This is a genomic window from Streptomyces sp. NPDC088766, assembly GCF_044750845.1.
GTDB lineage: Bacteria > Actinomycetota > Actinomycetes > Streptomycetales > Streptomycetaceae > Streptomyces.
Window position 1 is genome coordinate 1 of sequence record NZ_JBIVKQ010000008.1, and the last position, 111383, is coordinate 111383.

Genomic DNA, 111383 nt, shown 5'->3' on the forward strand with positions numbered 1-111383 from the left:
TAACTTCACCCGAGCACGGTTTACTTCATGTGCATCCACACCTTCAGCGTTCCCCCAGACAGGACCGACAGGCAGACGTAACGGAGTCCTACTAGCGCATACCGTCGCCCACCCTTCCCCGGCCGGCCCTCCCACGGGCCGACAGCCCGCCCAGGAAGCCGGTGACCAGCCCCCACAGCGCGGCGAGACCCAGTGCCGGCCACACCTGCGGGCGCAGGAACAGGTCACCGGTGAGGCCCGTGCCGCCCAGGTCGCTGATGCCGAACAGCGTCAGGCCGTAGTGCGCGGAGATCCGGCCGACGAGGCAGATCATCAGCACCGTCGGCACCAGGGCCACCGCCATGTGCACCGCGTGCCGCCAGGCCGGTGTCCGGGCCGGGGAGCGGGCCGCCGTCACGAACGCCGCCGCCACCAGCAGCACCGCGTCCACGGCGACCAGCCACCACACCCGGCCGTCCTGCTCACCGAGCGTCCGCAGGTTCAGGGTGGCGGTGTCCGAGCCGCGCAGCACCTCGTCCAGCACGTGCGGCATCGGCAGCCCGAACGGCCCCTGCACCCGGCCCTCCCAGGTGGCGCCCAGCCCGATGGTGAACGCGAGCCACACCAGGTTGGGCAGTCCGAGCAGCACCACGGCGAGGGTCTCCGCGGCACGGCCGCGCGTCGCCGCGGTCACGAGCGCGACGACCACCCCCAGTGCGACGCACGCGAGCAGCAGCACGACCATCGCGTACGCGGCCGGCCGCACCGGCTCCTGGAACCGCAGCAGCCGCGGCGGCAACGGAGCCCCACGGGAGACCAGCAGCGCCAGCACCAGCACGCCGGCCAGCCACAGCAGTCCGGACAGCAGGGTGAGCGGCACATCGGTGGTGAAACCGGCCTTCGGGGTCACACCGAACACCTCGCCGAGGTCGTTCAGCGTGTCGTCGCCCAGCGACACCGCGAACGTCCGGCGGGCGGCGAGGGCGAGGGCGGACAGACCGAGGAGCCACACCACGGCGATCCGGGCCGCCCAGCCGGCGAGTTCGGCCGCCGAGGCGACCGCCCGGTGCCGCAGCGGCCGGAGGAACCCGGCGGCGGCCACCAGGGCGCCGGCGAGCGTCACGGACAGCGGGATCACCGTGAGGTCCGCCCGCGTGCCGGCGATCCCCCCGGCATCGCCGGAGAGTTCGACCGAGCCCCCGACCGCGGTGACGACGGTCGCCGCGACCACCCTCGGGTAGGCCCCGCCGGGCAGATCGGTGGCGCCCGCCGCCCACAGCCCCAGCGCGGCCGTGACCCCCATGGCGATCAGCGCGGCCAGTGCCACGGCGACCGCCTGCACCCAGCCGTGACGGGACGGCGCCTGGCCGAAGGGGAGGTTCGGGTTCACCCTCGCCACGCTAAGCAGGGCCCGGCCCGCACGCCTGCCGGGAGGGCCGTCCGCGTCCACTTGCGGATGAAGTGCGACAAGAGCACACAATGAAGACGTTGCGGACCAAGCGGCGTGCAGCGTTACGTGAGTGGCGTCGCGGGAAATCCCGTCGGGAGTGCTCGTGAGTGTCGAACCGCCCTCCTCCGGCCGCCCCTCCGGCCCGCCCTCCGGGCCGCTGTCCGGCCCCCCGCAGCCGCCCTCGGGACCGCCCGCCCCGCCGCCCGGCGGAACCTCGGGCGGCTCGACCTCGCCCGGCGGTGGCCCTGGACCGGACCGGCCGTGGTGGAGGTCCGCGTCCCGCATCGCGCTGCTGACCACCGCCCTCGTCGTCGCGGCGGCCGTCGCGATCGTCCTGACGACCCGCTCCGGCGGTGGCGGCTCCGGCGGCGAAAGCGAGGTCTTCCTCCAGGCCGCGGGCAGGACGGGCCCGGACCCCTTCACCGAGTCCACCGCCACCGGCGGCTCACCCCCGCCCACCACCACGGCCCCGGCGACCACCTCCGCGCCGGCCAACGCCGTACGGGGCGTCGACGGCGGCGCCCCCGGCCTGTACGGCGGCACCCGGGACGTGGCCGCCTGCGACGTGGAGAGGCAGGTCACGGCACTGCGGGCGGACCCCGACAAGAACCGGGCGTTCGCGTCCGTGCCCGGCATCGACCCGGCCGGGGTCCCCGCCTACCTGCGTGCCCTCACCCCCGTGCAACTGCGCATGGACACCCGCGTCACCAACCACGGCTACCGCGACGGCGCCGCCACCTCCTACCAGGCCGTCCTGCAGTCGGGCACCGCCGTCCTCGTCGACGGCCACGGCGTGCCCCGCGTGCGCTGCGCCTGCGGCAACCCGCTGACCCCGCCCGTCGCGCAGCGGACCACCCCGAAGCGCACCGGCGACTCCTGGCCGTCGTACCAGCCCGCGAACGTCGTCGTGGTCACCCCGTCCACGACCGTGATCGATGTCTTCGTCCTGTACGAGCCCGGCGCCGACCGCTGGTTCGCCCGGCAGCGGGGCGACACCGGCGGCAAGGACCGGCCCGCCGAGCCCCCGGTGACCCTGCCCGAACCGTCCGCGAGCGTCACCACGCCCACGTCGCCGCCCGCCTCGCCGTCGACCTCCCGCAGTCCCGGAGCGCCGGACTCGACCAGTCCCTCACCGCCCCCCGGTTCCGAGGAGCCGCCCTCGTCGCCGGGACCCTCGGGATCCTCGGGATCCTCGGGGCCGTCGGGATCCTCGGGGCCGTCGGGGCCGTCGGGTGAACCGCGGACCGGCGACTCCACGTCCTCCGGGACGGCCGGCACCACGTCCCGCTCCGAGCCCCCTTCGGCCGACCGGTCCCCGAGTCGTTCACCCGTACTGTGAGGCAGCCCATGGCAGCCGGGCCGAGACCGGGGGACTGCACGGCCCGCTTCGGGGTAAGAGGGCTGGTGCAGCAGCGTCCGGCCAGGCCGGCCTCCGAGAGAGAACAGCATGATCAAGCACCTGGACGGGGCAGTGATACCGACCGGTTTCGACGTACCTGTGGAGCCGCTCCGCCGCGCGGCGCACTACACCGGTGAACCCGGCTCCATCGCCGAGGCCCGCGACTTCGCCGCCGACTTCGTCGATCAGCTCAGGACGGAGTGGTGCGCGGTCATGGACGACCGCTTCGGCCACGACGTCATGCTGGTCGTCAGCGAACTGGTCACCAACGCCGACCGGCACAGCAACGGCCCCTACATCCTGGAGCTGGAGGGCACCGACACCTCGGTGACGGTCGCCGTGTACGACAGCAGCGACCGGCTGCCCCTGCGGTTCCCCAGGGACCCCCGCCGCGTCGGCCGCCATGGTCTGGAGATCGTGCACGCCATCGCCACAGAGGTCACCGCCGACCGCATCCCGGTCGGCAAGCGGGTCCGCGCCGTCCTCGGGGTCGCCGCCGACTGAGCCGTGGGGCCGGCGGTCCCACGGCCCCACGGCAGCGGGCACTCAGGCGCAGCCGAGCTCGCCCAGCATCCCTTCGCGCAGCCGCACGATGATCCGCTTGATCAGGCGGGAGACGTGCATCTGGGAGCAGCCGAGCCGCTCCCCGATCTCCGCCTGGGTGGCCTCCTCCACGAACCGCAGGTGGATGATCTGCCGGTCGCGCTCGCTCAGCTCCGCCATCAGCGGAGCCAGGGAGTGGAAGTCCTCGACGAGCCGCAGGCCGTCCTCCTCCACACCGATGAAGTCGGCCAGCACCGCTTCACCGCCCTCGGGCCCGTCGCCGGTGAGGGCGGCGTCCAGGGAGGAGGAGTTGTAGCCGTTGGACGCGATCTGCGCCTCGATCACCTCGGGTTCGGTGAGGTTCATCAGCGTGGCCAGCTCGGCGACGGTCGGCTCCCGGTCGAGTCGGCTGGACAGCTCCTCACGCGCCTTGGCCAGCTCCACCCGCAGCTCCTGGAGCCGCCGGGGCACGTGCACGGCCCAGGTCGTGTCCCGGAAGAAGCGCTTGATCTCGCCCACGATGTAGGGCAGCGCGAAGGAGGTGAACTCGACCTCGCGCGAGATCTCGAACCGGTCGATCGCCTTGATCAGGCCGATCATCCCGGTCTGGACCACGTCCTCCATGTCGTCGCCGCGGCCCCGGAAACGGCCGGCCGCGAACCGCACCAGCGACATGTTCATCTCGATGAGGGTGTTGCGCGCGTACTGGTACTCGTGCGTCCCCTCCTCCAGCTCCGTCAGCCGCTGGAAGAACTGCCGCGACAGCTGACGCGCGTCGCGGGGGGCCACGCGCCTGGGGTCCTCGACTCCCGGCAGCGGTGTGCCGCCCGTGCCGGTCCCGGCCCTGTCCTCGACGACCTGTGCCTGCGACCCGATCACGGCGGTGTGCATTACCTCTCCCACGAAAATCACGGTTCGACATCTGTTGTACCCGCTCCGTGAGCGGACCGACTGCGGCAAGGCCGCTCACGGGGCGAATACCCCGAGTCGGCGAACACATGCCCACCAAAACGCGCCGGTTCCGTTTCCCGCCGCCCGCCGCCCGCCGCCTGCCGCCCGCCGGTGAACCGGCCGCGATTTCCCTGAGGGCGGAACGCCGGGGTCCTGCCCGCGGCGGCCGGTCCTCCTAGGCTGGGACGGTGAGCAACCAAGCGCCGAACCACGCCCGCGTGATCCCGCCGCGCCCCTCGGCAAAGCGCCCCGCAACCGCCCGCCCCGCCGACCGGCCGCCCGCCCCCGGAGAACCTCTCTGGCGCGACCTCGTCGGTGACGTCCTGCGCCGTGAACGCCAGGCCCAGGAGCGCACGCTGCAGGACGTCGCCGACGCCGCCCGCATCTCCATGCCGTATCTGTCGGAGGTGGAGCGCGGCCGCAAGGAAGCCTCCTCGGAGGTCCTGGCGGCCGCCGCCCGTGCCCTCGGCCTGAGCCTCGGTGACCTGCTGGCGCGCGCTCAGGGCGAGTTGATCCGGCTCACCAGCCGGATCTCGGACCCGCGCCGTACGACGACCGCGTCCTCGCGCGGCGGACTCTGCCTGGCCGCCTGACGGCACGCTCGGGCCGGTGCCTCACCCCCGCACGGGGCGCCGGCTCAGTACCTCGTCCGCGAGGCCGTACGCCACGGCCTCGTGCGCGGTGAACACCTTGTCGCGGTCCATGTCCGCGCGCAGGGTCGCGACGTCGTGGTGCGTGTGCCGGGCCAGCACCTCCTCGACCTGGGAGCGGATGCGCACCATCTCCTTGGCCTGGAGCGCCAGGTCCGACACCGTGCCCTGCCGCCCGCCACTGGCAGGCTGCCCGAGCAGCACCCGCGCGTGCTCCAGCACGAACCGCCGCCCGGGGTCCCCGCCCGCCAGCAGTACGGCCGCGGTGGAGGCCGCCTGGCCGACGCAGAACGTCGCGAGGGGTGCCTGGACGAACGTCATCGTGTCGTAGACGGCCATCAGCGAAGTGAACGAGCCGCCGGGGGAGTTGATGTAGATCGCGATCTCGTTCTCCGGCGCCGACGACTCCAGATGGAGCAGTTGCGCGATGACGACGTTCGCGACGCCGTCGTCGATCTCGGTGCCGAGGAAGATGATCCGCTCGGCCAGCAGCCGGCTGTAGACGTCGTAGGACCGCTCGCCCTGCGGGGTGCGCTCCACCACGTTCGGAATCGTGTACGTCCCCATGTCAGAGCCCCATCCGTCGCTTCGAGGCGGCCGGGCGGACGTCGGCCAGCGACTCCACCACCCGGTCGACGATGCCGTACTCCCTGGCCTCCTCGGCCGTGAACCAGCGGTCGCGGTCGCCGTCCCGGGAGATGGTCTCCGGGCTCTGACCGGTGTGCTCGGCGGTGATCCGCTCGATGGTCCGCTTGGTGAACTCCAGGTTCTCGGCCTGGATCTCGATGTCCGCGGTGGTGCCGCCGATGCCGGCCGACGGCTGGTGCATCATGACGCGTGCGTTCGGCAGCGCGTACCGCTTGCCGGCCGTACCGACGCTCAGCAGGAACTGGCCCATGCTGGCCGCGAATCCCATCGCCAGCGTCGAGACGTCGTTCGGGACGAGCCGCATCGTGTCGTAGATGGCCAGGCCCGCGTGGACCGAGCCGCCGGGGCTGTTGATGTACAGGCTGATGTCGGTGCGCGGGTCCTCGGCCGACAGGATCAGCAACTGCGCGCAGACCCGGTTCGCGGACACCTCGTCGACCTGGGTGCCGAGCAGCACGATGCGCTGGTCGAGCAGTTGGGCCGCGAGCTGGTCGTCGAAGCGGCTGGGAGGGGTGTCACCCTCCTCGGCCCGTGGCAGCAGGGCCGGTGCGGGACCGGCGAGGTGTCGGGACATGGGCGCTCCTTGTCGAGGGGGAGTGCGGCAGCGTCCGCCGCCGCGCCACCCACTCTCGGTGCGTGACCGCACCCGTGGCGGATTTCCCTGCCCTGGGCAGATTCGCCGACAGCAGAGGACCTCCTGCCACGGCCCGCGCGGGCGGTTCCCCGGACGAGCCCGCACCGGACGAGCCGAAACCGGACGGGCCGAAACCGGGGCGCCGCCGGGCGATGAGTTCCGGGCGCCGCACCGGTCGACACTGATGACCGCGTTCCCCGCACTCTCGCGCTCCTGGAGGAACCCATGACCACCGACGGATTCACCACGTGCCTCTGGTTCGACGGCCAGGCGGAGGAGGCCGCCCACCACTACGCGTCGATCTTCAAGAACTCGAGCGTCGGCACGGTCGCCCGCTACACCGAGGCCGGCCCGGGCCCCGCCGGCTCCGTGGTCACCGTGGAGTTCACGGCCAACGGCCAGAAGTTCGTCGGCTTGAACGGCGGCCCGCAGTTCACGTTCAACGAGGCCATCTCGTTCCAGATCGACTGCGCCGACCAGGAAGAGGTCGACCACTACTGGGACAAGCTCATCGAGGGCGGTGGCGAGCCCGGTCCCTGCGGCTGGCTCAAGGACAAGTACGGCGTGTCCTGGCAGGTCGTGCCCACCGAGATGATCCGGATGCTCACCTCCCCGGACCAGGAGAAGGCCGGCCGCGCCACCAGGGCCATGCTCGCCATGGGCAAGCTCGACATCGCCGCCCTGCGGAAGGCCTACGAGGGGGAGAGGGAGGAGTAGGCGAGCAAGGGGCCGTCGGGAGGGGGCGGGCCTCGGGCGGCCGGTCCGGAAGGCCTTCCACCGTCGGCCCGTACCCTCCCGGGGCGGGCGGCCGGGGCCCGCCCGCCCGCGGCCCGTCACCCTCCGGTCCCGGGCCCCTCATCCTCCGGCCCCTCACCCTCCGGCCTCCGGCCCCCGCCAGGATCTCCTTGATCACGTGCCGGGAGTTCTCCGCCGGCGGCGGATCGGTCTCCCAGTGGAACGGCAGCTGGATCAGCGAGATCGACAGCGCCCAGCCCCGGCCGCGCGCCCACTCGGCGTCGTCCGCGCCCACCGCCGCCCGGAAGGTGGCGCGGGCCGGCGCCGGCAGCAGGTTCCGGGCCACGATCAGGTCCACGGCCGGGTCCCCGGCACCCACACTGCCGAAGTCGATCACGGCCGCCAACCGGCCGTCCGCCACCAGCACGTTGCCCGGTGGCAGATCGCCGTGGGCCCACGCGGGCGGTGCCGTGCGGCCCGGCGCCCGCAGCGCCTCCTCCCACAGGGCGGTGACCGCGGCCGTGTCGATCCTGCCCGCCGACCGGGCGATGGCCGAACGGGTGGGCGCGTCCCGTTCCGCCAGCGGCACACCCCGGTGCCGGGGCGGCCCGTCCCGCGCGTCCACCCGGCGCAGCCCGGCGACGAACGCCCCCAGGGCCGCTGCCAGTGCCTCGGGCCGCTCCAGGGCTCCGGCTACGGCATTGCGGCCGTCCAGCCACCGGTGGACGGACCACGGCCAGGTGAACCCCTCACCGGGAGCGCCCTGTTCCAGCGGCACCGGCGCCGCGACGGACAGCCGCGGCCCCAGCCGCTCCAGCCAGAGCCGCTCGTGGGCCACACTCTGCACCGCCCCCCGGATACCGGGGCAGCCGCACCACCTTGTCGGTGCCCAGCCGGAACATCACGTTCTCCGTCCCCGAGGACTCCAGCCGCTCCACGTCGAGACGACGGGGCGGCCGACGGCCTGCGCCCGATGACTTGACGTGTACTTGTCGCAGTGGCTTTATGGGAGCGCTCCCACTCCCGTTCCCCCGATGCCTGAGTTTCTGGCGCTCACTCCTGGAGTCGCAGTGAGAAGAGCACGCAGCACGACCCGAAAGAGGGTCCTGCCCGATCCCGCCCCCGCCCCCGCCGGTCCGACGGCGTCAGCGAGTCGCTCCGCCCCGGCCGGTCCGCGTCGCCCCGCCCCCTTCCTGGCCGGTCTGCTCGCACTCGCCGCCGTCCTGGGCTTCTTCGTCCCGGCCGGCGCGCAGGCCGCCGAGGCCCCGCGCGCCCTCGCCACCGGCCTGCACATCAGCGACGGCCGTCTGCTGGAGGGCAACGGCAACGACTTCGTCATGCGCGGCGTGAACCACGCCCACACCTGGTACCCCGGTGAGACGCAGTCCCTCGCCGACGTCAAGGCGCTGGGCGCCAACACCGTCCGCGTCGTCCTCTCCGACGGCCACCGCTGGGCCAGGAACACCCCCGAGGACGTGGCCGCCGTCATCGCCCGGTGCAAGGCCAACCGCCTCATCTGCGTCCTGGAGGTGCACGACACCACGGGCTACGGCGAGGACACCGCCGCCGGCACCCTCGACCACGCCGCCGACTACTGGATCGGCCTGAAGGACGTCCTGGCCGGCCAGGAGGACTACGTCATCGTCAACATCGGCAACGAGCCCTGGGGCAACACCGCCCCGGAGGGCTGGACCGCCCCGACGATCGCCGCCGTGAAGAAACTGCGCGCCGCCGGCTTCCAGCACACGATCATGGTCGACGCCCCCAACTGGGGACAGGACTGGCAGGGCGTGATGCGCGCCAACGCCCGGACCGTCTACGACGCCGATCCCACCGGCAACCTGATCTTCTCCATCCACATGTACAGCGTCTTCGACACCGCGGCGGAGATCACCGACTACCTCAACGCCTTCGTCAACGCGAAACTCCCCCTGCTCATAGGCGAGTTCGGCGGCCCCGCCGACCAGTGGGGCGACCCCGACGAGGACACCATGATGGCCGCCGCCGAACAGCTCGACCTCGGCTATCTGGCCTGGTCCTGGAGCGGCAACACCGACCCGGTCCTCGACCTCGCCACCGACTTCGACCCGACCCGCCTCAGCTCCTGGGGGCAGCGGATCTTCAACGGCGCCGACGGCATCGCCCAGACCGCGAAGGAGGCCACCGTCTTCGGCGGCGGCACCCCGGGCGACACCCGGGCGCCGACCGCCCCCGGCACCCCGGTGGCCTCCGCCGTCTCGGCCACCTCCGCGACGCTCACCTGGGGCGCCGCCATGGACGACGTCGGCGTCACCGGTTACGACGTCGTGCGGATCAGCGGCGGTACCGAGAGCAAGGTCGCCGCGTCCACGGCGAACACCGCCACGCTGACGGGCCTCACCCCGGACACGGCGTACACGTTCGCCGTCTACGCCCGTGACGCGGCCGGCAACCGCTCGGCGCGCTCGGCCACGGTGAACGTCACCACCGACGAGGGCGGAGGCACCCCGGGTGCGGCGTGCTCGGTCGGCTACCGCGTGGTGGGGCAGTGGCCCGGCGGTTTCCAGGCCGAGATCGCCCTGCGCAACACCGGCACGGCGGCGGTCGACGGCTGGACCCTCGCCTTCGTCTTCCCGGACGGCCAGACGGTGGCGAACATGTGGGGCGGCACCCCCGCCCAGAGCGGGAGCGCGGTGAGCGTGGCCGCGGCGTCGTACACCTCGACGATCCCCGTCGGCGGCTCGGTGACCGTGGGCTTCATCGGCACCAAGGGCGCCACCAACACGGCGCCGACCGCGTTCACCCTCAACGGCACCGCCTGCACGACCGGTTGAGCGACCCCGTTCCCGTCGGCCGGCGAGGGCACCGGGCCCTCGCCGGCCGACGCGCGCCGTGGGGCCGGCGTCGGCGTCGCACGGGCGCCCGGCCTTGTCCCGACCAGGCCCCTGACCTAGGCTCGCAGTCGAGCAAGCGCTTTCTCCGTGAAGGGTGCCTCGTGGTGAGTGAGTCCGGTTCCGCGCCGCCGCACCCGCTGCCCGGTGCCGTCGGCCTGTCCCATCTGACCCCGTACGACTGGGAGGCCGCCGACGGTGTGTGCGGCGGCAGCCCGCATCTGCACCTGGTGTGCACGGAGGCGTACGTCGTCACCGGCGGCCGGGGAGCGGTGCAGACCCTGAGCCCCGACGGCTACCGGGACATCCCCCTGGAGCCCGGATCGGTGGCCTGGTTCACGCCGGGCACCGTGCACCGGATGGTGCAGGGCGGCGGCCTGCGCGTCACGGTGCTGATGCAGAACAGCGGCCTGCCCGAGGCAGGTGACGCCGTCTTCACGTTCCCGCCCGAGGTGCTCGCCGATCCCCGGCGGTACGCGGCCGCCGCGGCACTCCCGCCCGGAACCGGCCCGGAGACGGCCGCGGCCGCGCGCCGGCGCCGGGACCTCGCGGTCGAGGGGTACGTCGGCCTGCGCGAGGCCCTCGTCGCCGGCGACCCGGAGCCGCTCCTGGCCTTCCAGCGGGCCGCCGCCGGGCTGGTGCGCGAGAGGGTGCCGGTGTGGCGCGGGCTGTGGCGGGCCGGTGCGCTCGCCGCCGCCGAACGCACCGGCGCCCAGCTCGACGCGCTGGCGGCCGACGAGCCGTCGTATCTCGCGGGCGCGACCGCGTACGAGACCGCGCCGACCCGGCGTGAAGGCTTCGGGATGTGCGGCCGCAGGGACGAGTACACGCTGCCGGGCACCACGGCCGTGTGAACCGCACACGACGCCGTGAGCGGGCCGGCGTGCGTGCTGCCCGCCCCCGGAGGCGCCTACCCCTGCTGTCCCCGCTCCCGGTCGCCGACGCACCGGCCGCGTCCGCCGCCGAAGGCAGCAGCCGCGGCGGTGGACGCGGCCGGCCTCAGCGGGTGGCCGTCCAGCTGTGGGCGACGTCGACGACGAGGCGGCCGTCGAGCTGCTGCACCCGGAAGGGCAGCCGCGCCCGCACCCCGAGCCCGATCCGCGTCTCGCCCTCGAAGCTGCCGGCGTACCGCGTGTCGCGGAAGGTCCGGTAGCCGGTGATGTTCACGCCGGGCAGCGGCTGGGCGATCCGCGCGGGGTACGTCTGGGCGCCGGTGTCGGGGGCGTAGGCGGGCGCGTTCACCCGCACCTCCAGGATCGCTCCGCCGCCCACCGGGATGTAACGGCCGGAACCGTCCTGGTAGAGGCCGTCCACGTAACGGACCGAGTACCCGAGTTCGCCGGCGGCCGCGCCCGGAACGTCGATGACGAGCCGGTCGTGGCAGTCGTGCTGCCCGGTCCGCGCGTTGCGCACCGGCGCCGTCGCGCCGGCGGTGTCCGCCTTGTCGAGACTGCCCCAGCCTGCGGGGCAGGCGACGGCCGCGCGCGAGGCGGCGACCGGGGCGGCCTCAGCCGGCACCGCGGCCGCACCGAGCGTGGCCGTCATGACGGCGGCGGTGACCCAAATGGTTCTGGTTCGCACCATGATGTCCCCCTGGGGGTGCGTGTGACTGTTATCAGGTGAGACAGCCGGCTTGGCCGAATGGTTGCACCGTTCGGCGGACCCGTCACCCGAGCCGCCGGACCGCGTACGGGTCGGGCGCCGGGACGGGACCGTGATCAGATCCGGGACCGCCCGCCCGAGCCGTGACCCCGCAGGTCTGTCTCCCCCTGAGCGCCGTACGAGGTGACCGCGCCGCGCAGTGGCACGAGCGGGCGGCTGTGCCCGAGCACTTGCGCCGGCCGACCGCCGCCGGCCGCGGCGACCCGGAGGAGAACTTCCACGTCCGTTCCCTGACCGTCGGGCGCAACGCCACCGTCCGCGTGCCCGAACCGCTGCCGGCGGACCACCCCGCGACCAGGCGGGCCGCGGCCCGTGACGCGTCCGTGCTCCGCGCGACGGGGCTGCCGGCGGAGTACTGACGAGGGGCGCAACTCCCTTGCGGGGGTTCCGGGTTCCGGCTCGGCCTACAGGCTGAGCGCGTCCTCCACGTTGTTCATCCACGGGTCACGGAGTTGGTGTCGGGGGAGACGTACAGGCCCGGCGTCGAGGCGCTGAGGGGGGTCTGTTCGAGATCGGACTCGGTGTTCATGGTCATCGCGATCGAAGCGACCGTCCTGCCCTTGCCGTCGTCGGCGCCCCCCATGAGGCCGGCGTAGGCCGACTCGCCCGGTTCGAGCCTGAGCGCGTCCTCGATGCCGGGGGCCGCGCCCCGCTCCGTGGCCTGGCCGTCCAGTTCACCGAAGGTCACGACCGGGTGGCCCAGCGCCCGGCAGGCCTTCTTGCCCTTGTTGGTGATCTTCAACAGGTAGCTGCTGGTGGTCGGTTCGGCGAGGCTCGCGGTGAACTTCACGTCGTACGTGCTGCACGGGAAGACGTCGTAGTCGGCCGAGGAGCCGCCTCCGCCGCCGGACGAGCCGCTGCCGCCGCCGGACGAGCCGGTGCCGGACGAGCTTCCGGCGGGGGATGCCGACCCCGCCGGCGCTTCTGACGCTCCCTTCGACGGCGCCTTCGACGGCGTCTTCGACGGGGCCGCCGACGGACTCGTGATCGGTGTCGTGCCGGTGCCGCCCGCCGCGTCGTCCTCGGCGGGACCGCATGCGGTCAGTGCCAGTGCGGAGAGGGCGGCGAGGACGACGGCGGCTCTGCGTACGGTGCTCATGGCGTGGTTCCCCCGGTGAGAAGCGTGGCGTTCCGGACTGCTGCTCCAGCGTCCCGCGGGTTCTTCACAGCTTGGTGACAGGATCTCGCCGGATCCACCACCGTTCACGGCGCCGGGGAGGGCTGCCTCGTCCACGGGCGGGGCTCAGCGGGCGTATTCGACGATCTGCATCATGCCCTGGTCCTCGTGCTGGAGCTGGTGGCAGTGCAGCATCGAGCGGCCCTCGAAGTCCTCGGCGCGCAGCCGGAAGGTGATCGTGCCGCGGGGCGGGACGCCGACGGTGTCGTGCCAGACGGGGGTGGTCAGCGGGCGGCCGTTGACCGCCGTGAGCAGGAAGTGGTTGGTGTGCAGGTGGAAGGAGTGGTGGGAATGGCTGGGCGAGTTGTTGGCGACGGTCCATTCCTCCACTTCGCCCAGCCGGACGCGGTGGTTGACGTGATCGGGGGAGAAGCGGCCCCAGGACAGGTCCCGTGGGCCCGCCGCGGCATCGGCGTGCGGCGTCTCCCCGTCGCCCAGGATGCGGTAGGCGTTGGGGAAGGCGCCGGAGAACACGTTGCTGTGGCTGCGGAAGGCCATGTGCCGGGTGCGGGTGGGGGCGGGCAGCCTGGTGGGCCGTCCGGGCAGGCCGGCCGGCAGTGACATGTCGCGGGGCGGGCCGGTGACGACCATCGTCATCAGAGGACGGCCGACGCCGTCCGTGATCAGCTCGTACGTGCCGGGCTCACCACCGCGGACCAGCACGTCGGCCCGACCGCCCACGGGCAGAGCCACCGTGGAGGAGGCGACGGGGGCCATGAAGGTGATGCCGTCCTGTGCGATCTGGTGCATCGTGTGCCTCTCCAGCCGCAGGGAGAGCGTGGCGAGCGCTCCGGCATGCACGATCCGCCACCGCTGTACCTCGCCGGGCGCGATGGTGAGGACGGGATTCTTCGCCCCGTTGACGAGGAAGGTCGGGGCGAGGCCCTCGAAGGCGCCCTCCGACGTCAGATCCGGCACCCGCCCGCCGTTCAGGCGGAGTTCGTTGACGCAGAGGACGACCTCACGTGCGGCGGCGATCTCGGGGACCTCGTCGACGTCCCCCTCCACGACGATGACGCCGGCCATGCCGTTGAGCACCTGGGTGGCCGTGGATCCGTGATGGTGGGGGTGGTACCAGAAGGTGCCGGCGGGATGCCCGGCCGGTACCGTGACGCGGCTGCGGTGGGTCGTGGCGCCGCCCGGCTCCGCGGCGGGCTCGAAGGCCCGGAACGCGTTGTCCGCGTCGCCCGTCGGGTCCACGTGCATGCCGTGGGTGTGCAGGTTGAAGGTGTTGAAACGGTGTGGGACGTTGATGTTCTGGTGGGAGCCCGCGGTGTCCGGCGGCAGCGTGTTGACGTGCGTGATCTCGAGGTCGTCGCCGGGACGCACCCGCAAGGTCGGTCCGGGGACCGCCCCTTCGTAGGTGCGGGTGAGGACGGTGCCGACGCCGGGGAGCACCACTTCGGTGAATCCGACCGTGAGACGTGTGGTCAGGGAGCTCGTCCAGGGCGGGGTGCTGCGCGTCTCCGGTTGGGGGAAGCCGGGGTCCTCCTTGCGCCGCGACAGCGCGTGAGCACTCGTCGGCGGCACCGCGTGAGCACTCGTCGACGACGCCGTCAGGACCGCTCCGGCGGCGAGCGGCAGGCTTTTCAGTACACCGCGTCGGGGCAGAGTGGTCACGGGATGCCTCCTCGGGCAGCAGACGGACGGTGGACGGCTGATATCCACGGTGAAAGTGACAAATGGATATTTTTTGGTACGAGAGTGATCGCAGTGTAGGGGGCGCCCGACCGCGGTGACGGTGCAACACGGCGGGTGCGGGCCAGGCGGCTCCGGCCCGGGAGACCTCCCCGTCACCGGCCGCGGTCACGACGGCGACCGGCGCCGGCGGTGGAGCCGGTGAGGTGGCCGAAACGGCTTGAACGGCTCAAACGGCCGAAGTGGCGCGACGGGACAGGGAAGAAAGCGGTGGCTCCCGCCCCCGCGCCCCCGTAAGGTGCCCAAGTCGTAGCGGGGGAGGGGCGGTTCGGAACGTGGAACTCGGGGCGGCGCGGGAGCGGTTGGCGGACGCGGCGCGGGCCCCGCTGGGCGGCGGGCGGCGACCGGAGGCGGTCACACGCGTCGCGGGCGGCAGCAAGAAGGGGGTGTACCGCCTCGTGATGGACGACGCGACGACGGCGATCGCCCGTCGGAGGCACCGGGCCTGGACGAGACGCGGCTCGCGCTCTGCACACTCGCCCGGCGACTCTCGCTGACGGCGGGTCCGCTGCGTCTGCTCGACGGCGACTTCCCCGACCGTGCGGCCATGGTGTCCATGGCCGAGCACAACCTCAACGAGGCGCTGACCCTGGCCCGCGCCTGAACCCCTGGTACTACGGGTGCGGACGGCGCCCGGTCCGCGACCAGCGCCGACAACCGGGGTGAGCAGGTGGCACGCAGAACGAGCGCGGCCCTGCCCGCCGCCGCGGCGTCCGTGCCGAGCGGTGACGCCTGAACGCGACGACCCTGACGTGGCGTGACAGCGGGCGGCGCATCGGGCACGGCCTCGCCCGTGTCGGCGAGGACCGCAAGCCGACCGGCCTGGACCTCCTGTGCCTCCTGGATCTCCTGGACGACGTCAGGACGACGCCGATCCGGAACTCCCGATGAAGCAGGTGACCGCTGCCGGGAAGAGCCCCGCCTCATGAGCCGCACAGAAGACCTGCGGAAGAACCTCTTCGGAGGCACGACCTCCCGCGCCCGCCGGTTCGGCATGAGTTCCACCCCGGTGGCGGTGGTCGCGCTGTTCCGGATCTGGACGGGAGGCCTCACCCTTACTTCCGGCAGCCTCGTCGAATGACGCCCGTCACCGCGTCGACCGGCCCGGCCGGCCCCGTGCCCCTGCCCGTCCGGAGTGGCGGGGCAGGGGCACGGGGCCGGTCAGCGGACGTGGGCGGCGATGGCGCGCGCGCACGCCAGGGACTCGGTGTGCGTGGTGTCGACCTCCAGGTCGTAGATCACCCCTCGGTGGACCGCGTCCGCCTGCGAGGCGGCCATTCCCCGGACGCGATCCCCCCGCGCGATCTCCCGGCCCGCGGCGACCTCGCTCTCGCACCTGACGCCGACCCACAGCGCCGCCACGTCACCCAGCGCCTTCTGCCACCGCTGCTGGGACCCGGCCCCGCCGAGGAAGACCTCGTCGACCACGATCCGGGCGCCGGCGCGGGCCATCGTCACGATGCCCTCGGTCCAGGCCTCCTCCAGCGCCCGGAAGTCCGCCCCGACGCTCACCCGGCCGTCCTCCGCGATCTCGAGCCCCGCCTCGGACGCCTGCAGCTCCGCGGGCAGTGCGTCGACGAACGAGTCGACCCCGAACGCGAGCCACGGATCAGGCAGTACGGCCTGGAGGCACCGCACGATGCCGGACTTCCCCGAGCTGGAACCACCGTTGAGAAGGATCATCCGAGTCGTCGTCACCGCGCCACATTAAGGGCGCGTTCTCCGGGGGCGAAACGCATTTCGGGCCGGCCTCGGGGAGCGGGACGGACGTCACCGGGACGGCTCGGTCGTCGCTCCCCGAACGGCGGGTCGCGGTTCCCCCTCCCGGCCCGTCAGAGCGGCCAGGGACAGGGCGCCCGGTCCGGAGAAGACCAGCAGCAGGAAGCCCCAGCAGAACAGGGCGGGGGAGAGCCCGCCGTTCTGCAACGGGAACAGGCCGTCCGGCTGGTGCTCGGTGAAGTAGGCGAACGCCATCACGCCCGAGCTGAGGAACGCCGCACTGCGGGTCGCCACCCCCAGGAGGACGAGCACGCCACAGGTCAGTTCGATCACTCCGGCGTACCAGAAGGGCCAGTCGCCCGCCGGACTGGCCTTGCGCCCCAACACCCCGAAGACCGTGGCGGCGCCCTCGCTGGCGAACAACAGGCCGAGGACCGCGCGGAACAGGCCCAGCACGAGGGGCTGGTGAGTGGTCAGCCGGTCGCTGAGGCGCGGAGTGGTCATCGGTGCTCCTTGAGTGGCTGCGGTCCGGGCGGCTGCGGTCCGGGTACGGGACGACGTCTGTCATGACGTGGGGACGAGGCTCCCGGTTCTCCCTACGCGCGTACGGCGGGCCTTGTTCAAGAGGCGCGGGGCCGAATGACGGATTGACGGTCGCGGGACATGGGCAGAGGGCCAGCAGTACGTGACATGAGCACGCCCACCTTCCCCCACAGGAGGTCGATCATGCACTCACGCACCCGCGTCCCGGTACTGGCCGCCGCCCTCACGGCGGCCGCCACCCTCTTCGCAGGCCCGGCCCACGCGCATGCGCAAGCCCCCGCCGGCCAGCCCCTCGCGGCCCGGGTCGTCACCTACGACGCCGGCGCGTCCGCGGAGTTCCGGGCCGCCGTCGACCGTGGCGCGGCGATCTGGAACGAGAGCGTGGACAACGTCGAACTGCGACCCGTCGCCTCCGGGCAACGCGCCAACATCCGGATCCTCGCCGACAACGGCTGGCCCCGCGCCCTGACCACCTCGCTCGGCAACGGCACCGTCTACATCGGACGGCAGGCCGTCAACCAGGGCTACGACACGGTCCGCATATCGGCGCACGAACTCGGCCACATTCTCGGCCTGCCGGACCGCAAACCCGGCCCCTGCACCAGCCTGATGTCGGGTTCCAGCGCCGGCGTCGCGTGCACGAACCCCTATCCGAACGCGGCCGAGAAGGCGGAGGTCGAGGGCAACTTCGGCGCCGCGCTCGCCCGCCCCGCGGGAGCGCCGGGGACGGTGACGACCGTGGACTGAGTCCCCGACGGCCCGGGCGGGCCGCCGAAGCTCTGGAGTTCCTCAAGACGTGCTTGACCCCTCGACGTCGCGGGGCATGGCCCCGGTAGCAGTTCACATCGGACGACCACGGGGGTCGAGCGCAGTGGAATTCATGGTGATCGCAGGGTTCGCGTTCCTCGTGATCCTGATCGCGGGAATACGTCAGGACCGGCGGCGCTCCAGGTCGCGGGGCCGGTCCTGGGGCGGTGACGGCGGCGGTGACGGGGGCGGTGACGGCGGCGGCTGGTCGTGCGGCGGCGGATCGTCCTGCGGCGGTGGGTCGTCCTGCGGAGGAGGCGGCGGCGACTGACCGCCACGGAAGGTGTCGCCGTGATTACGCGGCGTCGCCGTCCGTCCATCGGCTGAGAACAGGTCACGATGGAGAAGTTTTTGAGCGCCAGGTGCGGATTGCGGGGCCCTTCGTGGGGTAGAACGGGTCTGGGACGCGATCCATGATCATGGATGGCGCCCACACCCATTCCAGCCGGCGTCCGCCGGCGAGAACGAAGGACACAGCAGTATGGCCAGCGGCACCGTGAAGTGGTTCAACGCCGAAAAGGGCTTCGGATTCATCGCCCAGGACGGCGGCGGCCCGGATGTCTTCGCGCACTACTCCAACATCTCCGGCAACGGCTACCGTGAGCTGGTGGAGGGAGAGGCGGTCACCTTCGACGTGACCCAGGGACAGAAGGGCCCCCAGGCGGAGAACATCGTCCGCGGCTGACCCCCTGTACCCAGCCCGCCCGGATCGCCGTGTAGAGTGGCGGAACCGACGCGGGGTGGAGCAGCTCGGTAGCTCGCTGGGCTCATAACCCAGAGGTCGCAGGTTCAAATCCTGTCCCCGCTACCAAAGAGAGGGGCCCGGCATCAGCCGGGCCCCTTTTCTCTGCGGTTTTCTCCGCAGTTCTCCGCGGGCGCGCGGAGCCGGGGCGGGGCCGTCACAGGTGGAGTCTGAGTTCGAAGCGGGGGCCCAGGTCCGGGGCGTCCGATCCGGCCAGTTCGGTGGCGAGGCCGTGGACGGTCACCAAGTCGTGCAGCAGCTCGGAGGTCTCCTCCGGCGGCAGGCGCGAGGCGCTCGCCACCTCCTCCAGGTGCACGGCCTCGCCCCGGTGTTCCCGCTGCAGACGGCTCAATGCCTGGAAGACCCGCTCGTGCTCCTCGGAGTACGGCCCACGGCCCTCGAAGGACCGGCTTCCCGAAGCGGCCCCACGCCGCCGCGGCGCGTCGTCGTCCCGTTTCCCGCGCTCCATGACATGGACTCCTTTCCCTCAGCCCCTGCCCGCGCCGGCGCTGTGCCCTTGCAGGGTCCGTGCGACCTCCTCGTCGCCGACCTGGTCGAAGTCGGCGTACCACAGACCGACCGCCCGGAAGTCCGGCGGCTGGTGCAGGCAGACGACGTCGTCCGCCTCCGAGCTCATGGCCACCGCCGACTCGGGTGCGCCGACCGGAACGGCCAGGATCAGCCGGGCGGGCCCTTGCCGGCGCAGGTGGCGCAGGGCGGCACGCGCGGTGACGCCGGTGGCGAGTCCGTCGTCGACGACGATCACGGTCCTGCCCTCGACGTGCGGTGCGGGCCGGTCGCCGCGGTACCGCCGTTCCCGGCGCCGCAGTTCGGTCCGCTCACGGGTCACGTCCGGACCGAGCACGTCCCCGCTCAGGCCGAGCATCTCCACCGAGCGCCGGTCGAACAGGGGAGGATCGTCCCCCACGATCGCGCCGATGCCGGTCTCGGGGTGCCCCGGGACGCCGATCTTCCGCGTCACGAGGACGTCGAGCGGTGCCCCGAGCGCCCGGGCGACCTCGACGGCCACCGGGACGCCACCCCGGGGGAGGGCCAGGACGAGGGGATCGGCGAGAGCACCGTCCGCCGACCACTCCAGCAGCCGGGCGGCGAGTTCCCGGCCTGCGTGGCGACGGTCCTGGAATCGCATGACCTCTCACCTGCCTTCCTCGGACGAGGACGTGCGCACGGTCTCCGGCGCGGGCGGAACCGGCCCGTCGGGGACGGTTCCCGTCCGCCTCCCCGTCCCTCCCACCCCGTCCGTCTCCCGCACGTTCCCGTTCGCGGGAGTGCGTGCGGTGAGCGCGGCCGTCCTCTCCTGTCCGGGGTTTCCTCCCGGACGACGGCCAAACGGGAACCCCGCTCCCGCGAGCGGGTTCCCCCCGGCATCGTGGGTACGCGGTGGGGGACATCCGGGTCGTGGCGATCCGCAGGATCGGCCGATGGGGAAGAGGCTGATACCGATGACCACCTCCGACATGGTTCTGGTGCCCGCCGGTGAGGTCACGCTCTCCGGTGACCTCGTCGTCCCGGCACCGGCGCGGGCCGTGGTGCTCTTCGCACACGGCAGCGGCAGCTCCCGGCACAGTCCGCGCAACCGCATGGTGGCCGCCGAACTGCGCACCGCCGGGCTGGGCACGCTGCTGATGGATCTGCTCGGCGAGCGCGAGGAGCGGCACGACGCGCTGACCGCCGAGCACCGGTTCGACATCGCGCTCCTGGGCCGGCGGGTCGTGGCCGCGATCGACTGGCTGGGGACCCAGCCCGACACCCACAACCTGCCCGTCGTCCTGTTCGGCGCCAGTACCGGCGCCGCGGCGGCGCTGGTGGCGGCCGTCGAACGGCCGGACCGCGTGCTGACCGTGGTGTCGCGCGGCGGGCGTCCGGATCTCGCGGGGGACGCCCTGGAGCAGGTGACGGTCCCGGTACTGCTCCTGGTCGGCGGGCGGGATCAGCACGTGCTGGCCCTCAACCAGGAAGCGGCCCGGCGCATGCGGTGCCCGCACGCCCTGCACGTCGTCCCGGGGGCGACGCACCTGTTCGAGGAACCGGGCGCTCTGGAACACGTCGCCGCGACGGCCAGGCGGTGGTGCGACGACCGGCTGCACTCCGCGCACGAGTCCCGCGCGACCGCGCAGCCGGGACCGGCCCGGACGCCGGCCCGGGGCGAGAAGTGACCGGTCGGACGCGGATCCGCCGCGCGGCGCGGCGCACGGTCCCGGAGACGACGTGAGCGTGCCGACGGGCACGGAGGACGGCCGGCCGTCTGCCCCCTGCGTCGCGGTGCGCCGCGCGCCGGGGGCACGGCGGGAGCCGGACCCATCCGGAGGAGGAACACCATGAGCGCATCGGACCCGGGACGCCGTGAGCAGCGGGCGCGTCGCGCGCGTTCGGGGACGCTCGGCCGGCGCTTCCCGAGGACCGGAACCGAACCGACCACCGCACAGAGCCCGCTCGCACTGCGCCTGCTGCTGTCCGGTGTCTTCGTGCCGGTGTTCGTCGCGGCGGCCGTCGCCCTCGCCGTGTGGGCCGCCCACTCGGGTCCGGGCGACAGCCCGGGACGCGGCCCGCTGATCGCCGTCGCCGTCCTGTGCGGGGCCCTGGCCCTGCTGGCGGCAGCCGACCTCCTGGTCGTCGGGCGTCGGCTGCGGCGTGAGCGCGGCGCACGGTGAGGGCGTGACGCGGGGCGCGGCGAGGACGTCCCTCCTGCCGCGGGCCCCGGTCCCCGTTCAGCGCCGGTAGAGCGCCACGAGGGTGCCGACGGCGAGCCGCCGGTCCTCGACGGCCCGGTGGACCAGGGCGGCGCTCGGCGCCTCGGGGAGGACGCACGGCTCCCCGAGCGCGTACAGGCGGAAGTAGTACCGGTGTGCCTCGTCTCCCGGCGGTGGGTGTGGTCCGCCCCAGCCCCGTTCGTGGAAGCCGTTGACGAGTTCGGTGCCGCCGGGCGGGACCTCGCCCGCTTCCGTACCGCCGCTGCGGGGGTCGATGCCGACCACCACCCAGTGCACGAACGTGCCCGACGGCGCGTCGGGGTCCTCGCACAACAGCACCAGCTCGGTCGCCTCGTCCGGGATGCCGCTCCACGTCAGCGGCGGGGATTCGTTCTCTCCTTCGTACGCGTACCTGCGCGCCAGAACGGCGTGGTCGTCGAACGCGCTGCTGATGAGTTCGATGCCGGCCATGGAACCCGGAGTACCCGCCTGAGTCCGCGCGTACCGGTGGGGCGCCGCGGCGCGAGCCGGGCCGGTACGGCACCGGCGGCGGCCGCACCACCGTCGATTCACTCGCCGGGCGGATCGGGGCGCTGCCACCGGGCGCGCCGGACCGTGCAACGGTGTTGCAACGTACGGCCCGGCAAGGTGGTCGGTGCCCGGGCGGCGGCCTCGCCCGTGCCGGAGCGACCGGCCCCGTACTGACGGCGGTACGGGGCCGGTGGCCGGTTGCCCGCCCCGCCACCTCGTCGGCCTGCCGGACGCCCGCCGGTCCTGCGCCGGGACGGAGGCGGGCCGGGAGCGCGGGCCGTGGCCGCGGTGACGGTGCCGCGGTGGCCCCGCGGCAGCGGGCGGTTCACGGCCGACGGGGGCCGGCCGGGCGCGCCCTCGCCTCACATTTCCGGCAGTCCCGCCACCTTCGCGCTCGCCGACAGCTCGTAGACCAGGGTGATCGTGCGGCGGCCGCCGGGAGGCAGGACGACGTCCCAGCGGGCGATGCCCTCCGCGTCGACCGTGTCGGGCACAGGGGAGCAGGCCTCCTCGCGCAGACGTACCTCCACCGCCGAGACCTCGGAGACGGGGATGCGCTCCCGCACGGCGACGGTCTGTCCGGCCCGTTCGGCGGGGGCGGAGAACCGGGAGAGGTGCAGCCGGACGGTGTGGGTGGCCACGGTCCGCTGGCTCAGGCCGGGGGAGGTGCGGGACTCCTCGGCGTGCCGGACCACGCGGTAGTCGTCGCAGCTCCCGAAGGCCAGCTCGACGGGGGCGCCCGGGGCCGTGAAGTCCAGGGCGCCGCGGCCGGTGAACCCGCTGTCGCGGACCAGGTCCACGGGCCCGGCGAGCAGGGCGTGGCCGGAGCGGTTGTCGAACCGTGCGACGCGGGTGACCAGGGGGGACAGCTCGGGCGCGCAGGCGTACTCGCTTCGTGCCGCCGTGGTGAAGGCGGACAGGGGCACGCGGTGGGCGCGGCCGTCCGCGGGCACCGAGACCGGCGCGGAGGCGTTGAGCACGCGTGTCTCGCCGCCGTCGGCGACTCCCGGCAGGCCGAGCACGGGGGCCGGGCCGAGGTCGCCGATCTCCTGTTCGCGCAGCTCGACGTCGACCGTGCGGCGCTCCGCCGCGGTGCGGTCCGTGAGCGTCAGCCGGTCCTCCCGCAGGCGCGGCGGTTCGGCGGCCGCCGCGGACCGGGCCGTCGACAACGTCAGCCGTACGTCCGACCAGTCCTCGCCGGTGCGCTGCCAGACCATCGCGTCGGTCTCCAGCGTGAGGGAGTCCCCGTCGAGCACGGCCCGGTAGGCGGGCCGCCACAGCGCGCAGGGGGTGAGGTGGGTCAGGCGCAGCCCCGCCGGGCCGGCGGCACCGGCCTCCACGGTCAGCTCCACATATCCGACCAGCTCGGCGGGTTCCGACTCCGCGAGGTCCATGGCCCGCTGTGCCTCGCCGAGTTCGGCGGCCAGCGCGGTCAGCCGGGCTTCCGCGGCGCGCAGTCGCTCACCGCACGCGTCGCGCTCGGCGTCCACCCGGTCCAGTTCGCGGGCCCAGCGCGGCGCCTCGGTCTCCCCGCGACCGGCGCCCTCGCCGATCTCCCGCAGCAGGTCGGCGGCGAGGCGGCCGAGCAGGTCGAGGCGCGACCGCAGCCGGTCGCGGCGCTGCTCGACGGCGAGCCGTTCCTGTTCGAGGGCGTGCACGTGGTGGCGGAGGGCGGAGTCGTCGTCGGCGGACGGCAGCGGCCCGCGCGGCGTCCATGTGCGGACGATCCGCACGTCGAGCACGGTCGCGCCGTGCTCGGCGGTCAGTTCGGCGTGCAGGGTGCGGTCGACGGCCAGCGCGCTGACCGGCCCGAGCCGCAGCCGCTGGACACCGGCCCGCAGGTCGAGCACGGCGGCGCGTTCGACGTGGGCGCGGTCCTCCAGGCAGGTGACGGCGGTGACGGGGAGGGCGATCGGCTTCGGGGCCGTGGACATGGGTGGGTCAGCTCCTGCGGTTGCCGCCGACGAGGGACTTGCCGGCCGGGATGCGGATCTCGTAGCCGCCGTCGAGAGCGGTGGTGCCGCCGGCGGGCAGCGTCACCCGCCAGACGCGGGTGCCCGGTGCGTGCCGGTCGGACCCGGCACCGTCCTCGGGTGCCGTCCAGTCCGCCCGTTCCTCGATCCGGACATCCGGGTCGGAGGTCACCGGCACCGGCTCGCGGACCTCGACGGTCACGGGCCCGGCGAGTTGGCTGGCCAGTTCCACGTGCACGCGGTGGTCGAGCACGGTGATGTTGTTGCGCAGGCCCGCCGTCGACTCGCGCAGGTTCGTGCGGCGGGTGACCCGGATGCCCTCGGCCGGCCCGAGTCCCACCCGGCGCACACCGCCGGGCGCGAGGGTGGGCAGTGCGGTGGTCAGCAGGAAGTCGTCGTCGACGGTGACCTCCACCGGCCCGGCCAGCAGGGCCTGGTCGGTGGCGTTGGAGAGCACGAGGGTGGCGTACACGGTCGGCTCCACCGACGGCACGCACAGGTACTCGGTGCGCAGACCGACCGGGATCTCGCCGACGGTGACGGTGTGCCAGGTGCCGTCCGAGGGGATGTCGGCGCGGGCGGCGGCGTCGAAGCGGTGGTCGAAGGAGCCCGCCGACTCGCGGGGCCGCACGGCGTGCCCGGGCAGCGGCAGCGCGGCCACCGCCTCGGCGCGGCGGCGGTGCTCGGCCGCCACCGGGTCGAAGGGGGAGTCGGGGAACAGCCGGCCCCGGCGATCGCCCTGCTCGTCGGGGCCGCACAACACCAGTGCCGCGTAGTCGAGTTCGGCGCCACTCGGCTGCGGCGGACCGACCGCCGGGGCGGGCGGCGGCGGCGCGGCCCGCCCCGGCGCCGGGGGCGCCTTGGCCGCGGGAGCCGCGAAGGCCCTGCCGGCGGTACGCGGCGCGCCGCCCGGACGCGACCTGGTCGGCTGCGCGAGGTCCGGCACCGGGCCGCCGAAGGGCACCGGGGCGCCGACGGGTGCGCCGCCGGGCGCCGCGGGCAGGGGCGGGGGCCCGCCGTAGGACGGTGGAGGCGGCGGGACCGGGGGAGCGAGGTCGGCCGCGACGGCCATCGGTGCCGCTCCCGGAAACCCGGGCGTGGTGGCCGCGGCGGGACGCGGGCCCGGGGCGTCGTATCCGGTGAACAGGTCGGCGAGCCCGGCCGGGGGCTCGCGCCAGCCGGAGGGGGCGGGGGCGGGCTGACGGCGCCCGATCCGGACCGAGCTGAGCCTGGGCAGACCGGTGCGGCGCCGCAGGTCGGCGGTGGACAGGGCGACCCGTACGCCCGTCCAGTCCTCCCCGGTGCGCTGGGCGACCGAGGCGCGCAGCACCAGACGGCCGCTGTCCTCGCCCCGGCGGTGGCCGAGACGGTAGGCCGGCACCCAGACGGCGCCCGGCACCCCGTACTCCAGCTCCAGTTCCGTTTCCGCGCCACCGCTGCCGCCGGCGAGGGTGAGGACCGCGGAGACCGTGGTCCCGACGTGCGCCGGCGGCACGTCGGTGGAGGCGCGGGCCAGCCGGTCCGTGGCGACGGCGAGGTCGTGCCCGACGAGGCGCAGTGCCTCGTCGAGCTCGGCGAGGCGGGTGTGCAGGTCCGTCAGCCGTCGTTCGACGAAGTCGGCGAGTTCCAGCCACGCGTCGACCGGGGTGCGCCGATGCGGGTCGTCGCGCCTGCGGGCCGGCGGGACCGGGTGCAGGGCCGCGACGTCCCGGATCAGGTCCAGCTGCCGGTCCCGACGCCCCTGTGCCGCCGCGTACGCGTCGCTCAGCCGCTCCACCTCGCGCCGCAACGTATCGGGTGCGTCGGCGTCCCGCGGCTCGGCCCCGACCTCCACCCTGGCCTCGACGACACGCACGCCGGGAGTGCCGAGGACGCGCGCCCGCAGTGAGCCGGGATCCAGCGAGCGGGGCAGCCCCGTCACCCGTACCCGCCCGTCCGGCGGCACGCTGCCGCGGGCCAGGCGGCGGCAGAGCGCGCCCTGCGCGTACACCACGACCGAATCGAGGGCCGACCCCCAACTCCGTGCTTCTTCCACCCGCATGTACGCCCCCACCGTGTCCCTGCCGAGCACAGCCTACGTCCCGTGCGCGTCCCGCCGCGATGCCCGGATGCGGCTCGGTGAGGGGTTCAGCGAGGGGTGATGGGTGAGGGGTGACAGGGGCCGGGTGGTCGACGGGTGGTCAGGGAGAGGGCGTGGGCCTGCTGCCGGAGTCGGCGGACATGGCGAGCCGCAGCCTGTCCTCGTCCGTGCTGCCGGGCGACGCGGTCAGGATCACGATCTTGAGTTCGCAGTCGCCGTCGGTCAGGACGTCGCAGTCCACTTCCACGCGCCCGACCGTGGGGTGCTCGACCGTCTTGCGGTCCTGGCGGTGCGCGGCCACCGTGCCGCTCGCCCACAGCCGGGCGAAGGTGCGATTGCCCGTGGCGAGGACCCGGATCAGCTCGTTCAGGCGTGTGTCGTGGGGGAAGCGGCCGGACGCCCGGCGCAGGTCCGACACGATGGAGAGGTCGCAACGGTCGCGGTTCTCCTCGAGCACCGGCCAGTGTGCGACGCGTCCGCGCCCGGGGCCGACCGGGAACCGTTCCCGGGCGAAGTTGCGCAGTTCCGGCGGCGTCGCCGCAGGGTCGCCGAGCAGTGCCGCCCACGCAGGGTTCCAGTGGATCAACCGCCAGTCCGCTGCGAACACGGCGACCGCGGCGTCCCCGAGCCGGTTCAGCAGCCGGTGGACCCCCGGCGGGACGCGGTCGGGGACCGGCTCGTCGTTCACGGGGACCAGTCCGGCCATGCGGTGGAGGTGGTCTCGTTCGGGGCGGGTCAGTCGCAGGGCGTCCGCGAGGGAGGCGACCACCTGTGCGGAAGGGCGCGTGGCCCGGCCCTGTTCCAGGCGCACCACGTAGTCGACCGAGAGACCGGCGCGCTCGGCGAGTTCCTCGCGGCGCAGTCCGGTCGTGCGGCGCGCCCGGCCCGACGGCAGTCCCACGGACGACGGGGACAGCCGCTCCCGCCAGGCGCGGACCGTCGCGCCCAGACCGACGCCCTGCTGTGGTGCCGTGCCGTGCTGTGGTGCCGTGCCGTACTGCGTTGCCATGCCGTCCATCCTGCCCCGTCCGACGGTGGTACTGCCGTTCCTACGGTCGCGGCGTCCCTGGTGCACCTCCGCCGCGTCGCGAACGATCGACGCATGACCACCGTATTCATCACCGGAGCCAACAAGGGTCTCGGCCACGAGACCGCCCGCCGCCTCACCGCACTCGGCCACACCGTGATCGTGGGAGCCCGCGACCCGGAACGGGGTGCCGCCGCCGCGGCCGCGCTGGGTGCGCGGTTCGTCCGGATCGACGTCACCGACGACGCCTCCGTCGCCGCCGCGGCGGCCGACGTCGCCGCCCACGAGGGCGTGCTGGACGTTCTCGTCAACAACGCAGGCGTGCACGGTCCGTACGGCGATCCGAGCGACCTGACCGGCGCGGACGCCCTCGGCGTCTTCGACGTCAACGTCTTCGGCGTGGTCCGGACGACCACGGCCTTCCTGCCGCTGCTGCGCCGGTCCCCGGACCCCGTCATCGTCAACGTCAGCAGCGGGATGGGATCGCTCGCCTTCACCCACGACCCGTCGCGCGTCGAGTCGGCGATCGTCGTGCCCCTCTACACCGCCTCCAAGGCGGCCCTCACGATGCTGACCACGCAGTACGCCAAGGCGTTCGAGGACATCCGCGTCAATGCCGCCGATCCCGGCTACACGGCGACCGACCTCAACGGCCACAGCGGTCCCCAGACCCTCACCGAGGGCACCGACGCGATCGTCCGGCTGGTGACCGAGGGGCCCGGCGCCGGTTCGGGACGCTTCGTCGACCGTGCCGGTCCGATCGACCTGTTCTGACGAAGGCCGGCTCTCCCGGTCCTCGTGAACGACGCCGGCCGGTGCTGCCTGCGGCGTGGCGGGACCGGGTCCGCCGCGCGCCCCCGCCCGCGTGACGGCCGGACGCCTGGGACGCGGGCGGTCCGGGCCGCCGCGCGACGGCCGCGGCGGCCTCGTGGACCACGCGGTGCGGGAGCCGTCGGTCCCGCCTTACGCGGACTGCCCCTCTCCCGGCGCCTCCTCCGCGCTCGCGGCCGGGGCGGCAGGCGCCTCCGGGGAGGTGTAGAAGACCGACGAGCCCTGCTTGCTGCGCTGGGCCTGGTTCTTGGCGACCAGCCCTTCGAGGGTGCTGCGCACGACGGTGGTCTTGATGCCCCGTTCGGGGTGCTGCTCACCCAACGACTGGGCGACCTCGGCCGCGGAGCGCGGCTCGCTCCGGCCGGCGAGGTGCTCGCGGACGAGAAAGACGAGCGAGGGCTGATCCGCCTTCGGGGCCGCCTTGCCGGCCGCCGCCTTCTTGACGGCCGGCTTCGCAGCCGCCGCCGCGGGCTTGGCGGCCTTCGACCGGCGGGAGGCGCCGGCCGAGGCCTTCTTCCGGGGAGCGGGCACCGCCGCGGCCTTCTCGACCGCGGCCTTCTCGTTGGAGGCCTTCTCGACCGCGGCCTCCTCGTTCGCGGCCTCCTCGACCGCGGGCGCGGCGGGCGCGGACTCCACACCGAGGGCCTGCTGCACGTTCAGCAGCACCGTGCGGTCCTTCTCCAGGGAGGCCAACTGCTCCTGCAGCACGGCGATCTCACCGGCGATGCGGTCCTGCTCCTTGAGGTTGCGCTCCAGGTCACCGGCGACCTGCGCCGCATACTGGCTGGTCACCCCGTTTGTCTGTGTGGTGGTCTCGGACATGACGCTCACGCTCCTTGATAGGACCCGACAGGTCGCGGGCCGCCGACCCACGACCGGTACGGCGTTGTGTCGAAGTGATACTACGGAGCGCAGCCTTCCCGCGGTCGGTCTCAGCCCGCACCGCGTTGCCGCCGTTCGAACAGTGCGACCGGTGCGACCGGTGCGACCGGTGCGACGTAAGGATTTCGTCATCGGCCACGGCGTGCGCGGCGGCCGTCCGCGCCCGTTGAATGGGCGGACGACGAAGTGAACTCCTGGAGATCGGGGCGAAGATGGGGCGCGTGCGCAGGGCACTGACCGGGCCGTCGGCCATTGCGGTGCTGGTGGTGGCGGTGGCGGGCGTCGGATGGGGTCTGTACTGGTTCCAGCCGTGGAAGCTGTGGCAGGACGAGACCGTCCAAGAGGCTCTCCCCGGAGCCGTGAGCGGCTCGGCCCCTTCGGCGTCGGCTCCCGCACCGGCCCCCTCGGACGAGCCCTCCGGGCAGTCCGCCCCGGCCACCGGTCCGCACACATTGGCGAGCGGTGAGCTGATCGGCCACGAGCACGCGACCTCGGGCACGGTGAAGCTCGTACGGCTGGCCGACGGCTCCCACGTCGTCCGGCTGGAGAACCTGGACACCAGCAACGGACCGGACCTGCGCGTCTGGCTGACCGACGCGCCGGTGCAGCGGGGGCGCGCCGGATGGTACGTCTTCGACGAGGCGGAGCACGTCAGCCTCGGCAGGCTCAAGGGCAACAAGGGAAGCCACAACTACGTCCTCCCCGCCGACCTGGACCCGTCGGACTACCGCAGTGTCAGCATCTGGTGCGACCGCTTCGACGTGTCCTTCGGCGCGGCCGAACTCGCCCGCGCCTGAGAGCCGTCCGTCTTCACGGCGGTGTCCCAAGGCCCGCGGTGTCCCGCCCGCCGCGCGGCCGACGGCGTCCGGTCAGCCGCTGCCCGTGAGTTCGCCGCTGAGCGTCCCGTGGATGCGGGCGCTGGCCTCGTTGAGGCCGGTGATCTCGACGGTCTTGCCGCGCTGGGCGTACTTGTGCTCGACGGCGTCCAGCGCGGCGACCGAGGAGGCGTCCCAGATGTGGGCGGCGGACAGGTCGATGACGACGCGGTCGGCTTCGGTGGTGTAGTCGAAGCGGTCGACGAGGTCGTTGGAGGAGGCGAAGAACAGCTCACCGGTGACCCGGTGGACGACGGTCGAGCCGTCGGGGTCGGTGACCGAGCTGACCTCGGCGAAGTGGGCGACACGCCTGGCGAAGACGACCATCGCCGTGACGGAGCCGACGACGACACCGATGGCGAGGTTGTGGGTGGCGACCACACAGACGACGGTGACCGCCATGACGGTGATCTCCCCCGCCGGCATCCGTCCGAGCGTCCTCGGTGCGACGGAGTGCCAGTCGAAGGTGGCCACCGACACCATGACCATCACGGCGACGAGCGCGGCCATGGGGATGTCCGAGACGACCGGGCCGAAGACGATGCACAGCACCATCAGGAAGGCGCCCGCCAGGAACGTCGACAGACGGGTACGGGCGCCGGAAACCCGTACGTTGATCATCGTCTGGCCGATCATGGCGCAGCCGCCCATGCCGCCGAAGAAACCGGTGACGATGTTGGCGACGCCCTGCCCGACCGACTCACGGGTCTTGGACGACCGGGTGTCGGTGATGTCGTCGACCAGCTTGGCGGTCATCAGCGACTCCATCAGCCCGACCAGGGCCATGGCGAGCGCGTAGGGGGCGACGGTGGTCAGGGTGTCCAGCGTGAACGGCACGTCCGGCAGGCCGGGCACCGGCAGCGCGGAGGGAAGGTCCCCCTTGTCGCCGACGGTCGGCACCGCGATCCCCGCCGCGACCGTGACGGCCGTGAGGACGACGATGGACACCAGCGGGGCCGGGACCACCGTGGTGACCTTGGGGAAGAACACCATGAGGGCCAGGCCGGCGGCGATCAGCGGATAGACCGGCCAGGGCACGTCCGTCATCTCCGGAACCTGCGCCATGAAGATCAGGACGGCCAGGGAGTTGACGAAGCCCACCATCACGCTGCGCGGCACGAACCGCATCAGCTTCGCCACCCCGAGCGCGCCCAGGGCGATCTGGATGACGCCGGCCAGGATGACGGCCGCCACCAGGTGGCCGAAGCCGTGCTCACGGTTCAGCGGGGCGATGACCAGGGCCACCGCGCCGGTGGCCGCGGAGATCATCGCCGGCCGGCCGCCGACCACGGCGATGGTGACGGCCATGGTGAAGGAGGCGAACAGACCGATGGCCGGGTCGACCCCGGCGATGATCGAGAACGAGATCGCCTCCGGGATCAGCGCCAGGGCGACCACGAGACCGGCCAGCACCTCGGTGCGCAGCACTTTCGGGTCGGACAGCAGGCCGGGACGCCGGGGGCCACGCAGCCACGCGGCCGGGGACGGTGCGGAGGAGGACAAGAGAAGGCAGACCTGTCGTGTTCGGGCACACCCGGCATCACGGCGGGCGCGCGGAAGGGCGGGGGAGAGACGGGGGAGAGGCAAGGAGAGGGGGAAGGCGCGGATGACCGGGCCGGTCCTCCATGAGGTCCGCGAGGGGCGGAACGGGGCCGGCGGGCGGCTCAGGGGCGAGCCGTGAGGGCGGCGGGCACCGCCCGGCGGTGAAGGCTCACGGCGGGAGGACGGCGACGCCGGTCGTCACGGACATGCGCATGCTCTCTCCTGCGGACAACGGATTTCGCCGGGGGCTTCGTCGGCCCCGGCACGAGGGACGGCGCGGGACGGCGGGCCCGTACCGGGAGAAAGGCACCGCGGAGAGCCGTCCCCGGGCCGGGGCAACTCTACCCTGACGTTAGGGTAGGGATCGGCGCCGGCTTCCGGTGGCCGCCGCCGGAGACGAGAAGGGCGCCCGCGTGAGCAGCGAGCACATGCAGATCGGCGAGGTCGCCGCACGGACCGAGCTGTCGCTGCGCACGATCCGGCACTACGAGGACGCCGGCCTCGTCATCCCCTCCGCCCGCTCCCAGGGCGGTTTCCGCCTCTACACCGAGGCCGACGTCGCGCGCCTGATGGTCATCCGCCGGATGAAACCCCTCGGCTTCACCCTCGACGAGATGCGCGGCCTGCTCGAGGCGACGGACCGTCTGGACTCGGACGACGAACTCACGCCCGCGGAGCGCGAGGAGCTGCGGACGCGCATCCGCGGCTTCGAGCAGGCCGCGCAGCGGCGGGTCGAGGATCTGCGCGTCCAGCTGGCACGCGCCGAGGAGTTCGCGGCCACGCTCGCCGAGCGGCTGACCCGGACCACGGCGCCCTGACCGGAGGGCCGGCCGGGCACGCGCGTCGGGCGAGGCGGTACGGGGATGCCCGGTCGATGTTGTCCTCGGTGGTGAGGGCCGGCGCGATCGTCCCGGCCTCGGCGGGGTCGTCGAGGCGCGTGCCGGGGTCGTCGAGGCGCGCGCCGGGCATCTCACGGACCAGGTTGCCGTCGGCCTCCGGCAAGTGACGGACGGCCTCCATGCCTTCGTCGACGAGGAGCCCGGTGCTCTGAGCGGTGTCCGCGCGGCAAGGACCGTGGTCACCCTGCGCCGCGTCGAGACCCTCACGGTGGCGCCGCCCGGACTCCCGAGCTGATCACGTACATCACTCAGGTTCACGTATGGGAACGTGCGGGGATGTCGGGCGCCGTGCCGCCTGGGAAGCCCGGTTGTGGCGGAAACGGCTCGACGGGCAGGGAAGTCTGTTCGCGGAAGCAATGCCACGACTCGGGTGCGAGCGCTGTATGTCGTGAAGCGGAATGAGGGCGCGGGTGGTCGCCGCCTTCCGTGCCCACCCTTCTCAAACTCTTGCCACCTGGCCACCGGACCCCTATCGTCGCCGCACGGAAAGCGCTTTCTCGGGACCGGGACCGTCCCGAGGGGAGCCGACCGTCGCGGTGGGCGCCGCGACTTGTGCACGAGCCGCCAGTGATCCGGTACGGGGCGTCCCGCGACGCCGACGTGCCGCCGAACGAAGGGTGCGCGTCATGACGAGCCGGCGTGCGACCGTCCCCCATGCTCTTCCCGTCGGCCCGGATTGACGGTCCACGGACAAACCTTCGCCGTGTGCGGCAGCAATGCGAGGCCAGGCAGAACGAAGAATCAGGAGACATCCATGCAAAGAAAAGTCGCCCTGCGGCTCTCCGCCGCATCGGCCGCGATGGCCCTCGCGGCCGCGGCCGGTGTCGTGCTGTCGATGCCGGAGGCCTCCGCGGCGACCGGTGCCGCGACCGGTTACGCGACCCAGAACGGCGGTACCACCGGCGGAGCCGGCGGCCAGACGGTGCGGGCCACCACCGGAACCGCGATCCACGCGGCCCTGTGCGGCAGGGCCAGCAGCAGCACCCCCATCACCATCGAGGTCGAGGGGACCATCAACCACGGCAACACGGCCAAGGTGTCGGGCAGCAGCTGCAACACCGCCGCCGGGGTGATCGAGCTGAAGCAGATCAGCAACGTCACCATCGTCGGCGTCGGCGGCGGAGCCGTCTTCGACCAGCTGGGCATCCACATCCGTGAGGCCAGCAACATCATCATCCAGAACGTGACGATCAAGAACGTCAAGAAGTCGGGCTCGCCCACCTCCAACGGCGGCGACGCCATCGGCATGGAGAGCGGCGTCCGCAACGTCTGGGTCGACCACACGACCCTGGAGGCGTCGGGCGGCGAGTCGGAAGGCTACGACGGCCTCTTCGACATGAAGGACGACACCAAGTACGTGACGCTGTCGTACAGCGTCCTGCGCAACTCCGGGCGCGGCGGTCTGATCGGCTCCAGCGAGAGCGACCAGTCGAACGGGTTCGTCACCTTCCACCACAACCTCTACCAGAACATCGACTCCCGCACGCCCCTGCTGCGCGGCGGAACGGCCCACATCTACAACAACCACTACGTGAGCCTGAACGAGTCCGGCATCAACTCCCGTGCCGGAGCGCGCGCCAAGGTGGACAACAACTACTTCGAGGACTCCAAGGACGTCCTGGGCACCTTCTACACGGACGCGGCCGGCTACTGGCAGGTCAGCGGCAACGTCTTCGACAACGTGACGTGGTCCGCCCCCGGCACCGACAACAACCCCGCCGGGCCGAACCCGCAGTCCAACACCACGGTCAGCATCCCCTACCCCTACACGCTCGACGCCGCCGCGTGCGTGCCGGACGTCGTCAGCCGCACGGCCGGGGCGGGCAAGGGCCTCCAGGTGTCGAACGGCAGCTGCGCCGTGCAGTCGCCCACGCCGACCCCGACCACCCCGCCCACGTCCGCCACGCCGACCCCGACCCCCAGCCCCACCTCGGGGCCGAGCCAGCCCAGCGGTACCAACCTGAGCATCGGGGCCGGGTCGGACGGCTCCAGCAAGGCCACCGGCACGAGTTACGGCAACGTGCGGGACGGCGACATGAGCACGTACTGGTCGCCCGCCGCCTCGACCGGCGCCATCTCGATCAAGTGGGGTTCCGCCACGTCCGTTTCCCGGATCCACATCCGCGAGGCGGCGGGGGCGACGGGTGCCATCGGCGCCTGGAAGGTGGTCAACGGTGACACCGGCGCCGTGCTGACCTCGGGCAGCGGCGCGGGTGCCATCACCTTCCCGCGGACCTCGCTGAGCAAGGTCACCTTCGAGATCACCGGTTCGACGGGCACACCGAAGGTCGCCAAGTTCGAGACCTACGCCCAGTAGACGGGCGGTCCGACCCGTCCCGGTGCCCGACGCGGCACCGGGACGGGCCGGCCTGATCCCCCGCCCCGGCGCCGCCACCGCTCGGCGGGGCAGCACGTCGTCCCGCCCCGCCGTCCCGCTCAGCCGGGCAGCACGTCGTCGGTCTCCGGATCCCGCAGCCGGGGGATGAACAGGGAGAGCGCCAGGGCCAGGAGGGTGACGAGGGCGCCGAGCCAGAAGACCCAGGCGTAACCGGCGTCCTGGTAGAAGGCGGTGCCGTCGACCACGGTGCTGTGCGCGTTGAGGAGGGCGTACGCGCCGGCGGTGACGATCGCGCCGAACAGGCTGATGAGCATGTTGAGCATGCCGCTGCCCAGTCCCTGTTCGTCGCGCGAGACGACGCCGACGACGAGCACCGGCGCGGTCGCCACCACGATGCCGGAACCGATGTTGGCGATGCACGATGTCAGGATCAGTTCCGTCTCGTCGCCGTGGAAGAAGCCGACGAGCGTGTAGCCCAGCGCCATGACCGCCAGGCCGGCGATCCAGACCTTGCGGGGGTCCGGGCGGCGCAGGAAGCGGCTGGCGAAGAGGCCGGTGCCGAACATCACCAGGTTCCAGCTCACGCTGACCACGGCGTTGTGCTGCGCGGTCCAGCCGAGGCCGGCGGAGACACCGGGGATGTGCGGGAAGAGCGCGAGCAGGATGGCCAGGCCCGGCATCGTGAACGCGACGGTCTGGGCGAGACCGCCCGCCGTGAGGGCGAGAGCCACGGGACGGCGCCGGAGGACCCCCAGATCCAGGATCGGGTGGGCGCTGGCCCGCTCGACGAACAGGAAGGCGACCAGCGCGGCGGCCCCGGCGGCGAGGTGACGCCCGACGGGGAGCTGAACGGCATGGGCACCGCCATCGAGCCCGGCTCCCTCGCAGGGGCGGTGCGCTACGCCCACGAGGTGGCCGGCGTCCCGGTGCTCGTCACCGAACACGGCATCCAGACCGCGGACGACACCCAGCGCGCCGCGTTCATCCCGGCCGCGATCGACGCCCTCGCGGCCGAGGCCGGCGCGGGCACCCCCGTCCTCGGCTACTGCCACTGGACGCTCATGGACAACTTCGAGTGGATCTTCGGGTACGGCGCCCAGCTCGGCCTGCACGAAGTCGACCGCGAGACGTTCGAGCGCCGTCCGAAGCCGAGCGCGCAGGCGTACGCCGACGCGGTGCGCAGCCACCGGGGGACACCCGCCGTCCAGGGGGGATGAACCGGGCCGGGGCGGCCGGGCCGGGCCCGGGCCGCCGGCCGTCACCGGCGGGGCGACGACTGCCTGCTCAGCTCGGCCGTGAACTGGGCCCCGGCGAGCAGGGCGAGGTTGGACAGCCACAGCCAGACCAGGAAGACGACGATGCCGGCGAGCGAGCCGTACAGCCTGCTGTAGGTGCTCAGGGCGGAGGCGTAGAGCGCGAAGCCCGCGGAGACGGTGAGCCACAGGCCCGCCGCCAGGGCGCCGCCGGGCAGACTGTGCCTGCGCAGCCGCGCCGGGGCCGGGCCCATGTGGAAGACGACGACGACCAGGAGCGCGACCAGCCCCAGGAGGAGGGGCCAGCGCAGCAGGGCCCACGCCCGGGCGGCCACCTCGTCGAGCCCGAGAAGACCGCCGACGGCCTCGGCGACCGGACCGGTGACCAGCAGGAGCAGCGAACTGACGAGGAGCAGGACCAGCAGGGCGAAGGCGGTGAGCACGATGCGGTGGGCCTTGCGCAGGGGAGAGCGGCAGTCGGCGACGTGATGCATGCGGTGCAGGGCCCGGCGGAACACGGCCAGATAGCTGGAGGCGGACCACAGGGCGCTCACCGTGCAGGCACCCAGCAGCGCCCAGGCCGCGGAACTGCGCCGCGCCATCCGGACCATGACCCCTTCGAGTTCGCTCCCGGACTGCCCCGGTGCGTAGGCCGTCACGTGCGCGATGAAGTCCCCCGCGGTGGCGGGGCTGACCAGGCTGAAGGCGATGACGGTCACCAGGAGGGACGGCAGGACGGCCAGGATGGCGTAGTAGGTGAGTGCGGCCGCGTAGTCGGACACGTCGTCACGCCACATCGACGCGGGTGTGCGGCGGAGGGCGAGGCCCCACGAGGGCGGCAACCGCCGTGCGGAGGGCGCCGGGACGACGACGGGCCGACCGCGTCGCGGTGCGGTCCGCCGCTCGGCCGGCACGGGGGGTGAAAGGGGGTGGGGACGCGGACCGTCGTCCCTCCGCTGCGCGCGTACCCTCACGGTCCGTCCTTCCCGCCGACCGGCGGACCGATTCCACCGGGTGAACCGCCCCGGCCGCGGGACCGGCCGGTCGGCCGTGTCCATGACGCGGAGTTCCGGGTCTGTGGGGCGGATACCCGGGAATCGCCCGCCCACGTCCTCGCCGGACCAGCTCATGGGGACCGCACGGGCGGGGCGGCGTGCCGCGCCGAGGGGGCGGACGGAGGGAGCCGGTGGCCGTTCGGCAGCGCGACTAGCGTGTCAGGTCCAGCGGTTGCAGCGTGCTCCAGTGCCGGCGCAGCAGGTCCTCGGGTGACATCGGGCGGGGATCGCCGAGTGACGGGGGCCGGGCGCCGATCGGGTCCTGGCCGGCGTGCGAGCGGTGTCTGCACCACAGGAGGGCGGTGACGGCCACTCCGCTTCCGGCGAGCGCCGCCGCGGCGACGGTGAGCGCGTTGCTGGCCCTGACCGGCATGGCGTCTCCCTGAGAGCTGTGGGCGGCGGTTCTGCCGCCGGATCATCGGGTAACCCGGCCGGGCGCCTTCATGCCGCGTGGCGCCCGCCCTTCCGCACGCGTCCCGCCGCCGGTCCACGCCCCCGCGGGTCACCGTCCTTCCCCGGGTGGCCGCTGGGGCCCGTGTCGTGGGCGGCCGGGTGAACGACCGGTGCCTCTCGCCCGGCCGGCCGCACGCAACGGGCTTCGTGCGCGGGCTGCTTGCGGAGCGGTCGACGGCCGGTCGCCGAACCCCCCGGCTGCCGCGAGGAGTTCGTCGTCGCCGACGCGGACGGAACGGGACGGGCGGTCCGCGGCCCCAGCTGCGTCATCTCGGCGAACCACCAGGTGCCCGACACGGCGAGGGCCCAGACCAGCGGGTGCAGCAGCGATGCCGGCCACGTGGTCTGCCCCGACCGCTGTTCCACGACCGCGAAGAAGACCCAGCCGACCACCAGGACACAGGTGACGCGCACGCGCCGATGCTTGAACATGCGTGCCCGGTTACCCGAGCCCTCCCCGGTCCACACCCCGCCCACCGGGGACCCCGGTGCCCGGCACCGGCGACACCGCACCCCGAGTCAGTAAGGCAAGGCGAACCTAACTTGAGATAATGTTCAATGTGCAACCGCTCGCCGCACGCACCCCTGGAGCTCGCCTTGCCGCACGCGATCGACGCCACCGTGGATGGGCCGGGCGCAGCCGCCGGGAGCGGCTGGGTCGAGCTGGCCTCGCGGGCCGAGCTGCGCGAGGTGCTGGGCGAGCCCTGGCCCGTGGTGATCGAGAAGGTCCACGACCGGCTCACCGATCAGGACCTGGGCATACTGGCCCGCTCGCCCTTCTGTCTGCTGGCCACCTCCGACGCGGACGGCAACTGCGACGTCTCCCCGCGCGGGGACGGCCCGGGGTTCACGCACGTCGTCGACGCGCGCACGCTCGCCCTGCCCGACCGGCCGGGCAACCGGCGCGGCGACAGCTTCCACAACATCCTCGACAACCCGCACGCAGGCCTGCTGTACCTGGTCCCGGGCGGCAAGGACGTACTGCGGGTCAACGGGCGGGCCCGCGTCCTCACCGACGCCCCGTTCTTCGATGCCATGACGCGGGACGACCGGCGCCCCGCGCTCGCCCTGGTGCTGGAGATCGACGAGGTCTACCTGCACTGCCCGCAGTCCCTGCGGCGTTCGGGCCTGTGGGACCCGGCGTCCTGGCCGGCCGGCCGAGGCGGGCCCGCCCCCGCGTGATCCACGTCAATAAGGTTAGGCTAACCTTATTGACGTGAGATCTGGTGGAGAAACAGCCGGCACCCCACGCCTGCGCGGCCACGAACTGGCGGCCACGGACGTCACGGTGTCGTACGACGGCGTCGACGTCGTCCATGGGGCCGCGGTCGGTCTGCGGCCCGGCGAGGTGACCGCCCTGGTCGGCCCCAACGGCAGCGGGAAGTCCACGCTCCTGCGGGCGATCGCCCGGTTGCAGCGGGCCCGGCACGCCGCGATCCGGATCGACGACGACACCGACGGCCTCGCTCTGACGCCCCGTCAGTTCTCGCGCCACGTCGCCCTGCTGACCCAGAGCCGCCCGACACCCGGCGGACTGACCGTGCGCGACATCGTCGAGTTCGGCCGCTACCCCCACCGCGGCCGCTTCGGCCGGCCCGACCCGGACGCGGCCGCCGCGGTCGACCGGGCGCTCGACCTGACCGGTGTCACCGACCTCGCCGGACGCGGCGCCGACCACCTGTCCGGCGGGCAGTTGCAGCGGGTGTGGCTCGCCGGCTGCCTCGCACAGGAGACCGGCGTACTGCTCCTGGACGAGCCCACCACCTACCTCGACCTGCGCTACCAAGTCGAACTCCTCGACCTGATACGCGACTTGGCGGACGAGCACGGCATCGCCGTCGGCGTCGTCCTCCACGACCTCGACCAGGCGGCGGCCGTCGCCGACCGGATCACGCTGCTCGAGGCGGGCCGCGTCGTCGCCGACGGCCCACCCGGGGACGTCCTGACACCGGAACGCCTCACCGCCGTCTACGGCATCCGCATCGAGGTCGACCACGACCCCCTCACCGGCCGGCTGCGCACCCGTGCCGTCGGCCGCCACCACACCCGCCACACCCCCAGCGAAAGGCTCGGCACCACCTCATGAGACGCCTCCTGCTCACCGCGGCCGCCACCACCGCCGCGGCGCTCACCCTCGCCGCGTGCGGCACCACCGAGCCCGCCGCCGACAGCGCGGAGAAGACCTCCGAGGCCATCACCCTCACCGGCGCCACCGGCACCAAGGTCACGCTCGACGGCCCCGCCACCAAGGTCGTCACCACCGAGTGGAACGTCACCGAGAGCCTCCTCACCCTCGGTGTCGACCCCGTCGGTGTCGCCGACGTCAAGGGCTACAAGACCTGGGACACCGCCGTCCCGCTGACCACCGAGCCGAAGGACATCGGCACCCGCGGCGAGCCGAGCATGGACACCATCGCCTCCCTCGCGCCCGACCTCGTCCTCGCCACCACCGACCTGCCGCCCGCGGCCGTGAAGCAACTGCGCAGGACAGCCCCCGTGCTGGAGGTGAAGTCCGCCGACGCCGCCGACCAGATCGGGTTGATGCTCGACAACATCGACCTCATCGCGCGGGCCACCGGCACCACCGACAAGGCCCAGGCGGTCCGCACCGCCTGGGAGGCCAAGGTCGCCGAGGGCAGGAAGGCCCTCGCCGACGCCGGTCTCGCCGGCACCGGGCTGGCCTTCGCCGACGGGTACGTCACCTCCAACCAGGTCTCCCTGCGCCCGTACACCGGCGGCTCGCTGATCGGCAGCGTCAACGAGGCGATCGGCCTGAAGAACACCTGGACCGTCAAGGGCGACGCGAGCTACGGCCTCGGCACCACCGACGTCGAGGGCCTCACCGCCCTGCCGAAGGACACCCGGTTCGCCTACATCGGCAGCGACGGCGACGAGAACAGCACCCCCTTCACCGGCGCCCTGGCGAAGAACGCCGTGTGGACGTCCCTGCCGTTCGTGAAGGCCGGCGAGGTGCACCGGCTGCCCGACGGCATCTGGATGTTCGGCGGACCCGGGTCGATGCAGGCGTACATCGACGCCCTCGTCGACGCGCTGACGAAGTAACGGAAGCCATGACCGTCACCGCGACCGCCCCCGCCCCCCGTCCGCAGGCGGCCCCGCCCCGCGGGGGTGCCGCCGCGGTGACGGCCGCACTGGTGCTCCTGGTCGCCGCCCTCGCCGTCGTCGACATCACCCAGGGCACGGCCGCCGTCGGACCGGCCGAGGTGTTCAAAGCCCTGACCGGGCAGGCCGATCCGGCGGACGCGTCCGTCGTGATCGCCTCCCGGCTGCCGCGCACGACCGCCGGCCTCCTGGTCGGAGCCGTGCTCGCGGTGGCCGGGGCCGCACTCCAGGCCGTCAGCCGCAACGTGCTCGCCTCGCCCGACACCCTCGCCGTGAACGCCGGTTCCTACCTGGCGCTCGGCGTGGCCGGCGCCACCGGCGTCTCGCTGCCGCTGCTCGCCTCCTCCGGGATCGCCTTCGCCGGCGGGCTCCTCGCCGCGGGCGTCGTCCTCGCCCTGTCCGGCCTCGGCACGGGCACCGTACGGCTGGTCCTCGCCGGCACCGCGCTGGCCCTCGGCCTCAACTCCGTGACCGAGGGCCTGCTCCTGCTGTTCCCCGAGCAGACCGAGGGCCTGTACCGGTGGAACCAGGGCAGCATCGGCCAGAACGGCTTCGACGGCGTCCTGCAGATGCTGCCCGTCGCCGCGGCCGGCCTCGTCGGCCTGCTGCTCACCGCCCGCCGGGTCGACGCGCTCGCCCTCGGCGACGACGCCGCGCGCGGGCTCGGCGTCCCGGTCCGCGCCACCCGCGTCACGGTGGTCGTCCTGGCGGCGCTGCTGTCGGCCGCGGCGGTCACCCTGGCGGGGCCCATCGGCTTCGTCGGCCTGTGCGCCCCGGCCCTGACCCGCCCGCTCGCCCGCCGGTTCCCGGCATTCGTCCGCGCCCGTGCCGGCTGGCCCGCGGCCGGCCTGGCCGGTGCGGGACTGGTCCTCGGGTCGGACGTCCTGCTGCGGGCCCTGGTGCCCGCGGACACGGCGGTGGCCGTCCCCACCGGGATCGTCACCAGCCTCGTCGGCTCCGTGTTCCTGGTGGTGACGGCCCTGCGGCTGCGGGACACCGCCGAGGCCGGCGCTCCGGACCGGCTGCGCACCCCCGGCCGGACGGCGTTCCGGGTCACGGTGGCCGTCCTCGTCGCCGTGCTCGCCGGCGTCACGGTCGCCGGTGTGCTGCTGGGCGACACCGGGCTCCTGCTCGGCGACGTCGTCAACTGGGCGCAGGGGCGGGCCGGGCGGGCGGTCTCCTTCGTCCTCGACACCCGGGTGCCGCGCGTGCTCGCCGCCCTCGGCGCGGGCGCGGCGCTCGCCCTGGCCGGCACGCTGGTCCAGGCCGTCACCCGCAACCCGCTGGCCGAACCCGGCGTCCTGGGCGTCTCCGGCGGAGCCGCGCTGGGCGCCGTGCTCCTCGTCACCACCGTGCCCGTCGCCGGCTCCTGGGCCGTCGCGGGGGCGGCGTTCGCCGGGGCCGCGACGGCCTCCGCCGTCGTCTTCGGACTCGCCGCCCGGGGCGGTTACCGGCAGAACCGGCTGGTCCTCGTCGGCGTCGGCGTGGCCGCCGCCACGACGGCGCTGATCAGCCTGCTCATCGTGCTGACCGACCCCTTCAACGCCACCAAGGCGCTGACCTGGCTGTCCGGTTCGACGTACGGGCGGACCCTGCCGGACGTCCTGCCCGTCGCGCTGGTGCTGGCCCTGGGCGTCGGCGTGGCGGTCGCCCGGCGCACCGAACTGGACCTCGTGTCCCTGGACGGGGACACCCCGCGGCTGCTCGGCCTGCGGCTGTCCCGGGTCCGCCTGGGCTTCCTCGTGCTGAGCGTCCTGCTCAGCGCGACCGCCGTCGCCTCGGCCGGCACCATCGGCTTCGTGGGCCTCGTCGCGCCGCACGCGGCGCGGACCCTCGTGGGCCGGAGGCACGTACGGGTGGTGCCGGTCGCCGTCCTGCTCGGCGCGGCCCTCGTCTGCCTGGCCGACCTGATCGGCCGCACCGTCATCGCGCCCGCCCAGCTGGGCGCGGGCCTCATGACGGCGGTGATCGGAACGCCGTACTTCCTGTACCTGCTCGTGCGCAGCCGCCGCTAGGGCGTGTTTCGAAAGTGGCGTCGTCTGCCCGAAGGGCAGGCCCGGCGGCGTCTGGTGCGTGCGATCGCAAGGCGGAGGGTCGCCCCGATACTGGTTGTATCGGGGTGATCCCGACAACGCGGCGAGCGTGCGTGCCAGACGCCGCCGGGCAGACGGGACTTTCGAAACACGCCCTAGCCCGCTGCCCACCCACGGGCAGCGGGCCGGCGGCGAACCGGTCAGCAGGCGGCCGTGAAGCCGTCGAGGCGCAGGGCGGCGCCGGTGCGGGCCGAGATCTCCTCGACGGTGACGCCCGGCGCGGTCTCCACGAGGGCGAGGCCGCCGCCGGTGACGTCGAGCACGCCCAGATCCGTGACGACGCGGTGGACGCACCGCTCGCCGGTGAGCGGCAGCGTGCACTCCTGAAGGATCTTCGGGCTGCCGTCCTTGGCGGTGTGGTCCATCAGGACGACGACCCGGCGGGCGCCGTGGACGAGGTCCATCGCGCCGCCCATGCCCTTGACCATCTTGCCCGGAATCATCCAGTTGGCGAGGTCGCCGGTCGCGGAGACCTGCATCGCGCCCAGGACCGCGGTGTCGATGTGACCGCCGCGGATCATGCCGAAGGAGAGCGCCGAGTCGAAGAAGGAGGCGCCGGGCAGCACCGTGACGGTCTCCTTGCCGGCGTTGATCAGGTCCGGGTCGACCTGGTCCTCGGTGGGGTAGGGGCCGGTGCCCAGGATGCCGTTCTCCGAGTGCAGGACGACGTGGACGCCCGGCGGGAGGTGACCGGGGATCAGGGTGGGCAGGCCGATGCCGAGGTTGACGTAGGAGCCGTCGGTCAGTTCGGCGGCGGCGCGGGCGGCCATCTGGTCGCGGGTCCAGGCCATCAGCCGTTCACCGTCCCTCGTGTCGAAGACGCGGAGAGCGAAAGGCGTTCGATCTGCTTGTCGGCGGCCTCCTCGGGGGTCAGCGCCACGACCCTCTGCACGTAGACGCCGGGCAGGTGGACCTCGTCGGGGCGCAGCTCGCCCGGCTCCACCAGTTCCTCCACCTCGGCGACGGTGACGCGGCCCGCCATGGCCGCCAGGGGGTTGAAGTTGGCGGCGGCCCGGCGGAAGCACAGGTTGCCGTGCCGGTCGCCGCGCCAGGCGCGGACCAGGGCGAAGTCGGTGGTGATGCCGTGCTCCAGGACGTGCGGACGGCCGTCGAAGTCGCGGGTCTCCTTGGGCGGCGAGGCGACGGCGACGGTGCCGTCTGGTGTGTAGCGCCAGGGCAGGCCGCCCTGGGCGACCTGGGTGCCGACGCCCGCCGGGGTGTAGAAGGCGGGGATGCCCGCGCCGCCGGCGCGCAGCCGTTCGGCGAGGGTGCCCTGCGGAGTCAGTTCCACCTCGAGTTCCCCGCCGAGGTACTGGCGGGCGAACTCCTTGTTCTCGCCGACGTAGGAGCCGGTCACCCGGGCGATGCGGCCGGCGGCCAGCAGGATGCCCAGGCCGCGGCCGTCGACACCGCAGTTGTTCGACACGACCCGCAGTCCCGTGGCGCCCTGCTCGTACAGGGCGCGGACGAGGATCTCCGGCACACCGCTCAGTCCGAAGCCGCCGACGGCGAGCGAGGCCCCGTCGGGGATGTCGGCGACCGCCTCGGCGGCGCCGGCACTCACTTTGTTCACGAACGATCCTTTCCGGGCAGGGCTGCCTGCCGGTCGACGTCGCCGGCGGGACCGGCGCCGGTGGGGTGCGAAGCCTCGTCGCAGGCGGGGAGGACGGCCGTGCCGGCCACCTCGTCGGACACGGCACCGCCCGCCCGCGGACGCAGGGCGTCGGAGACGGACTTGACGCCGCCGTGCGCGGTGAGGCCGCCGTCCACGGGGATCTCGGCGCCGGTGATGAACGACGACTCGTCCGACAGCAGGAAGACGACGAGCGGGGCGACCTCGTCGACGCTCCCGGTGCGGCCGAGCGGCGTCTCGCGGACGTTGGCCTCGCGGAACGCCGGAGCCGCCGAGGCGGTCATCTCGGTCTCGATGTAGCCGGGATGGATCGTGTTGACGCGGATCCCGCGCGGACCGAGTTCGAGTGCGGCGGCCTTCGACAGGCCCCGCAGCGCCCACTTGCTCGTCGTGTAGGCGACCGGATAGTGGCCGGTCAGGGCCGCGGAGGAGCCGACGTTCACGACGGAGGAGCCGGGCGGCATGAGCGGCGCGAGGTGCTGGATGCCGAGCAGCGGGCCGGTGACGTTGACCGCGTGGACCCGGGCCATGTCCTCGGGGCGTACGTCGCCGACGCGGGCCCGCCAGGTGATGCCCGCGTTGTTCACGAGGCCGTGCACCTGGCCGTAGGCCTCGCGCAGGTCCGCGGCCAGGTCCGCCCAGTCCTTCTCGTCGGTCACGTCGAGCCGGCGGCAGCCGGGCGCGTCCCTCACGTCGGTGGCGATGACGCGCGCGCCCTCCCGGACGAGGGTCGCGGCCTCGGCGGCGCCCTGGCCACGGGCCGCGCCCGTGACCACGACGACCTTGCCCAGCAGCCGCTTGGGGTGCGGACCGCTCACGGCCGCTCCCGGCCACGACGCCTGCCGCTCGGCAGGGGCACGGGCTCGACGCCCGGGACGACCGTGTTGGTGAGCGTGCCGATGCCCTCGACGGTGAGACTCACGGTGTCGCCTGCCTTGAGCGGCGGCGGGTTCCGCTCCCCGCTGCGGCCCCACAGCTCGGCGAGGCAGCCGCCGTTGCCGCACGTCCCGGAACCGAGGACGTCACCGGGGACGACACGGGTGCCGCGGGAGGCGTAGGCGGTCATCTCCTCGAAGGTCCAGCTCATGTTGGAGAGCAGGTCCTCGCCGACCGTCTCGCCGTTGATCTCGGCGGTCAGCGCCAGGCGCAGGAACCCGTCGGGGTCCCGGTACGGCTCCAGTTCGTCGGCGGTGACGAGGTAGGGGCCGAGGGTGGTGGCCGTGTCCTTGCCCTTGCAGGGGCCGAGCCCGACCTTCATCTCCGCCGACTGGAGGTCGCGCGCGGACCAGTCGTTGAAGACCGTGTAGCCGACGATGTGCTCGCGGGCCTGTTCGGGGGTGAGGTCGCGGCCCTCGCGGCCGATGACGGCGGCGACCTCCAGCTCGTAGTCCAGCACGGACGACCCCGGCGGCACGGGGACGTCGTCGCCGGGGCCGTGGAGCGCGTGCGGGTTGGTGAAGTAGAAGGTCGGGGCCGCGTACCACTGCTCCGGCACTCCGGCGGCGCCGTCCACGGACCGTCGTACGCCCTCGACGTGTTCCTCGAAGGTGACGAAGTCCCGGATCGACGCGGGCCGCAGGGGAGGCAGCAGCCGCACCTCGCCGACATGCGGGCCGGACGGCACGTCGAGGGCGGCGGCACCGGCGGCGAGCAGGGCGGGCAGGCCGCCGGTCTCGGCGAGCAGGGCGGTGAGCGAGGTGACGCCGGGCAGCGGGAGGAGGGTGCCGTCGTCCTCCACGACGGCCACCCGGTGGCGGTGCTGGTGTTCGTATGCGGCGAAACGCATGGGACGACTCCTGGGGAACGGGGCCGGGTCAGACCGGCGGGGCGACGAACACGCCGCGGTCGGGGTCGTTGAAGGACTCCTTCGCGATCAGCTCGTTCATCGGGTTGGCGGTGCCCCACTGGTCGGTGACCTCGGGCCGGGAGAAGTCGTAGACGTGCGGGTGCCAGGTGTCCTCGTCCAGGCACTCCAGCTCGGTGGTGTACTCGACGGTGTTGCCGTGCGGGTCGAGGAAGTACGTGAAGGTGTTGTCGCCCGCCATGTGCCGGCCCGGCCCCCAGATCTTGCGGAACCCGGCGCGCATCACGCGGCCGGAACCGCGCATGTACTCGTCGAGGCCGCGCATCTCGAAGGAGATGTGGTGCAGGGCGGTGTGCGGGCCCTTGGCGATGGCCATCGAGTGGTGCTGGTTGCTGATCCGCATGAAGTGCATGACCTCGCCCACGCGCGGCGAGCTGAGCGTGTCGGAGAGCGCGAAGCCGAGGTGGCGCTCGTACCACTGGCGGGTGCGGTTCAGGTCGGGGGAGTTGAGGACGACGTGGCTCAGCTTGACCGGGATCGCCTCCTTCTCCTCGATCCTGCGGTGCTGCCGTACCTCGACGTCGGCCAAGACCTCGATGGTGCGGCCGTCGACGTCGAAGAAACGGAAGCCGTAACCGCCGCCGGGCGTTTCCGCCTTGCCCGGCTGGGAGATCAACTGAACGCCCTGAGAGAGGAGTTGCTCGGCGAGGGTGTCGACGTCGGCCGCGCTCGCGGCGCCGTAGGAGACGAGGTCGAGGCGCTTCTCGTCGGCCTTGCGCAGCCGGACCACGTAACTCTCGGGTGAGCCCTCGGCGGCCAGGAAGGAGATGCCGGAGTCCTCGGCGACCTTGGTCAGGCCCCAGACGCCGGCGTAGAAGTCGAGCTGCTTGTCGTAGTCGGGCACGGCGAGGTCGACGTGCCGCAGGTGGGTGAGCAGGCGCATGGTGTCAGTCCTTCCGGAGGAGGGCGGCGGCGTTGCCGCCCCGTACGGCGTGGAAGTCGGCATCGCAAAGACGCGCGGCGCGCAGGGCGCCGACCGGGTCCTCGGTGCCCATGTCGAAGGGGAAGTCGGAGCCGAGCAGCACCCGGTCGGCCCCGGCGACGCGGACCAGCTCCCGCAGCACGTGCGGGTCGTGGACGAGGGAGTCGAAGTACAGCCGCTTCAGATAGCTGCTGGGCGGGTGCGCGCAGCCGCCGCCCGCGTCGGAGCGGGCCGACCAGGCGTGGTCGGAGCGCCCGATGTGGGTGGGCAGGTAGCCGCCGCCGTGCGCGGCGACGAGTTTCAGCGCGGGGTGCCGGTCCAGCACCCCGGAGAAGATCAGGTGGGACAGCGCGACGGCGTTCTCGGTGGGCTGTCCCACGGTGTTGGACAGGTACCAGCGGTCCAGCCGCTCGTCGAGCGTGCAGCCGAAGGGGTGCAGGAAGAGGAGCGCGCCGGTCTCCTCGGCCCGGGACCAGAAGGGTGCGTAGGCCGGGTCGGAGAGTTCCCGTCCGGGGGCGTGGCTGGAGATCTCCACCCCGGCCAGACCCTGCTCCAGAGCGTGGTCCAGGGCGCGGACCAGCCGGTCCGGGTGCTGGAGCGGCGCCAGTCCGAGGCCGCGCAGCCGGTTCGGCGCCGCCGCGCAGTGCGCGGCGGTGGCCTCGTTGGCCAGCCGGTACACCTTCTCGGCCGTCTCCTCGTCCGCCCAGTAGTGGTAGTGCGAGGGGGAGGGGCTGACCAGCTGGACGTCCACGCCCTGGGCGTCCATGGCGGCGAGGCGTACGGCCACGTCGGTCAGCCGGGGGATGCGGTCGCGGACCATGGGGCCGCTCACCGCCAGGGCGGCGGGGCCGTTGCGGCGTGCGTCCAGGGCCCTGGCCCCGGCGTGGCCGGGCAGCCCGGCCACGAGCGCGTCGACCTCGGGCAGCAGGACGTGGGCGTGCACGTCGACGGTCGGGACGGGGGCGGAGGCCGGGCCTCCATGAGGGGTGGGTTCGGTCACGGAAGCTCCCTGAGCATGGTCATGGTCCGGCCCATCAGGCCGGGCACGTCGGCGTCGCGCACCCCGTCGAGCTGCCACTGCCCGATCTGCACGGACGCCTCGACGACCGCACGGACCCGGGTGATCCGCCGCTCGTAGTACGCCTGGAACAGCGCGTCGTCCCAGGTGTCGGACCCGGTCAGCAACTCTGCGAGGACCCAGGCGTCCTCCAGGGACAGCGCCGCGCCCTGGGCGAGCGTGGGCGGGCAGCAGTGCGCGGCGTCGCCGACCAGGACGACCCGGCCGCGGTGCCAGGAGTCCTCGACCAGCAGCCGGTCGAACCAGGTGTAGTTGACCTTCGCCGGGTCGGTGATGTGCCGGGTGATCTCCGGCCAGAAGCCGCCGTACGCCGAGGCCAGGCGCCGCATCTCGTCGGCGTGGGACTGGGCCGGTATCGAGGCGCGGTCGCGGTTGGCCTCGACGACGTAGGCGTACAGGGTGCTCTCGCCGGTGGGGCAGTAGCCGGCGATGTAGGCCGGGCCGCCGTAGGCGAGGTCGGTGCGGGTCACGCCTGCGGGGCGGGGGGCGGCGATGCGCCAGATGGCCATGCCGGTGGGCTCGGGCTTGTCGGTGATGCCGACCGCGGCGCGGGTGGCGGAGCCGAGGCCGTCGGCGGCGATCACCAGGTCGTAGCGGGTCTCGCTGCCGTCGCTGAGGCGGACGGAGACGCCGTCGGCGTCCTGGTCCAGGATCTCGGCGGTGGTGCCCAGCCGGACCGAAGCGCCGCTCGCGCGCACGGCGTCGATGAGGATCTGCTGGAGCCGCGGGCGCTGCATGCCGACGGTGGCGGGCAGGTCGTCGCCGCCGGTGCGGATGTCGCGGGCGACGTGCAGGACGGTGCCGTCGGGGGCGGTGATGCCGACGGAGCCGAAGCCGAAGCCGGACGCCTCGACCTGCTCCCACACGCCGAGTTCACGCAGTACCCGCAGGGCGTTGCCCTGGAGGGTGATGCCGGAGCCGGCGGTGGCGTTCCAGTCGTCCCTGGCCTCGATCAGGTCCACGGCGAGGCCGGCCCGGCGCAGCAGGATCGTCACGGCGTTGCCGGCCGCGCCGCCCCCGACGACGAGGACCGTGCGGGCTTGGTTCATGGGGAACTCCCTTGTTCCTCGGGTTACTTGACGGCGATCGGATTGACGGGGGAGCCGACGGCGCCGGTGATGGGGAGCGGCGCGGCGGTGAGCCAGAACTCGTGGACGCCGTCGTCGGCGCAGTCCGCGGCGAGGTCGTCGAGGTCCCACATCTCGCCGATCAGCAGGCCCACGTTGGGGATGACGACCTGGTGCAGGGGCTGGAAGGCGTGCGCGAACTCGTTCGGGCGGACCTCGAAGCCCCAGGTGTCGGTGGCGATCGCGGCGATCTCGCTGCCGTGCAGCCAGCCGGCCGTGGTGAACGACAGGCCGGGCGCGGGGCCGCCGGCGTAGTCGCCCCAGCCGTCGCGGCGGACCCGGGCCAGCTGCCCGGTGCGGACCAGCACGATGTCACCGCGCCCGACGGTCACCCCGTGGGCCGCGGCGGTCGCCCGCAGATGCTCCTCGGTGATCGCGAAGCCGTCGGGCAGCTCTCCGTCCGCACCGACGACCCGGCCCACGTCGAGCAGCACCCCGCGTCCCGCGACGTACGGCGCCATGTGTTCGATGCCGGTGACGAGGTCGCCGTCGGAGGTGACGACCTTCTCCGCCGCCCGCCCGTTCCACGCTTTGCCGTGGTCGAAGATGTGTCCCAGCCCGTCCCACTGGGTGGAGCACTGGAGCGGCATCGCTATCACGTCGTCGGCGCCGCCGATGCCGTGCGGGAAGCCCTGGTTGCCGAGCGCCGCGTCGGTGCCGGTGTCGAGCATGGTGTGCACCGGGTTGGTGCGCCGCCGCCAGCCCTTCTGCGGGCCGTTCATGTCGAAGCGCTGGGAGAGGGAGAAACTCACGCCCCGCCGCACGAGCGCGGCGCCTTCGCGGCGCTTGGCCTCGTCGAGGAAGTTCAGCGTGCCGAGCACGTCGTCCTCGCCCCAGCGCCCCCAGTTGGAGTACGCCTCGGCGGCCTCGGCGATCGCGCCCTCGGGATCGTCGCGGTTCACGCGGTCCCCTCCGCGACACAGCGGGTGCGCTGGGTGCCGAGCCCGGTGACCGCCCCCTCCATCACGTCGCCGTCGCGCAGCAGCCGGCCCCAGTGCATGCCGTTACCGGCCGGGGATCCGGTCAGCACCAGGTCGCCGGGGAGCAGACGGGCGCTCTGGGAGGCGTACGACACCATCCGGGCCACGTCGAAGATCATGTCCTTGGTGGACTCGTCCTGCATCGTCTCGCCGTTCAGCTTCAGCGTCAGCCGCAGGTCACCGGGGTCCGCGATCGACTCGGCGGGCACGATCCAGGGGCCGAGCGGCGTGAAGCCGGGGGCGTTCTTGCTGCGCAGCCAGTCGGTGCCGATCTGCGGCATGTCGCGGCGGAAGACCGTGGCGCGGTCGGTGAGGTCGTTGGCGATCGTGTACCCGGCGACGTGCTCCAGGGCTTCCGCCACGGACACCCGGTGGGCGGGCCGGCCGATCACGACCGCCAACTCCAGCTCCCAGTCCGGTTGTTCGGCCCAAGCGGGCAGGACGACGTCGTCGTACGGGCCGGTGATCGCGCTCGGCAGGCCGATGAACACGTAGGGCAGGTCCTCGGCCGCCCGCCGGTCCATGATCTCCGCGGCCTCGGCGCGCCGCTCCTCCTCGGGCCGGTCGTCGCCGGGCGCCCGGTGGGCGACGTGCAGATCGATGACGTGCTGCCGGTAGTTCGCTCCCGACTGGAACACCTGCCGCGGCTCGACGGGGGCGTGCACCCGGAAGTCCGCCAGCGGCCCGCGGTCGAGGCCGTCCTCCGCGGCCAGCACCCGCAGCCGCGGCAGGACGGTCTCCCAGTCCTCCAGCAGCCCGCGGACGTCCGCCGGACCGTCACCGAGGGCGGAGCGCAGGTCGATCACCCGGGCGTCCGGGGTGACCAGGGCGGGGAAGGCCGGGCCGTCCGGGGCCGACAGCGTGGCGAGGGCGAACGGTCCGGCGAAGAGCGCGGAGACGGGTTCGGGTTTCACGGACATGTCCTCCTGGTTGCGGTGCGACTAATCTGGACCCGCCACCAACGATCAGGGAAATCGATTCTGTGGATGACCGACATCCATCCGGCGAATTCTTCCTGGTCGGCGCCGTGCAACGTCGTACCACTGGGGGAAGACCCGTGAACCTGGCCCGCCTGGACCTCAACCTCGTCGTCGCCCTGCGCGCGCTGCTGGAGGAACGCAACGTCACCCGGGCCGGACAGCGCATCGGCCTCAGCCAGCCCGCCATGAGCGCCGCCCTGGCCCGGCTGCGCCGCCACTTCGACGACGACCTGCTCGCCCGGGTCGGCGGCCACTACGAGCTCACCGCCCTCGCCCAGGTCCTGCTCGACCGCACCTCCACGGCTTACGACGTGCTGGAACGCCTCTTCGCCAGCCAGGCCGACTTCGACCCGTCCAAGGAGAGCCGCGAGTTCAAGCTGGTCGCCTCCGACTACGCCGTCGCCGTCTTCGGCACCGAACTCGCCCGCGTGGTGCACGAGGAGGCCCCCGGCATCCGCCTGCGCTTCGCGCAGACCCCGCCCACCGTCGTCGACGACACGGCGAACCTGCTGAGCGCCACCGACGGCCTGTTCATGCCGCACGGTGTCATCAGCGACTTCCCCGCCACCGACCTCTACCAGGACCGCTGGGTCTTCCTCGTCGCGGACGACCACCCGAGCGTCGACGACCACCTCACCCGACGGGACCTGGCGAGACTGCCCTGGGTCACCTACCAGCGCACCTACGACGCCCCGGCCGTCCGCCAGCTCGGCATGCTCGGCATCGAGCCACGGGTGGAGGTCTCCGTCGACAGCTTCCAGCTCCTGCCGCTCCTGGTGGCCGGCACCCGGCGCATCGCCCTCGTCCAGGCGCGCCTGGCGAGCCTCCTCGCACCGATCGCCGCCGTCCGCGTGCTGGAACCGCCCTACGAGGCCGTGCCCCTCCAGGAGGCACTGTGGTGGCACCCGGTGCACACCCATGACGCGGCCCACATCTGGCTGCGGGAAACGGCCGCGCGGGTCGGCAGGCGCCTCGCGGATGTTCCGGGGGAGCGAGCCCCGTTCTGACGGCCGGGGCTGGGCGAGGCGGGGCGGGGCTGGGCGGGACGGCGGCGGGCCGGGCGGCGCGGAGCACGATCTCCTGGACGGGGTCCCCGCCCCACCGGATCCGCCGGGTATCCACACGATGGATCGGAGGCATCCGAAACCCGGATCACGCCAGGTCTGGGCAGGCCGCCTCCCGGAACGCATAGTCGTGGCACATCACGCGCCCGTGTGCCGACGTCCTCCGAGCCAGGGACCCGACCGCCACGGGGCATCACCTCTCCCGCCTCGCGCCCTGGAGTGCCGCCATGCCCGCTCCCGCCGTCCCGACCGCCCTCGACCGAGGCGACTCCCCGCAGGCCGGGGGGAAGCTGCCGGCCACGCTGCTGATGGCCGGCAGCTGCCTGCCCGTCCTCGGCGCCGTCCTGATCGCCCCCGTCCTGCCCCGCATGCAGGACCACTTCGAGGGGGTCGCCGGGGCCGCGGCGCTCGTTCCCCTGGTACTGACCGTTCCCGCCCTGTCGCTCGCCCTGCTCGCTCCGTTCGCGGGCATCGTCGTCGACCGGGTCGGTCGCAAGCGCCTGCTGGTCGCCGCGACGCTCCTGTACGCGCTCTTCGGCACGGTCCCGCTGTGGACGGACTCGCTGTACGGCATCCTTGCGAGCCGTGTGCTGGTCGGAGTGGCCGAGGCGGCGATCATGACCGCCTGCACGACGCTGATCGGCGACTACTACACGGGACGGGTCCGCGATCGGTACCTCGCCCTGCAGACCATGTGCGCTTCGGCGTCCGCCACGGTCTTCTTCGTGCTCGGCGGCGCCCTGGGGGCGGCCGGCTGGCGTGCGCCCTTCGGGCTGTACGCGGTCGGACTGCTGCTCGCCCCCGTCATGGCCCGCGCCCTGCCGACCCCGCGGCCCGCGTCGGGGGACGAACAGGACCGCACCGGCACCGACCCGCGGCCCTTCCCGGTGCGCCGCATGATCGGCATCTGCCTGCTGACCGTGTTCGGCGCGGTCGTCTTCTACACGGTGCCCGTGGAGATGTCCTACCTCCTCGACGACCTCGGCACGGACGCCCCCGGCGTGATCGGCGCCGTCACCGCGGTCGCCAGCGCGGCCACCGTCGTCGGCTCCGTCGTCTTCACCCGGCTCGCCGACCGCCCCCGGCACCGCCTTCCCCTCGTCTTCGCGCTGAGCGGCGTGGGCTTCCTGCTCATGGGCCTCGCCGACGGCCTGCCCCTGCTGATCGTGGGAGCCGTGGTCAACTGCGTCGCCACCGGACTCCTGCTGCCGTCCCTGCTGACGCTGGCCATGTCCCGGCTCGACTTCGCCGACCGCGGCCGTGGCACCGGCCTGTGGACATCGGCGTTCTTCCTCGGCGAGTTCGCCTGCCCCCTCGTCCTCCTCGGCGGCAAGGGCGCCCTCGGCGATCTGGCTTCGGCCGTGGGGCTGCTCGGCCTGACCACCCTGCTGCTGGCGGGGGCACTGCTGCCCCTCACCCGCCGCACGGGGGCGGCTCCGCCCCACGGCGCCCCCGAACGGTCCTGACCGTCCGAGCGGTCCTGACCGTCCTGACCGTCCGGGCCGTCCGGGCCGACCATCCGGTGGTGCGGCCGTGGCCGGCCGGCGCACCGCGGGCTCCGGCCGGCGCGCGACGCCGGTGTGTTCGTGAAGCGCGCCGCGGGCTGCACCCCCGGCCGGCAGGCGTCCTGCCCGCAGCAGCCCCCGGTGACGGCCGGCCGCCCGCCGAGCGGTCTCACCCGGTCCGGGCGTGCCGCCGGGCAGCTCCCGGTCGTCCCGGTGGCCGTCGTGCGCCACGACGACCTCGTCCTGGTGCCAGAGGGCCGCCGGCGTCAGGGGCATGGAGCAGCGCGGGCAGTCCCACCCTCCGCACCACGGGCGAAGGAGATCAGCGGGCCGCCCCGGCGGTCGGACGCCCATCCCCCGACCGCAGCCTTCACGCCGCCGTGGTCGGTGCGGTGGCCGTGGCGATGGCGACATCGGCGCGGGCGTGGACGATCAGACGATCAGGCGTGTCCCGCTGTTGTCGGCGCTGGCCTCGTCGAGCGGGCGCCGCTCCGCCGCCCCGTGGTTCACGCGGACCCGCGCCCCGGGTGAGCCGCTGCGGACACCGGCCGTGAACGAGCCTGTCGGCCGCCGGAGTGAAGGGGCGGGGCATCGCGGGGCAGGGGCAGCGCGCGGGGGAGGCATAGGTCCTGGGTGCCGGACGGGCGGGGCGCTCGGGACGCAGTGGCCGTTCCCGCCCTCGCCGAAGGACGACGCCGACGGCGCGGACGCACGCGCCGAGGGCGGCCGACCGGCACCCGGACGCAGCACGACGAGGAGTGGAGAACCCATGGGACACGGCGGAAACGTCATCCAGGAACTGACCGCTGACCATCGCGAGGTGGACGCCCTCTTCGCGCAGATCGAAGCGCTGCCGCCGGCCGACCCGGAGCGACGCGAACTCGCGGACCGGATCACCATGGAGCTGGTCCGCCACTCGGTGGCCGAGGAGCAGTACCTGTACCCGACGGTGCGCCGGTACGTCGACGACGGAGACGACCTCGCCGACGAGGAGATCGCCGAGCACGGCGAGGTCGAGCGCATGCTCAAGGAGCTGGAGGACTGCCGCCCCGGCGACGGACGCTTCGACGCGCTGGTCACGGGACTCAGGACCTCCGTCACGGCGCACGCCGACGACGAGGAGAACCGGCTGTTCCCCCTGCTGGCCGAGGTCTGCTCCGCCGCCGCTCTGGAGGATCTCGGCGAGAAGGTCCGCTCGGCCAAGAAGCACGCTCCCACCCGCCCGCACCCGTCCGCGCCGGACACTCCGCCCGCGAACAAGATCCTCGCGCCCGGCACCGGCATGGTCGACCGCCTGCGCGACATGCTCACCGGGCGCGGAAAGCAGGACTGAACGCAGGGAAGCCGCTGGGCGGCGTCCCCCAGCCCGCTCGACCATCACTCCAGTGGGTCTGTGCACGCGAGCCGGAATGATTCCGGCGGTAGCCTGGTGGGAGAAGCCGGTCGCAGTTTTACTCGTGTGTTTGTGCCAGTCGCATGCTCGCAGAGAACGATGTCGCGGGCGCGAAGCTTGTTCTCCAGGTTGTGCTGGAGCAGCCGCGTCATTAACCGGCCGGGTATTCGCACGGTGCGAATTGCCCAACCCAGCCCCTGTAAGGAGAAGCAATGACTCAGGGAACCGTCAAGTGGTTCAACGCCGAAAAGGGCTTCGGCTTCATCGCCCAGGCCGAAGGCGGCCCGGACGTCTTCGTGCACTACTCGGAGATCGACAGCTCCGGCTTCCGCAGCCTGGAGGAGAACCAGCAGGTGGAATTCGACATCGTGCAGGGTCCCAAGGGTCCGCAGGCATCGCGCGTACGCCCCCTGTGATCACACCGGCCCGCGCCTGCCGCCGCTGACGTGACGGAAAAGGGTCGACGCCTTCCCGGCGCCGGCCCTTTTCGCGCGCCCGCACCGCCGGATTTCACGCGCCCGCACCGCCGGACGGCGCCCGTACGTTCCCGGGAAAACAGTGGGACAGTGGAATGCATGTGTGGTCGCTACGTTTCCACCCGTGGTCCCGAGGACCTCGCCCGGCACTTCCACGTCGCCGACCGGCCGGTCGCCGAGCCGCTCGCGCCGAGCTGGAACGTCGCTCCGACCGACGATGTCTGGGCCGTCCTCGAACGCACACCGCGCGGCGAGGACGACGCCGCTCCGGCCAGACGTGAGCTGCGGTCGCTGCGCTGGGGCCTGGTGCCGTCGTGGGCGAAGGACGTCAAGATCGGCGCGCGGATGATCAACGCCAGGGCGGAGACCCTGCACGAGAAGCCCGCCTTCCGCCGTGCCTTCGTCCGGCGCCGCTGTCTGCTGCCCGCGGACGGCTTCTACGAATGGCAGCCGGTCAAGGCCGAGGACACGGGCCGGACCCGCAAGCAGCCGTACTTCATCCACCCCGAGGACGGCCGGGTCATGGCCCTCGCCGGCCTGTACGAGTACTGGCGCGACCCGCAGGTGCAGCAGGACGACGACCCCGCCGCCTGGCTGCTGACCTGCACCGTCATCACCACCGACGCCACGGACGCGGCCGGCCGGGTGCACCCTCGCATGCCGCTCTCCCTCACCGAGGACCGCTACGACGCCTGGCTCGACCCCGCCCACCAGGATCCCGACGAACTGCGCGCCCTGCTCCGGAGCCCCGCGGAGGGGCGTCTCGAGGTGCGACCGGTGTCGCCGGCCGTCAACGACGCCCGCCACGACGGACCGCACCTCCTCGACCCGATCACGCCGTAGACCGCGTCACGGCAGCCGGGGCGCACCCCTGGCCCACGCCGCGAAGCCCCCCGCAACCTCAGAGGCCTCCCACCACCTTGCGCGCCTTGATCCTCACGACGACACGGTCGGCGTCGTCGACCGAGGCCGGGTTGAAGTCCGCGTACCGCTTGCCGGTGTACTTGAGCGACAGCTCGTCGATCAGCTCGCGGGCGCCGTCGGTGGTCATCTCGGCGGTGCCGCGGACCTCGGCGTACGTGTACGGCGAGTCGGCGGGCTGCACGACCAGGGTGACCCGGGGGTCGCGCGTGAGGTTCTTGTACTTCCGGCGGTCCACGGTCGTGGAGAACAGCACGTCGTCGCCGTCCCGCTTCGCCCACACCGGTGACACCTGCGGGCTGCCGTCGGGCTGGATCGTGGCAACGGTGATGAAGACGGGCGAGTCGAGGAGGGACTTGAGGCTGTCGGACAGTTCGGCGGGCATGATGGCCTCTCTGCTGATGTCGAGACGGCCCCTGGACGGCAGGGCCGTACGCGTACCCGATAGATACTGCGTCGACGCGCCGTTCGGCACGGGTATTTGTGCACCGCGCGAGTCGTCCCGGGCCGCGCCCCGCCGAGGCGCGTCGTCGAGCCGCGCGACATGCCGGGGACCGGGGAACGTACGGCGTGGGACGAGTGGGAGCAGCTGAAGGCCCCTGCGGCGGCGGCCCCTGCCACTGGTGGCCGGCGCCGTCACCGCTCTTCCCGGCGGTGGGCGCGGCACGCCGGGCGTACATCGTCCGGGCCTGCCCGCGGTGACCGCTGACGGGCCACCGCCGCTCGCCCCCGGAGCGCGGCGGCGCGGCCCGCAGCGCCTCGGCGACGCAGCCGGTGAGCCGGAGGGCCTCGGGCAGCGGCAGCGGTCCGTACGCGGTCAGGGCCTCGTCCGGCGGCAGCCCGGGTACGCAGGTGGTGGCGAGCCGGGGCAGTGCGCCCGTGGTGTCACGGTCGACGACCGGGACCACGTGGTGGCCCCGCACCCGGCGGGCGGCCGTGGCCTCCTGCTGGAAACCGGACAATCGCCTTACGGATCAAGCGACTTGCGCCGTGGCCGGGTGGAGCGGCCGGTCCGCGGGCAGGCCGGGCCGGCCGATCGCACCACCGGGTCCGCCGGCCGTAGGCTCCCCGCATGCAGCAATCCGAGATCATGCAGCGCGTCATCGGCATCCTCACCGAGGCCATCGAGATGAAGCGGCAGGTCCGCGAGAACCCTGACGCCGACGTCGCCCTCACCGGGGCCATCTCCGCGCTCCTCGCGGAGACGTTGCCGCAGATCAGCCTCCCGAGGGACGCGACCGCGCAGGAGACCATGGAGATCATCACGGCAGCGCTCGGGCCCGCCATCCTGACGCTGGCCAACTGTTTCTCCTACGCCTTCGTGCACCTCGGCGAGGTGCACGACGAGGGCCGGCCCGACACCTCGACCGCCGACGTGCTGCGCTCCCTCTCGCTCCGGTTCGCGCGGCAGGAGGAAGCCTGACGCGGCCGTGTCCCCCGTACCACTGCGCCACGGGGGACACGGCCGGAGGCGTCGCGCCGTCGTCACCCACCCGCGCCGAGGTCGAAGACGATGCGGGCCTTGACCTGGCCGCGCAGCACCTCGTCGATGGAGTCGTTGACGGAGGCGAGAGGGCGGGTCTCGTAGATGACCTTGGTGCGTCCGGCGGCGTGCAGCTGGAAGACCTCGGCGAGGTCCTGACGGGTACCGACGATGGAGCCGATCACCGAGGTGCCGTTGAGGACGGTGTCGAAGATCGGCACCCGGACCGTGCCGTGCGCCGGCAGGGCCACCATCACCAGCTTGCCGCCGCGTCGCAGTCCGGCGTTGACGGCTTCGAAGGCCGCGTCGTTCACCGCGAGCGCGACGGCCGCGTGGGCGCCGCCGTGCCGCTTGAGGACCTCGCCGACGTTCTCCACCCGGGCGTCGACGACGATGTCGGCGCCGAGGTCCTCGGCGAGCCGGAGCTTGTCGTCGGTGACGTCGATCGCGGCGACGGTGGCACCGGCGATCTTGGCGTACTGCACGGCCAGGTGTCCGAGCCCGCCGACGCCGGAGACGGCGACGAGCTGGGTGGGTCTCACGTCGGCGACCTTGAGCGCCTTGTAGGTGGTCACGCCCGCGCAGGTCAGCGGCGCGGCCTCCAGGGCGGTGATGCCCTCGGGCACCGGCTGGGCGAAGTCGGCCCAGGCCAGCATCTTCTCGGCGTATCCGCCGTCGCAGCCGTAGCCGGTGTTGATCTGCTGCTCGCACAGGGTCTCCCAGCCGGACAGGCAGTGCTCGCACCGTCCGCAGGCCCTGCCCAGCCAGGGCACGGCGACCCGCTGTCCCACGGACAGGTGGGTGACGCCCTCGCCGAGCTCCTCGACCAGGCCGACGCCCTCGTGGCCGGGCACGAACGGCGGGTCGGGCTTGACCGGCCAGTCACCGTGCGCGGCGTGGATGTCGGTGTGGCACAGCCCGGACGCCTCCACCCGGACCCGGATCTGACCCGGACCGGGCTCGGGGTCCGGACGTTCCTCGATGACCAGGGGCTCACCGAACGCGCGAACGACCGCTGCCTTCATGGCTTCTTCTCCTCTGTGCTGTCTGTGCTGTCTGTGCTGGATGCGTCGGTGCGTCGGTGCGTCGGTGCTCCGGTGCTCCGGTGCTCCGGTGCGCCGTGGGCCGTGCGGCGTCAGGGGTGCGCGACGACGGCGACGGGGGCCGTGCAGTGGTGCAGGACTGCGTGCGCGACCGGGCCGATGCGGGAGCCCAGCGGGCTGCGGCGGATCCGGCGGCCCACGACGACGAGGGAGGCCTCGCGGGCGGCGTCCAGCACGCGGTCGGCCGCGCTGCCCGGGCGGGAGATCTCGACGACCTGGACGTCCGGGTACTTCGTGCGCCAGGGGCGCAGCACCTCGGCCAGAGCGGCGGCTTCCTGCCGGCCGAGCTCGGCACCGATCTCGGGCGCCGCGGGCAGGCTGTAGACGTAGTACGGCGCCAGCGTCCACGCGTGCACCACGTGCAGGGCGGTGCCGCGGCGCTCGGCCTCCTCGAAGGCGAAGCCGAGGACGGCGTCGTCGGGCTCGGCCACGTCCAGGCCGAGCACGACCGGACGGTACGGGGCTGCCGCGGACGGGGTGCCGGCCGGATCCACGACCTGCTCGTCGGCGGCCTGTTCCCCGGCCCGGACGAGCACCACCGGGACATCGGTGTGCGCGACGGCCGCCAGGCCCACCGAGCCGACCAGGAACCCGCCGAGCCCGCTGAGGGCGCGGGAGCCGAGGACGAGCAGTTCGGCATCCCTCGCGGCGTCCGCCAGCACGTCGGCGGGCGTGCCGGTCAGTTGCCGCTGCGTGATCTCGACGCCGGGGTGGCGCAGCCGCAGGCCCTCGGCCGTCTCACGCGGGATGCGCTCGCTCCAGTGCGCCTGCGTCTCGGCGCCGAGCAGCGGCGCCTGGGCCATCGGCTCCGGCACCGGCTGCCACACGTGGACCAGCGTCAGCGGCAGGCCGCGCAACTGCGCCTCACGTGCCGCCCATTGCGCGGCGGCGTTGCTCTGTGACGATCCGTCGATACCCGCGACAACAGTGCGGACCATGGTGTTCTGCCTCCTGAACTCGGCTTCTGCTTCCAGCATGTGGCAGTGGAGGCCGCCCGCAGCAGGGCCGCAGGTCCTCGGCGCGGGCCGACCGGCCCTATCGGCCCGACTGCGGGCGGCTCGGCCTGGCAGCCGGTCCGGCCGCGCCGCCCGGAGCAGGGCCGAACGGCCCGCTGCCGGCCCCCCCTACGGCCCAAGTCCCGCCCCGCCCGCCGACGGGAGGCCGGCACGGCGTCCGGGGAGCACCGGACAGGGACGACCCATCGGGGAGGACGACGGACATGACCGTACGCGTGGGCATCAACGGTTTCGGCCGCATCGGACGCAACTACCTGCGGTGCGTGCTGGAACGCGCCGGGACGGGCAGCGCGACATCCGTGGAGGTGGTGGCCGTCAACGACGTCACGTCGCCGGCGGCGCTGGCCCATCTGCTGACGTACGACTCGACGTACGGCCGCCTCGGCCGGCCCGTCGACCACGACGACACCTCGCTGACCGTCGACGGCCACCGCGTGGCCGTGAGCGCCGAGCGCGACCCGGCCGCCCTCGCCTGGGGCGACCTCGGCGTCGACATCGTCATCGAGTCGACCGGCCGCTTCCGCACCCGCGAGCAGGCGGGCCGGCACCTGTCGGCGGGCGCGCGCAAGGTGCTGCTGTCCGTGCCGGGCAAGGACGTCGACGCCACCGTCGTCATGGGCGTCAACGAGGGCACGTACGACGCGCGACGGCACCACGTGGTCTCCAACGCCTCGTGCACCACCAACTGCGTGGCCCCGATGGTGAAGGTGCTCGACGAGCACTTCGGCGTCGTCAAGGGGCTGATGACCACCATCCACGGCTACACCAACGACCAGGTGGTCCTCGACGGCCCGCACAAGGACCTGCGCCGCGGCCGCAGCGCCGCCGTGAACATCATCCCCACCAGCACCGGGGCCGCCCGCGCCGTCGGCCTGGTCCTGCCCGAGCTGGCCGGCACCCTCGACGGCAGCGCCGTGCGCGTCCCGGTCGAGGACGGCTCCCTCACCGACCCGACCATGGTCCTCGAACGCCCCGTGACCGCGGACGAGATCAACGCCGCCTACCGGGAGGCCGCCGCCGGACCGCTCAAGGGCGTCCTGAGGGTCTCCGACGCCCCGATCGTCTCCCGGGACGTCGTCGGCGACCCGGCCTCCTGCGTCCTGGACGCCCCGTTGACCCAGGTGCACGGCGACCTGGTGAAGGTCTTCGGCTGGTACGACAACGAGTGGGGCTACACCAACCGGTTGCTCGACCTCACCGAGTACGTCGCCGCCCGCCTGCCCCGCGACTGACGATCATCCCTCGGGACTCCCCACCACGACGAAACGATCCCGTATCCTCCTTTGGCGCCGACCGCTACCGTTGCAGGCGTAGTGAAGCGGTACCACTGCCGTTCACAGGCGGAGAGCGGGAGGAGAACGGGTGGGAAGCCCCGAGGGGGAGCAGGCCCGGATGCGGCTGCCCCAGCTGCGGCTGGACGAGCTCCTGGAAGAGTTGCAGGCCCGCCTGGACGCGGCCCGCGGCACCCGGGACCGGGTCCACAGCCTGCTGGAGGCAGTGCTCTCGGTGGGCCGGGAACTGGACCTCGAGCAGGCGCTGCACAGCATCGTCGAGGCCGCCGCGGCCCTCGTCGACGCCGAGTACGCCGCACTGGGCGTGATCGGCCCGGACGGGCGCCGGCTGTCGGCGTTCCACACGGTCGGGGTCAGCGAGGAACAGATCGCACGCATCGGCCCGTACCCGGAGGGCCACGGCATCCTCGGAGAGCTGATCCGCCACCCCGAGCCCCTGCGCCTGGCCAAACTCTCCGAACATTCCGCCTCCTACGGCTTTCCGGCGAACCACCCCCCGATGAACTCCTTCCTCGGCGTCCCCATCCGGGTGCGCGAGCAGGTCTTCGGCAACCTGTACCTGACCGAGAAGCGCGGCGGGCTGCAGTTCGACGAGGAGGACGAGGCGGTGCTGTCGACGCTGGCCGTCGCGGCGGGCGTCGCCATCGACAACGCCCGGCTCTACGAGGACTCCCGGCTGCGCGAGCGCTGGCTCCAGGCCAACGCCGAGATCACCCACCGGCTGATGTCCGGCAGCGAGCAGGGCGACGTCCTCGCGCTCATCGCCGAACAGGCACGGGAGATCACCGGCGCGGCACTCGCCGTGCTGGCGATCCCGATGCAGGGCACCGACTCCCTCACCGTGGAACTGGCCATCGGCCTGGAGGCGGAAGCCCACCGGGGCCTCGTACTGCCCCAGGAAAGCAGCCTCATCGGCCAGGCCTTCGCCCAGGACACGCCGGTGACCAGCGCGGACATCGCCCGGGACGAGCGGACTTCGGCGGGCCCCCCGCGGTTCACGGGGCTGGGTCCGGCCGTGGCCGTCCCCATCGGCTCCGGCGAGAGCGCCCGCGGTGTGGTGCTGCTGGTCCGCGAGGCGGGCGGCAACGAGTTCACCGAGAAGGAGATGGCACCGCTGCGGATCTTCGCCGCCCAGGCCGCCGTCGCCATGGAGCTGGCCGAGCGCCGTCAGGACGCCGAGCAGATCGTGCTGCTCGAGGACCGCGACCGGATCGCCCGGGACCTTCACGACCTGGCCATCCAGCGGCTGTTCGCCACCGGCATGACGCTGCAGAGCGCGGGCCGCTTCATCGAGCACCCGGGTGCTTCCGAGCGGGTGCTGAGGGCGGTGGACGACCTCGACGAGACCATCAAGATCATCCGGTCGACGATCTTCGGTCTGCGCACCCGCGGCGACGAGGCGGCGCCCGGCCTGCGGGCCCGAGCGGCCCGAGTGGTCGGAGAGGCCGCGCCCGTCCTCGGTTTCGCACCCAGCGTCCGCATGGAGGGACTGCTCGACACCCACGTGCCGAAGGACACCGCCGACCACATCGTGGCCGTCCTGTCCGAGTCCCTGACCAACATCGCCCGGCACGCCGGCGCCGACCGCGCCGAGGTCGTGCTGGAGACCGACGGCAAGGAGGTCCGCCTCACGGTCACCGACAACGGTGTGGGCATCCCGGCGGAAGGCCGCCGCAGCGGCCTCACCAACATGGCGGAACGGGCCAGGAAGCTCGGCGGGAACATGGAACACGCCGACCGGGAAGGCGGCGGCACCGAGCTCGTGTGGCACGCCCCGGTACGGGAGACGGAGAGCCCGGCGGCCGGCTGACCACGACCCGACGGCACGTGGGGCGGCTGCCGGTGCTCGGCGCCGAGGGCCGGCTGGCCGGCATCGTCACCCGGCACGACCTGATGCGGATCTTCCTGCGGCCCGACGCGGAGATTCGCCGGGAGGTGATCGAGGAGATACTGGTGAAGGCACTGTGGGCGGCATCCAGGAGCGTCGGCGTCTTCGTGACGGAAGGCGTGGTCACCCCGGACGGCGCACGGAGCGCAGGAGCGAGACCGGGATCCCCGTGGCCACGACCCGCCGGACCGTCGACGTGGTCGGCGTGGTCGGCAGACTCACCCACCGGATGGACGACACCCGGCCCCGGCCCGACACCCGGGTCCCGCACGGCGTGGCCGACGAACGGCCGCGACGCATCTGAGAGACGCATCTGAGAGGAGGCGGATCGCCATGCCGGACAACGTGCTGGTCGCCTACGCGACGAAGAACGGCTCGACGGCGCAGATCGCGGAGGCGGTCGCGGAGGTCCTTCGCAAGGACGGGCTCGCGGCCGAGGCCCTGCCCGCCGGGTCCGTGACGGACGTGGCGCCCTACGACGCCGTGGTGGTCGGCGGCGGACTGTACGCCGGACGCTGGCACAAGGACGCCCGCCGCTTCGTACGACGCCACCGCCGGGCCCTGACCGGGCGTCCGGTGTGGTTCTTCAGCAGCGGACCGCTGGACGCCTCGGCCTCCGAGCGGGACATCCCGCCCGTGCGCGGCGTCCGGCGCGCCATGGACAGGCTCGACGTCGGCGAGCACGTCACCTTCGGCGGGCGCCTGGAGGAGGGGGCCGAGGGCCGCATCGCCCGCATGATCGTCCGGTCCGGGAAGGGCGGCGACTTCCGTGACTTCGCGGTGATCGAGTCGTGGGCGGCGGGCGTCGCGAAGGCCCTGCGCGACCGCGGGAGCCCGTAGAGGGCGGGGCCGGCGAGCCCTCGGCGTCCGTCACCGCGACGGGCACCGAGGGCTCGCCGCGTGGGCGGCCCGCACGCGCGCGTGCGGCGCGGACCCGCCGACGGACCGGCAGGCGGGCCCGTCGGCCGGTCACGCCGCGCCGGGGCGCGCGGTGACGGGGCGCGCGGTGACGGGGCCCGGCCGCAGCAGGCGATCGGTGAACCAGTCCAGGCCGAGCGCTGTCGCGGTGTTCAGGACACCCGGCTCGGTGAAGGCGTGCGTGGCGCCGGGGACCACGGCGATGCGGTGCTCGCAGTGCATCCAGTCGGCCGCCACCCGGCTCCGGCCGAGGACCCGCGTGTCGAGTCCGCCGACGACGAGGAGCGTCGGGGCCTCGAGCGCGGCGAGCGCGGCCGGCCCGGCCAGGTCCGGACGGCCGCTGCGGGACACGACCGCGCGGATGTCGTCGCCCGCGGCGGCCTCCAGAGCGGCAGCCGCACCCGTGCCCGTGCCGAAGTAGGCCACCGGCAGGGAGATCTCGCGGCGGAGCCACTGGGAGGCGGCGTGCAGACGCCGGGCCAGCAGGACGACGTCGTGGACGTTGTGCGGGGTGCGTTCCTCCTCGGCGAGCAGGTCGAGCAGGAGGGCGCCGAGGTGCCGTCCCCGCAGGGCGTCGGCGAAGCGCTGTTCCCGCGGGCCGTGACGGCCCGCGCCGCGCACCACGACCACCATCGCCCAGGGGGCGGCGGGAAGCGAGAGCCGCCCGCTCAGCCGCACCGGTCCGGCGGGCACCTCGACCTCGCCCCGCGGCCGGGGCCCGTCCGGTACGGCGGTCCCCTCGCGCGCCGCCGCTCCGTCGAGCGCCGGCGAGGCGGCCGCACCGGCCCCGGCCAGCCCGCGCGCCGCGCCCCGACCGGTACCGGGCGAGGTTCGGTGACGGGCGCCCACGGAACCGGGATCGTGCGGAGACCTCCTGGCACGGAGAACGTCCTCGGCGAGTCGGCGCGGCCGTGCCGGCGCACCTTCCGCACCGGCGGAAACCGGCGCCCCGGCCCGGTCGGCGCCCGGCACGCGGGCCGCCCGCCGGGTGCCGTCCGAGGGGACGTCGACGGTCGGCGCCCCGGCCACCGCCGTGGTGGCACGGCCGGGCCGCCACGGCGGGCGGGCGGGACGGCTGAGCCGTACCGGGTGCTCCGGTGCGCAGCCGGCGGTGCCCAGCGGGTAGATGGGGCCGACGGCGCCGGAGTCCGGGCCCGGTCGGCGGGGCGCACTCGGATCGCCCGCCGTCGGCGCGTGCGGGGGCGTGTCCGGGCGGCCGGTGGCCTCGTGCGCCGTCCCGGCCCCGTCCGGGGGGCCCGGCGTCACGACGCCGGTGCGGTACGGGGACCGCGGAGTACGGGTCGGCCGCAACGCGACGTCCGCGCGTTCGTCGTGGCGCATACGCCACCTCCTGGGGCGCGGCGGCGGTCGGCCGCCTCGATGTTCATCGCGGCACGCGCGCGTGCCCCTCGCGCAGCGGCGGAAGCCCCTGCCCGCGGGCCGGTCGGCTCCTTCCGGGCAGGAGCCCCGCGAGAGGCCGCGCGGTGCCCGCCGCCGGTCATCCGGTCCGCTGGGTCCACCGCGGGCCGATCAGCTCCCACTCCGCGGCCCACCGGGCCAGCCTGCCCCGGTCGAGCCGCCACCGTGCGAGAGCGCCGACACCGAGAGCGGCGCCGGTGACGGCCAGCGCGGCGCCGGCGCCGAAGAAGGCCGCCTCGACGGCGCCTTCGGTGGCGCCCGTCGGCTGCGGGGTGAGCGTGCCGCGGTCGTTCTGCCAGACCGTGATCCGCGCGCCGGACCCGATGCCCCTGCTCACCAGGGTCTGCCCGGTCCGCGAGGTGCCGTCGGGAGCCGTCCAGCGCACCTCGGTCCTCATCCGGTAGGTGTTCCCGACGTCCGTCGTGGCGCGCGGCACGTCGGCGAGCACGACGGCCGTGACGGGGTGCCGCTCGGCACGTTCCCGCGCGGACGCCTGGACGGCGGCGTGGGCCGTCACGAACCCGGCGAGGGTCCCGCCGACGAGCACGACCGTCCACAGCACCAGCATGATCCAGGCCTCGACGACATCCTCGTGGCGCCGCAGCGGATCGTCCCGCCTCCGCCACGGCATTCCCACGCCCCTGCTGCCGCGCATCGCCGGCACCTCCTCGCCCGTCCTCGTCCTTCTTCGACGGTGGCAGCGAAGCCGGGCGCGGGGCAGGGGCCGAGGGGGCGGCTCCCCTGGGCCGAACGGACCTGTCCCGGCCCCGCCGGGAGGCCGTTGGGCCCTCCGCGGCACCGCGCCCGCGGGCGGTGCGCCGCCCCGACGCTCCGGTCGGCTCCGCGCGCGGGGCCGACCGGCCCAAGCGGATTCCGGGACCATGGGACAGGCTGGAGGTGTCGGGGGAGAGAAACGCAGTGCGCGGGAGCCGGGCTCCGCCCGCCGACGGCGGCGCAGGGCTCCGGCTCCCGCCCCGGAGCGAGAACCCGAGAGGTGCGGCATGAAAGGCTACGTATTCCACGGTCCCGGACAGTCCGCCTGGGAAGAGATGCCGGACCCCGGCCTCAGGGAGGCCACCGACGCCATCGTCCGGGTCGACGCCGTCACCATCTGCGGCACGGACCTTCACATCCTCAAGGGCGACGTGCCCGAGGTGCGCCCCGGCACGGTACTGGGCCACGAGGCCGTCGGCGAGATCGTCGAGGTCGGCGGCGACGTGCGTACGGTGCGGCCGGGGGACCGGGTCCTGGTCTCCTGCATCAGCGCCTGCGGGCGGTGCCGTTACTGCCGCGAGGCCATGTACGGCCAGTGCCGGGGCGGCGGGGGCTGGATCCTCGGTCACCTGATCGACGGAACCCAGGCCGAGTACGTCCGGGTGCCGTACGCCGACCTCTCCGTGTACCCGTTGCCGGGCGCGGTGACCAGCGAGGACGCCGTGCTGCTGGCCGACATCTTCCCGACCTCCTACGAGGTGGGCGTGCTCAACGGCCGGGTCCGTCCCGGAGACACCGTCGTCGTCGTGGGGGCCGGCCCCGTCGGACTGGCGGCCGTCGCCACCGCCCGGCTCTTCTCGCCCGAGCGGATCATCGCCGTGGACGTGGCGGCGTCCCGCCTGGAGGCCGCCCGCAAACTCGGGGCCGAGACCGTCGCGGACGCCCGGGAAGCCCCCGAGCAGCTGGTCGCCGACCTCACCGACGGCCTGGGCGCCGACGTCGTCATCGAGGCGGTCGGCGTGCCGGAGACCTTCGAGATGTGCACCCGGATGGTGCGGCCCGGCGGCCGGGTCGCCAACGTCGGCGTCCACGGCAAGCCGGCGACGCTGCACCTGGAAGACCTGTGGATCAAGAACGTGACCATCACCACGGGCCTGGTCGACACCCACTCCACACCCACCCTGCTGCGGATGGCGGCCGCCGGCCGGCTGCCCACCTCCCAGCTGGTCACCCACACCTTCCCGCTCGACAGCATGCAGGAGGCGTACGACGTCTTCGGCAACGCCGCCGAGACCGGTGCCCTCAAGGTCGTGCTCGGAGGGCAGCGGCACGACTCCGTGGCCGTGCGGGCGCAACAGCGGTGAGGTGACCGAGGCGCTCGGCGAGCCGGACCCGCAGGTGGGCGGGTCCGGCTCGCCGCCGGCCGCGCCGGGCCCGCGCACAACGCCCGCTGGTCCGGGGCCCGATCCGCCCGGCGGCTCCCTCTGCCTCCCCGCAGGCGTGCGGGGGACCGGACGGCACGGTGGAAGGGGCCGTTCGGCGCGCCGCCGGGTTCCCCCGGCCCCTGCCCCGGCCCCGGTCCGAGGACGAGCATCGGCCGTGAGCCGCCGCGGAGTCGTCGGGCGGAGCCGAAGGGGAGGAAGCCATGACCCACCACCAGCAGCATCAGCATCAGGGACGAGCGGTCGTCCGGGAACGGGTGGTCGTCGGTGTGGACGGCTCGCTCGTCTCCGTACGGGCGCTGGACCGCGCCGCGGACGAGGCGGCCCGCCGCGGCTGCCCGCTGCGCGTGGTCCACGCCGTGCCCGACCGCGACGAGGCCGCACCGGTGCTGGCGTCCTCCGCGTCCCGCGTCGCCGACCGTCGTCCGGCGCTCGCGGTGGAGACCGTGGCCACCGAGAGCGGGGCGGTACGGGCGCTGGCCGACGCGAGCGGGTCGGCGGCCCTCACCGTGGTGGGCACCAGAGGGCTCGGAGGGCTCGGCGGCCTGCTGTTCGGTTCGGTGAGCCTGCGCGTGGCCGCGCACACCCACGGCCCGTTGCTCGTCGTGCGCGGCGACCACGCCGACGGCAGCGGCGGGGACGTACTGCTGCACCTGCCGGACGACGCCGACGCGGCCGTGGCCGACTACGCCTTCGAGGAGGCGCGGCGGCGCGGTGCCCGGCTGCGGGTGCTGCACACCCCGGCCCACCGGCATGTCCTGCCCGAACTGCCCTCGCTCGTGCCCGCGACGAGCCCGGGACAGGAACGGCTCGCCCGGAGGGAACGGGCCGACGAGGCCGTACCCCGCTTCGGCCTGGCCACGCTGCGCGACCTGCACCCGCAGGTGGAGATCGTCGCCGACACGGTCCGCACCGCACCGGCGCACGCGCTGCTGGAAGCCACGCGGGACGCCGCCGTCGTCGTGATCGGCGTCCGCCGGACCGACGGACGGCCGGGACCGCGCCCCGGCGCGGTCGGTCACACGCTGCTGCACCGCTCCCACTGCCCCGTGGTCGTCGTCCCCGCCGGCTGACCGGCACGTGCGCGACTGCGGTCCCTGCCCGGACGGGGACGGCGGGCGGCCGGTGCATCACCGGCCGCCCGCCGTCGATTTCTCCTTCGTGCCGCTGTGCGGCCCGCCGTACCGCCGCCGCACAGGAGTCCCCGTCTCAGCTCGGCACGCTGCGCGGGAATCCGCCCGAGAAGTCGCACTCGACGTCGACGACGCCCTCGACGGCGCGCACCAGACGGGCGGCGACGGGTACCAGGGAGGTGTCGCGGATGTGACCGGTGAGGGTCACCACGCCGTCCTTGACCTCCACGCCCAGGGGTTCGGCCGGAGCGGGGAAGAGGACGGAGACGACCTCCCGCCGGACTTCCTCGGCGATGTCCTGGTCCGTCCGCAGGAAGACCTTCAGCAGGTCCGCCCGGCTGACCAGGCCGTCGAGGAGGCCCTCGGCGTTGACGACGGGCAGCCGCTTGACCTTGCGCTGGGCCATGATGCGGGCGGCCTGGGCGAGGGTGGCGTCGGCGTGCACGGTCACCGCCGGGGTGCTCATCAGTTCCCCGGCGGTCAGTGCGCCCGCCTTGGCGAGGTCGCCCAGTCGGCTCCGCTGGGTGTGCCGGTCGGGGTCGTCGTCGCGGAACTCCTCCTTCGGCAGCAGGTCGGCCTCGGACACCACGCCGACGACCCGGCCCTCGCCCTCCAGCACCGGCAGGGCGCTGACCTTCCACTCCTCCATGAGCTGGACGACGTCCTTGAAGCGCGCGTCGCGCCCCACGGCCACGACCGTGTGCGTCATGACGTCGCTGACGATGTGCGTACTGCTGGACATGATGTGCTCCTCGGACTGTCGGGGGCGGAGTGTCGGAGGCGGACTGTCGGGGGCGGAGCGGCGGTGGGGGAGCGGCGCGCGGGGGAACGGCGGTGACCGGGCCCGGACGGCCGGGGCGGCGTCGTCGGCAGACGGGGCGCCCCGGCCTCAGCGGCTGCCGCTGCCGTACGGGGCGTACAGGTCGAGCAGGCGGACACGGGCCGATTGCAGCCGGTGGGCGACGACCCGCCCGACCCACTGTGCGACCGCGCGGCCGAACTCCGGGTCGCCGGCGCACATCGCCCGCACGGCCTCCGCGTCGAACTCCCACGCGCGCACCGGACTGGTGGCCTCGGCGCCCAGCTGCCACACGTACGGCGGGAAGTGCCAGGACCAGCCGACCAGTTCGCCGTGGCCGATCGACTCGATGACAGCGGCGCGACGGCCGGGCACCCGCAGGTCGAGGGCGACGGTCCCGGTCCTGATGATCCAGAAGCGGTCGGCGTGCCGTCCCTCCTCGAAAATGCGGGTGCCCACGTCGAAGGCGACCTCGCGGGCGTACCGCATCAGCTGTTCACGGTGCTGGATCGGAAGGCCCGCGGCCAGAGTGATGGAGGTCATCGTTCCGGTTCCCTTCTTGCCTCCGGCCGCAGGCGGCCGACGTGTGGGGCGTACGCAGTGTGCTCGGGGCGTCGGCGGCGGAGCCGGCCCGCGCCGCGTCGGGTGCGCCGGCCGGTGCCGACTCGCCACGGCAGCTCCGCTGATTCCAGACTGTCCCCGTCGGCCCGCGCTGGCCACGGGCCGCTCGACCCCAATGAGGGCCCTTCCGGCCCAACGGGTGGGACTCGGCCCGACAGGTGGTGCATCGGGCCGCTTCCCGGCGGCATCCGGGCCGGTCGGCCCATGGGACGAGGTGCCGGAGGGAGTCGGCCGGAGGCGAAGGAACAGTGCCGGACCGGGAGGAGTGAGGAAGAGTGGGCAGGGCTCTCGCACCGGAACGCCGGGAGCGGCTCGCGCTGCTGCTGGCCACCTCGACGGGGGTGACGTTCACGATCGCCGCGGTGGCCGACGCGCTGGCCGTACGCCGGGCACGCCGTCGGGCGGCGGCCCTGCCGCCTGAACCGCCGGCTCGGAACCAGGAGCGGGCGGACAGCGAGCGGGCGGACAGCGAGCGGCCGGACCGCCGCACACCTGTCTCCTGCTGACCGGTGCCGACCGGACCGCCGCACACCGGTCCCCCGCAGACCGCGCGGCCGCACACCACCGCCGCACACCACCGAGCCGCACACCACCGAGCCGCACACCACCGAGCCGCACACCACCGAGGGGTCCCACCGGCACCTTCCGCCCGCCCGGCGGGCCCCCCGCCCCGTACGGCCGGCACGCCGGAGGTCCGCGCACGGCCCGGAGCGCCCGGCAGCGCCCGTCAGGCGGTCGGCCGGCCCTTCAGCGCGGCGGCCGTCCGTGCCGTCCACGCGTCGATGGCGTCCCAGTCGCGGTAGTCGCCGAACCGGCCGCCCATCAGGCGGAAGACGATCCGGCCCGTACGCGGCAGCCGGGCCGCCGTGACGACACCGGAGAACAGACGGTGGTCCCGGTACCCGAGACCGGCCGGCAGGCCCTTCTCGATCACCGGCACCTCTTTGGGCCCCATGCGCCTGAACGGCCCACGCAGCGCGTCCGGCATCCCGACGCTGAAGATCCACACCGGCCGCACCCGCAGCACGTCGAGGTTGTCCCGGAGGAAGTCCACGGCCGGGGGGAGCCAGCTCTGCCCGTGCACGGCGCTTCCCAGCACGAACGCCTCGTAGGCGCCCGCGTCGGCGACCTCGGCCAGGGACCGGGCCTCCGCCACGAGTCCCGCCCGCCGCAGGCCGGCCGCGATCCGCTCGGCGATCTCCCGGGTGGAGCCGTCCGCGCTCACGTGGCCGACCAGGATGGTCATGGCGGTCACCCCGACGCGGCGTGGGCGGGGGTGCGGGGCGCTCGCGCACGCGGTTCTGCCGCGGCCACCGTGAGCGGCGCATGGGACCGGACGGGCACCACGGGCACCGCGACCACCGGAACGGGTGCGTGCCGCAGGCACTCACGACCGACGGCGCCCATCACCGGGGCCTCCCCCCACTCGTGCGGCGTGCGTCCCAGAGCCAGCAGGAGGGCGCCGCGGGCCCGCTCCAGGAGCACCCGCGCGGCGGGACCCTCGACCAGCTCGGCGCGTACGGCCACGTCGGGCCGCCGGCCGAACACCTCGCGCAGCGTGTCCGCCAGCCGTCGCGCGGCCGCGTCCCGCTCGGCGGCGGCGGTGGGGCGCGCCGCGACCGGGGCGTACGGCGCGAACCCGGGCCCCGACGGCTCCCAGGCGTGCACGGCGACCACCTCCGCCCCCAGAGCCCGGGCCTGCTCCACGGCCCAGCGCAGAGCCGACGACGAGGCCTCGGACCCGTCGACGCCCACCACGATCCTTCCGGCGGTGACGATGTCGGTCATGGCAGCCTCCCGGAGAGTTCTCGTACCGCCACGGTGGCTCCGGTGTCGGCCGCGCGGCGTGGGCCGGGTGGTTCCCGCCGCGCCGCCGATGGTCCCTTGCGGACCGGGCCGGCGGGCCGCTCAGTACAGGGACGCGGGCCAGCCGGTCAGTACGGCGACGACCACGCCCACGTCGAGCAGCACGCCGAGGGACAGCCAGCGGTTGAACCACAGGGTCTTCAGCAGCAGGCCGACGCAGGCGGCGAGGAGCGCCGCCGCCGGCCATCCGCCGCTCCGCACGGCGACGGCCGCGCCCGCGACGACGCACAGCATGGACGTCACCGAGGCGAGGCCGATGGCGGCGGCTCCCGCGACCCGGGGACCGGGCACTCCTGCCGCCGCCAGCGCCCAGGAGTGCCGGGGGTCGAACGGCCCGTCCCCGCCGGTGCGCGCCGGCCAGACCGGCAGATGGACGAAACCGTGCACGAACAGCACCATCGAGACGAGCGCCGTGGCCATGACGTCGATTCCTCCTTCCCGTGCGTCGGCTTCCCGTGCGTCAGCCGCTCCCGGACCGCTCCTCGACCGCTCCTCGTGGAGGGCCTGTCCGAGGCCGGCCCCGCCCGGAGCCCCGACGATTCCGGTTTCCTCCGGCTTGATCCGCCGGACAGGCCCTGGTGCGGTGACCGGGGAGCGGGCTCAGAGCCGGCGCATCCAGTCGTCCGTGATGCCGTGCAGGGCCGCCTGGTCTGCGGGCGGCAGATGGGAGTCGTCGAGCCGGTACGAGAGGCGGTCGACGACCGCGACCACACCGTCGAGGCGGCTCGTCAGGCCCACCGCGACGGGGATGTCGCTGCGCCGCTCCAACTGGCCGGTGAGCGTGACCACGCCGTTCCTGACGGAGGCCTCGACGACGTGCGGCGCCAGCCACAGCGCGTCGCCGAAGACCCGCTGCTCCACCTCCCGGCGGATCTCCTCGTCGGGGCGCAGGAACACCCGGAGCAGTTCGCGCCGGGTGACGATGCCGACCAGCCGGTCCTCCCCGTCCACCACCGGCAGCCGCTCGATGCCGTGTTCGGCCATGAGCCGGGCCGCCTCGGTGACGGTGGCGTCGGCGCGCACCGTGACCGCGGGAACCGACATGACGCTGCCGGCCGTGCCGGCACGGGCCCTGACCGTGTCCCGGCGGACGCGCCGGCTCAGCCCGCGCAGCCGCTCCGTCCAGGAGCCCCGGCCGCCGCCCGGTGCGGGAGCCGTCGCCTGCCGGAGCAGGAGATCCGTTTCGGACACCACACCGACGACCTTCCCTTCCGGGTCGGTCACCGGCAGCCCGCTGACGCGGTGCCGGTCGAGCCTGCGCACCACTTCCTTGAACGGTGTGTCGCGCTCGGCCGTGACGACGTCGCGGACCATGAGGGTGTCGACCCTGGTGGCCTTCATGACTGATTCTCCTCGAACGGTCGGGACGTGTCCGGGGGAGGAACCGTGGGGCCCTCCCTCCGGAGCCTGTGCCCCCAGCGTCCTCCGGAAGGGGCACGTCCCCCAGGGCCTGAGCGGCCCCGGACACCGGGCCGAGTGGCCCTCACTGCCGTCAGCGGCCCGCGGCCGCCGCCCGCACCGCTCCCACGTCCGTGGGCGGCAAGCCGGCCCCCCGGGGGGCCGTGCCTCGCCGGCTGCCGGCTGCCGCGCCGTCCGCGCCGTCCGCGCCGTCCGCGCCGTCCGCGCCGTCCGAGGCGTCCGAGGCGTCCGAGGCGTCCGAGTCGACCGAGGCGTCCGAGTCGACCGGGTGGGCCGACCGGCCCCCCGGACCACCCCCTTCGCCCCTGCCCCGGCGGCGCAGGCGTGCGACGGTGGTGGAGAGGGTTTCTGCTGCATGCGCAGGGCACCCCGACGAAAGGCGGTGAGCACGATGACGGAACTGCCCCTGATCGTGGGCGTCGACGGATCGGATCCCAGTTTGACGGCGGTCGACTGGGCCGTGGACGAGGCGGCCCGCCTGGGCCTGCCGCTGCGGCTGGTCCACGCCTCCCTCTGGGAGCGCTACGAGGGCACCATGGTGTTCCGCGGGCAGGACCGCCCCTCGGCGCAGGTGCTGGCGGAGCACATCGTCGCCTCCGCCGCGGAACGCGCCCGGCGGCGCAACCCGGACGTCAAGGTGTCGACCGCGGTCCTCACCACGGAACCCGCGGACGCCCTCCTGCACGAGGGCGACAACGCCGCTCTCCTGGTGACCGGCTCGCGCGGCCGTGGTGAGCTGAAGGGAATGCTCCTCGGCTCGGTGGGCCTGGCCGTCGCCGCCCGCGCGCACTGCCCGGTGACCGTGGTCCGCGGTGATGCCGCCGCCCTGGCCGGCACCCACGAGCGGATCCTCCTCGGGGCCGGCGACCCGGACACCGGTGGTGACGCGGTGCGCCTCGCCTTCCGCGAGGCCGAGGCGCGGGCGTGCACCCTGGACGTCGTGCGCGCCTGGCGCTGCCCGGCGCACGAGAGCGTCGACCATCCGGCACCGGCCGACGAACGGGCCCGCCGGCACGAGGAACGTGCCTCGGCCCTGCTCGACGAGGTCCTCCGGGAGGCGACGGCCGAGCACCCGGCGGTCCGGGTGCGCCGGACGACGGTGGAGGGACCGGCCGCCAAGGCGCTCGTCGACCGCTCGGCCGCCGCCGACCTCGTCATCGTCGGCGCGCGGCGCAGGGTCGGCCACCTCGGCCTGCAACTCGGCCGGGTGAGCCACACGCTGCTGCACCACGCGCAGTGCCCGGTGACGGTCGTACCGCAGCGGGTGTGAGAGCCCCCGCTCACGCACACAGGAGGGAGGCGGAGGGGACCGTGGCGCCGTTGCCGGAACGGACGGGCCCGTCCCGCCGGTCCGGCACCGCGAGCGGACCGGCGGCCGGCACCCGCGACACCGACGACCTGGCACAGCCCGCCGAGGGGCCCGGTGCCGCCGTGCCGGACGGGGTGTGGGAGTACCACGGGTACGACCCCGGGCAGGAGCCGCTCAGGGAATCGCTGTGCACGCTGGGCAACGGCTACTTCGCCACCCGCGGCGCGTTCCCGGAGTGCGACGCGGACGGCGTGCACTATCCGGGCACCTACGCGGCCGGCTGCTACAACCGGCTGACGTCCGAGGTCGCGGGCCGCCTCGTCGAGAACGAGGACATGGTCAACCTCCCCAACTGGCTTCCGCTGCGGTTCCGGCTCGTCGGAGGGGAGTGGCTCACCCCGGACACGGCCACGGTGCTCGACCACCGCCTCCTGCTCCACCTCGCCTCGGGCCTGCTGGAGCGGCGGACCCGGTACGCCCTCGGTGACGAAAGCGCCCTGACGGTGCGCCAGCAGCGGCTCGTGCACATGGCGGACCCCCATCTCGCCGCCCTGCGCACCGAGTTCACCCTGGAAGGCCACACCGCCGACCTGGAGGTCGAGGCTGCACTCGACGGTGGCGTCACCAACGCCGGCGTGCCCCGCTACCGTGACCTGGACGGCCGCCACCTCACCCACGTGCACACCGGCACCCGCGCCGCGGACACGGTGTGGCTGCGCTGCCGTACCCGGACCTCCGACGTCCGCATCGGCATGGCGGTCCGTCTCACGTCGGCCGACGTCCCGGTCGCCGCGCGGCACGAGCAGCTGCGGGCGGTCCAGGAGACCGTCCTGCACCTGACCGCCGGGAGGACCGTCACCGTCGACAAGACCGTCGCCCTGCACACCTCCCACGACCGCGCCATCAGCGACCCCCTGGAGGCGGCGGTCGAGCGGGTGGGCCGGGCCCCCGGATTCGACGAACTGCTCGAGGCCCATCTGACGGCCTGGGACCTGCTGTGGCGCCGGGCCGACATCGACGTCCCCGGCGAGCCGGGAGCCGTCCTGCGGCTGCACCTGTTCCACGTGCTGCAGACCCTGTCCCCGCACACCGCGGACCTCGACGTCGGGGTCCCGGCCCGGGGCCTGCACGGCGAGGCGTACCGCGGGCACGTGTTCTGGGACGAACTGTTCGTCCTGCCGTACCTCGACCTCCACTTCCCCGAGGTCTCCCGCGCCCTGCTCCGCTACCGCCACCGCCGCCTGGAGCAGGCCTGCTCGGCCGCGCGCGCGATCGGTCGGCGCGGTGCCCGCTACCCCTGGCAGAGCGGCAGCGACGGGCGGGAGGAGACACAGCGCCTGCACCTCAACCCCCGTTCCGGGCGCTGGCTGCCCGACAACTCCCGGCTGCAGTACCACGTCGGCTCGGCGATCGCGTACAACGTGTGGCAGTACTGCGAGGCCAGCGGGGACGCCGAGTTCCTGCACACCAAGGGCGCCGAGATGCTCCTGCAGATCGCCCGCTTCTGGGCGGACTCGGCCACCTGGGACGAGCGCCTCGGGCGGCACCGCATCCTGGGCGTCATGGGACCCGACGAGTACCACGACGCGTACCCCGACGCTCCGGAACCCGGACTCGACGACAACGCCTACACCAACGTCACGGCCGCCTGGGTGCTCACCCGCACCCTCGAGGTGCTCGCGGCCCTGCCCGAGCCGCGCCGACGCGAACTGGCCGAGCGCACCGGCCTCGACGGCGGCGAACTGGAACAGTGGGAGGACGTCTCCCGCACCCTGCACGTGCCCTTCCACGACGGCGTCGTCAGCCAGTTCCAGGGCTACGGCGACCTCGCCGAACTCGACTGGGGGGACTACCGCAGGCGGTACGACGACATCCGGCGCCTGGACCGGATCCTGGAGGCGGAGGGCGACACCGCCAACCGCTACAAGGCGTCCAAGCAGGCCGACGTGCTGATGCTCGGCTACCTGTTCTCCCCCGCGGAACTCCGGGCGCTGTTCCACCGCCTGGGACACCGCCTGGACGAGGACACCTGGCTGCGCACCGTCGACTACTACCTGGGGCGCACCAGCCACGGCTCCACGCTCAGCGGACTGGTCCACGGCTGGATCCTCGCCAGGGCCCGGCGCGCCGAGGCATGGACCTTCTGCCAGGAGGCCCTGCGCGGCGACATCGCGGACATCCAGGGCGGCACCACCGGCGAGGGCATCCACCTGGGTGCCATGGCCGGCAGCCTCGACCTGGTACAGCGCGGGCTGACCGGACTGGAGACCCGCGAGGGGGCCCTGTGGCTCGACCCGGTGCCGCTGCCGGAACTGTCCTCGTACGGGTTCGCCCTGCGCTACCAGGGCCACTGGGGCGTACGGCTGCGGCTGTCGCGCGGGCAGCTGGAGATCGAGGTGCCGCCGTCGGACCGCTCGCCCATCGACATCCAGCTCGCCGACCGGGCCGTGAGCGTCCAGCCGGGGGAGACGAGCCGTCTGCTTCTCCCCGGGTGACGACGCCCGGCGGAACCCGCGCCGGCCCGCGCCGGCCCCGGACCCGTCGTCGCCAGGGCCCCTCGGCCGCCGCGGGGGACCTGCGGCCCCTGCCGGGAAACCGCTGCTCGGAGCGATCCTGGGAACAGGAAGCTCAAGAAAGGGCGGCACCGTTCATGTCCGTCGTCAGCGCATGCCCCGGTCACGCCTCCGCCTATCTGGCCCGCGCGGCCGTCACCGCGCCCTCGCTCCACAACACCCAGCCCTGGCGCTTCGTGGCGCACGGGGACAGGGGCATCGAACTGCACGCGGTCGCGGAGCGGGGACTGCCCCTGGCCGACCCCCTGGGACGGGAGATGGTCCTCGGCTGCGGGGCGGCCCTGCTCAACATCCGGCTCGCCATGCTGCACCTGGGGTTCCGGCCCCTCGTCGACACCTTCCCCGACCCGCAGGACCTCGCCCACCTCGCCACGGTCGGCTGGGGTGCCCACACCCGGCCGACCCCCGAGGAGCAGCGTCTGTACGCCGCCCTGGGCAGACGGCACACCGCGCGCGGCCCCTTCCTGCCGCAGGCGCCGCCCGCGGGCCTCCTGGAGGAGTTGCGCGAGCAGGTCCGTCGTGAGGGCGCCGAGCTGCACGTCGTCGCCGCCGGCGCGGACCGCCGGCGGCTGGCCGAACTGGTCCGGGCCGGCGAGGACGCCCACCGCACCGACGCGAGGCTCGCGGCCGAGCAGGCCGGATGGACCTGGCGGCCCGCCCAGCCCCGCGACGACGGGGTCCCGGCCGACGTCGGCGTCCTGCACCCGGACTGCACCACGCTCGCCGGCCGGGACTACGCGGGCCTGACCGGCATGTTCCCCATGCCGCCCCGGCGGTGGCCGGCCCGGACCGGACTGGTGGCGCTGCTCGGCACCGACCGCGACGACCCGGCCGCCTGGCTGAGGGCCGGCCAGGCGCTGGAGCGGATGCTGCTGCAGGCGGCCGCCCACGGCGTCATGGCGGCCTTCCACACGCAGCCCCTCGAGGTGCCGCACCTGCGCAGGCGGATCCGGCAGACGCTCACCGCGGGGCAGTACCCGCAGATGGTCCTCCGTCTCGGCCACCCGCCCTGCGTGCGGTCCCTGCCCCGGCGTCCCGTCACCGACGTGCTCGGCTGACGGCGCGCCGTACCGGCCGGCGGAAGACGAAGGGCCGGGCGAGACCTCCGAAAGGTCTCGCCCGGCCCTTCGTCGCGTCGCCGCCGTCTTCGCCGTCCGTGCCGTCCTCGCCGTCCGCGCGGGCGCCGCGGTGCGCCGAAGCCGGCCGGGCCGGGGTCCGGCGACCCCGGCCCGGCCGGCTCTCCCCTGATCGCCGCCCGGCGACCGCGCTCAGCCGTGGTAGGCCGCGCGCATGATCTCCTGCATGTCGTCCAGCATCGGCATGCGGGGGTTGGCGGGCGCGCACTGGTCCTCGTAGGCGTTGAGCGCCTGCTGGGGCAGGGCGTCGGCGAAGGCCTTCTCGTCGATGCCGAGGGCCCGGAACGTCGGCTCGATGCCGACGGCTTCACGCAGCCGCTCGACGGCCAGGGCGAGGGACTCCACACCCTCGGCGGGGGTGGCGGCGGGCAGGCCCAGGGCGCGCGCGATGTCCTGGAAGCGTTCGGGGGCCCGGTAGTTCTCGTACTTGGGCCAGCCGGTCAGCTTGGTCGGGACACTGCCGTTGTAGCGGATGACGTGCGGCAGCAGGACCGCGTTGGTGCGGCCGTGGGCGATGTGGAAGGTGGCGCCCAGCGTGTGGGACATGGCGTGGACGATGCCCAGGAAGGCGTTGCCGAAGGCCATTCCGGCGATGGTGCCGGCGTTGTGCATCTTCTCGCGGGCCTCGGGCGACGCGTCGCGGTCGTTCACCGCGGCACCGATGTTGTCGAAGATCAGGCGGATCGCGTGCAGCGCGAGGCCGTCGGTGAAGTCGTTGGCGTAGACGGAGACGTACGCCTCGATGGCGTGGGTGAGGGCGTCGAAGCCGCTGTCGGCGGCCAGGGCCGGCGGCAGCGCGGTGGTGAGCAGCGGATCGACGATGGCCACGCTGGGGGTGAGCGCGTAGTCGGCCAGCGGGTACTTCTTGCCGGTCGCCGGATCGGAGATGACGGCGAACGGCGTGACCTCGGCGCCGGTTCCCGAGGTGGTCGGCACGCACACCAGGCGGGCGAGCCTGCCGAGCGTCGGGAAGCGGAAGGCGCGCTTGCGGATGTCGGAGAACTTCTGCCGCATGTCGGCGAAATCGATGTCCGGCTGCTCGTACAGCAGCCACATCACCTTCGCCGCGTCCATGGGCGAGCCGCCGCCGAGCGCGATGATCGTGTCCGGGCGGAAGTCCTCCATCAGGCGGGCGCCGCGCCGCACGGAGTCGATGCTGGGCTCGGGCTCGACGTTGTCGATGATCTGGAGGGTGACCGGTTCGCGGCGCCGCTGCAGGACACCGGTGATCCGGTCGACGAAGCCGAGACGGGTCATGGTCGCGTCGGTGACGACGGTGACGCGGTGCACGTCCGGCATGGAGGTGAGGTAGCGGATGGCCTGCGGCTCGAAGTAGATCTTCGGCGGGACCTTGAACCACTGCAGGTTGTTGCGGCGGGTGGAGACCCGCTTGACGTTGAGCAGCTGGGCGGCGGAGACGTTGTTCGACACCGACGTGCTGCCCCACGAGCCGCAGCCGAGCGTCAGCGACGGCAGCAGGCCGTTGTAGATGCCGCCGATCGCGCCCTGCGAGGAGGGGGCGTTGACGATGACCCGCACGGTCTTCATGCGCATGCCGTAGGCCTCCGCCACGGCGCGGTCCTCGGTGTGGACGACGGCGCTGTGGCCCTGGCCGTGGAACGCCACCATGTCGGCGGCCAGGTCGAAGCCGTGGCGCTCGTCCTCGGCGCGCAGCACCGCCAGCACCGGGCACAGCTTCTCCCGGGTCAGCGGTTCGTCCGGTCCCACGCGGCCGGCCTGCACGAGGATCAGCGAGGTGTGCTCCGGCACGGCGAACCCGGCCTGCTCGGCTATCCACGCCGGGCTCCGGCCGACGGCCGCCGCGTTGACCTTCGGCTCGCAGCCGGCCCCCGCCTTGTGGTCGACGGGGAAGAGGAACGCCTCCAGCTTCGCCTTCTCCTCCTCGGTGGCCAGGTGGGCGTGCAGGGTGCGGAACTCGGCCAGCGCCGCGTCGTAGATCTCGGTGTCCAGGATGACGGCCTGCTCGGAGGCGCAGATCATGCCGTTGTCGAAGGACTTCGACAGCACCAGGTCGTTGACGGCCCGGCGCAGCCTGGCGCTCCTGTGCACGTAGGCGGGGACGTTGCCCGCACCCACGCCCAGGGCCGGCTTGCCCGCCGAGTAGGCGGCCTTGACCATGGCGTTGCCTCCGGTGGCGAGGATCAGGGAGACACCCGGGTGCCGCATCAGCGTGTCGGTCGCCTCGACCGAGGGCGCCTCGATCCACTGCACGCAGTGTTCGGGGGCGCCGGCGGCGACGGCCGCGTCGCGCACGGTCCGGGCCGCCTCGGCGCTGCACCGCTGGGCGGAGGGGTGGAAGGCGAACACGACCGGGTTGCGGGTCTTGAGCGCCATCAGCGCCTTGAAGATCGTGGTGGAGGTCGGGTTGGTGACGGGCGTGATCGCGCACACCACACCGACCGGCTCGGCTATCTCGACCATGTCCTCGATGTCGTCACGGGCGATGACCCCGACGGTCTTCATGGGGCCCATGCTGTGCGTGACGTGCTCGCAGGCGAACATGTTCTTGGCCGCCTTGTCCTCGAAGACCCCCCGTCCGGTCTCCTCCACCGCCAGGCGGGCCAGCGCGGTGTGCTGGTCCAGGGCGGCGACCGAGGCCTTCTTCACGATGTGGTCCACCTGTTCCTGGGTGAGGCCCTCGTAGTCGGCGAGGGCCTTGAGGCCGGCCGTGACCAGGCGGTCCACGGCGACCGCGGTGTCGGAGGGGGCCTCGGTGCCGACCGTGGCCCTGGTCCGGGATGCGTGTCGGGTCATGGAAGAGCCTCCAGTGTCAGGGTGCCGTGGACCCACGGCTCAGGGTTGCCGTGAGAACACGGCGGTGGCAGGGGCGGGAGCTGCACCGCGGTGGGTGGCGCCGCTTCCCGACTCCACTGTGCTGGGGACCGGGGTTCCGCCGCAGGCGCCGAAGGTCCCCGTCCGAGACCGTCCGGCCCGAACCCGCAGGGCCTGTCGGCCCGTTCGGTGCGGGCGCCTCATCGGGCCCCCGGGGATCCGGACGCGGCCGGCGCCGCGCAGTCGTCGACGCGGAACGTCAGCGCGTTCACCACGCCCACGACGCCTTCCAGCCGCCACGCCGCGCGCACGGCCTCCGGGACCTGGCTGCGCGCCTCCAGGCGGCCGTCGAGGGTGACGACGCCGTCGCGGACGGAGACGAGGACGGCGTCGGGCGGCAGTCCCAGGGTTCCGCCGACGACCTGCTCGCTGACCTGACGGCTCAGGTCGTCGTCCGTGCGCAGGAAGACCCGGAGCAGATCCCGGCGGGTGGCGATGCCGATGAGACGGTCCTCCTCGTCGACGACGGGCAGCCGCTCGACGCCGCGGCGTTCCATCAGCCGGGCCGCGTCCGGGACGCTCTGCTCGGGGTGCACGGTGATCGCGGGGCTGGACATCAGGTCGGCGGCGGTGACGGCGCCGACCCGACCGCGCCCGGACCGGTGCGCCTGTGCGCGCACCAGGTCGGTCCCGGAGACCACCCCGAGCACCTTGTCGTCGTCGTCGATCACCGGCAGTCCACTGATCCGGTGGTGGTCGAGCAGCCGCACGACTTCCTTGAACGGCGTCGCGCGGCGTGCCTCGACGACGTCCCTGGTCATCACTTCGCCGACGGTGCGGTGTGTCACGGTGGCTCTCCTCACGGGCGTGGGCGGGGAGGCGGGAGCCGAATCGGTCCCCGGCTCCCCGCCGGTTCGGGCACGGGCCCGCGGGGCCCTACCGCTGCGGGCCGCCGCGCCACGGCGGCGGCGTGGCCGTCCTGCGGGTCACGTCCCCGCGGTGCGCGACGCGTTCGGTTCCGTCGCGCAGCCGGTCCTGCAGCCGGTCGGCGAGCTCACGGGCGCTCGCCTCGCGGGCGTGGACGACCACGAGTCCGTTCCCCACCCGGATCTCGGCGGCGGCCGACCAGGGCGGTTCGACGTGGTGGGCGACGGCCCTGGCCACGCGCACCTCGCCGCTGACGGCCGGGAGCCCGCGCCGGTCGAGCGCGGCACCCACCTTCTCCCGCAGGTACGCGAGGGACTCCTCGTCCACGTCGCCCTCGGCGCGCACCAGCACGGTGGTGGTGACCTCGCCCGCAGCCGTGTCCTTGGCAGTCATGTGATCCGCTCCTTGTGATCGTTCCGGTACACCTCAAGCCTGCTGCGCGCGCCGCCCCGGTACCAGGGTCGGCCGACCCTGGTACCGGGGTCGGCCGACCCCGGTACCGGGGCCGAGGGTCCCGCTCACCTGCTGTCGCTGACGTCGGCCGCCTCCAGCGCCGCCCGTCCGGCCTCCAGGCGCGCCACCGGCACCCGGAAGGGCGAGCAGGAGACGTAGTCCAGGCCCGCGGCGTGGAAGAAGTGCACCGAGTCGGGGTCTCCACCGTGCTCGCCGCACACCCCGATCTTCAGCCCGGGCCGGGTCGCGCGGCCCTCGGCGACGGCGATCCCGATCAGCCGGCCCACGCCCTCCCGGTCGAGCGTCTCGAACGGGGAGACGGGGAAGACGCCCTTGTCGAGATAGGCCGAGAAGAACTCCGCCTCCACGTCGTCCCGGGAGAATCCCCAGGTGGTCTGCGTCAGGTCGTTGGTGCCGAAGGAGAAGAACTCCGCCTCCTCGGCGATCGGGCCGGCCGTCAGCGCCGCCCTGGGCAGTTCGATCATCGTTCCGACGGGGCAGTCGACGCGCACGCCCGACGTCGCGGAGACCTCGTCGAGCACGCGCCGCACTTCCTCGCGCACGATCCGCAGCTCACGGACGTCCCCCACGAGCGGGACCATGATCTCCGCCCGGGGGTCGCCGCCGGCCGACACCCGCCGTGCGACGGCCTCACCGATCGCCCGCACCTGCATGGCGACCAGACCGGGCACCACCAGGCCGAGCCGTACGCCCCGCAGCCCGAGCATCGGGTTCTCCTCGTGCATGCGGTTCACCGCCGTCAGCAGTTCGACGTCGTGCGCGTCGGGCAGCCCGCCGCGGGCCTCGGCGGCGGCGATACGGACGGCGAGTTCGGTGCGGTCCGGCAGGAACTCGTGCAGCGGCGGGTCCAGGAGCCGGATGGTGACCGGCAGGCCGTCCATCGCCTCCAGGATGTCGGTGAAGTCCTCCCGCTGGAGCGGCAGCAGAGCCGCCAGGGACCGGTCGCGCTCGGCCTGCGTGCGGGCCAGGATCATCTCCTCGACCAGCTTGCGGCGCTCGCCGAGGAACATGTGCTCGGTGCGGCACAGACCGATGCCCTGCGCACCGAACCGGCGCGCGCGGGCGGCGTCCTCGGGGGTGTCGGCGTTGGCACGCACCTCCAGGCGCCGGACGGCGTCGGCCCGGCTCAGGGCGCGGGCCACTGCGTCGACCACGTCGGCCGCGTGCCCGTCCGAACGACCGTCCTCCAGGAAGCGCATGACCGCCGAGTCGACCAGCGGCACCGCGCCCGCGTACACGGCTCCGGCGGAACCGTCCACGGAGACGACCGTGCCCTCCTCGACGACGGTGCCGTCGGGCGTGGTGAAGCGCCGCTCGTCGAGGTCGACGGAGAGCTCCTCGGCGCCGCACACGCAGACCTTCCCCATGCCGCGGGCGACGACGGCCGCGTGGCTCGTCTTGCCGCCGCGGCTGGTGAGCACCGCCTGGGCGGCGATCATGCCGGGCAGGTCGTCGGGGGTGGTCTCCTGCCGGACCAGCACCACCTTCTCGCCGGCCGCGGCGCGCCGTACGGCCTCCGCGGACGAGAAGACCGCCGCGCCGACCGCGGCACCGGGCGAGGCCGGGATGCCGTGGGCGAGCGCCTCACCGCCCGCCGAGGCGTCGAAGCGCGGGAACATCAGCCGGGCGAGACCCTCGCCGCTCACCCGGGCGAGGCCGTCGTCCGCGGTGATGAGCCCCTCGTCGGCCAGTGCGGCGGCGATGGCGAAGGCGGCCTCCGCGGTGCGCTTGCCGACACGGGTCTGGAGCATCCACAGCGTGCCGCGCTCGACGGTGAACTCGATGTCGCACAGGTCCCGGTAGTGCCGCTCCAGCGTTTCCATGTGGTCGCGCAGCCGGGCGAACGCGTCCGGGTTCAGCCGGCCCAGTTCGTCGAGGGGGACGGCGTTGCGGATGCCGGCGACGACGTCCTCGCCCTGGGCGTTGGACAGGTAGTCGCCGTACAGGCCGGGGCGTCCGGTGGCCGGGTCACGGGTGAAGGCGACACCGCTGCCGGAGTCGGGACCGAGGTTGCCGAACACCATGCGCTGCACGTTGACCGCGGTGCCGAGGTCGTCGGCGATGTGCTCGCGGCGCCGGTAGACGCGGGCGCGTTCGCCGTTCCAGGACTCGAAGACGGCCAGGACCGCGCGGCGCAGCTGCTCGGCGGGGGACTGCGGGAAGTCCTCGCCGGTCTCCCGGTGGATGATGTTCTTGTACGTCTCCACCAGCTGGGCGAGGTCACCGGCGTCCAGGTGGACGTCGTCCCGGACTGCGCGCACGTCCTTCAGCGAGGCGATGGCCCGCTCGAAGTGCGAGGTGTCGACCCCCATGACCGTGCTGCCGAACATCTGGACGAGACGGCGGTAGGAGTCCCAGGCGAAGCGCTCGCTGCCGGAGACCTTGGCCAGACCGAGGACGGACTCGTCGTTGAGACCGATGTCGAGGATCGTCTCCATCATGCCCGGCATGGAGAACCGGGCGCCGGAGCGGACGGACAGCAGCAGCGGATCGTCCGGCCTGCCCAGCAGCCGGCCCGCGGCGGTCTCGACGGCCGACAGGTGCGCGGAGACCTCCTCCCACATGCCCGCGGGCTCGCCGCCGGAGTCCAGGAAGGCCCGGCAGGCCTCGGTGGTGATGGTGAATCCCGGGGGCACCGGCAGTCCGAGACGGGTCATCTCGGCCAGGTTCGCTCCCTTGCCGCCGAGCAGGCCGGCCATGTCACGGCCGCCCTCGGTGAAGTCGTACACGTAACGCGCCATGACGCTGTGCTCCTCGGATGGGGGACGTGATGCTTCCAGCGTCGGTCCGGGATCCGCCGCACGCGAGGTGCCGGCGGTCCCGCCCGCGGGGGCCGGTCGGCCCCGGACCGGGCCTCGGCCCGCTCAGGGCCCAAAGGGCCGGTGCCCGGGCTGTTCGGCCCGGGGGCCGTCGGCCTCCACCTGAGGCAGGCTGGGGGGTGTCAGCAGGTCCCCCGGACCGGGAGGGATGCGTCATGCTTCACGACATCGCCGTAGGGGTCGACGGCTCGCCCGCGAGTCTCGCGGCCGCGCACTGGGCGGCCCGGGAAGCCGGACGCCGGGGCACCGGGCTCAGGATCGTGCACGCCTGGCACCGCCATCCGCGCCCCGCACCGGACGTACCGCTGGACCGCACCGAGCACCAGTGGGCCGAACAGATCCTGCGGGAGGCGGCCGCCGCCGTCCGCGCCGCACATCCCGGGCTGCGGATCACCGATCGTCTCGTGTGCGACGCCGCGGTGGCCGCCCTGATCGCCACCGCGGCCGAGACCGACCTGCTGGTTCTCGGGTCGCTGGGCCTGGGCGCCGTGGGCGGGTTCGTGACGGGATCGGTGTCCCAGCGCGTGGTCGCCCGGTCCCCGAAGCCCGTGGTGCTGGTGCGGGCGGGCCGGGGCGAGGCGGGCGAGCACCTGCCGGCCGTGGACGGCATCGCACCGGAGGAGATCCCCGAGACCCCCTTCCGCCCGGTCGTCCTGGGACTGGACACCGGCCACCCCTGCGACGAACTCGTCGAGTTCGCCTTCGACGCCGCCCACCGCCGCGGGACCGGCCTGCACGTGGTGCACGCCTTCCGCGTGCCGAACCGTCCCGCCCCCGACCCGGCGGAGACCGCCGCACCGGCCGCCGTCACCGGCCCGGCGCCGGGCCCGGAGGCGCAGGCGGCCGAGGAAGGCGCCGTGGCCGGGGTGCTGCGCCCCTGGCGGGAGAAGTACCCGACCGTCCGTGTGACCGAGACGGTGAGCGAGGGACGGGCCGCCGTCGCACTGGTGCACGCCGCGAAGCACGCCGGGCTCCTCGTGGTGGGCCGCCGTGCGAGCGGCCACCGCCTCGGTGCCCACACGGGGCCGGTGGCGCACGCCGTCCTGCACCACGTCGGCTGTCCCGTCGTCGTGGTCCCGCACGACTGAGCCCGGCGCCGCCCTCGGCCCCGCCTCCGCCGCCGGACCGACCCCGTCACGACCGGACCCGACCGCCGCTTCGACCCCGTACGGCCTCCGGTGGTCCGGACATCCGGCCCTCCGCCGCCGGCCGCGACTTCCGCGGCCGGCGGCGGACCGCTGCCCGCACCCGCCTCGCTCCGTCCGCAACGGCGGCGGCACGAAGCGCACCGCCGGAGCCGGGCCGCGCGGGGGCCGAAGGTCCCGCAACAGCGGGGCCGGGCGGGACCCGCGCGTGCACTGACCGGCACTGCCCGCCGCCGGCCGGGACGAGCAACATCGGCAGCGAGACAACGGCTCACCGAGAGGACCCGTGATGACCACGACGATGACAGCCGGCCCCCGGACCGCCGACGCCTGGCGGGAGTTCCGCGGCGGCACCTGGCGCGAACGCATCGACGTGCGCGACTTCATCCAGGCCAACTACACCCCGTACGAGGGCGACGCGGCCTTCCTGACCGGTCCCACGGACCGTACGCGGGCCGTCTGGGAGAAGGTCAGCGCGCTGTTCCCCGAGGAGCGTGCGCGCGGCATCCTCGACGTGGACACCGCGACCCCCTCGACGATCACCTCGCACGCCCCCGGCTGGATCGACCGCGACCGCGAGCTGATCGTCGGCCTGCAGACCGACGCCCCGCTCAAGCGCGCGATCATGCCGAACGGCGGCCTGCGCATGGTGCAGAACGGCCTGAAGGCGTACGGCTACGAGGCCGACCCGTTCGTGGACAAGGTCTTCGGGACCTACCGCAAGACCCACAACGACGGTGTCTTCGACGCCTACACCCCCGCCATGAAGGCGGCCCGCAGGGTCGGCATCATCACCGGGCTCCCCGACGCGTACGGCCGCGGCCGCATCATCGGCGACTACCGGCGCGTCGCGCTGTACGGCACCGACCGGCTGATCGAGGCCAAGCACGCCGAACGCGCGCTGCTCGACGCCCGGCCGTCGAGCGAACACGTCATCCGGGACCGCGAGGAACTGGCCGAACAGATCCGGGCGCTGACCGAGCTGACCCGCATGGCGGCGACCTACGGCTGTGACGTCTCCCGGCCGGCGGCCACCGCCCAGGAGGCCGTGCAGTGGCTGTACCTCGGCTACCTGGCGGCGGTGAAGGAGCAGAACGGCGCGGCGATGTCGCTCGGGCGCACCTCCACCTTCCTGGACGTCTACCTCCAGCGGGACCTGGACGAGGGCGTCCTCGACGAGGCACGGGCCCAGGAGCTGATCGACGACTTCGTCATCAAGCTGCGGATCGTCCGGTTCCTGCGCACCCCCGAGTACGACGCCCTCTTCTCCGGCGACCCGACGTGGGTGACGGAGTCGATCGGCGGCATCGGCGCGGACGGCCGCCCCCTGGTCACCCGCACCTCCTTCCGCTTCCTGCAGACCCTGTACAACCTCGGGCCCGCCCCCGAGCCGAACCTGACCGTGCTGTGGTCGCCGCGGCTGCCGGAGGGCTTCAAGGAGTTCTGCGCGCAGGTCTCCATCGACACCAGCGCCGTCCAGTACGAGTCGGACGAGCTGATGCGCCCGCGCACCGGCGACGACACGGCGATCGCCTGCTGCGTCTCCGCGATGGCGGTGGGCCGGCAGATGCAGTTCTTCGGCGCCCGGGTCAACCTCGCCAAGGCACTGCTGTACGCCGTCAACGGCGGCCGGGACGAGATGACCGGCGACCAGATCACCCCCGAGATGCCCCCGCTGACGGGCGAGTACCTCGACTACGAGGAACTGACGGCGGCCTACGACAGGGTCCTGGACTGGCTGGCACAGACCTACGTCGACGCGCTCAACGTCATCCACTACATGCACGACAAGTACGCCTACGAGCGCATCGAGATGGCCCTGCACGACTATCCGGTCCACCGCTTCATGGCCTGCGGCATCGCCGGCCTCTCGGTCGCAGCCGACAGCCTGTCCGCCGTGAAGCACGCCCGGGTGCGGGTCGTCCGGGACGCCACCGGGCTGGCCGTGGACTTCCGCACCGAGGGCGAGTTCCCCGCCTACGGCAACAACGACGACCGCGCCGACGCCCTCGCCGTCGACCTGGTGGAGTCGTTCATGGCGAAGGTGCGCAAGCACCCCACCTACCGGGACGCCGAGCACACCCAGTCGGTCCTGACCATCACCTCCAACGTCGTCTACGGCAAGCACACCGGCAACACCCCCGACGGCCGGCGGGCCGGGCAGCCCTTCGCGCCGGGCGCGAACCCGATGAACGGCCGGGACCGGCACGGCGTGGCCGCCTCGGCCCTGTCGGTGGCCAAGCTGCCGTACGAAGCGGCGCGGGACGGCATCTCGCTGACGACGACGATCACCCCGGAGGGGCTGGGGCACGTCCCCGAGGAGCGCGCCGGGCACCTGGTCGGCATCCTCGACGGCTACATGTCGGCCGGAGGGTTCCACATGAACGTCAACGTCCTGGACCGGGCCACGCTCGAGGACGCGATGGCCCACCCCGAGAAGTACCCGGAGCTGACGATCCGGGTCTCGGGATACGCCGTCAACTTCGTCCGCCTGACGCGCGAGCAGCAGCTCGACGTGATCAGCCGCACCTTCCACGGATCGCTGTGAGCACCGCCGTCGGCCGCACGACGGGCCGGATCCACTCCTGGGACCTGTCCACCGGCGTGGACGGTCCCGGGACCCGGTTCGTCCTCTTCGTCAGCGGCTGCCCGCTGCGCTGCCTGTACTGCGCCAACCCGGACACCTGGCACATGCGGGACGGGCGGGAGGCGACCGTCGACGAGGTGATGGCCGAGATCGGCAAGTACCGGGCGTTCCTCACCGCGGCCGGCGGCGGAGTCACCCTCACCGGCGGGGAGCCCCTGCTCCAGCCCGCGCTGACCGGCGCCGTGCTGCGCCGCTGCAAGGAGGCCGGACTGCACACGGCGCTGGACACCTCCGGGTTCCTGGGCGCCCGCGCGACGGACGAACTGCTCGCCGACGTCGATCTGGTGCTGCTGGACGTCAAGTCCTTCGACGTCCCCGCCTACCGGAAGCTGACCGGTGGCGAGGTGGCCCCCACCCTCAACTTCGCCACCCGCCTCGACCGGCTCGGCAAGCGGATGTGGATCCGGTACGTGCTGGTCCCCGGCTGGACCGACGACCCCGAGGCCGTCGACGGGCTGGCCCGCTTCCTGTCCGGCCTCGACAGCGTCGAGCGGGTCGACGTCCTGCCCTTCCACAAGCTCGGGGCGGCCAAGTACGACGCCCTGGGCGTCCCCTTCCCGCTGCGGGACACACCCGTCCCCGACGCGGCCCTGGTGGACCGGGTCCGCGGCCAGTTCCGCGCGCATGGGCTGACGGCCCACTGACCGGCGCCTTCGCCGGGCCGGCGGTGCGGGCCGGCGGTGCGGGCCGGCCCGGGGGCGAGAGGGACCGTTGGGCCCGGGCGGGGGCCCGAGCCGGGGCCGTTCGACCCTAGTCGGCCGGGGGTCCCCTGCGGCGATCATGTGGCAGCGGCCGGGAGTGCCGCGCCATCCACCGTGCACAGGGCCCCGCCCTGCCATCGCTGCGACCCGTGCGTGCTTCCCGGCCCCTGAGCCACAGGAACAGATGGGGAGGACGCCGTCCGATGGACGAGGCGCAGTTGGACCAGGTGACACACGCGGGAGACGCACCGGGGCGCCCCGCGCCCCGCGAGGCCGGCCCGGCCGTACGGACGGCGGCCCGGCCGTCCGGGCCGTCCTGGGCGCAGTGGCTGACGACCACCGACCACAAGAGGATCGGGACGCTGTACCTGGTCACCGCGTTCGTGTTCTTCGTCGTCGGCGGCGTGACGGCCCTGCTGATGCGCGCCGAACTCGCCCGCCCCGGGCTGCAGATCATGTCGAACGAGCAGTTCAACCAGGCGTTTACGATGCACGGCTCGATCATGCTGCTGATGTTCGCCATGCCGCTGTTCACCGGCTTCGCCAACTGGATCATGCCGTTGCAGATCGGCGCCCCGGACGTGGCCTTCCCCCGGCTGAACATGCTGGCCTACTGGCTGTTCCTGTTCGGGTCGTCGATCGCGGCGTTCGGCTTCCTCACCCCCGAGGGTGCGGCCGACTTCGGGTGGTTCCTGTACGCCCCGCTGTCCGACGCCGTCCACTCGCCCGGGGTCGGATCCGACATGTGGATCATGGGTGTCGCGCTCTCCGGCTTCGGCTCGATCCTGGGCGCGGTCAACTTCATCACCACCATCATCTGCATGCGCGCACCCGGCATGACCATGTTCCGCATGCCGATCTTCACCTGGAACGTGCTGCTGACCGCCGTGCTGATCCTGCTGGTGTTCCCGGTGCTGGCGGCGGCCCTCTTCGCCCTGGAGTGCGACCGCAAGTTCGGCAGCCACATCTTCGACGCGGCCAACGGCGGCGCGCTGCTGTGGCAGCACCTGTTCTGGTTCTTCGGCCACCCCGAGGTGTACATCCTGGCGCTGCCGTTCTTCGGGATCGTCTCCGAGGTGATACCGGTGTTCGCGCGCAAGCCGATGTTCGGGTACATGGGCCTGATCGGCGCCACCATCGCCATCGCCGGCCTGTCGGTGACGGTCTGGGCACACCACATGTACGTCACCGGAGGTGTGCTGCTGCCCTTCTTCTCCTTCATGACGTTCCTGATCGCGGTGCCCACCGGAGTGAAGTTCTTCAACTGGATCGGCACCATGTGGAAGGGCAGTCTCTCCTTCGAGACGCCGATGCTGTGGACGACGGGCTTCCTGATCACGTTCGTCTTCGGCGGGCTGACCGGCGTCATCCTCGCCTCGCCGCCCATGGACTTCCACCTGTCCGACTCGTACTTCGTGGTGGCGCACTTCCACTACACGGTGTTCGGCACGGTCGTGTACGCCATGTTCGCCGGATTCCACTTCTGGTGGCCGAAGTTCACCGGCAAGATGCTCGACGAGCGCCTCGGCAAGATCACCTTCTGGACCCTCACGGTCGGCTTCCACCTCACCTTCCTGGTCCAGCACTGGCTCGGCACCGAGGGCATGCCGCGCCGCTACGCCGACTACCTCGCCGCCGACGGGTTCACCGCCCTCAACACCCTGTCCACGATCGGCTCGTTCCTGCTGGGCCTGTCGGTCCTGCCGTTCTTCTACAACGTGTGGCGGACCGCCAGGTACGGCAAGCCGGTCCAGGTCGACGACCCGTGGGGCTACGGCCGTTCCCTGGAGTGGGCGACCTCCTGCCCGCCGCCGCGCCACAACTTCACCTCGCTCCCGCGGATCCGCTCCGAGTCGCCGGCGTTCGACCTGCACCACCCGGAGATCGCCGAGTCCGGAACGGCGGCGTGAGCCGTGGCACAGCCTGTCCTGGCCCTGGGCACCGCCCTGGTGACCGCTGCCGGCTGCGTCTGGTACCTGCCCGCCCTCGCGGAGGTGCGGGCGGGAGCCGACCGGCCCGACTCACGCCGCGGCGCGGCGGCGGCCTGCCTGAGCGGATGGACCACGGTCGCGGGCCTTGCCGTACTGCTGCTGGTCGCCGACACGTGGTGGCCGCCCGCGGCCGCGGCCGGATCGGGCGCGGCCGTCACGGCCGGTCTCCGGATCCGCACGGCCGCACGGCGCCGGCGTGAGGCGCGGGAGACCCTGCGCGACTGGGCGCTGCTGGGCCAGGGCCCGCCCCGGCCCGCCCGCCACCACTGCGCCACCCTCTTCGTCACCGTCCTGGGCGTCGGCCTGGCCGCCGCGTCGGGCTCGGCGGTCCTCGTGACGGCCGGCGGCGCCGGCCCGACCTGGGCGGTGGTCGCCGCCCCCACCGGGCTGACGTGCCTGTTCCTGGCCGTCGCGATCGGCTGGGCGGGTCCGGCCCGCCGCGGCGCGCGGGACCTCCCGGGACAGCGGCGGCGAGACCGGTGACGAACGGCCCGGACGGTGTCACCGCGATCGCGGTGACACCGTCCGGGCCTCGTGCCGTGGCCGAGCGCGCGGCGACCGGCCGCGCCCCGGCCTCACCGGCGGTGCATGGTCTCCAGCGCGGCGGCCGGCACGTGCGGATCGTGTTGCCGTCGAAGTGCCCCTCGGGCGCGGCCGGACAGCGCACCAGGTCCAGGCGGTCGCGTTCGGAGAACCCCGTCGAGCGGGTGTCGACGATCTTCCCGTCCCCGTCGACGAGCCGCGCGACGTCGTCCCAGGCGGACTCCTCGTGCCCGGAGAGGATCTCCTGCGTGACCGACACCGAGGGGTCGTCGAGGGAGGGAATGCCGGACAGCAGGTCGTACGTGCAGCGGTACTCGGCCTCGAACATCCGCCCGCCGCGCATGGTGCAGCCGGCCGCGGGCGTGCCGCCCGCGTCCAGGCTGCCGCCGATGTCGCGCTTCTCCTCGAAGAGGTGGATGTCCGAACCGTCGAACCCGCCCTCGCGGATCAGGAACGTGGCCGCGGCGAGCGCCGCCATCCCGCTGCCCACCAGATACGCCTTGGCCATCACGCAACTCCTCGTTCCGGTGACCTGGTCGGGGACCCACGGCCACAGCCTCTCCCGCGCCGGCCGGCGCCGTCAGGGGGCCGTTGGCCACCGGTGCGGTCCGAACGGCCCGGACACCGCCGTCGGGCGGGCACGCGAAAGGCCCGGCCGGTGAACCGTCACCGACCGGGCCCGCACCCGCCGCGGCCCCGGGCCCCGGCGCGTCCCGCTGTCAGGCCGCCGTGCCGGGCAGCCACAGGTCGGGACCGAAGACCTCGTAGCGGATGCTCCGTGCCGGAACCCCGGCGCGCAGCAGCTGTGCGCGGGCCTCGCGCATGAACGGCAGCGGGCCGCACAGGAACACCGCGGAGTCGGCGGGCACGTCGACGCCGTCGAGGTTCATCAGGCCTTCGCGGGCGTCGGGTTCCTGCGCACCGGGACGCTCGTACCAGAACACGGCGCGCGCGTTCGGCAGCCGCTCGACGAGCCCGCAGGTCTCGGCGCGCAGGGCGTGGTCGGCGGGGGAGCGGTCGGCGTGCAGGACGAGCACCGGGCGGGTCGAACCCAGCGCTTCGAGGTGGGCCAGGATGCCGGTCATGGGGGTGCCGCCGATGCCCGCGGAGACCAGCGCGACCGGGGCGCCGGCGTCGGCCGGGTCGTCGAGGAAGACATCGCCGAAGGGCGCGGAGAGAGCCAGTTCGTCGCCTTCGCGGACCTGCTCGTGGAGCAGGCCGGAGACCTCGCCGTCCGGCGTCCCGGCCGCCCCGGCGACCCGCTTGACGGTGATCCGCCGCAGGTCGCCGCCCGGGTCGCCGGACAGGCTGTACTGGCGCAGCTGGTGCACGCCGTCGGCCATCCGGACCCGGACGCTCACGTACTGGCCCGCCCGCGCGCGCGGCGCCGGCCGGCCGTCGGCGGGCCGGAGCAGGAAGGACACCACGTCCGGGGTCTCGGTCCGGCGTTCGACGACCGTCCACTGCCGCCACACCTTGCCGGGCTCCACGCCCGCGTCCTGGTACAGGCGGGCCTCCCGGCCGATCAGGGCGCCGGCCATCAGCCAGTACACCTCGTCCCAGGCGGCCGCCACCTCCGCGGTGACGGCGTCGCCGAGAACCTCGGCTATCGCGCCGAAGAGGTACTTGTGCACGATGGTGTACTGGTCGTCGGTGACACCGACGGCGGCGTGCTTGTGGGCGATGCGGTCCAGCAGGGTGTCCGGGCGGGTGTCCGGGTCGTCGAGGAGCGCGCCGGCGAACCCGGCGATCGAACCGGCGAGGGCGCGGCGCTGTGCTCCGCTGGCCTGGTTGCCGCGGTTGAACATCCCGTCGAGCAGTTCGGGCCGGTCGCGGAACATCGCGCCGTAGAAGCGAGTGGTGATCTCGTCGAGCGCGCCGGCCACGGCGGGCAGGGTCGCACGGATCACGGCGGCGGATTCTGCGGACAGCATGGAGCCTCCCGGGCAGGGGGACGAGGGGGAAGTGCGCCGCGTCGCGTCGGGCGGCACCTTCTGTGTAGCAGGCACCCGGCCGTGTTTCGGCGCTGTTTCGCGCCACCGGGCGAAGCAGGGCCGAACGGCCCACCGGTTCGGGCCCGTCAGCCCCCGCGGGCCGCTCCGGCACGGGGCCGACCGGCACCGGGACGGTCCCCGCCCGGCCCTGTCCGGTGCGCCCGGCCGGGGTGCCCGCCGACGGCCTACCGGTCGCGGCACCACGTCCGGTACGCGGCCACGGCCGTCGGCAGGGTGGGGAAGACGCGGTCGCGGCCCACGGTCCCGGTCAGACCGTACGCCGTCAGGTCGTCCAGCAGGTCCTGCTTGACGCGGGCCAGGGCGAAGACGATGCCGCGGTGGGTGAGTTCGCGGCGCAGGGCGTCCAGGGCGTCCAGAGCGGTGATGTCGACCTCCACGTTGGCCTCGGCGTTGAGGACGAACCAGCGGACCGGCTCCGGCTGCTCGTCGACGGCGGCCAGGGCACGGTGGCGGAAGTCCTCGGCGTTGGCGAAGAAGAGGGGGGAGTCGTAGCGGTAGACCAGCAGACCGGGGATCGTGCGGGCCTGCGGGTAGTCGTCGACGTCGTGCATGCCCGCGACACCGGGAACCAGCCCCTGGACGGCGTCGTGCGGGCGGGCCACCCGGGAGAGCAGCTCGGCCACGGACAGGCCGACGGCGACCAGCACGCCGTACAGGATGTCCAGGGCGAGGACCCCGGTCAGGCAGCCGAGCGCCAGCAGGAGTTCGCGGCGCCGGAAGGACGCCAGGCGCCGGAACCCCGCCAGGTCGATCATGCGCACGGCCGCGTAGACGACGAGCGCTCCGAGGACCACGGTGGGGGTCCGGGACAGCAGCGGGCTCAGGAACAGCAGCACGGAGAGGACACCCGCCCCGGCGACCAGCGAGTACGCCTGGCTGCTCGCGCCGGCCGAGGCGGCGAGCGCGGTGCGGCTGGCGCTGCTGCTGACCGGAAAGCCCTGGAGTGCGCCGGCGCCCAGGTTGGCGGTCCCGAGGGCGAGGAACTCCTGGTTGGCGTCGAGCCCGGCGCCCTCGTCGTCGCGCCGGGCGTAGGCCCGCGCGGTGAGGATGAAGTCGGTGTAGCCGACCAGGAGGACCCCGACGGCGGGAAGCACCAGCTGGGGCAGGTCCGACAGGTTCGGCAGGGCCGCGACGGGCAGGCCCGAGGGGACGTCGCCGATCACCTCGATGCCGAACCGGTCGTCCAGGCCGAAGAGGGAGACCGCCGCCGTTCCGGCCACCACGACGAGCAGGGGGCCGGGGACGGCGCGGAAGAGACGGGCCACGGTGAAGAGGACCACGAGCGCCACGACGGCAGCCAGCACCGTGGGCAGGTGCGCGTCCTCCACGTGCGTGACGAACGACCACAGCTGGGGGAAGAAGGCGGAACCCGTCGTGCGGACACCGGTCAGCCCGGTCAGCTGGTCCACGATCATGATCAGGGCCACGCCGCCCAGATATCCGATCAGCACCGGCCGGGACAGCAGGTCCGCGACGAAGCCGAGCCGCGCCGCCCACGCCAGCACGCACAGCAGGCCGACCGCCACCGCCAGGGCGGCGGCCAGCGCCGCGTACCGGACCGGATCGCCCGCGGCGAGCGGCCCCACCACGGTCGCCGTCATCAGCGCGGTCGTCGATTCCGGGCCGACCGACAGCAGGCGGGACGAGCCGAACACGGCGTACAGGGCGAGCGCGGGCAGGATCGCCCACAGTCCGGCGACCGGCGGCAGGCCGGCCACACCGGCGTACGCCATCACCTGGGGCACGAGATACGCGGCCACGGTCACCCCGGCCAGCACGTCGCCCTTCAGCCACGCGCGCCGGTAGCCGCGCACCGCACCTGGTCCGGGCAGCAGACGGCGCCACCCGTGGCCCTGGCGGACGGAACTCTCGGACATGATCCTCCTCGGGCCGAAGGATCTCACGGACGCCGGCGCCCCCGGCAGGACGCATACGGCGGTGCGACGCGGTGACGCCCGCGGCCCCGGGGCTCTCCGGCCCCCGACCGGGGACCTGCGCTCTGTGCACCGCCCCCGCTCCCGGCGCCACCCTGGGCCCGAACCCCGGTCCCCGCGGTGCACGAGGGGTGGACACCATGAGCGCTTCGCCCTCCGGCTCGGCCGGGTCGCCCGGGCGGCGCTGCGCCGCTCCGCCTGCCCGGTGGCGGTCGTACCGCACCGGTGACACGGCCTAGAGGTTCGCCGCGTGGTCGGGGACGTAGGTCCGCAGATCGCGCGGCGAGCGCTCGTAGCCGGTCGACGACGGCCTGGACGGCAGCTCGAGCACCGGCGGCGGCACCTCGTGGTACGGCACGGAGTCCAGGAGATGGGCGATCATGTTCAGCCGCGCCCGGCGCTTGTCGTCGCTCTCCACCACGAACCACGGCGCCTCGACGATGTCGGTGTGCACCATCATCTCGTCCTTGGCCCGGGAGTACGCCTCCCAGTGGGTGATCGACTCCAGATCCATGGGGGACAGCTTCCAGCGGCGCAGAGGATCCTCCAACCGCCGCCGGAAACGCTCCTGCTGCTCGGTGTCGCTCACCGAGAACCAGTACTTGCGCAGCAGGATGCCGTCCTCGGCCAGCATCCGCTCGAAGATCGGGCACTGCCGCAGGAACAGCTGGTGCTCCTCCTTGGTGCAGAAGCCCATCACGTGCTCGACGCCGGCCCGGTTGTACCAGGAACGGTCGAACAGGACGATCTCCCCGGCTGCCGGCAGATGCTCCACGTACCGCTGGAAGTACCACTGGGTCCGCTCGCGCTCGGTCGGCTTCGGCAGCGCCGCGATGCGCGCCACACGGGGGTTGAGGTGCTCGGCGACCCGCTTGATGGTGCCGCCCTTGCCCGCCGCGTCCCGGCCCTCGAACACCACGACCAGCCGGGCGCCCTCGGTGCGCACCCACTCCTGGAGCTTCGCCAACTCCGTCTGCAGACGCAGCAGCTCCCGCTCGTACGCCGCGCGGGGCACCTTCGCCGCCCTCTTGTCGGTCATGCCGTCTCCCTCGCCCGATGTCCTGCGTCGATGCCCCCAACGTAATCGTCGGCTCCCCGGTTCGAGGAGCGGGACACCGTACCGACCGGCCGTGCGACGACGGGGCGTTCTCCGGCCCGGCCGGGACCCATGGCCCTCGTCCCCGGGGACCCGTCCGGCTCAGAGTGGAAGGACGTGATGACGTGATGTCGCTGTTCCAGGCGAAGGACGGGCTGCCCCATGTACTCCGACGACGGCTTCCGCGAACTCGAGCGGCACGACTGCCTGCGGCTGATGGCCCGGGCGCCCGTCGGCCGCGTCGTCTACACCCGACGGGCCCTGCCCGCCGTGCTGCCGGTCGGCTTCGTCCTGGACCGCGACGGCGCCGTCCTGCTGAGCACCTGTGCGGCCTCGGAACTGGCCCGCGCCGTCGACGGCGCGGTGGTGGCCTTCGAGACCGACGAGGTCGACGTCACCCGGCACTGCGGCTGGAGCGTCGTCGTCACCGGGCGGGCCACGGTGGTGACCGACCCGGCCGAGCTCGGCCGCCCGGCCCGCACCCGCCCGGACTCCTGGGTGCCCGCACCGCAGGAGGTCCTCGTCCGCATCGAACCCGAGCTGGTCACCGGGCGGGAGCTGGGCGCCGGCCGCTCCCCGTACGGGCTGCACCTCATCGCCTGAACGCCGGTACCCGATCCCGAACAGCCCCGCACACAGGGGCCGTTCGGCCCGTGGTCCGGGGTCCTGCAGCCCCTCTCGGGGGAGTTGACGACGCGGGACATTGAAGGTGCAACGAGAGTCCACCGCAACCCGCGCCTCCCCCCTCGAAAGGGATGAGCATCATGGCACTCCACGACCACCCGCACCGTCACCTGGGATTCCGCTTCCCCTCCCCGGGCCGGACCTCGACGGCTCCCGCCTCCGCCGGCGAGGCGACCGCCGCGGCCACCGCGACGCGGGCGTACGTGTTCGCCGGGCTTCGCCTGCTGACCGGGTTCGTCTTCCTGTGGGCCTTCCTCGACAAGACCTTCGGCCTCGGCTACGCCACCGGCTCCGGCAGGGGATGGATCGACGGCGGCTCGCCCACGAAGGGATTCCTCGGCTCCGTCGCCGTGGGCCCGATGGAGTCCACCTTCCACGACTGGGCCGGCGCGGCCTGGGCGGACTGGCTGTTCATGCTCGGCCTGCTGGGCATCGGCCTCGCCCTGATCGCGGGCATCGGCCTGCGGCTCGCCGCGGTCGCCGGAACCGTGATGATGGCGCTCATGTGGGTCGCGGAGTGGCCGCCGGCCAAGCACCTCTCCGACGGGTCGGCGAGCATGTCGACCAACCCGTTCGCCGACTACCACCTCGTCTACGCCGTCGTCCTCATCGCCCTCGCGGCCGTGGGCGCCGGAACCACCTGGGGCCTGGGCAGGGCCTGGGCGCGGCTTCCCTTCGTCGGCCGCAACCGCTGGCTCCTGTGAGGACCGGCGTGATCGCACGGACCGCAAGCACCTCCGCCCGCCGGCGGCGGTGCTTGCGGTCGTCCGCGCCCCCGGCCGGGTCGGGCGCGGCCCGGAACGGGACGATCGGGTGGCCGCGCGGAGAACGGGCCACCGGGGCGAGTAGGGCCGGTCGGCCCTGGCCCTTCGGCCCGGTATCGAGCAGGATCTACTGGGACAATGGCCGGCAGTACCCGTTCGGGCGAGACCCGGCCGGAATTCGGACGACGCGGAACAAGGAGTATCTGATGGCGGACGGCGAGCAGCCCGGACCCGGCAACCCGATCCGGGTCTTCCTGCTGGACGATCACGAGGTGGTCCGGCGCGGGGTGCACGACCTGCTCGACGACGAGCCGGACATCACCGTGGTCGGCGAGGCCGCCACCGCCGAGCAGGCCCTGGTGCGCGTGCCCGCACTGCGCCCCCAGGTCGCCGTGCTCGACGTGCGCCTCCCGGACGGCGACGGTGTGTCCGTGTGCCGGGAGCTGCGCTCCCAGATGCCGGAACTGACCTGCCTGATGCTCACCTCGTTCGACGACGAGGAGGCACTGCTGGACTCGATCATGGCGGGCGCCTCCGGCTACGTGCTGAAGCAGATCCAGGGCTCCGACCTGGTGTCGGCGGTGCGCACGGTGGCCGCCGGCCAGTCCCTGCTCGACCCCAGCGCCACCGCCAAGCTGATGGCCCGCCTGCGCCAGGGCCAGGAGCCGGAGCCCGAGCCCGACGCCCTGCCGGGACTGACGGAGCGGGAGCGGGAGATCCTCGCCCTCATCGGTGAGGGGCTGACCAACCGCCAGATCGGCCAGCGGCTGTACCTGGCGGAGAAGACGGTGAAGAACCACATCTCCCGGCTGCTGGCCAAGCTCGGGGTGGAGCGCCGCATCCAGGCCGCCGTGATCGCCACCCAGGCCCAGGACCGGCTCAGGAACCAGGGCCGCTGACGCCGCCGGGCGAGCCGCGGGGCCGCAGGCATCCCTGCCCGCCCCGCCACGTCCCCCGCCCCTGCCCGCCCCGCCACGTCCCCCGCCCCTGCTCGCCCCGCCACGTCCCCCGCCCCTGCTCGCCCCGCCACGTTCCCCGCCCCTGCTCGCCCCGTCCGGGCCCGCGCCACGAGCGCGCCGGGCGGCGTCGGTGTGTGCGCCGTCCCTGATCCGGCACCTCCCCCCGGCGGCGGCGGCCGCGCGCGGACGGGAGGGCCGACCGGCCCCGGCTCGGGGACCATGGGGACGTTGCGGGTCCCGCCCTCCGCGTGGTGTGTGGAGGGCAGGAACGCAGAAACATCGACGGTGCGCCGGAACGCACACGGTCCCGCCGGCCGGGGTACCCGGCACCGGGGACCGGTGTCACCCCGGCGCCGCGCGAGGAGGATGCCATGGCCGAGCGACCGCTCGACGCGGACACGGTGAGCGCGCTGGTGGCCGATGCCGCCACAGCGCCGTCCATGCACAACGCGCAGCCCTGGCGGTTCCGCTGTCTGAGCGGCGAGCGCCTCCTGCTGCTGCGGGCCGACCCCGAGCGGGCCATGCCCCGTTCCGATCCCGACAACCGGGCGCTGTACATCGGCTGCGGGGCCGCCCTGTTCAACCTGCGGGTCGCCGCGGCCCACGCCGGCCTCGAGCCGCGGACGACGCTGCTGCCCGAGCCGGACGACCCGCTGCTGCTCGCCGCCGTCCGGCTGGCCGACGCGGCCGGGGCCACGGGCGGCGAGGAGCTGGCGCGGCTGCACCCGGCGATCCGGCAGCGGCACACCAGCCGCCATCCCTTCGCCGAGAAGGACATCCCCGAGGAGGTGCGGGCCGCGTTGCGCGGCGCAGCCGCGCGGGAGGGGGCCGCGCTGGACTTCCCCGGCCCGTGGCACGCCGAGACCGTGCTCGACCTGGTGCGCGACGCCGAGAGCCGCGACGTCGTCGACCCGCACGTCAACGAGGACCTGGTCCGCTGGACGCGGCTCGGAGCCGAGGCGGACACCGCCGTCGACGGTGTCCCCGAGTACGCGTTCGGGCCGCGCAGGCGGGACGGCAGGGCTCCGGTACGGGACTTCGCGGGCCGCCGGCAGGTGGCCGACCGCGGCACCACCGACTTCGAGCGCACCCCGCTGCTCGCCCTGCTGAGCACCCCGGGGGACGGTCCCGCCGACTGGCTGCGGGGCGGCCAGGCCATGGAACGCGTCCTGCTGGAGGCCACGCTGGCGGACCTGGCCACCTCCCTGAGCTCCCACTCCCTGGAGGACCGCACCCTGCGCCTGCTGACGCGCGACCCGGGATCGGGCACCGGCAGCGTGCAGATGGTGCTGCGCCTCGGCTACGGCCCGCGGGGCCCGGCCACCCCCCGCCGCCCGGTCCGGGACGTGCTGGAGTTCGCGTGAGCGGGACCGGCTGATCAGGACGCTCGCACGAGCGGGCGTCGGCGGTCCCACCGGTCGCACGAGCCGGCGTCGGCCGACCGCGGCGGTCGCGCCGGCGCGCGGGTCAGGCCGCGGAGGGCGCCCCGGTTCCGGACGGCTCCGGGGCGGGTGGCACGGTCAGCAGCATGACGCCGGGCTCGGTGGCGCGCACCGCGTGCGGCAGGCAGGCAGGCAGGCAGGCGGGCGGGCAGGCGGGCAGGCGGGCAGGCGGGCGGGCAGGTGGATCCAGCTTCCGGGACCCGCCCGGTTCCTCTCCTCGCCCTGGGCGAGGTCGAGCCTGCCCCGTTCGAACCGTTCGACCCGGACGACCACGGGCAGGGCGGAGGTGTGCTCGGTCAGTTCCTGGCCGGCGGCGGAGGCGAAGCCCACCACCCGGAGGCGGTCGTCGCGGTACAGGACGCGGCTGAGGGTGCCGGCCTCCGGCACGGGCGGTTCGGCGGCCGGTCGGCGATCACGGTGACGGTCGTGTGGGGCACCTTCTCGGATCCGGGACGGGGGAGGGGGCGAGGGCGTCGGCGGGGCCCGTCACGGCAGGCTGCTCCAGTACGGCCAGAAGCGGGTGAGGACGAGCAGCGCGATCACTCCGTACCAGGCGCCCAGGAGCATCCAGTGCGTGTCCCGCAGGACCGCCCACGCCCCCGGCGGGACGGGGACGATGCCACGCTCCAGGCAGTGCAGGGCGGTGTACCAGAACAGGGCGACGGTCGCGACCCACACGACGGCGCAGTAGGGGCAGAGCTTGTCGAGCGTGTACAGCGACTGGCCGATCAGCCAGTGGACGAGGACCACCCCCACCAGCGCCCCGGTGGTGAGCGCGAGCCACAGCCGGCGGTGCAGGCGTGCCCCCGAGAGCACGGCGACCCCCAGGGCGGCCACCGCGGCGAACGCGCCCAGCCCCAGCAGCATGTTCGGGAAGCCGAACAGACTGCCCTGGGGGCTGGACATGACACTTCCGCAGCTCACCACGGGACTGATGTTGCAGGGCGGCTGGTAGGACGGGTCGCGGAGCAGCCGCCGGTCGTCCACCGTGAGCTGGAAGGACGCCAGCCATCCGGCGGTCCCGGTGAGGACCGTCACCCATCCCGTGCGGCGGCTCGCCCCCACCGCGGACGGGCGCCGGACGGCCGGGTCCTCCGGGGCACCGGGGGCGAGCGCGCTTTCGTGACTCATGCGGCTCGCCCGGAACCCGCGGCCGGCCGGCCCGCCCCCGCGCCCGGAGCCGGTGCGGTTCGCCGCCGGTAGACCAGGTACGGGCGGGCGAGGTACCCGATCGGCGCGCTCCACACGTGGACGAGCCGGGTGAACGGCCAGGCCGCGAAGAGCAGGAAGGCGCTCAGGGCGTGCAGCCGGAACAGCAGCGGGGCCCCGGCGATCGCCTCCGGCTCCGGCTGGAGGACGAACAGGCCGCGGAACCAGACGGAGACGGTCGCGCGGTAGTCGTAGCCGGCGCCGAAGACGTTGTGCGCGGCCGTGGCCGTGATGCCCAGCAGGACGGTCGCGGACAGCAGCGGGAAGAGGACCTTGTCGCTGCGGTCGGTGCCCAGGCGGATCCGCCGGGTGAGGAGCCGGCGGGCGCACAGCATGCCCAGCCCGGTCACCATGGCGATGCCCGCCACCGAACCGGCCCAGACGGCCGTGGTGTGGTAGGCGTGCTCGGTGATGCCGACGGCCTCGGTCCACGCGTCGGGAACGGCGAGCCCCACCACGTGCCCGGCGATGACCATGAAGGCGCCGAGGTGGAACAGCGGGCTGCCCCAGCGCAGCCAGCGGTGTTCGAGGAGCTGGCTGGTGCGGGAGGTCCAGCCGAACTGGTCCTGGCGGTAGCGCCAGACGTGCCCGGCCACGAACACGGCGAGGCAGACGTAGGGCACGGCGACCCACAGCAGGAGGTCGGCACCGCTCACCGGGGCGGCGGCCGAGGGGGACAGCGCGGCGTTCATCGGGGGCCTTCCGTACGGCTGGTCGGGGCGGGCGGCACACGGGTCGGCGGAGCGGGCACCGGCGGCACGAAGGTGCCCGGAGGGGCGAACTCCCCGTCTCCGTAGGTGCCGTAGGGGTCGAGGCCGACGTCCTCGTTCGGCGGGCCCTCGGCGACGAGCCGGGCCACCGCCGCGCGGTCCGCCTCGGTGGGCGGCGGCAGCAGGGTGAGCAGCGCGGCCAGGACGTGCCGGTAGGGGGAGCCGGCGTCGGTGAGGGCCCGGTGGATCAGCTCCAGGCCGCGGCGGTGCTGGCGCAGCGGCGCCTCGCCGCCGCCGGGGCCGGCCAGGGCGGCGAACTCCAGCACGACCGGCAGGTGGTCGGGCAGCTCGCCGCCGTCGGTGTCCCAGCCGGCGGCCTTGTACCGCTGGTTCAGGGTGAGCAGGGCCATGCCCCGGCGGCGGGTGTCGCCGTGCAGGTAGTACGTGAGGTAGAGGCTGCTCCTGCGGCGCAGGTCGAACATCTCGACGTAGTGCCGCTCCAGGTCCTCCGGTTCCTGTCCGGCGAACCAGGAGGTGAAGCCGGCCAGGTGCCCGGCGGCGGGCGTGGCCGGCAGCGCCTCGGCGGTGGCCGTCAGCACCGGCCGGGCCGCGGTGAGTTCGGCGTCCGGGTACTGCAGCAGCAGGGAGCACATGCGCAGCACCAGGGTGCGCGCCTCGGCCTCTTCGGGGGTGAGCCGGGCCGGGCGGCGCACGGCCGCCCGGACACGGGTGCGGACCAGGGCGGGGATCGTCGAGGGCAGCGGACTCATGCGGTGTCTCCCGTGGGCTTGCGGCGCAGGGTGGGGATGCCGAGCATCACCCGTCGGCCACCGGCGTCGGCCGGTCCGCCGGACGGCTCGACCGGGCAGCGGTTCTCCATCGCGCTCAGCGCGGCCGCGTCCTCCTTGTGCGCGGCGGGCACGACGTAGCGGTCGGAGTACTTGGCGACGGCGAGCAGCCGGTGCATGTCCTCGGCCTCCCGGACGGTGAGACCGACGGCCTTCAGCACGGACGCGTCGCCCTCCTCGCCGAGGGAGCGCCCGCGCATGTACGAGCGCAGCGCGGTCAGCTTCATCAGCACCCCGGCGACGACGTCGGCGTCCCCGGCGGCGAACAGCTCCGCCAGGTACTCCAGGGGGATGCGCAGCCGGGTGACGGCGGCGAAGACGTGGTCCGGGTCGTCCTGGTTCCCGCCCGCCGCGTCCACGGCGTCCAGGACGGGGGAGAGCGGCGGGACGTACCAGACCATGGGCAGCGTGCGGTACTCCGGGTGCAGCGGGAGGGCCACCTTGTACCGCGTGACCAGGTCGTACACGGGAGAGCGGCGGGCGGCGTCCAGCCAGTCCTCCGGGATGCCGGACTCCCGTGCCGCGGCGGCCACTTCGGGGTCGTGCGGGTCGAGGAAGACGCCGCGCTGGGCGTCCAGCAGGTCCTTCTCGTCCGGGGTCGCCGCGGCCTCGCCCACCCGGTCGGCGTCGTACAGGAGCAGGCCGAGGTAGCGCAGCCGGCCGACGCAGGTCTCGGAGCAGACGGTGGGCTGGCCGGCCTCGATGCGCGGGAAGCAGAAGGTGCACTTCTCGGCCTTGCCGGTGGCGTGGTTGACGTACACCTTCTTGTAGGGGCACGCCGTCACGCACATCCGCCAGCCGCGGCAGCGGTCCTGGTCGACCAGGACGATGCCGTCCTCGACCCGCTTGTACATCGCGCCGGACGGACAGGCCGACACGCAGGCCGGGTTGAGGCAGTGCTCGCACAGCCGGGGCAGGTGGAAGAGGAAGGTCTGCTCGAACTCGAACCTGACCTTCTCGGCCCACTCCCCGGTGAGGTTGGGGTCGGCGCCGGCGTTCTCGGCCGCGCCGCCGAGGCCGTCCTCCCAGTTGGCGCCCCAGGTGATGGCGGTGGGCTTGCCGGTGAGGACCGAGCGGGGGCGGGCGACCGGCATGTCGGGCCCGGCCGGGGCGCTGATCAGGTTGTCGTAGTCGTAGGTGACCGGCTCGTAGTAGTCCTCGATGGACGGCAGGTCGGGGTTGGAGAACAGCGACAGCAGGCGCTTCAGCCGCCCGCCGGAGCGCAGGACGAGGCGGCCGCGCTTGTCGAGCATCCAGCCGCCCTTCCAGTGCTCCTGGTCCTCGTAGCGGCGCGGGTAGCCGACACCCGGCTTGGTCTCGACGTTGTTGAACCAGGCGTACTCGACTCCGGTGCGGTTGGTCCACGTCTGCTTGCAGGTGACCGAACAGGTGTGACACCCGATGCACTTGTCGAGGTTCATCACCATCGCGATCTGTGCCATCACTCGTCCGACGGGGGCTTCACCACGGGGCATGTCAGTACTCCACTTGCTGGCTGCGGCGGCGGATGACGGTGACCTCGTCGCGCTGGTTGCCGGTCGGTCCGTAGTAGTTGAAGGCGTAGGTGAACTGGGCGTAGCCGCCCGCGAGATGGGTGGGCTTGAGCAGGAGCCGGGTCAGGGAGTTGTGGATGCCGCCCCGCCTGCCGCTGACCTCGGTCTTCGGGACGTTCACGTTGCGGTCCTGGGCGTGGTACATGTACACGGTGCCGGCGGGCATGCGGTGGGTGACCACGGCGCGGGCGGCGACCACACCGTTGCGGTTGTACGCCTCGATCCACTCGTTGTCCTTGACGCCGATCCTCTCGGCGTCCTCCAGCGACATCCAGATGACCGGGCCGCCGCGGGACAGGTCGAGCATGTACTTGTTGTCCTGGTAGTTCGAGTGGATGGACCACTTCGAGTGCGGGGTCAGGTAGCGGACCGTGACCTCCGCCCGGCCGTCCTCGTGCAGGTGTTCGTCGCCGTAGTGCCGCGGGGTGTTCAACGGCGGCCGGTAGACCGGCAGTTGCTCGCCGAGCTCGGTCATCCAGTCGTGCTGGACGAAGAAGTGCTGGCGTCCGGTGAGCGTGTGCCAGGGCTTGAGGTGCTCGGTGTTGATGACGAACGGCGAGTAGCGGCGCCCGCCGGTCTCGCTGCCGGACCACTCGTAGGAGGTCATCACGGCACGCGGCTGGGTGCGGGTGTCGGCGAAGGTGATCCGTTCCGCCTCCCGCTCCGAGGCCAGCTCGACCAGCCCCTCGCTGCCGGTCTGCCGCTCCAGTTCGCGGAACCCCTCGGTGGCCAGCCGCCCGTTGGTGGTGCCGGACAGCGCGAGGATCGCCTCGCACATGTCGGAGGCGGTGGCCAGCGAGGGCCGCCCGGCGGCGACACCGTCGCGGACCGTCCCGCAGCGCCGCCGCAGCTCCTCGATCTCCCGGTCCGGGTGGACGGTGACGCCCTTGGTGGTGGTGCCCAGCGTGTCGAGGAGGGGGCCGACGGCACGCATCTTCTGCGCGGTGGCGGCGTAGTCCCGTTCGACGACGACCAGTTTGGGCATGGTCCGCCCGGGAACCGGCTCGCACTCGCCGGCCTTCCAGTCCCGTACGACCCCGCCCGGCTGGGCGAGTTCGTCCGGGGTGTCGTGCAGCAGCGGCACGGCGATGACGTCGGTGCGGGCGCCGAGGTGCGCGGCGGCCAGGTCGCTGAACCTGTCGGCGAGGGTCAGGAACGTGTCGTAGTCGGTGCGGGCCTGCCAGGGCGGGGAGATGGCCGGGGTGAAGGCGTGCACGAAGGGGTGCATGTCCGTGCTGGACAGGTCGTCCTTCTCGTACCAGGTGGCGGCCGGCAGGACGACGTCGGAGAGCAGGCCGGTGGACGTCATCCGGAAGTCCATGGTGACCAGCAGGTCGAGCTTGCCCTCGGGGGCCTCGTCGCGCCACACCACCTCCTCGGGACGGCCCTCGGGCGGGGTCTCCTCGGAGCGCACCGCCGCGTCGGTGCCCAGCAGGTGGCGCAGGAAGTACTCGTTGCCCTTGCCGGAGGAGCCGAGCAGGTTGGCCCGCCACACGGTCAGCACCCGCGGGAAGTTGGCCGGGTCGTCGGGGTCCTCGGCGGCGAACCGCAGCCGCCCGGACTTCAGTTCGCCGACGACGTGCTCGGCGACCGGCCGGCCCGCGGCGGCCGCCTCGTCGGTCAGGTCGAGCGGGTTGCGGTTGAAGCCGGGGTGACCGGGTGTCCAGCCCAGCCGCACGGCCTGCGCGAGGGTGTCCGCGAACCCCTTGCCCTTGAAGCGGCCCTCGCCCAGCGGTGAGGCCAGCTCGTCCGGCCCGAACGCCTCGTAGCGCCACTGGTCGGAGTTCAGGTACCAGTACGACGTGCCCGCCATGTGCCGGGTGGGGCGCTGCCAGTCTAAGGCGAACGCGAGATGCTGGAGGCCGGTGAGCGGGCGGACCTTCTCCTGGCCGACGTAGTGCGCCCAGCCGCCGCCGTTGACGCCCTGGCAGCCGGTCATCGTCGTCAGCGCGAGAAAGGCCCGGTAGATCGTGTCGGAGTGGAACCAGTGGTTGGTGCCGGCCCCGAGCGCGATCATGGAACGGCCGTTGGTGCGCTCGGCGTTGCGGGCGAACTCGCGGGCGATGCGCGCCGCCTGCTCGGCGGGGACGGAGGTGACCGTCTCCTGCCAGGCGGGCGTGTACGGCTCGGCCGCGTCGTCGTACGAGGTGGGCCAGGTGCCCGGCAGACCGGGGCGCGCGACGCCGTACTGCGCCAGCATCAGGTCGAAGACCGTGGTGACCAGGCGCCCGCCGATCCGCCGCACGGGCACCCCGCGGACCATGACCGAGCCGCCCTCGGTGCCGCCCTCGTCGAAGCGGGGCAGCGCCACGGCCGCGGTGTCCTCCGCGCTCCCGAACAGGCTCAGCTCGGGCACGGTGTCGCCCAGGTCGAGGTTCCAGCTGCCCTGCCCCGTCTCGCCCCAGCGGAAGCCGAGCGAGCCGTTGGGCACGACCGGTTCACCGGTGGCCGAGTCGAGGAGGACGGTCTTGGACTCGGCGTTCTCCATGTCGTGTCCGAGGTCGGCGGCGGTCAGGAACCCGTCCGGGACGAGCCCGCGGTCGTGCTCGCGCAGGGTCACCAGGAACGGGGCGTCGGTGAACTTGGTCAGGTAGTCCCGGAAGTAGGGCACTTCGCGGTCGACCAGGAACTCGCGCAGGATCACGTGGCCCATCGCCAGCGCCAGCGCCCCGTCCGTGCCCGGGTGCGGGGCGAGCCACTCGTCGGCGTGCTTGACGTTGTCGGCGTAGTCGGGGCTGACCGCGACGACCTTGGTGCCGTTGTAGCGGGTCTCGGTCAGGAAGTGCGCGTCCGGTGTGCGGGTGACGGGGATGTTGGAGCCCCACATGATCAGATAGCCGGCGTTCCACCAGTCCGCCGCCTCCGGTACGTCGGTCTGGTCGCCGAAGACCTGCGGCGAGGCGATCGGCAGGTCGGCGTACCAGTCGTAGAAGGACAGCAGGGTGCCGCCGATCAGCGAGTGGTACCGGGCGCCCGCCGCGAACGACGCCATCGACATCGCCGGGATGGGGGAGAAACCCGCGACCCGGTCGGGGCCGTACTCCTTCACGGTGTGCACCTGCGCGGCGGCGACCAGCTCGCTCACCTCGTCCCAGTCCGCGCGCACCAGACCGCCCTTGCCGCGGGCCCGCTTGTAGGCGCGGGCCTTCGCCGGGTCGGAGGTGATCTCGGCCCAGGCCGCCACGGGGTCGCCGAGGCGCCGTCTGGCCTCGCGCCACAGCTTGAGCAGGGCACCGCGGACATAGGGGTGGCGGACCCGGCTGGGCGAGTACGTGTACCAGGAGAAGGACGCGCCGCGCGGACAGCCGCGCGGCTCGTACTCGGGGCAGTCCGCACCGATCGAGGGATAGTCGGTGGCCTGGTGCTCCCAGGTGATGATCCCGTCCTTGACGTACACCATCCACGAGCAGGAACCGGTGCAGTTGACGCCGTGCGTGGAGCGCACCACCTTGTCGTGCGCCCAGCGGTCGCGGTAGAAGCCCTCCCAGGCCGGGTCCCCCTCGCCGAACACGGCGCGCCCGTCGGCGGACACCTCGCGGCGGGTGAGCAGTCTGCGCGCGGCCAGCGGCCAGCCCTCACCGGTGCGCGGCGCCTGACGCCGCGCGCTCTGATCGTTCTCCATGGCCGGAACGCTAGGGGCGTGCACGCCGGCGCACCTGGGGCCGGCGGTCCCTGCCGGACTACCTTCCGGCCCCATCCGGCCGACCGCGACAGGGCCGAACGGTCCTGCCGGCGGGGCCCGGTCGGCCCGGGAGCGGGTGGGGCCGGAGGTGCATGCCGGGCACTGATCGAACCGCGCAGGCCCGTCCGGACGACCGTGTTCCGCGCCTGCAGGGCGGCCGAATCCCCCGTCCCCGGCCGCCGCGGGCGCAGCGCGTACGGAGCGCGTACGGAGCGCGGCCCGGTTCGGCCGTGCGTCCGGCCGCCCCTCGCGGCCGGACGCAGCGGTGCCCTGAGCGACCCCGACAGCCGCGAAGGCGCCGAGTGTCCCGCACGACCGCGAACGGGCCGTACGGCCCGCAGGCCCCGTACGGCACGAAGGGCCGCCGCACGGCCGCGTACGACCTGTCCGCCCCGGCGGCGCCGCCCCTGGCGGTCGTCTCCCTCGTCGGCTCGCTCGGCGTCGTCCTGCTCGCCACGGCCCTGCCCGCCACCTGACCGGCGGCCACGGCGGGAGTGGGGAGCCACGGGCGCCGCCGGACGCCGGGGACGTACGGCCCCCGGAACGGGGCCGGTCAACCCTCCCGCGGGCCGGGCGCGGCGACGCAGGCTCGGGGGTACAGAGGAAAGCGTGTGAAGGAGCCGTGATGCAGACCAGGGAAGTCGACGCCGCAGCCGTTCAGGCCCTGCTGGCCGCGGCGGTGGCCGCGCCCTCGATCCACAACACGCAGCCCTGGCGGTTCGGCCTGGACCCGGAGAGCCGGTCGATCGAGGTCCGGGTGGACCGGCGGAGGCGACTGCCGATGGCCGACCCCGATCTGCGCGCCCTGCACCTGTCGGTGGGCGCTGCCGTCCTCAACCTCCGGGTGGCCGCCGCGCACCTGGGCTGGGACCCCCTCGTCCGGCTGCTGCCCGCGGTGCACGACCCCGACCTGCTGGCCACGGTGCAGCCGGCGGGGCACCGCGCGGACCCGCCGCCGCCCCTGCGCGACCTGTACGACGCGGTCGAGCGGCGCCACACGAGCCGGATGCCGTTCACCGGACGCCCGGTCCCGGAGCCGGTCGTGACCGAGATGACCGGCGCCGCCCGCGCCGAGGGCGCGCACCTGGAGGTGCCCGACATCCTGGGAACCCGTCGCCTGCTGCGCCTGACCCGGGCGGCGGAGATGCGCAACGCCCTCCACCGGGACCGGGTGGCCGAGGCGCGCGGCTGGGTCACCGCGCCGGGAACGGACGCCCCCTACGGCATCCCGGCCACGGCGCTGGGGCCGCTGGACGCCTCCGGGCGGATGCCGGTGCGGGACTTCACCGGGACGCCGCCCGCCCGCTGGCTGCCCGCCCTGCGGTTCGAGCGCCACGCCCAGGTGGCGCTGCTGTGGACGCCCCGGGACCGGCGGGAGGACTGGGTGCGGGCGGGCCAGGCACTGGAACGCGTGCTGCTCACGGCGACCCGGCACGGGCTGCGCACGTCGATGCTGCACCAGGCGATGGAATGGCCGGACCTGCGGGCCGCGATCGCCGGCCCGAGGCGGCGCTGCTGCCCGCAGCTGCTGATCCGCTTCGGATACGGCCCCGAGGGCGGCCGCACACCCCGCGCGGGCACGCCGCACCCCTGACCCGGCAGCGCCGGACGGGGCCGGCGGTCTCTCGGCCGGGGGCCTTCCGCACCGGGTGCGGGACGAGGGCCGGGCCGACGGTTCCGTACCGTCGGCCCGGCCCTCACACGCAGTGCGTCCGGGAGGCCGCCGGGCCGCCCGTCACAGGGCGGCGCGCGTTCCCCTGAGCTCGCGTCCGCTGATCATCTCGGAGTCGATCCGTACGAACACCCCGTCGCGCAGGGGCATCCAGGAGACGGGGCCCGACTGCGACAGCCGTTCGTGCTCGGCGGGGTCGGTCACCACGGTGGCCCGTCCCGTGACGACGACACTCCAGCCGGACCGGGTTACCGCGTCGAACTCGTCGGCCTCGAAGGCGATCACGACGCCGTCGATGGCGCGGACGAGGTCGGAGTCCGGCGAGGTGCACAGCAGCACGGAGTTGTCGGTGTCCAGGGAGAAGTTGATGGGGAGGACCGCGGGCAGTGCCTGCCGCGTGTAGACCACGCGGCCGACCGGGACCTTGGAGAGCAGGCGCAGGCACTCCTGCCGGTCGAGTGCGCGAAAGGCGTCGTTCTGGGACATCCGTCCATCGTCCCCGTGGCCGTGGTGCGGGGGTAGGGCCGACCGGCCCTTTCCCCGCACCGTCCGGACCGCCGCCCCGGCCGTCGTCGCAGGGGAGCCGTGGGGGCGAGCCGGCGGGAGGGAGCCGTTCGAGGACGGCCGGGCCCAGCAGGTGAGGGCCGTCCGTCCTTCGGCGGGGACCCTTGGCCCATGCCTGCGGCGCGTCCCGGCGCGGACAGTGGTGGCGGGATTCCGTTTCCCGGGCAAGAGGCCTGCGGGGCGCGTGCGATTCCCGGTGCGAAGCACCACCTTGGAGAGGGAAGGGACGGACAACATGGTCCAGCCGTCGAAGTCGAAGAGCGG

The 111383-nt window shown here is 73.6% G+C and carries 105 protein-coding genes, 1 tRNA gene and 3 pseudogenes (1 of these 109 running past the window's edge); 52 read left to right on the forward strand and 57 right to left on the reverse strand.

What is annotated here, in order from left to right; translation table 11 throughout:
* Positions 1–91: 91 nt before the first annotated feature.
* Entirely contained in the window at positions 92–1369 is a 1278-nt protein-coding gene (locus ACIP5W_RS13125) for a streptophobe family protein (protein ID WP_401471212.1), read from the reverse strand.
* A 163-nt stretch (positions 1370–1532) separates the two neighbouring features.
* Here ACIP5W_RS13125 and ACIP5W_RS13130 point away from each other — a divergent pair, with 163 nt between their 5' ends.
* Together ACIP5W_RS13130 and ACIP5W_RS13135 are read left to right on the forward strand one after the other, a co-directional pair.
* Positions 1533–2768: a DUF6777 domain-containing protein gene (locus tag ACIP5W_RS13130; RefSeq protein ID WP_401471216.1), complete on the forward strand. Its 1236-nt coding sequence runs from the start codon at positions 1533–1535 to the stop codon at positions 2766–2768.
* Positions 2769–2876: 108 nt separating this feature from the next.
* Positions 2877–3332, forward strand: a complete 456-nt coding sequence (locus tag ACIP5W_RS13135) for an ATP-binding protein (protein ID WP_401471219.1) — start codon at positions 2877–2879, stop codon at positions 3330–3332.
* A 42-nt stretch (positions 3333–3374) separates the two neighbouring features.
* Here ACIP5W_RS13135 and ACIP5W_RS13140 read toward each other — a convergent pair whose 3' ends face one another.
* Positions 3375–4262: an RNA polymerase sigma factor SigF gene (locus ACIP5W_RS13140; RefSeq protein WP_401471913.1), complete on the reverse strand. Its 888-nt coding sequence runs from the start codon at positions 4260–4262 to the stop codon at positions 3375–3377.
* 248 nt (positions 4263–4510) lie between these two features.
* On the opposite strand from ACIP5W_RS13140, the gene ACIP5W_RS13145 reads away from it, so the two are divergent.
* On the forward strand, positions 4511–4915 hold the full coding sequence (locus ACIP5W_RS13145; protein WP_401471222.1) for a helix-turn-helix domain-containing protein: 405 nt from the start codon (positions 4511–4513) through the stop codon (positions 4913–4915).
* A 21-nt stretch (positions 4916–4936) separates the two neighbouring features.
* On the opposite strand, the gene ACIP5W_RS13150 is transcribed toward ACIP5W_RS13145, so the two are convergent.
* Together ACIP5W_RS13150 and ACIP5W_RS13155 are read right to left on the reverse strand one after the other, a co-directional pair.
* The gene (locus tag ACIP5W_RS13150) at positions 4937–5539 is read right to left on the reverse strand and encodes a ClpP family protease (RefSeq protein ID WP_401471225.1); all 603 of its coding nucleotides are present in this window, start codon (positions 5537–5539) and stop codon (positions 4937–4939) included.
* A 1-nt stretch (position 5540) separates the two neighbouring features.
* Complete coding sequence (locus tag ACIP5W_RS13155) at positions 5541–6194, reverse strand: ATP-dependent Clp protease proteolytic subunit (RefSeq protein ID WP_401471228.1); 654 nt, start codon at positions 6192–6194, stop codon at positions 5541–5543.
* Between the two features lie 285 nt (positions 6195–6479).
* Here ACIP5W_RS13155 and ACIP5W_RS13160 point away from each other — a divergent pair, with 285 nt between their 5' ends.
* Positions 6480–6971 carry a VOC family protein gene (locus tag ACIP5W_RS13160; RefSeq protein WP_401471231.1) on the forward strand — a complete coding sequence of 164 codons (492 nt, stop codon included), beginning with the start codon at positions 6480–6482 and terminating at the stop codon, positions 6969–6971.
* Here the strand turns inward: ACIP5W_RS13160 and ACIP5W_RS13165 are convergent.
* Entirely contained in the window at positions 6859–7836 is a 978-nt protein-coding gene (locus ACIP5W_RS13165) for an aminoglycoside phosphotransferase family protein (protein WP_401471234.1), read from the reverse strand. The genes ACIP5W_RS13160 and ACIP5W_RS13165 overlap by 113 nt on opposite strands.
* 346 nt (positions 7837–8182) lie before the next feature.
* On the opposite strand from ACIP5W_RS13165, the gene ACIP5W_RS13170 reads away from it, so the two are divergent.
* Both ACIP5W_RS13170 and ACIP5W_RS13175 read left to right on the forward strand, forming a co-directional pair.
* Positions 8183–9802, forward strand: a complete 1620-nt coding sequence (locus ACIP5W_RS13170; RefSeq protein ID WP_401471916.1) for a cellulase family glycosylhydrolase — start codon at positions 8183–8185, stop codon at positions 9800–9802.
* A 161-nt stretch (positions 9803–9963) separates the two neighbouring features.
* Complete coding sequence (locus tag ACIP5W_RS13175; protein ID WP_401471237.1) at positions 9964–10713, forward strand: cupin; 750 nt, start codon at positions 9964–9966, stop codon at positions 10711–10713.
* A 145-nt stretch (positions 10714–10858) separates the two neighbouring features.
* Here the strand turns inward: ACIP5W_RS13175 and ACIP5W_RS13180 are convergent, their stop codons facing one another.
* Positions 10859–11443, reverse strand: a complete 585-nt coding sequence (locus ACIP5W_RS13180; protein WP_401471240.1) for a hypothetical protein — start codon at positions 11441–11443, stop codon at positions 10859–10861.
* A gap of 236 nt (positions 11444–11679) precedes the next feature.
* Between ACIP5W_RS13180 and ACIP5W_RS13185 the strand changes: the two genes are divergently transcribed.
* Positions 11680–11880 (forward strand): hypothetical protein, encoded by a 201-nt coding sequence (locus tag ACIP5W_RS13185; protein ID WP_401471242.1) that lies wholly within the window; start codon positions 11680–11682, stop codon positions 11878–11880.
* 74 nt (positions 11881–11954) lie between these two features.
* On the opposite strand, the gene ACIP5W_RS13190 is transcribed toward ACIP5W_RS13185, so the two are convergent.
* Both ACIP5W_RS13190 and ACIP5W_RS13195 read right to left on the reverse strand, forming a co-directional pair.
* Complete coding sequence (locus ACIP5W_RS13190; RefSeq protein ID WP_401471244.1) at positions 11955–12620, reverse strand: DUF4232 domain-containing protein; 666 nt, start codon at positions 12618–12620, stop codon at positions 11955–11957.
* A gap of 144 nt (positions 12621–12764) precedes the next feature.
* On the reverse strand, positions 12765–14318 hold the full coding sequence (locus tag ACIP5W_RS13195; protein WP_401471246.1) for a multicopper oxidase family protein: 1554 nt from the start codon (positions 14316–14318) through the stop codon (positions 12765–12767).
* A 517-nt stretch (positions 14319–14835) separates the two neighbouring features.
* Between ACIP5W_RS13195 and ACIP5W_RS13200 the strand changes: the two are divergent.
* Together ACIP5W_RS13200 and ACIP5W_RS13205 are read left to right on the forward strand one after the other, a co-directional pair.
* A pseudogene (locus tag ACIP5W_RS13200) lies at positions 14836–15000 on the forward strand (aminoglycoside phosphotransferase family protein); the annotation flags it as partial.
* 321 nt (positions 15001–15321) lie between these two features.
* On the forward strand, positions 15322–15477 hold the full coding sequence (locus tag ACIP5W_RS13205) for a hypothetical protein (protein WP_401471249.1): 156 nt from the start codon (positions 15322–15324) through the stop codon (positions 15475–15477).
* Positions 15478–15557: 80 nt separating this feature from the next.
* Here ACIP5W_RS13205 and cpt read toward each other — a convergent pair whose 3' ends face one another.
* On the reverse strand, positions 15558–16079 hold the full coding sequence (gene cpt, locus ACIP5W_RS13210; RefSeq protein ID WP_401471919.1) for a chloramphenicol phosphotransferase CPT: 522 nt from the start codon (positions 16077–16079) through the stop codon (positions 15558–15560).
* Between the two features lie 87 nt (positions 16080–16166).
* Entirely contained in the window at positions 16167–16619 is a 453-nt protein-coding gene (locus ACIP5W_RS13215) for a DoxX family protein (RefSeq protein WP_401471252.1), read from the reverse strand.
* Between the two features lie 222 nt (positions 16620–16841).
* Here ACIP5W_RS13215 and ACIP5W_RS13220 point away from each other — a divergent pair, with 222 nt between their 5' ends.
* The 3 genes from ACIP5W_RS13220 to ACIP5W_RS13230 all read left to right on the forward strand — a co-directional run bounded on the left by ACIP5W_RS13220 (position 16842) and on the right by ACIP5W_RS13230 (position 18276).
* Positions 16842–17405: a snapalysin family zinc-dependent metalloprotease gene (locus ACIP5W_RS13220; RefSeq protein ID WP_401471255.1), complete on the forward strand. Its 564-nt coding sequence runs from the start codon at positions 16842–16844 to the stop codon at positions 17403–17405.
* 541 nt (positions 17406–17946) lie between these two features.
* Positions 17947–18150, forward strand: a complete 204-nt coding sequence (locus tag ACIP5W_RS13225) for a cold-shock protein (protein ID WP_073499692.1) — start codon at positions 17947–17949, stop codon at positions 18148–18150.
* A gap of 49 nt (positions 18151–18199) precedes the next feature.
* Positions 18200–18276 (forward strand) — tRNA-Met (locus tag ACIP5W_RS13230).
* Between the two features lie 88 nt (positions 18277–18364).
* On the opposite strand, the gene ACIP5W_RS13235 is transcribed toward ACIP5W_RS13230, so the two are convergent.
* On the reverse strand, positions 18365–18676 hold the full coding sequence (locus ACIP5W_RS13235) for a hypothetical protein (RefSeq protein WP_401471258.1): 312 nt from the start codon (positions 18674–18676) through the stop codon (positions 18365–18367).
* 18 nt (positions 18677–18694) lie between these two features.
* A complete protein-coding gene (locus ACIP5W_RS13240; RefSeq protein ID WP_401471261.1) occupies positions 18695–19357 on the reverse strand; it encodes a phosphoribosyltransferase in 663 nt (220 codons plus the stop codon).
* A gap of 313 nt (positions 19358–19670) precedes the next feature.
* Between ACIP5W_RS13240 and ACIP5W_RS13245 the strand changes: the two genes are divergently transcribed.
* Positions 19671–20384, forward strand: coding sequence for a dienelactone hydrolase family protein (locus ACIP5W_RS13245; RefSeq protein ID WP_401471264.1), 714 nt, complete (start codon positions 19671–19673; stop codon positions 20382–20384).
* Positions 20385–20546: 162 nt separating this feature from the next.
* Positions 20547–20879: a DUF6343 family protein gene (locus ACIP5W_RS13250; protein ID WP_401471267.1), complete on the forward strand. Its 333-nt coding sequence runs from the start codon at positions 20547–20549 to the stop codon at positions 20877–20879.
* 57 nt (positions 20880–20936) lie between these two features.
* Here the strand turns inward: ACIP5W_RS13250 and ACIP5W_RS13255 are convergent, their stop codons facing one another.
* The 4 genes from ACIP5W_RS13255 to ACIP5W_RS13270 all read right to left on the reverse strand — a co-directional run bounded on the left by ACIP5W_RS13255 (position 20937) and on the right by ACIP5W_RS13270 (position 26520).
* Entirely contained in the window at positions 20937–21389 is a 453-nt protein-coding gene (locus tag ACIP5W_RS13255) for a YbhB/YbcL family Raf kinase inhibitor-like protein (RefSeq protein ID WP_401471270.1), read from the reverse strand.
* 422 nt (positions 21390–21811) lie between these two features.
* Positions 21812–23383 carry a DUF4139 domain-containing protein gene (locus ACIP5W_RS13260; RefSeq protein WP_401471273.1) on the reverse strand — a complete coding sequence of 524 codons (1572 nt, stop codon included), beginning with the start codon at positions 23381–23383 and terminating at the stop codon, positions 21812–21814.
* 7 nt (positions 23384–23390) lie between these two features.
* Positions 23391–25463 carry a DUF4139 domain-containing protein gene (locus tag ACIP5W_RS13265; RefSeq protein ID WP_401471922.1) on the reverse strand — a complete coding sequence of 691 codons (2073 nt, stop codon included), beginning with the start codon at positions 25461–25463 and terminating at the stop codon, positions 23391–23393.
* 139 nt (positions 25464–25602) lie between these two features.
* Entirely contained in the window at positions 25603–26520 is a 918-nt protein-coding gene (locus ACIP5W_RS13270; RefSeq protein ID WP_401471276.1) for a helix-turn-helix transcriptional regulator, read from the reverse strand.
* 84 nt (positions 26521–26604) lie between these two features.
* On the opposite strand from ACIP5W_RS13270, the gene ACIP5W_RS13275 reads away from it, so the two are divergent.
* The gene (locus ACIP5W_RS13275) at positions 26605–27303 is read left to right on the forward strand and encodes an SDR family NAD(P)-dependent oxidoreductase (protein ID WP_401471279.1); all 699 of its coding nucleotides are present in this window, start codon (positions 26605–26607) and stop codon (positions 27301–27303) included.
* 189 nt (positions 27304–27492) lie between these two features.
* Here ACIP5W_RS13275 and ACIP5W_RS13280 read toward each other — a convergent pair whose 3' ends face one another.
* Positions 27493–28182: a hypothetical protein gene (locus ACIP5W_RS13280; protein WP_401471282.1), complete on the reverse strand. Its 690-nt coding sequence runs from the start codon at positions 28180–28182 to the stop codon at positions 27493–27495.
* A 272-nt stretch (positions 28183–28454) separates the two neighbouring features.
* On the opposite strand from ACIP5W_RS13280, the gene ACIP5W_RS13285 reads away from it, so the two are divergent.
* On the forward strand, positions 28455–29039 hold the full coding sequence (locus ACIP5W_RS13285) for a DM13 domain-containing protein (RefSeq protein ID WP_401471925.1): 585 nt from the start codon (positions 28455–28457) through the stop codon (positions 29037–29039).
* 72 nt (positions 29040–29111) lie between these two features.
* Here the strand turns inward: ACIP5W_RS13285 and ACIP5W_RS13290 are convergent, their stop codons facing one another.
* On the reverse strand, positions 29112–30620 hold the full coding sequence (locus ACIP5W_RS13290; RefSeq protein ID WP_401471285.1) for a SulP family inorganic anion transporter: 1509 nt from the start codon (positions 30618–30620) through the stop codon (positions 29112–29114).
* Between the two features lie 452 nt (positions 30621–31072).
* Between ACIP5W_RS13290 and ACIP5W_RS13295 the strand changes: the two genes are divergently transcribed.
* The 3 genes from ACIP5W_RS13295 (at position 31073) to ACIP5W_RS13305 (ending at position 33875) form a co-directional block, all read left to right on the forward strand.
* Complete coding sequence (locus ACIP5W_RS13295) at positions 31073–31477, forward strand: MerR family transcriptional regulator (RefSeq protein WP_401471288.1); 405 nt, start codon at positions 31073–31075, stop codon at positions 31475–31477.
* Between the two features lie 184 nt (positions 31478–31661).
* Positions 31662–31793: a hypothetical protein gene (locus ACIP5W_RS13300; protein WP_401471291.1), complete on the forward strand. Its 132-nt coding sequence runs from the start codon at positions 31662–31664 to the stop codon at positions 31791–31793.
* Between the two features lie 519 nt (positions 31794–32312).
* On the forward strand, positions 32313–33875 hold the full coding sequence (locus ACIP5W_RS13305) for a polysaccharide lyase family 1 protein (protein ID WP_401471294.1): 1563 nt from the start codon (positions 32313–32315) through the stop codon (positions 33873–33875).
* A gap of 119 nt (positions 33876–33994) precedes the next feature.
* On the opposite strand, the gene ACIP5W_RS13310 is transcribed toward ACIP5W_RS13305, so the two are convergent.
* Positions 33995–34627, reverse strand: coding sequence for an MFS transporter (locus ACIP5W_RS13310; RefSeq protein WP_401471297.1), 633 nt, complete (start codon positions 34625–34627; stop codon positions 33995–33997).
* 36 nt (positions 34628–34663) lie between these two features.
* On the opposite strand from ACIP5W_RS13310, the gene ACIP5W_RS13315 reads away from it, so the two are divergent.
* Positions 34664–35113, forward strand: a complete 450-nt coding sequence (locus ACIP5W_RS13315; RefSeq protein ID WP_401471300.1) for a family 1 glycosylhydrolase — start codon at positions 34664–34666, stop codon at positions 35111–35113.
* 41 nt (positions 35114–35154) lie between these two features.
* On the opposite strand, the gene ACIP5W_RS13320 is transcribed toward ACIP5W_RS13315, so the two are convergent.
* The 3 genes from ACIP5W_RS13320 to ACIP5W_RS13330 form a co-directional block, all read right to left on the reverse strand.
* On the reverse strand, positions 35155–35946 hold the full coding sequence (locus tag ACIP5W_RS13320) for a YihY/virulence factor BrkB family protein (protein WP_401471303.1): 792 nt from the start codon (positions 35944–35946) through the stop codon (positions 35155–35157).
* 409 nt (positions 35947–36355) lie between these two features.
* Positions 36356–36577: a hypothetical protein gene (locus tag ACIP5W_RS13325; RefSeq protein WP_401471306.1), complete on the reverse strand. Its 222-nt coding sequence runs from the start codon at positions 36575–36577 to the stop codon at positions 36356–36358.
* A 68-nt stretch (positions 36578–36645) separates the two neighbouring features.
* Entirely contained in the window at positions 36646–37089 is a 444-nt protein-coding gene (locus tag ACIP5W_RS13330) for a hypothetical protein (RefSeq protein WP_401471309.1), read from the reverse strand.
* Between the two features lie 165 nt (positions 37090–37254).
* Here ACIP5W_RS13330 and ACIP5W_RS13335 point away from each other — a divergent pair, with 165 nt between their 5' ends.
* The 4 genes from ACIP5W_RS13335 to ACIP5W_RS13350 are packed head-to-tail and all read left to right on the forward strand — an operon-like array spanning position 37255 to position 41795.
* Complete coding sequence (locus tag ACIP5W_RS13335; RefSeq protein WP_401471312.1) at positions 37255–37839, forward strand: MSMEG_1061 family FMN-dependent PPOX-type flavoprotein; 585 nt, start codon at positions 37255–37257, stop codon at positions 37837–37839.
* 34 nt (positions 37840–37873) lie between these two features.
* Positions 37874–38743, forward strand: coding sequence for an ABC transporter ATP-binding protein (locus ACIP5W_RS13340; RefSeq protein ID WP_401471315.1), 870 nt, complete (start codon positions 37874–37876; stop codon positions 38741–38743).
* Entirely contained in the window at positions 38740–39720 is a 981-nt protein-coding gene (locus tag ACIP5W_RS13345; protein ID WP_401471318.1) for an ABC transporter substrate-binding protein, read from the forward strand. The genes ACIP5W_RS13340 and ACIP5W_RS13345 overlap by 4 nt, the downstream gene beginning before the upstream one ends.
* 8 nt (positions 39721–39728) lie before the next feature.
* Positions 39729–41795 carry an iron ABC transporter permease gene (locus ACIP5W_RS13350; protein ID WP_401471321.1) on the forward strand — a complete coding sequence of 689 codons (2067 nt, stop codon included), beginning with the start codon at positions 39729–39731 and terminating at the stop codon, positions 41793–41795.
* 218 nt (positions 41796–42013) lie between these two features.
* Here ACIP5W_RS13350 and ACIP5W_RS13355 read toward each other — a convergent pair whose 3' ends face one another.
* From ACIP5W_RS13355 to ACIP5W_RS13395, 9 genes and pseudogenes are all read right to left on the reverse strand, one after another.
* Complete coding sequence (locus ACIP5W_RS13355) at positions 42014–42664, reverse strand: CoA transferase subunit B (RefSeq protein ID WP_401471324.1); 651 nt, start codon at positions 42662–42664, stop codon at positions 42014–42016.
* On the reverse strand, positions 42664–43446 hold the full coding sequence (locus ACIP5W_RS13360; protein WP_401471327.1) for a CoA transferase subunit A: 783 nt from the start codon (positions 43444–43446) through the stop codon (positions 42664–42666). Before ACIP5W_RS13360 ends, ACIP5W_RS13355 begins: the two co-directional genes overlap by 1 nt.
* Positions 43447–43586: 140 nt before the next feature.
* Positions 43587–44324, reverse strand: a pseudogene (locus tag ACIP5W_RS13365) (SDR family NAD(P)-dependent oxidoreductase); the annotation flags it as partial.
* Positions 44321–45292, reverse strand: a complete 972-nt coding sequence (locus ACIP5W_RS13370) for a fumarylacetoacetate hydrolase family protein (RefSeq protein ID WP_401471330.1) — start codon at positions 45290–45292, stop codon at positions 44321–44323. The gene ACIP5W_RS13370 and the pseudogene ACIP5W_RS13365, both read right to left, overlap by 4 nt.
* Positions 45293–45320: 28 nt before the next feature.
* Entirely contained in the window at positions 45321–46253 is a 933-nt protein-coding gene (locus ACIP5W_RS13375) for a VOC family protein (protein ID WP_401471333.1), read from the reverse strand.
* Between the two features lie 4 nt (positions 46254–46257).
* Entirely contained in the window at positions 46258–47292 is a 1035-nt protein-coding gene (locus tag ACIP5W_RS13380) for an amidohydrolase family protein (RefSeq protein ID WP_401471336.1), read from the reverse strand.
* Positions 47289–48419: an FAD-dependent oxidoreductase gene (locus ACIP5W_RS13385; RefSeq protein ID WP_401471339.1), complete on the reverse strand. Its 1131-nt coding sequence runs from the start codon at positions 48417–48419 to the stop codon at positions 47289–47291. The genes ACIP5W_RS13380 and ACIP5W_RS13385 overlap by 4 nt, the downstream gene beginning before the upstream one ends.
* A gap of 23 nt (positions 48420–48442) precedes the next feature.
* Entirely contained in the window at positions 48443–49399 is a 957-nt protein-coding gene (locus ACIP5W_RS13390) for a cyclase family protein (RefSeq protein ID WP_401471342.1), read from the reverse strand.
* Positions 49396–50397, reverse strand: coding sequence for a fumarylacetoacetate hydrolase family protein (locus tag ACIP5W_RS13395; protein ID WP_401471345.1), 1002 nt, complete (start codon positions 50395–50397; stop codon positions 49396–49398). Before ACIP5W_RS13395 ends, ACIP5W_RS13390 begins: the two co-directional genes overlap by 4 nt.
* A 137-nt stretch (positions 50398–50534) precedes the next feature.
* Between ACIP5W_RS13395 and ACIP5W_RS13400 the strand changes: the two genes are divergently transcribed.
* From ACIP5W_RS13400 to ACIP5W_RS13420, 5 genes are all read left to right on the forward strand, one after another.
* Positions 50535–51464 carry a LysR family transcriptional regulator gene (locus tag ACIP5W_RS13400; protein WP_401471348.1) on the forward strand — a complete coding sequence of 310 codons (930 nt, stop codon included), beginning with the start codon at positions 50535–50537 and terminating at the stop codon, positions 51462–51464.
* 284 nt (positions 51465–51748) lie between these two features.
* Positions 51749–52987 (forward strand): MFS transporter, encoded by a 1239-nt coding sequence (locus ACIP5W_RS13405; RefSeq protein WP_401471351.1) that lies wholly within the window; start codon positions 51749–51751, stop codon positions 52985–52987.
* An 808-nt stretch (positions 52988–53795) separates the two neighbouring features.
* Complete coding sequence (locus tag ACIP5W_RS13410) at positions 53796–54359, forward strand: hemerythrin domain-containing protein (RefSeq protein ID WP_401471354.1); 564 nt, start codon at positions 53796–53798, stop codon at positions 54357–54359.
* 272 nt (positions 54360–54631) lie between these two features.
* The gene (locus tag ACIP5W_RS13415; protein ID WP_033319767.1) at positions 54632–54835 is read left to right on the forward strand and encodes a cold-shock protein; all 204 of its coding nucleotides are present in this window, start codon (positions 54632–54634) and stop codon (positions 54833–54835) included.
* A gap of 159 nt (positions 54836–54994) precedes the next feature.
* Positions 54995–55738: an SOS response-associated peptidase gene (locus ACIP5W_RS13420; protein ID WP_401471358.1), complete on the forward strand. Its 744-nt coding sequence runs from the start codon at positions 54995–54997 to the stop codon at positions 55736–55738.
* A 58-nt stretch (positions 55739–55796) separates the two neighbouring features.
* On the opposite strand, the gene ACIP5W_RS13425 is transcribed toward ACIP5W_RS13420, so the two are convergent.
* Positions 55797–56201 (reverse strand): PPOX class F420-dependent oxidoreductase, encoded by a 405-nt coding sequence (locus ACIP5W_RS13425; RefSeq protein ID WP_401471361.1) that lies wholly within the window; start codon positions 56199–56201, stop codon positions 55797–55799.
* Between the two features lie 687 nt (positions 56202–56888).
* On the opposite strand from ACIP5W_RS13425, the gene ACIP5W_RS13430 reads away from it, so the two are divergent.
* Entirely contained in the window at positions 56889–57239 is a 351-nt protein-coding gene (locus ACIP5W_RS13430; protein ID WP_401471364.1) for a hypothetical protein, read from the forward strand.
* A 62-nt stretch (positions 57240–57301) separates the two neighbouring features.
* Here the strand turns inward: ACIP5W_RS13430 and adhP are convergent, their stop codons facing one another.
* Together adhP and ACIP5W_RS13440 are read right to left on the reverse strand one after the other, a co-directional pair.
* Entirely contained in the window at positions 57302–58324 is a 1023-nt protein-coding gene (gene adhP, locus ACIP5W_RS13435) for an alcohol dehydrogenase AdhP (RefSeq protein ID WP_401471367.1), read from the reverse strand.
* 110 nt (positions 58325–58434) lie between these two features.
* Positions 58435–59340: a universal stress protein gene (locus ACIP5W_RS13440; protein WP_401471370.1), complete on the reverse strand. Its 906-nt coding sequence runs from the start codon at positions 59338–59340 to the stop codon at positions 58435–58437.
* A 281-nt stretch (positions 59341–59621) separates the two neighbouring features.
* Here ACIP5W_RS13440 and gap point away from each other — a divergent pair, with 281 nt between their 5' ends.
* The 4 genes from gap (at position 59622) to ACIP5W_RS13460 (ending at position 63438) form a co-directional block, all read left to right on the forward strand.
* The gene (gene gap / locus ACIP5W_RS13445; RefSeq protein ID WP_401471373.1) at positions 59622–60650 is read left to right on the forward strand and encodes a type I glyceraldehyde-3-phosphate dehydrogenase; all 1029 of its coding nucleotides are present in this window, start codon (positions 59622–59624) and stop codon (positions 60648–60650) included.
* Between the two features lie 160 nt (positions 60651–60810).
* Positions 60811–62520, forward strand: coding sequence for a GAF domain-containing protein (locus ACIP5W_RS13450; protein WP_401471928.1), 1710 nt, complete (start codon positions 60811–60813; stop codon positions 62518–62520).
* Between the two features lie 247 nt (positions 62521–62767).
* Positions 62768–62902, forward strand: a complete 135-nt coding sequence (locus tag ACIP5W_RS13455) for a hypothetical protein (RefSeq protein WP_401471952.1) — start codon at positions 62768–62770, stop codon at positions 62900–62902.
* Between the two features lie 29 nt (positions 62903–62931).
* The gene (locus ACIP5W_RS13460; protein WP_401471376.1) at positions 62932–63438 is read left to right on the forward strand and encodes a flavodoxin domain-containing protein; all 507 of its coding nucleotides are present in this window, start codon (positions 62932–62934) and stop codon (positions 63436–63438) included.
* Positions 63439–63567: 129 nt separating this feature from the next.
* On the opposite strand, the gene ACIP5W_RS13465 is transcribed toward ACIP5W_RS13460, so the two are convergent.
* Positions 63568–64857 (reverse strand): phosphoribosyltransferase, encoded by a 1290-nt coding sequence (locus tag ACIP5W_RS13465; RefSeq protein WP_401471379.1) that lies wholly within the window; start codon positions 64855–64857, stop codon positions 63568–63570.
* Positions 64858–65014: 157 nt separating this feature from the next.
* Entirely contained in the window at positions 65015–65590 is a 576-nt protein-coding gene (locus ACIP5W_RS13470; protein WP_401471382.1) for a hypothetical protein, read from the reverse strand.
* Between the two features lie 346 nt (positions 65591–65936).
* Here ACIP5W_RS13470 and ACIP5W_RS13475 point away from each other — a divergent pair, with 346 nt between their 5' ends.
* Together ACIP5W_RS13475 and ACIP5W_RS13480 are read left to right on the forward strand one after the other, a co-directional pair.
* Positions 65937–67013 (forward strand): zinc-dependent alcohol dehydrogenase family protein, encoded by a 1077-nt coding sequence (locus tag ACIP5W_RS13475; protein ID WP_401471385.1) that lies wholly within the window; start codon positions 65937–65939, stop codon positions 67011–67013.
* A gap of 281 nt (positions 67014–67294) precedes the next feature.
* A complete protein-coding gene (locus ACIP5W_RS13480) occupies positions 67295–68164 on the forward strand; it encodes a universal stress protein (protein WP_401471388.1) in 870 nt (289 codons plus the stop codon).
* A 136-nt stretch (positions 68165–68300) separates the two neighbouring features.
* Here the strand turns inward: ACIP5W_RS13480 and ACIP5W_RS13485 are convergent, their stop codons facing one another.
* Positions 68301–68966, reverse strand: a complete 666-nt coding sequence (locus ACIP5W_RS13485) for a CBS domain-containing protein (protein ID WP_401471391.1) — start codon at positions 68964–68966, stop codon at positions 68301–68303.
* 147 nt (positions 68967–69113) lie between these two features.
* The gene (locus ACIP5W_RS13490) at positions 69114–69566 is read right to left on the reverse strand and encodes a cyclic nucleotide-binding domain-containing protein (protein WP_401471394.1); all 453 of its coding nucleotides are present in this window, start codon (positions 69564–69566) and stop codon (positions 69114–69116) included.
* Positions 69567–69919: 353 nt separating this feature from the next.
* On the opposite strand from ACIP5W_RS13490, the gene ACIP5W_RS13495 reads away from it, so the two are divergent.
* Entirely contained in the window at positions 69920–70150 is a 231-nt protein-coding gene (locus ACIP5W_RS13495; protein ID WP_401471397.1) for a hypothetical protein, read from the forward strand.
* Between the two features lie 221 nt (positions 70151–70371).
* On the opposite strand, the gene ACIP5W_RS13500 is transcribed toward ACIP5W_RS13495, so the two are convergent.
* The 4 genes from ACIP5W_RS13500 to ACIP5W_RS13515 form a co-directional block, all read right to left on the reverse strand.
* The gene (locus ACIP5W_RS13500) at positions 70372–70890 is read right to left on the reverse strand and encodes a flavodoxin domain-containing protein (RefSeq protein WP_401471400.1); all 519 of its coding nucleotides are present in this window, start codon (positions 70888–70890) and stop codon (positions 70372–70374) included.
* Positions 70891–70895: 5 nt separating this feature from the next.
* A complete protein-coding gene (locus ACIP5W_RS13505; RefSeq protein WP_401471403.1) occupies positions 70896–71432 on the reverse strand; it encodes a universal stress protein in 537 nt (178 codons plus the stop codon).
* Positions 71433–71552: 120 nt separating this feature from the next.
* Positions 71553–71930 carry a hypothetical protein gene (locus ACIP5W_RS13510; RefSeq protein ID WP_401471406.1) on the reverse strand — a complete coding sequence of 126 codons (378 nt, stop codon included), beginning with the start codon at positions 71928–71930 and terminating at the stop codon, positions 71553–71555.
* A 180-nt stretch (positions 71931–72110) separates the two neighbouring features.
* Positions 72111–72851, reverse strand: coding sequence for a CBS domain-containing protein (locus ACIP5W_RS13515; RefSeq protein WP_401471409.1), 741 nt, complete (start codon positions 72849–72851; stop codon positions 72111–72113).
* A gap of 469 nt (positions 72852–73320) precedes the next feature.
* Here ACIP5W_RS13515 and ACIP5W_RS13520 point away from each other — a divergent pair, with 469 nt between their 5' ends.
* The 3 genes from ACIP5W_RS13520 to ACIP5W_RS13530 all read left to right on the forward strand — a co-directional run bounded on the left by ACIP5W_RS13520 (position 73321) and on the right by ACIP5W_RS13530 (position 77869).
* Positions 73321–74199: a universal stress protein gene (locus ACIP5W_RS13520; protein ID WP_401471931.1), complete on the forward strand. Its 879-nt coding sequence runs from the start codon at positions 73321–73323 to the stop codon at positions 74197–74199.
* Between the two features lie 161 nt (positions 74200–74360).
* On the forward strand, positions 74361–76733 hold the full coding sequence (locus ACIP5W_RS13525) for a glycoside hydrolase family 65 protein (RefSeq protein ID WP_401471934.1): 2373 nt from the start codon (positions 74361–74363) through the stop codon (positions 76731–76733).
* A gap of 155 nt (positions 76734–76888) precedes the next feature.
* On the forward strand, positions 76889–77869 hold the full coding sequence (locus tag ACIP5W_RS13530; protein WP_401471412.1) for an Acg family FMN-binding oxidoreductase: 981 nt from the start codon (positions 76889–76891) through the stop codon (positions 77867–77869).
* Positions 77870–78079: 210 nt separating this feature from the next.
* Here ACIP5W_RS13530 and adhE read toward each other — a convergent pair whose 3' ends face one another.
* From adhE to ppdK, 4 genes are all read right to left on the reverse strand, one after another.
* Positions 78080–80722 carry a bifunctional acetaldehyde-CoA/alcohol dehydrogenase gene (adhE, locus tag ACIP5W_RS13535; RefSeq protein ID WP_401471415.1) on the reverse strand — a complete coding sequence of 881 codons (2643 nt, stop codon included), beginning with the start codon at positions 80720–80722 and terminating at the stop codon, positions 78080–78082.
* Positions 80723–80940: 218 nt separating this feature from the next.
* Complete coding sequence (locus ACIP5W_RS13540; RefSeq protein ID WP_401471418.1) at positions 80941–81588, reverse strand: CBS domain-containing protein; 648 nt, start codon at positions 81586–81588, stop codon at positions 80941–80943.
* 88 nt (positions 81589–81676) lie between these two features.
* Positions 81677–82060 carry a hypothetical protein gene (locus ACIP5W_RS13545; protein ID WP_401471421.1) on the reverse strand — a complete coding sequence of 128 codons (384 nt, stop codon included), beginning with the start codon at positions 82058–82060 and terminating at the stop codon, positions 81677–81679.
* A gap of 125 nt (positions 82061–82185) precedes the next feature.
* On the reverse strand, positions 82186–84882 hold the full coding sequence (gene ppdK / locus ACIP5W_RS13550; RefSeq protein WP_401471424.1) for a pyruvate, phosphate dikinase: 2697 nt from the start codon (positions 84880–84882) through the stop codon (positions 82186–82188).
* 233 nt (positions 84883–85115) lie between these two features.
* On the opposite strand from ppdK, the gene ACIP5W_RS13555 reads away from it, so the two are divergent.
* From ACIP5W_RS13555 to ACIP5W_RS13575, 5 genes are all read left to right on the forward strand, one after another.
* Positions 85116–86048: a universal stress protein gene (locus ACIP5W_RS13555; RefSeq protein WP_401471427.1), complete on the forward strand. Its 933-nt coding sequence runs from the start codon at positions 85116–85118 to the stop codon at positions 86046–86048.
* A 346-nt stretch (positions 86049–86394) separates the two neighbouring features.
* Complete coding sequence (gene pflB, locus ACIP5W_RS13560) at positions 86395–88653, forward strand: formate C-acetyltransferase (RefSeq protein WP_401471430.1); 2259 nt, start codon at positions 86395–86397, stop codon at positions 88651–88653.
* On the forward strand, positions 88650–89396 hold the full coding sequence (gene pflA, locus ACIP5W_RS13565; RefSeq protein ID WP_401471433.1) for a pyruvate formate-lyase-activating protein: 747 nt from the start codon (positions 88650–88652) through the stop codon (positions 89394–89396). Before pflB ends, pflA begins: the two co-directional genes overlap by 4 nt.
* 260 nt (positions 89397–89656) lie before the next feature.
* Positions 89657–91363 carry a cytochrome c oxidase subunit I gene (gene ctaD / locus ACIP5W_RS13570; RefSeq protein WP_401471436.1) on the forward strand — a complete coding sequence of 569 codons (1707 nt, stop codon included), beginning with the start codon at positions 89657–89659 and terminating at the stop codon, positions 91361–91363.
* A 3-nt stretch (positions 91364–91366) separates the two neighbouring features.
* Entirely contained in the window at positions 91367–91927 is a 561-nt protein-coding gene (locus ACIP5W_RS13575) for a hypothetical protein (RefSeq protein WP_401471955.1), read from the forward strand.
* 127 nt (positions 91928–92054) lie between these two features.
* Here ACIP5W_RS13575 and ACIP5W_RS13580 read toward each other — a convergent pair.
* The 4 genes and pseudogenes from ACIP5W_RS13580 to ppk2 form a co-directional block, all read right to left on the reverse strand.
* Positions 92055–92495 (reverse strand): annotated as a pseudogene (locus ACIP5W_RS13580) (oleate hydratase); the annotation flags it as partial.
* A gap of 211 nt (positions 92496–92706) precedes the next feature.
* Positions 92707–93921: a globin domain-containing protein gene (locus tag ACIP5W_RS13585; protein WP_401471439.1), complete on the reverse strand. Its 1215-nt coding sequence runs from the start codon at positions 93919–93921 to the stop codon at positions 92707–92709.
* Between the two features lie 245 nt (positions 93922–94166).
* Positions 94167–95879 carry a SulP family inorganic anion transporter gene (locus ACIP5W_RS13590; RefSeq protein ID WP_401471442.1) on the reverse strand — a complete coding sequence of 571 codons (1713 nt, stop codon included), beginning with the start codon at positions 95877–95879 and terminating at the stop codon, positions 94167–94169.
* Between the two features lie 292 nt (positions 95880–96171).
* Entirely contained in the window at positions 96172–96975 is an 804-nt protein-coding gene (gene ppk2, locus ACIP5W_RS13595; protein WP_401471445.1) for a polyphosphate kinase 2, read from the reverse strand.
* A 219-nt stretch (positions 96976–97194) separates the two neighbouring features.
* On the opposite strand from ppk2, the gene ACIP5W_RS13600 reads away from it, so the two are divergent.
* The 4 genes from ACIP5W_RS13600 (at position 97195) to ACIP5W_RS13615 (ending at position 100803) form a co-directional block, all read left to right on the forward strand.
* A complete protein-coding gene (locus ACIP5W_RS13600; protein ID WP_401471448.1) occupies positions 97195–97635 on the forward strand; it encodes a pyridoxamine 5'-phosphate oxidase family protein in 441 nt (146 codons plus the stop codon).
* 161 nt (positions 97636–97796) lie between these two features.
* Complete coding sequence (locus ACIP5W_RS13605) at positions 97797–98420, forward strand: hypothetical protein (RefSeq protein ID WP_401471451.1); 624 nt, start codon at positions 97797–97799, stop codon at positions 98418–98420.
* Between the two features lie 266 nt (positions 98421–98686).
* Complete coding sequence (locus tag ACIP5W_RS13610; RefSeq protein ID WP_401471454.1) at positions 98687–99379, forward strand: response regulator; 693 nt, start codon at positions 98687–98689, stop codon at positions 99377–99379.
* 431 nt (positions 99380–99810) lie between these two features.
* The gene (locus ACIP5W_RS13615) at positions 99811–100803 is read left to right on the forward strand and encodes an Acg family FMN-binding oxidoreductase (protein WP_401471457.1); all 993 of its coding nucleotides are present in this window, start codon (positions 99811–99813) and stop codon (positions 100801–100803) included.
* 156 nt (positions 100804–100959) lie between these two features.
* On the opposite strand, the gene ACIP5W_RS13620 is transcribed toward ACIP5W_RS13615, so the two are convergent.
* The 6 genes from ACIP5W_RS13620 to ACIP5W_RS13645 form a co-directional block, all read right to left on the reverse strand.
* The gene (locus ACIP5W_RS13620) at positions 100960–101268 is read right to left on the reverse strand and encodes a hypothetical protein (RefSeq protein ID WP_401471460.1); all 309 of its coding nucleotides are present in this window, start codon (positions 101266–101268) and stop codon (positions 100960–100962) included.
* 99 nt (positions 101269–101367) lie between these two features.
* Positions 101368–102012: a vitamin K epoxide reductase family protein gene (locus ACIP5W_RS13625; protein WP_401471463.1), complete on the reverse strand. Its 645-nt coding sequence runs from the start codon at positions 102010–102012 to the stop codon at positions 101368–101370.
* Positions 102009–102782 (reverse strand): respiratory nitrate reductase subunit gamma, encoded by a 774-nt coding sequence (narI, locus tag ACIP5W_RS13630; RefSeq protein ID WP_401471466.1) that lies wholly within the window; start codon positions 102780–102782, stop codon positions 102009–102011. The genes ACIP5W_RS13625 and narI overlap by 4 nt, the downstream gene beginning before the upstream one ends.
* Positions 102779–103570: a nitrate reductase molybdenum cofactor assembly chaperone gene (narJ, locus tag ACIP5W_RS13635; RefSeq protein ID WP_401471469.1), complete on the reverse strand. Its 792-nt coding sequence runs from the start codon at positions 103568–103570 to the stop codon at positions 102779–102781. Before narJ ends, narI begins: the two co-directional genes overlap by 4 nt.
* Positions 103567–105123 (reverse strand): nitrate reductase subunit beta, encoded by a 1557-nt coding sequence (gene narH, locus ACIP5W_RS13640; RefSeq protein ID WP_401471472.1) that lies wholly within the window; start codon positions 105121–105123, stop codon positions 103567–103569. Before narH ends, narJ begins: the two co-directional genes overlap by 4 nt.
* Before the next feature lies 1 nt (position 105124).
* Positions 105125–108823 (reverse strand): nitrate reductase subunit alpha, encoded by a 3699-nt coding sequence (locus ACIP5W_RS13645; RefSeq protein ID WP_401471475.1) that lies wholly within the window; start codon positions 108821–108823, stop codon positions 105125–105127.
* Positions 108824–109185: 362 nt separating this feature from the next.
* Between ACIP5W_RS13645 and ACIP5W_RS13650 the strand changes: the two genes are divergently transcribed.
* Together ACIP5W_RS13650 and ACIP5W_RS13655 are read left to right on the forward strand one after the other, a co-directional pair.
* A complete protein-coding gene (locus ACIP5W_RS13650; protein ID WP_401471478.1) occupies positions 109186–109359 on the forward strand; it encodes a hypothetical protein in 174 nt (57 codons plus the stop codon).
* A gap of 149 nt (positions 109360–109508) precedes the next feature.
* Positions 109509–110477, forward strand: coding sequence for an Acg family FMN-binding oxidoreductase (locus tag ACIP5W_RS13655; RefSeq protein ID WP_401471481.1), 969 nt, complete (start codon positions 109509–109511; stop codon positions 110475–110477).
* 141 nt (positions 110478–110618) lie between these two features.
* Here ACIP5W_RS13655 and ACIP5W_RS13660 read toward each other — a convergent pair whose 3' ends face one another.
* Entirely contained in the window at positions 110619–111041 is a 423-nt protein-coding gene (locus ACIP5W_RS13660) for a pyridoxamine 5'-phosphate oxidase family protein (protein WP_401471484.1), read from the reverse strand.
* Between the two features lie 313 nt (positions 111042–111354).
* On the opposite strand from ACIP5W_RS13660, the gene ACIP5W_RS13665 reads away from it, so the two are divergent.
* Positions 111355–111383, forward strand: the beginning of a protein-coding gene (locus ACIP5W_RS13665; RefSeq protein ID WP_401471486.1) for an MFS transporter. It continues 1255 nt past the right edge of the window; only the first 29 of its 1284 coding nucleotides appear in the window; its start codon is at positions 111355–111357; its stop codon lies off the right edge, out of view.

What these genes read in the sequence shown, in the direction of transcription:
- ACIP5W_RS13415 (WP_033319767.1), top strand. Translation starts at nt 54,632, where the DNA reads ATGACTCAGGGAACCGTCAAGTGGTTCAACGCCGAAAAGGGCTTCGGC.
- ACIP5W_RS13270 (WP_401471276.1), bottom strand. Translation starts at nt 26,520, where the DNA reads ATGGACGGCATGGCAACGCAGTACGGCACGGCACCACAGCACGGCACG.
- ACIP5W_RS13500 (WP_401471400.1), bottom strand. Translation starts at nt 70,890, where the DNA reads ATGACCATCCTGGTCGGCCACGTGAGCGCGGACGGCTCCACCCGGGAG.
- ACIP5W_RS13235 (WP_401471258.1), bottom strand. Translation starts at nt 18,676, where the DNA reads ATGGAGCGCGGGAAACGGGACGACGACGCGCCGCGGCGGCGTGGGGCC.
- ACIP5W_RS13225 (WP_073499692.1), top strand. Translation starts at nt 17,947, where the DNA reads ATGGCCAGCGGCACCGTGAAGTGGTTCAACGCCGAAAAGGGCTTCGGA.
- ACIP5W_RS13585 (WP_401471439.1), bottom strand. Translation starts at nt 93,921, where the DNA reads ATGCTGTCCGCAGAATCCGCCGCCGTGATCCGTGCGACCCTGCCCGCC.
- adhP (WP_401471367.1), bottom strand. Translation starts at nt 58,324, where the DNA reads ATGAAGGCAGCGGTCGTTCGCGCGTTCGGTGAGCCCCTGGTCATCGAG.
- ACIP5W_RS13545 (WP_401471421.1), bottom strand. Translation starts at nt 82,060, where the DNA reads ATGACTGCCAAGGACACGGCTGCGGGCGAGGTCACCACCACCGTGCTG.
- ACIP5W_RS13320 (WP_401471303.1), bottom strand. Translation starts at nt 35,946, where the DNA reads ATGTGGCGTGACGACGTGTCCGACTACGCGGCCGCACTCACCTACTAC.
- ACIP5W_RS13260 (WP_401471273.1), bottom strand. Translation starts at nt 23,383, where the DNA reads ATGTCCACGGCCCCGAAGCCGATCGCCCTCCCCGTCACCGCCGTCACC.
- ACIP5W_RS13285 (WP_401471925.1), top strand. Translation starts at nt 28,455, where the DNA reads ATGGGGCGCGTGCGCAGGGCACTGACCGGGCCGTCGGCCATTGCGGTG.
- cpt (WP_401471919.1), bottom strand. Translation starts at nt 16,079, where the DNA reads ATGATCCTTCTCAACGGTGGTTCCAGCTCGGGGAAGTCCGGCATCGTG.
- ACIP5W_RS13530 (WP_401471412.1), top strand. Translation starts at nt 76,889, where the DNA reads ATGTCCGTCGTCAGCGCATGCCCCGGTCACGCCTCCGCCTATCTGGCC.
- ACIP5W_RS13240 (WP_401471261.1), bottom strand. Translation starts at nt 19,357, where the DNA reads ATGCGATTCCAGGACCGTCGCCACGCAGGCCGGGAACTCGCCGCCCGG.
- gap (WP_401471373.1), top strand. Translation starts at nt 59,622, where the DNA reads ATGACCGTACGCGTGGGCATCAACGGTTTCGGCCGCATCGGACGCAAC.
- ACIP5W_RS13520 (WP_401471931.1), top strand. Translation starts at nt 73,321, where the DNA reads ATGACGGAACTGCCCCTGATCGTGGGCGTCGACGGATCGGATCCCAGT.
- ACIP5W_RS13280 (WP_401471282.1), bottom strand. Translation starts at nt 28,182, where the DNA reads ATGTCCGAGACCACCACACAGACAAACGGGGTGACCAGCCAGTATGCG.
- ACIP5W_RS13245 (WP_401471264.1), top strand. Translation starts at nt 19,671, where the DNA reads ATGACCACCTCCGACATGGTTCTGGTGCCCGCCGGTGAGGTCACGCTC.
- ctaD (WP_401471436.1), top strand. Translation starts at nt 89,657, where the DNA reads ATGGACGAGGCGCAGTTGGACCAGGTGACACACGCGGGAGACGCACCG.
- ACIP5W_RS13385 (WP_401471339.1), bottom strand. Translation starts at nt 48,419, where the DNA reads ATGAACCAAGCCCGCACGGTCCTCGTCGTCGGGGGCGGCGCGGCCGGC.
- ACIP5W_RS13135 (WP_401471219.1), top strand. Translation starts at nt 2,877, where the DNA reads ATGATCAAGCACCTGGACGGGGCAGTGATACCGACCGGTTTCGACGTA.
- ACIP5W_RS13510 (WP_401471406.1), bottom strand. Translation starts at nt 71,930, where the DNA reads ATGGCCACGGCGCTCGTCTCGATGGTGCTGTTCGTGCACGGTTTCGTC.
- ACIP5W_RS13505 (WP_401471403.1), bottom strand. Translation starts at nt 71,432, where the DNA reads ATGACCGACATCGTCACCGCCGGAAGGATCGTGGTGGGCGTCGACGGG.
- ACIP5W_RS13220 (WP_401471255.1), top strand. Translation starts at nt 16,842, where the DNA reads ATGCACTCACGCACCCGCGTCCCGGTACTGGCCGCCGCCCTCACGGCG.
- ACIP5W_RS13610 (WP_401471454.1), top strand. Translation starts at nt 98,687, where the DNA reads ATGGCGGACGGCGAGCAGCCCGGACCCGGCAACCCGATCCGGGTCTTC.
- ACIP5W_RS13410 (WP_401471354.1), top strand. Translation starts at nt 53,796, where the DNA reads ATGGGACACGGCGGAAACGTCATCCAGGAACTGACCGCTGACCATCGC.
- ACIP5W_RS13330 (WP_401471309.1), bottom strand. Translation starts at nt 37,089, where the DNA reads ATGTTCAAGCATCGGCGCGTGCGCGTCACCTGTGTCCTGGTGGTCGGC.
- narH (WP_401471472.1), bottom strand. Translation starts at nt 105,123, where the DNA reads ATGCCCCGTGGTGAAGCCCCCGTCGGACGAGTGATGGCACAGATCGCG.
- ACIP5W_RS13370 (WP_401471330.1), bottom strand. Translation starts at nt 45,292, where the DNA reads ATGCGTTTCGCCGCATACGAACACCAGCACCGCCACCGGGTGGCCGTC.
- ACIP5W_RS13515 (WP_401471409.1), bottom strand. Translation starts at nt 72,851, where the DNA reads ATGAAGGCCACCAGGGTCGACACCCTCATGGTCCGCGACGTCGTCACG.
- ACIP5W_RS13645 (WP_401471475.1), bottom strand. Translation starts at nt 108,823, where the DNA reads ATGGAGAACGATCAGAGCGCGCGGCGTCAGGCGCCGCGCACCGGTGAG.
- ACIP5W_RS13485 (WP_401471391.1), bottom strand. Translation starts at nt 68,966, where the DNA reads ATGTCCAGCAGTACGCACATCGTCAGCGACGTCATGACGCACACGGTC.
- ACIP5W_RS13190 (WP_401471244.1), bottom strand. Translation starts at nt 12,620, where the DNA reads ATGAGCACCGTACGCAGAGCCGCCGTCGTCCTCGCCGCCCTCTCCGCA.
- ACIP5W_RS13255 (WP_401471270.1), bottom strand. Translation starts at nt 21,389, where the DNA reads ATGGCCGGCATCGAACTCATCAGCAGCGCGTTCGACGACCACGCCGTT.
- ACIP5W_RS13160 (WP_401471231.1), top strand. Translation starts at nt 6,480, where the DNA reads ATGACCACCGACGGATTCACCACGTGCCTCTGGTTCGACGGCCAGGCG.
- ACIP5W_RS13350 (WP_401471321.1), top strand. Translation starts at nt 39,729, where the DNA reads ATGACCGTCACCGCGACCGCCCCCGCCCCCCGTCCGCAGGCGGCCCCG.
- ACIP5W_RS13140 (WP_401471913.1), bottom strand. Translation starts at nt 4,262, where the DNA reads ATGCACACCGCCGTGATCGGGTCGCAGGCACAGGTCGTCGAGGACAGG.
- ACIP5W_RS13265 (WP_401471922.1), bottom strand. Translation starts at nt 25,463, where the DNA reads ATGCGGGTGGAAGAAGCACGGAGTTGGGGGTCGGCCCTCGATTCGGTC.
- ACIP5W_RS13615 (WP_401471457.1), top strand. Translation starts at nt 99,811, where the DNA reads ATGGCCGAGCGACCGCTCGACGCGGACACGGTGAGCGCGCTGGTGGCC.
- ACIP5W_RS13460 (WP_401471376.1), top strand. Translation starts at nt 62,932, where the DNA reads ATGCCGGACAACGTGCTGGTCGCCTACGCGACGAAGAACGGCTCGACG.
- ACIP5W_RS13355 (WP_401471324.1), bottom strand. Translation starts at nt 42,664, where the DNA reads ATGGCCTGGACCCGCGACCAGATGGCCGCCCGCGCCGCCGCCGAACTG.
- ACIP5W_RS13555 (WP_401471427.1), top strand. Translation starts at nt 85,116, where the DNA reads ATGCTTCACGACATCGCCGTAGGGGTCGACGGCTCGCCCGCGAGTCTC.
- ACIP5W_RS13155 (WP_401471228.1), bottom strand. Translation starts at nt 6,194, where the DNA reads ATGTCCCGACACCTCGCCGGTCCCGCACCGGCCCTGCTGCCACGGGCC.
- ACIP5W_RS13275 (WP_401471279.1), top strand. Translation starts at nt 26,605, where the DNA reads ATGACCACCGTATTCATCACCGGAGCCAACAAGGGTCTCGGCCACGAG.
- ACIP5W_RS13440 (WP_401471370.1), bottom strand. Translation starts at nt 59,340, where the DNA reads ATGGTCCGCACTGTTGTCGCGGGTATCGACGGATCGTCACAGAGCAAC.
- pflB (WP_401471430.1), top strand. Translation starts at nt 86,395, where the DNA reads ATGACCACGACGATGACAGCCGGCCCCCGGACCGCCGACGCCTGGCGG.
- ACIP5W_RS13420 (WP_401471358.1), top strand. Translation starts at nt 54,995, where the DNA reads ATGTGTGGTCGCTACGTTTCCACCCGTGGTCCCGAGGACCTCGCCCGG.
- ACIP5W_RS13215 (WP_401471252.1), bottom strand. Translation starts at nt 16,619, where the DNA reads ATGACCACTCCGCGCCTCAGCGACCGGCTGACCACTCACCAGCCCCTC.
- ACIP5W_RS13605 (WP_401471451.1), top strand. Translation starts at nt 97,797, where the DNA reads ATGGCACTCCACGACCACCCGCACCGTCACCTGGGATTCCGCTTCCCC.
- ACIP5W_RS13325 (WP_401471306.1), bottom strand. Translation starts at nt 36,577, where the DNA reads ATGCCGGTCAGGGCCAGCAACGCGCTCACCGTCGCCGCGGCGGCGCTC.
- ACIP5W_RS13450 (WP_401471928.1), top strand. Translation starts at nt 60,811, where the DNA reads ATGCGGCTGCCCCAGCTGCGGCTGGACGAGCTCCTGGAAGAGTTGCAG.
- ACIP5W_RS13480 (WP_401471388.1), top strand. Translation starts at nt 67,295, where the DNA reads ATGACCCACCACCAGCAGCATCAGCATCAGGGACGAGCGGTCGTCCGG.
- ACIP5W_RS13395 (WP_401471345.1), bottom strand. Translation starts at nt 50,397, where the DNA reads ATGTCCGTGAAACCCGAACCCGTCTCCGCGCTCTTCGCCGGACCGTTC.
- ACIP5W_RS13405 (WP_401471351.1), top strand. Translation starts at nt 51,749, where the DNA reads ATGCCCGCTCCCGCCGTCCCGACCGCCCTCGACCGAGGCGACTCCCCG.
- ACIP5W_RS13660 (WP_401471484.1), bottom strand. Translation starts at nt 111,041, where the DNA reads ATGTCCCAGAACGACGCCTTTCGCGCACTCGACCGGCAGGAGTGCCTG.
- ACIP5W_RS13425 (WP_401471361.1), bottom strand. Translation starts at nt 56,201, where the DNA reads ATGCCCGCCGAACTGTCCGACAGCCTCAAGTCCCTCCTCGACTCGCCC.
- ppdK (WP_401471424.1), bottom strand. Translation starts at nt 84,882, where the DNA reads ATGGCGCGTTACGTGTACGACTTCACCGAGGGCGGCCGTGACATGGCC.
- ACIP5W_RS13375 (WP_401471333.1), bottom strand. Translation starts at nt 46,253, where the DNA reads ATGCGCCTGCTCACCCACCTGCGGCACGTCGACCTCGCCGTGCCCGAC.
- ACIP5W_RS13430 (WP_401471364.1), top strand. Translation starts at nt 56,889, where the DNA reads ATGCAGCAATCCGAGATCATGCAGCGCGTCATCGGCATCCTCACCGAG.
- ACIP5W_RS13345 (WP_401471318.1), top strand. Translation starts at nt 38,740, where the DNA reads ATGAGACGCCTCCTGCTCACCGCGGCCGCCACCACCGCCGCGGCGCTC.
- adhE (WP_401471415.1), bottom strand. Translation starts at nt 80,722, where the DNA reads ATGACCCGACACGCATCCCGGACCAGGGCCACGGTCGGCACCGAGGCC.
- narJ (WP_401471469.1), bottom strand. Translation starts at nt 103,570, where the DNA reads ATGAGTCCGCTGCCCTCGACGATCCCCGCCCTGGTCCGCACCCGTGTC.
- ppk2 (WP_401471445.1), bottom strand. Translation starts at nt 96,975, where the DNA reads ATGACCGACAAGAGGGCGGCGAAGGTGCCCCGCGCGGCGTACGAGCGG.
- ACIP5W_RS13625 (WP_401471463.1), bottom strand. Translation starts at nt 102,012, where the DNA reads ATGAGTCACGAAAGCGCGCTCGCCCCCGGTGCCCCGGAGGACCCGGCC.
- ACIP5W_RS13490 (WP_401471394.1), bottom strand. Translation starts at nt 69,566, where the DNA reads ATGACCTCCATCACTCTGGCCGCGGGCCTTCCGATCCAGCACCGTGAA.
- ACIP5W_RS13305 (WP_401471294.1), top strand. Translation starts at nt 32,313, where the DNA reads ATGCAAAGAAAAGTCGCCCTGCGGCTCTCCGCCGCATCGGCCGCGATG.
- ACIP5W_RS13465 (WP_401471379.1), bottom strand. Translation starts at nt 64,857, where the DNA reads ATGCGCCACGACGAACGCGCGGACGTCGCGTTGCGGCCGACCCGTACT.
- ACIP5W_RS13655 (WP_401471481.1), top strand. Translation starts at nt 109,509, where the DNA reads ATGCAGACCAGGGAAGTCGACGCCGCAGCCGTTCAGGCCCTGCTGGCC.
- ACIP5W_RS13250 (WP_401471267.1), top strand. Translation starts at nt 20,547, where the DNA reads ATGAGCGCATCGGACCCGGGACGCCGTGAGCAGCGGGCGCGTCGCGCG.
- ACIP5W_RS13150 (WP_401471225.1), bottom strand. Translation starts at nt 5,539, where the DNA reads ATGGGGACGTACACGATTCCGAACGTGGTGGAGCGCACCCCGCAGGGC.
- ACIP5W_RS13180 (WP_401471240.1), bottom strand. Translation starts at nt 11,443, where the DNA reads ATGGTGCGAACCAGAACCATTTGGGTCACCGCCGCCGTCATGACGGCC.
- ACIP5W_RS13205 (WP_401471249.1), top strand. Translation starts at nt 15,322, where the DNA reads ATGAGCCGCACAGAAGACCTGCGGAAGAACCTCTTCGGAGGCACGACC.
- ACIP5W_RS13590 (WP_401471442.1), bottom strand. Translation starts at nt 95,879, where the DNA reads ATGTCCGAGAGTTCCGTCCGCCAGGGCCACGGGTGGCGCCGTCTGCTG.
- ACIP5W_RS13475 (WP_401471385.1), top strand. Translation starts at nt 65,937, where the DNA reads ATGAAAGGCTACGTATTCCACGGTCCCGGACAGTCCGCCTGGGAAGAG.
- ACIP5W_RS13470 (WP_401471382.1), bottom strand. Translation starts at nt 65,590, where the DNA reads ATGCGCGGCAGCAGGGGCGTGGGAATGCCGTGGCGGAGGCGGGACGAT.
- narI (WP_401471466.1), bottom strand. Translation starts at nt 102,782, where the DNA reads ATGAACGCCGCGCTGTCCCCCTCGGCCGCCGCCCCGGTGAGCGGTGCC.
- ACIP5W_RS13600 (WP_401471448.1), top strand. Translation starts at nt 97,195, where the DNA reads ATGTACTCCGACGACGGCTTCCGCGAACTCGAGCGGCACGACTGCCTG.